Annotated in this window: 82 protein-coding genes and 1 pseudogene; 44 read left to right on the top strand and 39 right to left on the bottom strand. The window is 66.7% G+C overall.

The window, feature by feature from the left end; genetic code table 11:
- Positions 1-174: 174 nt before the first annotated feature.
- The gene (locus CCR84_RS04405) at positions 175-954 is read right to left on the bottom strand and encodes a sulfite exporter TauE/SafE family protein (RefSeq protein ID WP_201210026.1); all 780 of its coding nucleotides are present in this window, start codon (positions 952-954) and stop codon (positions 175-177) included.
- 182 nt (positions 955-1,136) lie between these two features.
- Positions 1,137-1,730 (bottom strand): macro domain-containing protein, encoded by a 594-nt coding sequence (locus CCR84_RS04400; RefSeq protein WP_201210024.1) that lies wholly within the window; start codon positions 1,728-1,730, stop codon positions 1,137-1,139.
- A gap of 303 nt (positions 1,731-2,033) precedes the next feature.
- Between CCR84_RS04400 and CCR84_RS04395 the strand changes: the two genes are divergently transcribed.
- Both CCR84_RS04395 and CCR84_RS04390 read left to right on the top strand, forming a co-directional pair.
- Complete coding sequence (locus CCR84_RS04395; protein WP_201210020.1) at positions 2,034-3,074, top strand: M35 family metallo-endopeptidase; 1,041 nt, start codon at positions 2,034-2,036, stop codon at positions 3,072-3,074.
- A 106-nt stretch (positions 3,075-3,180) separates the two neighbouring features.
- Positions 3,181-3,513, top strand: a complete 333-nt coding sequence (locus tag CCR84_RS04390; protein WP_201210019.1) for a hypothetical protein — start codon at positions 3,181-3,183, stop codon at positions 3,511-3,513.
- A 16-nt stretch (positions 3,514-3,529) separates the two neighbouring features.
- On the opposite strand, the gene CCR84_RS04385 is transcribed toward CCR84_RS04390, so the two are convergent.
- Positions 3,530-4,567, bottom strand: a complete 1,038-nt coding sequence (locus CCR84_RS04385) for a hypothetical protein (RefSeq protein WP_201210018.1) — start codon at positions 4,565-4,567, stop codon at positions 3,530-3,532.
- A gap of 604 nt (positions 4,568-5,171) precedes the next feature.
- On the opposite strand from CCR84_RS04385, the gene CCR84_RS16400 reads away from it, so the two are divergent.
- Complete coding sequence (locus tag CCR84_RS16400; protein ID WP_242508534.1) at positions 5,172-7,034, top strand: potassium transporter Kup; 1,863 nt, start codon at positions 5,172-5,174, stop codon at positions 7,032-7,034.
- A gap of 78 nt (positions 7,035-7,112) precedes the next feature.
- Here the strand turns inward: CCR84_RS16400 and CCR84_RS04380 are convergent.
- The 3 genes and pseudogenes from CCR84_RS04380 to CCR84_RS04370 form a co-directional block, all read right to left on the bottom strand.
- Positions 7,113-9,236 (bottom strand): annotated as a pseudogene (locus CCR84_RS04380) (sensor domain-containing phosphodiesterase); the annotation flags it as partial.
- A 142-nt stretch (positions 9,237-9,378) separates the two neighbouring features.
- Entirely contained in the window at positions 9,379-9,726 is a 348-nt protein-coding gene (locus CCR84_RS04375; RefSeq protein WP_201210014.1) for a hypothetical protein, read from the bottom strand.
- Between the two features lie 29 nt (positions 9,727-9,755).
- Positions 9,756-10,913 (bottom strand): iron-containing alcohol dehydrogenase, encoded by a 1,158-nt coding sequence (locus tag CCR84_RS04370; protein WP_201210012.1) that lies wholly within the window; start codon positions 10,911-10,913, stop codon positions 9,756-9,758.
- 235 nt (positions 10,914-11,148) lie between these two features.
- Here CCR84_RS04370 and CCR84_RS04365 point away from each other — a divergent pair, with 235 nt between their 5' ends.
- Positions 11,149-11,826, top strand: coding sequence for an acetate uptake transporter (locus CCR84_RS04365; RefSeq protein WP_338052564.1), 678 nt, complete (start codon positions 11,149-11,151; stop codon positions 11,824-11,826).
- A 498-nt stretch (positions 11,827-12,324) separates the two neighbouring features.
- On the opposite strand, the gene CCR84_RS04360 is transcribed toward CCR84_RS04365, so the two are convergent.
- Positions 12,325-12,777: a YaiI/YqxD family protein gene (locus tag CCR84_RS04360; protein ID WP_201210009.1), complete on the bottom strand. Its 453-nt coding sequence runs from the start codon at positions 12,775-12,777 to the stop codon at positions 12,325-12,327.
- A 69-nt stretch (positions 12,778-12,846) separates the two neighbouring features.
- Between CCR84_RS04360 and arfB the strand changes: the two genes are divergently transcribed.
- Entirely contained in the window at positions 12,847-13,242 is a 396-nt protein-coding gene (gene arfB / locus CCR84_RS04355) for an alternative ribosome rescue aminoacyl-tRNA hydrolase ArfB (RefSeq protein WP_201210006.1), read from the top strand.
- A 120-nt stretch (positions 13,243-13,362) separates the two neighbouring features.
- Here the strand turns inward: arfB and CCR84_RS04350 are convergent, their stop codons facing one another.
- Together CCR84_RS04350 and CCR84_RS04345 are read right to left on the bottom strand one after the other, a co-directional pair.
- Positions 13,363-13,836, bottom strand: coding sequence for a hypothetical protein (locus CCR84_RS04350; RefSeq protein ID WP_207186210.1), 474 nt, complete (start codon positions 13,834-13,836; stop codon positions 13,363-13,365).
- Positions 13,833-14,324 (bottom strand): Lrp/AsnC family transcriptional regulator, encoded by a 492-nt coding sequence (locus CCR84_RS04345; protein ID WP_201210043.1) that lies wholly within the window; start codon positions 14,322-14,324, stop codon positions 13,833-13,835. Before CCR84_RS04345 ends, CCR84_RS04350 begins: the two co-directional genes overlap by 4 nt.
- A 175-nt stretch (positions 14,325-14,499) precedes the next feature.
- On the opposite strand from CCR84_RS04345, the gene leuA reads away from it, so the two are divergent.
- Positions 14,500-16,191 (top strand): 2-isopropylmalate synthase, encoded by a 1,692-nt coding sequence (gene leuA / locus CCR84_RS04340; protein ID WP_201210004.1) that lies wholly within the window; start codon positions 14,500-14,502, stop codon positions 16,189-16,191.
- Positions 16,192-16,341: 150 nt separating this feature from the next.
- On the opposite strand, the gene CCR84_RS04335 is transcribed toward leuA, so the two are convergent.
- On the bottom strand, positions 16,342-17,811 hold the full coding sequence (locus CCR84_RS04335) for an MFS transporter (protein WP_201210003.1): 1,470 nt from the start codon (positions 17,809-17,811) through the stop codon (positions 16,342-16,344).
- A gap of 294 nt (positions 17,812-18,105) precedes the next feature.
- Here CCR84_RS04335 and CCR84_RS04330 point away from each other — a divergent pair, with 294 nt between their 5' ends.
- On the top strand, positions 18,106-18,486 hold the full coding sequence (locus CCR84_RS04330) for a YchJ family protein (protein ID WP_201210002.1): 381 nt from the start codon (positions 18,106-18,108) through the stop codon (positions 18,484-18,486).
- A gap of 613 nt (positions 18,487-19,099) precedes the next feature.
- Here CCR84_RS04330 and pepN read toward each other — a convergent pair.
- The 3 genes from pepN to msrB form a co-directional block, all read right to left on the bottom strand.
- Positions 19,100-21,787, bottom strand: a complete 2,688-nt coding sequence (pepN, locus tag CCR84_RS04325; protein WP_201210001.1) for an aminopeptidase N — start codon at positions 21,785-21,787, stop codon at positions 19,100-19,102.
- Positions 21,788-21,825: 38 nt separating this feature from the next.
- Positions 21,826-23,577 (bottom strand): diguanylate cyclase, encoded by a 1,752-nt coding sequence (locus tag CCR84_RS04320; RefSeq protein WP_201210000.1) that lies wholly within the window; start codon positions 23,575-23,577, stop codon positions 21,826-21,828.
- A 108-nt stretch (positions 23,578-23,685) separates the two neighbouring features.
- Entirely contained in the window at positions 23,686-24,183 is a 498-nt protein-coding gene (gene msrB / locus CCR84_RS04315; RefSeq protein ID WP_201209998.1) for a peptide-methionine (R)-S-oxide reductase MsrB, read from the bottom strand.
- Positions 24,184-24,392: 209 nt separating this feature from the next.
- Between msrB and CCR84_RS04310 the strand changes: the two genes are divergently transcribed.
- Positions 24,393-25,361 carry an alpha/beta fold hydrolase gene (locus tag CCR84_RS04310; protein ID WP_201209996.1) on the top strand — a complete coding sequence of 323 codons (969 nt, stop codon included), beginning with the start codon at positions 24,393-24,395 and terminating at the stop codon, positions 25,359-25,361.
- Between the two features lie 213 nt (positions 25,362-25,574).
- Here CCR84_RS04310 and CCR84_RS04305 read toward each other — a convergent pair whose 3' ends face one another.
- Both CCR84_RS04305 and CCR84_RS04300 read right to left on the bottom strand, forming a co-directional pair.
- Positions 25,575-26,303, bottom strand: a complete 729-nt coding sequence (locus CCR84_RS04305) for a DsbC family protein (protein ID WP_201209994.1) — start codon at positions 26,301-26,303, stop codon at positions 25,575-25,577.
- 149 nt (positions 26,304-26,452) lie between these two features.
- Complete coding sequence (locus tag CCR84_RS04300) at positions 26,453-27,667, bottom strand: UbiH/UbiF family hydroxylase (RefSeq protein WP_201209992.1); 1,215 nt, start codon at positions 27,665-27,667, stop codon at positions 26,453-26,455.
- A gap of 82 nt (positions 27,668-27,749) precedes the next feature.
- Between CCR84_RS04300 and CCR84_RS04295 the strand changes: the two genes are divergently transcribed.
- From CCR84_RS04295 to parC, 3 genes are all read left to right on the top strand, one after another.
- Positions 27,750-28,199 carry a hypothetical protein gene (locus CCR84_RS04295; protein WP_242508532.1) on the top strand — a complete coding sequence of 150 codons (450 nt, stop codon included), beginning with the start codon at positions 27,750-27,752 and terminating at the stop codon, positions 28,197-28,199.
- Between the two features lie 179 nt (positions 28,200-28,378).
- Entirely contained in the window at positions 28,379-30,400 is a 2,022-nt protein-coding gene (locus CCR84_RS04290) for a DNA topoisomerase IV subunit B (RefSeq protein ID WP_201209990.1), read from the top strand.
- A gap of 2 nt (positions 30,401-30,402) precedes the next feature.
- Positions 30,403-32,712 (top strand): DNA topoisomerase IV subunit A, encoded by a 2,310-nt coding sequence (gene parC, locus CCR84_RS04285; RefSeq protein WP_242508531.1) that lies wholly within the window; start codon positions 30,403-30,405, stop codon positions 32,710-32,712.
- Between the two features lie 285 nt (positions 32,713-32,997).
- Here the strand turns inward: parC and CCR84_RS04280 are convergent, their stop codons facing one another.
- Entirely contained in the window at positions 32,998-33,420 is a 423-nt protein-coding gene (locus CCR84_RS04280) for a cupin domain-containing protein (protein ID WP_201209986.1), read from the bottom strand.
- A gap of 168 nt (positions 33,421-33,588) precedes the next feature.
- Here CCR84_RS04280 and msrA point away from each other — a divergent pair, with 168 nt between their 5' ends.
- Complete coding sequence (msrA, locus tag CCR84_RS04275) at positions 33,589-34,122, top strand: peptide-methionine (S)-S-oxide reductase MsrA (protein ID WP_201209978.1); 534 nt, start codon at positions 33,589-33,591, stop codon at positions 34,120-34,122.
- 73 nt (positions 34,123-34,195) lie between these two features.
- A complete protein-coding gene (locus CCR84_RS04270; RefSeq protein ID WP_201209977.1) occupies positions 34,196-35,203 on the top strand; it encodes an MBL fold metallo-hydrolase in 1,008 nt (335 codons plus the stop codon).
- Positions 35,204-35,373: 170 nt separating this feature from the next.
- Here CCR84_RS04270 and CCR84_RS04265 read toward each other — a convergent pair whose 3' ends face one another.
- Positions 35,374-36,141: a tRNA threonylcarbamoyladenosine dehydratase gene (locus CCR84_RS04265; protein ID WP_201209976.1), complete on the bottom strand. Its 768-nt coding sequence runs from the start codon at positions 36,139-36,141 to the stop codon at positions 35,374-35,376.
- A gap of 881 nt (positions 36,142-37,022) precedes the next feature.
- On the opposite strand from CCR84_RS04265, the gene CCR84_RS04260 reads away from it, so the two are divergent.
- Both CCR84_RS04260 and CCR84_RS16395 read left to right on the top strand, forming a co-directional pair.
- Entirely contained in the window at positions 37,023-37,367 is a 345-nt protein-coding gene (locus CCR84_RS04260; protein WP_201209975.1) for an FKBP-type peptidyl-prolyl cis-trans isomerase, read from the top strand.
- Between the two features lie 10 nt (positions 37,368-37,377).
- Positions 37,378-38,925 (top strand): pseudouridine synthase, encoded by a 1,548-nt coding sequence (locus CCR84_RS16395; protein ID WP_242508530.1) that lies wholly within the window; start codon positions 37,378-37,380, stop codon positions 38,923-38,925.
- A 245-nt stretch (positions 38,926-39,170) separates the two neighbouring features.
- Here CCR84_RS16395 and CCR84_RS04250 read toward each other — a convergent pair whose 3' ends face one another.
- Genes CCR84_RS04250 through pyrF form a run of 3 tightly spaced genes read right to left on the bottom strand, consistent with a single transcriptional unit; the run spans position 39,171 to position 41,215 of the window.
- Entirely contained in the window at positions 39,171-40,157 is a 987-nt protein-coding gene (locus CCR84_RS04250) for a peptidoglycan DD-metalloendopeptidase family protein (protein ID WP_338052563.1), read from the bottom strand.
- Positions 40,154-40,360, bottom strand: coding sequence for a hypothetical protein (locus CCR84_RS04245; protein WP_201209974.1), 207 nt, complete (start codon positions 40,358-40,360; stop codon positions 40,154-40,156). The genes CCR84_RS04250 and CCR84_RS04245 overlap by 4 nt, the downstream gene beginning before the upstream one ends.
- Positions 40,361-40,378: 18 nt before the next feature.
- Complete coding sequence (gene pyrF, locus CCR84_RS04240) at positions 40,379-41,215, bottom strand: orotidine-5'-phosphate decarboxylase (protein WP_201209973.1); 837 nt, start codon at positions 41,213-41,215, stop codon at positions 40,379-40,381.
- Positions 41,216-41,530: 315 nt separating this feature from the next.
- Here pyrF and CCR84_RS04235 point away from each other — a divergent pair, with 315 nt between their 5' ends.
- Entirely contained in the window at positions 41,531-42,616 is a 1,086-nt protein-coding gene (locus CCR84_RS04235; protein WP_201209972.1) for a phospholipase A, read from the top strand.
- A 23-nt stretch (positions 42,617-42,639) separates the two neighbouring features.
- Here the strand turns inward: CCR84_RS04235 and CCR84_RS04230 are convergent, their stop codons facing one another.
- Positions 42,640-42,924 carry a hypothetical protein gene (locus tag CCR84_RS04230; RefSeq protein ID WP_201209970.1) on the bottom strand — a complete coding sequence of 95 codons (285 nt, stop codon included), beginning with the start codon at positions 42,922-42,924 and terminating at the stop codon, positions 42,640-42,642.
- 116 nt (positions 42,925-43,040) lie between these two features.
- Here CCR84_RS04230 and CCR84_RS04225 point away from each other — a divergent pair, with 116 nt between their 5' ends.
- Positions 43,041-43,805 (top strand): Mut7-C RNAse domain-containing protein, encoded by a 765-nt coding sequence (locus CCR84_RS04225; protein ID WP_201209968.1) that lies wholly within the window; start codon positions 43,041-43,043, stop codon positions 43,803-43,805.
- 21 nt (positions 43,806-43,826) lie between these two features.
- Here the strand turns inward: CCR84_RS04225 and CCR84_RS04220 are convergent, their stop codons facing one another.
- Together CCR84_RS04220 and CCR84_RS04215 are read right to left on the bottom strand one after the other, a co-directional pair.
- Positions 43,827-44,831 carry an RNA methyltransferase gene (locus tag CCR84_RS04220; RefSeq protein WP_201209966.1) on the bottom strand — a complete coding sequence of 335 codons (1,005 nt, stop codon included), beginning with the start codon at positions 44,829-44,831 and terminating at the stop codon, positions 43,827-43,829.
- 80 nt (positions 44,832-44,911) lie between these two features.
- The gene (locus tag CCR84_RS04215) at positions 44,912-45,697 is read right to left on the bottom strand and encodes an AraC family transcriptional regulator (protein WP_201209964.1); all 786 of its coding nucleotides are present in this window, start codon (positions 45,695-45,697) and stop codon (positions 44,912-44,914) included.
- A gap of 519 nt (positions 45,698-46,216) precedes the next feature.
- Here CCR84_RS04215 and CCR84_RS04210 point away from each other — a divergent pair.
- The 3 genes from CCR84_RS04210 to CCR84_RS04200 all read left to right on the top strand — a co-directional run bounded on the left by CCR84_RS04210 (position 46,217) and on the right by CCR84_RS04200 (position 48,163).
- Positions 46,217-47,479 carry a YbfB/YjiJ family MFS transporter gene (locus CCR84_RS04210; protein ID WP_201209963.1) on the top strand — a complete coding sequence of 421 codons (1,263 nt, stop codon included), beginning with the start codon at positions 46,217-46,219 and terminating at the stop codon, positions 47,477-47,479.
- 148 nt (positions 47,480-47,627) lie between these two features.
- Complete coding sequence (locus CCR84_RS04205) at positions 47,628-47,840, top strand: antitoxin MazE family protein (RefSeq protein WP_201209962.1); 213 nt, start codon at positions 47,628-47,630, stop codon at positions 47,838-47,840.
- Positions 47,837-48,163 carry a type II toxin-antitoxin system PemK/MazF family toxin gene (locus CCR84_RS04200; protein WP_201209961.1) on the top strand — a complete coding sequence of 109 codons (327 nt, stop codon included), beginning with the start codon at positions 47,837-47,839 and terminating at the stop codon, positions 48,161-48,163. The genes CCR84_RS04205 and CCR84_RS04200 overlap by 4 nt, the downstream gene beginning before the upstream one ends.
- 58 nt (positions 48,164-48,221) lie before the next feature.
- On the opposite strand, the gene CCR84_RS04195 is transcribed toward CCR84_RS04200, so the two are convergent.
- The 8 genes from CCR84_RS04195 to CCR84_RS04160 all read right to left on the bottom strand — a co-directional run bounded on the left by CCR84_RS04195 (position 48,222) and on the right by CCR84_RS04160 (position 57,822).
- Entirely contained in the window at positions 48,222-49,388 is a 1,167-nt protein-coding gene (locus CCR84_RS04195; protein ID WP_201209960.1) for a radical SAM/SPASM domain-containing protein, read from the bottom strand.
- A 92-nt stretch (positions 49,389-49,480) separates the two neighbouring features.
- Complete coding sequence (locus CCR84_RS04190) at positions 49,481-51,307, bottom strand: glutamine--tRNA ligase/YqeY domain fusion protein (protein WP_201209954.1); 1,827 nt, start codon at positions 51,305-51,307, stop codon at positions 49,481-49,483.
- Between the two features lie 196 nt (positions 51,308-51,503).
- Positions 51,504-52,220 carry a pirin family protein gene (locus CCR84_RS04185; protein ID WP_201209953.1) on the bottom strand — a complete coding sequence of 239 codons (717 nt, stop codon included), beginning with the start codon at positions 52,218-52,220 and terminating at the stop codon, positions 51,504-51,506.
- Between the two features lie 249 nt (positions 52,221-52,469).
- The gene (locus tag CCR84_RS04180) at positions 52,470-53,423 is read right to left on the bottom strand and encodes a VTT domain-containing protein (RefSeq protein WP_201209952.1); all 954 of its coding nucleotides are present in this window, start codon (positions 53,421-53,423) and stop codon (positions 52,470-52,472) included.
- 284 nt (positions 53,424-53,707) lie between these two features.
- Entirely contained in the window at positions 53,708-55,876 is a 2,169-nt protein-coding gene (katG, locus tag CCR84_RS04175) for a catalase/peroxidase HPI (RefSeq protein WP_201209951.1), read from the bottom strand.
- A 112-nt stretch (positions 55,877-55,988) separates the two neighbouring features.
- Entirely contained in the window at positions 55,989-56,588 is a 600-nt protein-coding gene (locus CCR84_RS04170) for an NAD(P)H-dependent oxidoreductase (protein WP_201209950.1), read from the bottom strand.
- 67 nt (positions 56,589-56,655) lie between these two features.
- Positions 56,656-57,048 (bottom strand): c-type cytochrome, encoded by a 393-nt coding sequence (locus CCR84_RS04165; RefSeq protein WP_201209949.1) that lies wholly within the window; start codon positions 57,046-57,048, stop codon positions 56,656-56,658.
- 60 nt (positions 57,049-57,108) lie between these two features.
- Entirely contained in the window at positions 57,109-57,822 is a 714-nt protein-coding gene (locus CCR84_RS04160) for a hydrolase (protein WP_242508529.1), read from the bottom strand.
- A gap of 151 nt (positions 57,823-57,973) precedes the next feature.
- Between CCR84_RS04160 and CCR84_RS04155 the strand changes: the two genes are divergently transcribed.
- The 5 genes from CCR84_RS04155 (at position 57,974) to CCR84_RS04135 (ending at position 66,749) form a co-directional block, all read left to right on the top strand.
- Positions 57,974-58,948: a LysR family transcriptional regulator gene (locus tag CCR84_RS04155; protein WP_201209948.1), complete on the top strand. Its 975-nt coding sequence runs from the start codon at positions 57,974-57,976 to the stop codon at positions 58,946-58,948.
- Between the two features lie 286 nt (positions 58,949-59,234).
- Positions 59,235-59,624: a fluoride efflux transporter CrcB gene (gene crcB, locus CCR84_RS04150; protein ID WP_201209946.1), complete on the top strand. Its 390-nt coding sequence runs from the start codon at positions 59,235-59,237 to the stop codon at positions 59,622-59,624.
- Positions 59,625-59,841: 217 nt separating this feature from the next.
- On the top strand, positions 59,842-64,218 hold the full coding sequence (locus tag CCR84_RS04145; protein ID WP_242508528.1) for a DUF3418 domain-containing protein: 4,377 nt from the start codon (positions 59,842-59,844) through the stop codon (positions 64,216-64,218).
- A gap of 969 nt (positions 64,219-65,187) precedes the next feature.
- On the top strand, positions 65,188-65,967 hold the full coding sequence (locus CCR84_RS04140) for an EI24 domain-containing protein (protein ID WP_338052562.1): 780 nt from the start codon (positions 65,188-65,190) through the stop codon (positions 65,965-65,967).
- On the top strand, positions 65,964-66,749 hold the full coding sequence (locus CCR84_RS04135) for a competence/damage-inducible protein A (RefSeq protein ID WP_201209942.1): 786 nt from the start codon (positions 65,964-65,966) through the stop codon (positions 66,747-66,749). Before CCR84_RS04140 ends, CCR84_RS04135 begins: the two co-directional genes overlap by 4 nt.
- 88 nt (positions 66,750-66,837) lie before the next feature.
- On the opposite strand, the gene CCR84_RS04130 is transcribed toward CCR84_RS04135, so the two are convergent.
- The 7 genes from CCR84_RS04130 to CCR84_RS04100 form a co-directional block, all read right to left on the bottom strand.
- A complete protein-coding gene (locus CCR84_RS04130; protein ID WP_201209939.1) occupies positions 66,838-67,428 on the bottom strand; it encodes a phasin family protein in 591 nt (196 codons plus the stop codon).
- A 111-nt stretch (positions 67,429-67,539) separates the two neighbouring features.
- Positions 67,540-68,106 (bottom strand): phasin family protein, encoded by a 567-nt coding sequence (locus tag CCR84_RS04125; protein WP_201209937.1) that lies wholly within the window; start codon positions 68,104-68,106, stop codon positions 67,540-67,542.
- A gap of 233 nt (positions 68,107-68,339) precedes the next feature.
- Positions 68,340-69,116 (bottom strand): enoyl-CoA hydratase, encoded by a 777-nt coding sequence (locus CCR84_RS04120; RefSeq protein ID WP_201209935.1) that lies wholly within the window; start codon positions 69,114-69,116, stop codon positions 68,340-68,342.
- A gap of 4 nt (positions 69,117-69,120) precedes the next feature.
- Positions 69,121-69,795 carry a lipopolysaccharide transport periplasmic protein LptA gene (gene lptA / locus CCR84_RS04115; protein WP_201209933.1) on the bottom strand — a complete coding sequence of 225 codons (675 nt, stop codon included), beginning with the start codon at positions 69,793-69,795 and terminating at the stop codon, positions 69,121-69,123.
- A 6-nt stretch (positions 69,796-69,801) separates the two neighbouring features.
- Positions 69,802-70,401 (bottom strand): LPS export ABC transporter periplasmic protein LptC, encoded by a 600-nt coding sequence (gene lptC, locus CCR84_RS04110; protein ID WP_201209931.1) that lies wholly within the window; start codon positions 70,399-70,401, stop codon positions 69,802-69,804.
- Positions 70,398-70,946 (bottom strand): KdsC family phosphatase, encoded by a 549-nt coding sequence (locus CCR84_RS04105; protein WP_201209929.1) that lies wholly within the window; start codon positions 70,944-70,946, stop codon positions 70,398-70,400. The genes lptC and CCR84_RS04105 overlap by 4 nt, the downstream gene beginning before the upstream one ends.
- A complete protein-coding gene (locus tag CCR84_RS04100) occupies positions 70,946-71,929 on the bottom strand; it encodes a KpsF/GutQ family sugar-phosphate isomerase (protein ID WP_201209927.1) in 984 nt (327 codons plus the stop codon). The genes CCR84_RS04105 and CCR84_RS04100 overlap by 1 nt, the downstream gene beginning before the upstream one ends.
- A gap of 116 nt (positions 71,930-72,045) precedes the next feature.
- Between CCR84_RS04100 and CCR84_RS04095 the strand changes: the two genes are divergently transcribed.
- Positions 72,046-74,013, top strand: a complete 1,968-nt coding sequence (locus CCR84_RS04095; protein WP_201209926.1) for a monovalent cation:proton antiporter family protein — start codon at positions 72,046-72,048, stop codon at positions 74,011-74,013.
- Between the two features lie 59 nt (positions 74,014-74,072).
- Here CCR84_RS04095 and CCR84_RS04090 read toward each other — a convergent pair whose 3' ends face one another.
- Positions 74,073-74,744, bottom strand: coding sequence for a prepilin-type N-terminal cleavage/methylation domain-containing protein (locus tag CCR84_RS04090; RefSeq protein ID WP_201209925.1), 672 nt, complete (start codon positions 74,742-74,744; stop codon positions 74,073-74,075).
- A gap of 396 nt (positions 74,745-75,140) precedes the next feature.
- Here CCR84_RS04090 and CCR84_RS04085 point away from each other — a divergent pair, with 396 nt between their 5' ends.
- The 18 genes from CCR84_RS04085 (at position 75,141) to CCR84_RS04000 (ending at position 97,289) form a co-directional block, all read left to right on the top strand.
- Positions 75,141-76,616, top strand: coding sequence for an AAA family ATPase (locus tag CCR84_RS04085; RefSeq protein WP_201209924.1), 1,476 nt, complete (start codon positions 75,141-75,143; stop codon positions 76,614-76,616).
- A gap of 104 nt (positions 76,617-76,720) precedes the next feature.
- Complete coding sequence (locus tag CCR84_RS04080; protein WP_201209923.1) at positions 76,721-78,544, top strand: secretin N-terminal domain-containing protein; 1,824 nt, start codon at positions 76,721-76,723, stop codon at positions 78,542-78,544.
- Positions 78,541-79,626: a tetratricopeptide repeat protein gene (locus tag CCR84_RS04075; protein ID WP_201209922.1), complete on the top strand. Its 1,086-nt coding sequence runs from the start codon at positions 78,541-78,543 to the stop codon at positions 79,624-79,626. Before CCR84_RS04080 ends, CCR84_RS04075 begins: the two co-directional genes overlap by 4 nt.
- Positions 79,627-79,675: 49 nt before the next feature.
- The gene (locus CCR84_RS04070) at positions 79,676-81,391 is read left to right on the top strand and encodes a GspE/PulE family protein (protein WP_201209921.1); all 1,716 of its coding nucleotides are present in this window, start codon (positions 79,676-79,678) and stop codon (positions 81,389-81,391) included.
- A 2-nt stretch (positions 81,392-81,393) separates the two neighbouring features.
- On the top strand, positions 81,394-82,596 hold the full coding sequence (locus CCR84_RS04065; protein WP_201209919.1) for a type II secretion system F family protein: 1,203 nt from the start codon (positions 81,394-81,396) through the stop codon (positions 82,594-82,596).
- A gap of 3 nt (positions 82,597-82,599) precedes the next feature.
- Positions 82,600-84,168 carry a hypothetical protein gene (locus tag CCR84_RS04060; protein WP_201209917.1) on the top strand — a complete coding sequence of 523 codons (1,569 nt, stop codon included), beginning with the start codon at positions 82,600-82,602 and terminating at the stop codon, positions 84,166-84,168.
- Positions 84,165-84,824 carry a hypothetical protein gene (locus tag CCR84_RS04055; RefSeq protein ID WP_201209916.1) on the top strand — a complete coding sequence of 220 codons (660 nt, stop codon included), beginning with the start codon at positions 84,165-84,167 and terminating at the stop codon, positions 84,822-84,824. Before CCR84_RS04060 ends, CCR84_RS04055 begins: the two co-directional genes overlap by 4 nt.
- Positions 84,821-85,303 carry a hypothetical protein gene (locus tag CCR84_RS04050; protein ID WP_201209914.1) on the top strand — a complete coding sequence of 161 codons (483 nt, stop codon included), beginning with the start codon at positions 84,821-84,823 and terminating at the stop codon, positions 85,301-85,303. Before CCR84_RS04055 ends, CCR84_RS04050 begins: the two co-directional genes overlap by 4 nt.
- Positions 85,300-86,499 (top strand): hypothetical protein, encoded by a 1,200-nt coding sequence (locus CCR84_RS04045; RefSeq protein ID WP_201209912.1) that lies wholly within the window; start codon positions 85,300-85,302, stop codon positions 86,497-86,499. The genes CCR84_RS04050 and CCR84_RS04045 overlap by 4 nt, the downstream gene beginning before the upstream one ends.
- Positions 86,500-86,507: 8 nt before the next feature.
- On the top strand, positions 86,508-87,188 hold the full coding sequence (locus tag CCR84_RS04040; RefSeq protein WP_201209910.1) for a type II secretion system protein: 681 nt from the start codon (positions 86,508-86,510) through the stop codon (positions 87,186-87,188).
- A gap of 170 nt (positions 87,189-87,358) precedes the next feature.
- On the top strand, positions 87,359-90,358 hold the full coding sequence (locus tag CCR84_RS04035) for a PAS domain S-box protein (RefSeq protein WP_201209908.1): 3,000 nt from the start codon (positions 87,359-87,361) through the stop codon (positions 90,356-90,358).
- An 80-nt stretch (positions 90,359-90,438) separates the two neighbouring features.
- The gene (locus CCR84_RS04030) at positions 90,439-90,972 is read left to right on the top strand and encodes a Fic family protein (protein WP_242508526.1); all 534 of its coding nucleotides are present in this window, start codon (positions 90,439-90,441) and stop codon (positions 90,970-90,972) included.
- A gap of 145 nt (positions 90,973-91,117) precedes the next feature.
- Complete coding sequence (locus tag CCR84_RS04025; RefSeq protein WP_201209904.1) at positions 91,118-91,549, top strand: putative toxin-antitoxin system toxin component, PIN family; 432 nt, start codon at positions 91,118-91,120, stop codon at positions 91,547-91,549.
- Positions 91,549-91,788: a hypothetical protein gene (locus CCR84_RS04020; protein ID WP_201209903.1), complete on the top strand. Its 240-nt coding sequence runs from the start codon at positions 91,549-91,551 to the stop codon at positions 91,786-91,788. Before CCR84_RS04025 ends, CCR84_RS04020 begins: the two co-directional genes overlap by 1 nt.
- 387 nt (positions 91,789-92,175) lie before the next feature.
- Positions 92,176-93,606, top strand: a complete 1,431-nt coding sequence (locus tag CCR84_RS04015) for an integrase family protein (protein WP_201209902.1) — start codon at positions 92,176-92,178, stop codon at positions 93,604-93,606.
- Between the two features lie 187 nt (positions 93,607-93,793).
- Positions 93,794-94,018: a hypothetical protein gene (locus CCR84_RS04010; protein ID WP_201209901.1), complete on the top strand. Its 225-nt coding sequence runs from the start codon at positions 93,794-93,796 to the stop codon at positions 94,016-94,018.
- Entirely contained in the window at positions 94,015-94,611 is a 597-nt protein-coding gene (locus CCR84_RS04005; protein WP_201209900.1) for a hypothetical protein, read from the top strand. Before CCR84_RS04010 ends, CCR84_RS04005 begins: the two co-directional genes overlap by 4 nt.
- Positions 94,608-97,289: a PriCT-2 domain-containing protein gene (locus CCR84_RS04000; protein ID WP_201209899.1), complete on the top strand. Its 2,682-nt coding sequence runs from the start codon at positions 94,608-94,610 to the stop codon at positions 97,287-97,289. Before CCR84_RS04005 ends, CCR84_RS04000 begins: the two co-directional genes overlap by 4 nt.
- The last annotated feature ends 711 nt before the right edge of the window (positions 97,290-98,000 follow it).

Below are 98,000 nucleotides of genomic sequence, written 5' to 3'. Positions count from 1 at the left end.
GAAGTCCTTCTTTGATCGCTTAGGGCTGGTGTCGCTGCTCGATACGATGCGACGACTCCAGTGTATTCAATGAACCGCCGGATGCGGAACCGCACGTCCGGTGGTGTGAGAGGGCGACGGGGGTAACTCCGTCCCCTACTCGATGCGCCCTTCGCTGCCTTGCGGCAGCTTGCGTCAGTACCCGATCAGCTTTCCGCCGACCAGCACCAGCATCGTCGCCAGGATCGGGCGCAGCACGCGGTCGGGGATCTTGCTTGAAACGTGGCTGCCGAGCCAGATGCCGGGCAGCGAGCCGACCAGCAGGCTGCCGAGCAGCGCCCAGTCCACGCTGCCGAGCATCCAGTGGCCGATGCCGGCAACCGCGGTCAGCGGCACCGCGTGCGCGATGTCCGAGCCGACGATGCGCAGCGTCGGAATGGTCGGGTAGAGGAAGAAGAGGGCGGTGACGCCGAGCGCGCCGGCGCCGACCGACGAGATCGACACCAGCACGCCGAGCACGGCGCCGGTGAGCACGGTGAGCCGCGCCGTGCGCTGCGGGTTCGGCGTGTCGCCGAAGCGGCGCCGGGCGTAATCCTGGATCTGCTTGCGGAAGACGATCGCCAGCGCGGTGAGCAGCAGCGCGATGCCGAGCGCGACCTTGATCAGGCCGACCGCACCTCCGATGCCGCCGGGGAAGAACTGGTTGACCGTGAGCAGGGTGATGATCGCCGCCGGGATGCTGCCGCTGGCGAGCTGGCGCGTGATCTTCCAGTCCACCGAGCCCTTGAGGCCGTGCGCCAGCGTGCCGGCGCCCTTGGTGATCGCCGCGTAGAGCAGGTCGGTGCCGACCGCCACCGCTGGGTGGATACCGAACAGCAGCACCAGCAGCGGCGTCATCAGCGAGCCGCCACCGACGCCGGTCAGACCGACGATGGCGCCGACGGCAAATCCGGCAACGGTATAGGCGAAATCCATGGAACTGACTCTGGCGAAAGAAGACGCGCATCGTAAACCAGGCGCTTAGCCCTTCTCAGAACGTTTTTCCATTACTTAATACGCTGAAGTTCTTAAGCGCCCACGCGGAGGCTGGCTTCTCCAGTGCGGAGTCTGACGCCGCTCCGCTCACTGCGCCGCCCAAGGCAGCGGCAAGATAACCTTCAGAACGCCGCCGGCTGGTCCGGCACTCCCGCGGATGGCGCGGCCGTGGACCGTATTTCCTCGGCAAAGCGCTGCAGCAGTGCCTCCTCCTGCACGACGAATCGTACTTCGCGCAGGTGTTCAAGCTGTCCGGCCAACTTTCTGGCGGTCCGCACCAGGATCGGCACTGCCTCGGCGGGCGGATAGGCGAAGATGCCCATCGAGATCGCGGGCACGGCGATGCGTCCGACTGCGTGTTCGTCGGCGAGTCGCAGGCTGTTCCAGAGCGCAGCGGCGAGGTTCGCCGGCGGGTCTGGATCGAAAAGATACATCGGTCCGCGCGTGTGGATGATGAGCCGGTTCGGCAGCGCGAAGGCCGCCGTCGCCACTGCCGCGCCGAGACCGAGTGGCGCCAGTTTGACGCTGCAGGGCTCGAGTTCCGGGCCTGCGGCACGATAGATCGCGCCGCACACGCCGGAGCCCGCGCGCAGGCCAGAATTCGCCGAGTTGACGATAGCGTCGCAGTCCGGCTGCCTGACGATGTCTCCAAGGACGACGGTGATCAGCAGCTGCTTCTGTTTCATGGCGTTTCTCCTCGGGCTGGCGGCACCCACGATGATAGCTATGATCCATGGCCTCCGCTCCTTGCTTGCATGGCCGCCGCCTGCCGAGCCTGTTCTGCACACCCCTCCGCCATCATCCACTGCCTTGCCGTGCAAGCTGATTGCGGATATTATGACAATCGAGTTTTGGGGTGGTGTATGAACTGCCCATACGTTCGCCATCATTGCCCCAAGCGGACCGTTCCCAGCTCTGGCCCGTATTGCCCGGAAGACCGTGATCGCCCTCGATCAACTCGAAGGACAGCCCTCGGTCGCTTTGACACTACAAGCTTTCGAAAAATGCTTGATATGACCATGGACCGTTTTACCGACGCCTATGAGGCGGCCCAAAAGGTAGTCAAGGACGAGAAGTATCCGCCCGACTGGGGCGACGTGATCATGAAGGCCAAGGCGTTGCTGGCCGGCGCCGATGGCCCGGATCCGGCCAAGGAAATGGCAGTCTCCGAGTTGCGCAGCAAACTCGTGAATGAGGGCAAGAACGCGAGCGAACTGATTGTCGCTGCCTCCAGGGAATCAGCGGTCATAAACCCCAAGCGCGCCGCCACGCTGAAGATGCTCAAGCATCTGTATCTCGCTGGCAAGACCGGTGAGCAGACCTTGTGGGTGTACTCACCGCCGAAGGTCTACACGAAGTGGGTCTACGATGAGATCGAAGGCCTGTCGGAAACGGCTATGCAGGCCAAACTCGGTGATGAAGATGAACTCTATACCGCGGACCAGCGCAAGGTCATGGCCGAGGCCGTGCAGCATGCGGCGAGGGCTTGTGGGAAGGTGCAAGCTGAACTGGGAATCAAGCCCGGCGCAAGCGAGGTCGATGCCAAGACCTTGGCGCTCGTCAGGAAGTGGTTTTTCGGTGATGCCGATCCGTCGACAAATGACATGGATGCCGCGGTCACCAAGCTCCGCAATGGCTTTCGCGACATCGCAGTGGCGTGCGGCAACGGTAAGCTGATTTTTTCCGACGAGCCGGTGTACCGCGCCAAGCCCGGAAAATGGCGAAACTTCGGGATGATCAAAACAACCGAGGCGATGATGGTTCTCTACATGATGAAAGGCTTCCTCGACGAAGCCGGCAAGCCCACGGTTGCTGAGCGCTGGCTGTGTGTGGAAACCATCATCCACGAGTTGTCGCACAAGGTCATCAAGACCGACGATTACGTTTACGATTTCCACGGATTGAAGCCCGGCAGCGACAAGTTCCCCGCTGGTGCCGGACTCGACAATGCCGACAGTTGGGGCTACTTCGCCTGCGAAGTCAGTGGCATCTTGCCGCCTGCGAACGAGGTGAGTGCCTACAGGATGCCGACCAGGGTTCTGAAGGTCTGGGGCAAATGAATGGCGTGCGTGTCGGATGAGACGTGAGTGGGTCCTTGCTGCGGCATTGCTCGGCGTGGCAGCAGCCAGTTGGGCCGACTGTTCCTTGTTGACGGCGGAGAAGCCTATGGAATATGAAAAGAGAGCCCCTTTGCCAGTGGTCGAACCCGTGGTGCACGAAGGAACGCGCTACGAAGAGGCGCAGTTCCAAAAGAGTGAAGGACTCGACCAGAACAGTGGCTACCTGGCTGCCTTCAACGTCGCGACGGGCCAGCGCAAGTGGGTCCTCAAGGTCTATGAGGTCCGCTACGACAACGACGAAGAGGGCGATGTCCAGGATGTCTTCTTCAAGAAGCTCGAGCTGGGCGCCGACGCCGAGACCCTGTATGTGACGAACGAGGAAGAACGTCGTTTTGCCGTCGACCTGGTCAGGCGTACGGTCACCGAACTGAGGCCCTAGCCACGCCGCAGCTTCGCTAGCGGAACGGCACTTCCTTGAAGCCCGACTCCTCGACCAGGATCCCTGCCGTGAGAAGCCTCGCGTCCTTGCCCTGCGCACAGATCCGGTAGGAGACGATCAGCCCGCCGGCGGCGAACAGCGTGTCGCTCTTGAGCGAGTGCGAAACCTTCATCGAGGTGCCGCCCTTGCTGATGACGCCGACGGACAGGCTGATCGCATCCTCGGTCTGCAATGCGTCGCGTACCAGTTCGCCGCGCAGCAGCGTGAACAGCAAGGTCGTCTTGCTGCCGGCGGGGACTTCGGCGAGGCGATTCAAGAGGCTGCCAAACTCGTCGAGCACCGTGCTGGCCTTGTCGCCCAGCGCGGCCAATTCCGTTTTTTGCTGCAGCAGTGCTTCAAGCCGGCGTGCGTAAGCCGACTCGTAGTGCGCGTCGAGCAGGCGGTCCAGTTCGCCTGCGGGGTAACGCAGGTTGTCCGAGGCGCATTGCGCGGCGACCAGATCGAGCAGCACGTCGTCGGACAAGTCCGCAATCGTGTAGGCCAGGTTGCGGTCGCTGCGGAAGATCCTGGCGGCTTCCCCGGCCAGCGTCAGCAGCGAGCCGGCGGCAGCGACACCCGTTGCCAGGGTCAGCACCCTTTCCCGGCTCTCCTGTTCCGGGAGCAGGGCGCGTACCCTCGACTCCAGCGCCGCCAGCAGGATGTCCTCGCGCACGAAGGCGTGCACGGCGGCCGTGTCCGCATCGGCGAGGACGACCAGAGGCCTCCTGACGCCGGCGACGCTCGTCCGCGCGTTTTCCGTCAGTTCGGCGAGCCGGGCGGCGATGGCGGTGCAGGCTTCGGCCGTCCGCGCAGTGACGTGAAACTTGTCACGCTCGCTGTCACTGACGCTCAACTCGCCTTTCCTCGCTTCGGCGGCCAGCAGTGAAAACGCGGACTTGATCACTTCGTTCTGCGAGTTCAGCAACTTGTTCCAGTCCTCGCGCGGTTTTTCTTCGGCGCCTTGCTGCGCCTCCCGGGGCTTGTCGTCGGCGGGAGCGGTGTTATCGTCGGACATGAACGGAACTCCTCAAAATTCTGGAACCGGAAAGGGGTTTGCCGGGTCTGTGCGCCATGGCTCTCTCGACGGGAAGCATCGCGGCGCGCCGACAGTCTGGATGATACGTCATGAGCATGGCTGGTGGTGGTGGCCGATGAAATGGCGAACGCAATCCTGCGCGAGCCGACTATCATTAGCGTGAAACGTGGAACAATTTCGTGAAACATCGGCCGACCTGCTATGCCGAAGTCGTCGCGATCAGCAGCTCGTCAGTTGGGGAGGCCGCGAAACTGGAAGAACGAACTGGATTGCCACGGCGCTACGCGCCTCGCAATGACGGCATTCGAATGGCGATCTTTCATGTTCAGGGGGACACGACTCGCCATGATCGTTACCGTGAGAGAGCTGCGTGGGCTGTCGCTGATTCGGGGCTGCCCGCCCTCCCACGGCATGCCGAAGCCGCGCGAGTGTTGTGCATGGGGGCGGCGGCAGCCGCCAAAGAGCGAGTTTCAGGGCAGGGACCGCGTGACGTCTGCACGTCGCTCGGAGTGGATTGCGACAGACCGGAGCACGTGACGTTTCACGAACGGGTTCCACGTTTGACGCGACAGCGAGGACAAAGATGGCACATTCCAGGCAGGCCCTACCGGCAGTCACCGTTGCCGCCATCGGCGTGGTTTTCGGCGACATCGGCACCAGTCCGCTCTACGCGCTGAAGGAGATCTTCAGCGGCCACCATCCGCTACCGGTGACCCCAGACAACATCCTCGGCATGTTGTCGCTGGTGTTCTGGGCGATCATGCTGCTCGTCTCGTTCAAGTACGTCGCACTGATCATGCGTGCCGACAACCGTGGCGAGGGCGGGTCGCTGGCTCTTCTGGCGCTGCTCACGGAGAAGGCGACCAGCCCGCGGCTGGCGGGGGCCGTCACTTTGCTCGGCATCTTTGCCGCTTCGCTCTTCTTCGGCGACAGCATGATCACGCCGGCGATCTCGGTTCTCTCGGCCGTCGAGGGGTTGGCGATCATCTCGCCGGCCTCAAGCGCTTTCGTCATCCCGGTCACGATCGCGGTCCTGGCCGGGCTCTTCCTCGTCCAGAAGCACGGAACCGGTGCGGTCGGGCTCTTCTTCGGCCCGGTCATGCTCGCCTGGTTCGGCGTCCTCGGCGCGCTCGGCGTGCACGAGATCCTCGTCAACCCCGGCGTGCTGCGCGCGCTCGACCCGCTGGCCGCAGTGCACTTCGTCGTCAATCAACCGGGTCTCGCCTTCCTCGCGCTCGGCTCGGTGGTGCTTGCCGTCACCGGCGGCGAGGCGCTGTATACCGACATGGGACACTTCGGCCGTTTCCCGATCCGGCTGGCCTGGTTCGGTTTCGTCCTGCCGGCACTCGTGCTCAACTACTTCGGGCAGGGCGCGCTCCTGCTCAGCGAGCCGGCGGCGATCGACAGCCCCTTCTTCCGCCTGGGGCCCGACTGGGCGATGATCCCGCTGGTGATGCTGGCGACGATGGCTACCGTGATCGCCTCGCAGGCGGTCATTTCCGGCGCCTTCTCGGTCGCGCGCCAGTCCATCCAGATGGGGCTGCTGCCGCGCATGCAGATCGTGCACACCTCGGGCAAGGAGGAGGGACAGATCTACGTCCCCTTCGCCAACTGGATGCTCTTCCTGGCTGTGATCGCGCTGGTCCTCGGCTTCAAGAGTTCGTCGAACCTGGCGGCGGCCTACGGCATCGCCGTCACCGGCACGATGATGATCGACACCGTCCTGATCGCCTTCGTGATGGCCCTGCTGTGGCGCTGGAACAGGCTGCTCAGCTTCGCCATTGCCGGAACGCTGCTGGCGGTCGACCTCGCCTTCTTCGCTGCCAATGCGATCAAGATCCCCGACGGTGGCTGGTTCCCGCTGGCGATGGGCGTGGCCGGCTTCGCCGCACTGACGACCTGGCGGCGCGGCCGCCGTCTCGTCGCCGAGGAGATCGCCAAGCAGAGCATCCCGATGCAGGCCTTCATCGACGCGATCGACGACGTCCATCGCGTCTGCGGCACTGCGGTCTTCCTGACCAGCTCGCAGGAAGGCGTCCCGCACGCGCTGCTGCATAACCTGAAGCACAACCAGGTGCTGCACGAGCGCGTCGTCCTGCTGACCGTCCGCACGACCGATGCGCCCTACGTCGATGATGCCGAGCGCGTCAGCCTGCAGCGCATGGACAAGGGCTTCATGCGCATCGTCGTCCGCTACGGCTTCATGGAAAGTCCCGACGTGCCGCGCGCGCTCGCACTGTGCGCAGCGTTCGGCGAGCGTTTCGAGCTGATGGAGACGACTTTCTACCTGTCACGCGAGACCATCCTGCCGTCGATGGCGCTCGGCATGTTGCCGCTCCGTGCGCGCCTGTTCGCGCTGATGTCGCGCAATGCGATCAGTGCCAGCGATTTCTTCAAGATTCCGACCAACCGGGTGGTCGAGCTGGGAACGCAGTTGATCATCTGAGCACGAGTCGGCGCAGCGCCAGGTGACGCTCTTCCCGAGTAGTGACTCGACCGCGCTGGCGGCGAGCGGCCGCATCAGGTGGAATCCTTGCAGCAGGTCGCAACCGAGCGCGCCCAGAGTGTGTGCCTGCTCCTCGTTTTCGATCCCCTCGGCGATCGTGCGCATTCCCAGTTCGTGCGCCAGCTCGACGACGACGGCGACGACCCGTTCGTCACGTTTGCTCTCGTGCATGACATTGACGAATTTGCGGTCGATCTTGATCGAGGTGGCCGGCAGGCTGCGCAGATAGGCGAGCGACGAGTAGCCGGTGCCGAAGTCGTCGATGGCGATCGAGACACCCAGCGCGCGCAGTTCGTGCATGATCGCCATCGACTTGTCGGTATCCTGCATGAGGACGCTTTCGGTCAGTTCGAGGCACAGGCAATGCGGCGCGAGCGCGTGCCGTTCGAGTGCTGCCGCCACCGTCGTGACCAGTCGCGGATCGGCGAGCTGATGCGCCGAGAGATTCACTGCGACATGGATGGCCGGTGCTTCCGGGTGGCTGTCGCGCCAATGCCGCAACTGCCGCAGCGCCTCGTCGAGGACCCAGTAGCCGATCGGGACGATGAGGCCGGTTTCCTCGGCGATGGGGATGAATTCCTCCGGGGAAATCTGTCCCAACTCCGGATGCTTCCAGCGCAGCAGCGCTTCCACCCCGCGTATCCGGCGATCGTCGGCAGCGAACAGTGGCTGATAGAGCAGTTCGAGTTCGCCGCGTCGCTCGCTCGCGCGCAGGTCCCGCGCCAGCGCCAGCTTCTTCAGCAGGCGCGCGCGCAGCGGCGTGTCCAGGCGTTCCAGGCGGGCGCGTCCCTTTTCCTTGGCCTGATGCATCGCCGCGCCGGCATCGCGGAGCAGTTCGTCGGCGGAAGATTGACCGTTGCCGACCACCAGCCCGGCGCTTGCCGTCAGTTCGTGTGCGCGGCCACCGATCATGAACGGCTGCGCGAAGACGAACTGCAGTCGGCTGGCCACGGCCATTGCCTGCTCCTCGCCCGTCAGCCCGTCCACGAGCACGACGAATTCGTCGCTGCCGAAATGGGCGACCGTATCGGTGTTCTTGACCGCGGCGGAGAGCCGGCGCGATATCCTGACGAGTAGCTTGTCGCCGATCCCGTGCCCGAGCGAGTCGTTGATGTGCTTGAAATGGTCGATGTCGATGCAGATGAGCGCGAGCTGCGTCGAATTGCGCTGCGCACGGATCAGCGCACGCTGGAGCCGGTCCATGAACAACGCCCGGTTCGGCAGGTGGGTCAGTCCGTTGTGCAGGGCGCGATGCGCCAGCGCTTCTTCAGCGGCCTTGCGCCGCGAGATGTCGTGGGCATTGATGACGATGCCGCCGATCGCCGCGTCGGCGCTGAGGTTGAGCGCCTGCGCCAGAAACCAGTGCCATTGGCCGTCCGCATGCTGCAGGCGGTGATCGGGGATGGCGATTGCCTCGCCGGGTGACGACGCGGCCCGGCGCAGCGCCGCGCTGACCAGTTCCCGGTCGTCGGCGTGCACGGCATCGAGGTAGCTGCGGCCGAGCCAGGCGTCTTCCTGCCAGCCGAGGAGGTAGGGCGTCGACGGACCCAGGTAGCTCAGCGTGGCCCCGTCTGCCAGGATCATCACCACGTCGGCGGAGTGACTCACCAGCGTTCGGAAGCGCGCCTCGCTCCGCGACAGGGCCTGCATTGCCTCGCGCCTTATCTGCGCGCCGACGATGATGTCGGCGACCGAGCGCAGCAGCTGGATCGCCGCCGGCGACCAGGTGCGCTGCGTGCGCACCGAATCGAAGCCGATGAAGCCGCGTACGCGTTCGGCAGCGAGCAGCGGCACGACGATCAGCGACTGGACGTGCTGCGCGCCGAGGATCTCCCGCTCGACGGCCCGCTCCGGCGGCAGGTCCGCGACCACGGGGATGTAGATGGGCTCGCCCTTTTTCAGACTCGGCATCCAGAACGCGATGCTGTCGATCGGCAGCCCCTGGAGATTGTCGATTTCACGCGTGATGCCGGGTGCGCACCACTCGTGGGTATTGTCGAGGAACTGGCCGGAGGGGCGGATGAGGAACAGGTAGCTGCGATCGACCCCGGCGAAGCTGCCGATCGAAGCGAGGGTGGCGTCGATGGCGCCGTCCAGGCTGTCGCAGGTCAGGTCGGCGAAACGGCGCAGGGTTCCGCTCATCAACTCCAGCAGCCCGACCAGTTCGGAGATGTTCTCGACGTTCGAGATCAGTTGTGCTTCGTGCTTCATGGGCGGGCGAAGATTCGTTCGATGAGAGGAAAATAACGATGTCGGGCGTGCCGGTCAAACGCCGGCGCAGTGCTCAGGACTGCGGCGGGGACTCGCCGCCTTCCATTTCGGCACGGAGCGCGCGCGAGAAGGCTTTCCAGGCGTCGCCGCCGTGGCTCTCGATCCCCTCGCCGGCGCTCTCCGTCATTGTCTTCAGCATCAGTCCGGCCAGCCCGAACAGGTCGACCTTGGTCCTCAACTCGGGATCGCCGTGCCCGGCGGCGACCTTCTTCACGTCATCCTGCAGGTGGTCGAGCGCCTCGCGCGCCAGTGCGCGGACCCGGGCCTCGTCCTTCCAGTCGATGCCGAGGATGATGCCCTTGCGCTCGATCTCGAGTTCGATCTCGCGGGTGTCCTGCGGGTAGTTTTCAAATCCGGACATGTCGCTTTCCTCCGTCCTTGTCTGCCGCCTCAGCGGCCACAGGCCGCCGCAATGATGCGCGCGGTCTTCGCCTCGTCGAGGCCGGCATGGCCGCCCAGCGCCGAGTTTCCGTGGTCGCGCAGCGCCTGCATGATCCTGGCCGTGGCTTCGGGGTCGGCGACTTCGGTGTCGCGCAGATGCACGGGCATGCCCAGGGCACGGTACAGGTTCTCGATTGCAGAAATTGTCTCCTCCGCGCTCGCCCCTGCCAGCCCGAAGACTTTCCTGCCCATCTGCTCCAGCTTGGCGCGTTTGGCATCGATGGTTTCGCGCAGCAGCCAGGGTTGGATGATCGACAGGGTGCGGCCGTGGTCGACACCGTAGAGCGCGGTGAGTTCGACGGCCATCCGGTGCGTCGCCCAGTCCTGCGGCACGCCGACGCCGATGATCCCGCCCAGCGCCTGGTTCGCCGCCCACATCAGGTTCTGCCGCCAGACGGGATCCTGGCGCTCGGCGAAGGTTTCGGCCAGGGTCTTCAAGGCGCCGAGCACCGCCTCGGCGTAGCCGTCCTGCACCAGCGCGCCGACGGGAAAGGTCAGGTATTGTTCGCAGACATGGACGAAGGCGTCCACGAGGCCGTTCTGCAGTTGCCGGTCGGGCAGGCTGGCCATCACCTGCGGATCGAGGATGGCGAAGCGCGGGCGCGCCGGCGGGGCGTAGAAGACGCGTTTCTCGCGCGTGGCGGCGCGGGTGACGACCGCAGCGCTGTTCGACTCGGACCCGGTCGCCGGCAGCGTCAGCACGACGCCGACCGGCAGTGCCTGCTGAGGCACGTGCCTGCCGCTGACGATGTCCCAGCCGTCCCCCGCGTAGCCGGCGGCGCAGGCGACGTACTTGGCGCCGTCACTGACCGAGCCGCCACCGACGGCGAGGATGAAGTCCACGCCTTCGGCGCGGACCATCTCGACCGCCCGCGTCAGCGTCTCCAGGGTCGGATTGGCCTCGACGCCGCCGAACTCGACCCACGCATGCGCGGACAGCGCCTGCGTCACCTGCTCGTAAATGCCGTTTCGTTTTATCGAACCGCTGCCGTAGAGCAGCAGGACCCGGGCGTCACCCGGGATCAGTTCACCGAGCGCGGCGAAACTGTCGGGACCGAAGTGAATTCGCGTCGGGTTATGGTAGGCGAACTGGAACAGGTGGGGCATGGAACTCTCCTCGAACACGTCGGCTGCGGCAGCCCCGCACGGCGTGCAATGCATTGTCCATCGTGAAAACGACGCCCGCGGCGACAGCCGTGGCGGACGGCATGTTTTATTGCCATGCTTTGTCGTATTTGCACGAGCTCTCTTGATCTAAGTCATTCTTTTGTGCCCACATCACGAGGACAATCGCGCCCGACTCGTAGACGACGTCAGCGCAGGTTTCGTAACACATTCATCGATGTGGGGGGTTCAAAAAATGCAGCAACAGCAGCACGTAGAAACAAAAATCGTGATGGCGGATCCGACCGCCCTCGGCGTTTTCGGCCTGGCCATGGTCACCTTCGTCGCCGCAACGGCCAAGTTGCACTGGACCAACGGGGTTACCTTCCTGATTCCGTGGGCGATCTTCCTCGGCTCGCTCGCCCAGATCTGGGCGTCGACCATCGATTTCAAGAAGAACAACTACTTCGGCGCCGTCGTCCTCGGCGCTTACGGCCTCTTCTGGATGGCGGTGGCCCTGCACTGGGCGATCTCGCTCGGCTGGTTCGGCGCGATCGACATGAGCAAGGCCGACCCGCGGCAGTTCGGCGTCGCCTGTTTCGGCTACTTCATCTTCTCGCTGTTCGTGATGGTAGCGGCTTTCGAGGTGAACAAGGCCTTCGCGGCGATGCTGGTGCTGATCAACATCCTGCTGCCGTCGCTGGCGCTGGCCTCGTTCGGTATCGCACCTGAACTGTGCGGCGTCCTCGCTGCATGGTCCGAGATGGCCATCGGCCTGATCGGCTTCTACTCCGCCGGTGCGATCTTCCTGAACAGCTTCTTCGGTCGTGTCGTCCTGCCGCTCGGCGCGCCGTTCGGCTTCATCAAGAAGGGCACCGCGCAGCAGATCGCCGCTGCCGCCGGCGTGAAGGCCTGATCCACAGCAACTGCTGACACGCTTCAGCAAAAACCCGCCCCCGGCGTCAGCCGGAGGGTGGGTTTTTGTTTTTGAGGGTGGTGGCTTACGCTTCGCCAAGGATCATGACGAGTCGTGCCCCCCTGAGCACTGAACGCAGCCATTCGCTGCCGTCATTGCGAGGCGCATAGCGCCGTGGCAATCCAGTTCGTTCTTCCAGTTTTGCGGACTCGCCAACTCGGGCGACCCGACAGCAGCCCTTGCACTGGATCGCCATGCCCTTCGGGCTCGCGATGACGCGTCGCTACCCCGTCATTGCGAGGCGCGTAGCGCCGTGGCAATCCAGTTCGCTCTTTCGCGGCTGACGCCGCGAAAAACCCTCATGGCACGGGCCTGTCGTGGGAGGGCCGTAAGGCCCGAAGCGGAATGCAACAATTCTAGACCTGACCCCGGGTGTGGACCCCGGGTGTGTAGCACCGGTCGATCGTGGGAGGGCCGTAAGGCCCGAATGCGTGGCGTTCACGCTGCCGGGCGGCGGGCAAGCAGGGCGTCGAGCTTTCTCGCGAAGGCGTGGGCGTCGGCAGCGGAGAAGGCCGCCGGGCCGCCGGTATCGGTGCCGCTGCTGCGCAGCTCATCCATGAAGTTGCGCATCGTCAAGCGTTCCTGGATGTTGTGCGCATCGAGCAGTTCGCCGCGCGGATCGAGGACGCGCGCGCCCTTGGCGATCGCCTGCGCAGCGAGCGGCACGTCGCCGGTGATGACGAGATCGCCGGCGACGGCCTGGTCGGCGATGTGGCGGTCGGCAACGTCGAAACCCGACGGCACCTGCAGCGCGCGGATCCACGGCGACGGCGGCACGCGCAGCATGCGGTTGGCGACGAGGATCAGCGGCACCTGCGTGCGCCGGGCGGCACGGAAGAGGATGTCCTTGATGACGACTGGACAGGCGTCGGCGTCGACCCAGATGTTCATTGCGGAGAGGAGAAAGGCGCTGAAGGTGGAGCGCTACAATACCACTACGCCCTGCGCCCGGAACCCGCCATGCGCTACCTCATCCCTCCAGAAGAAGTCGAGATCACCGCGATCCGCGCGCAGGGCGCCGGCGGGCAGAACGTGAACAAGGTGTCCTCCGCCGTGCACCTGCGCTTCGACATCACCGCCTCCTCCTTGCCCGAGGCGATCCGCGCGCGGCTGCTCGCGCTCGACGACCAGCGCATCAGCAAGGACGGCGTCGTCGTCATCAAGGCGCAGGCCTTCCGCAGCCAGGAAAAGAACCGCGCCGAAGCGCTCGCGCGGCTCGAAGAACTGATCGCCAGGGTTGCCACGCCGCCGAAAACGCGGCGCCCGACCAAGCCGACGCGGGCCTCGGTCGAGCGCCGCCTCGCCGGCAAGGCGCGCCGCGCGCAGCTGAAGGCAGGGCGGCGCGGAGGGGAGTGAGGTGAAACTGCAGGCCGGGAAGTCCTCGATTCGGGCCTTACGGCCCTCCCACGGTCGCTTGCGGCAGCGGCTGTGGGAGCGGCGGCAGCCGCGAATGTGCGCGTGCGCTTACCCGCCGGCTCAAGGCGCACGCGTGCCGGGCGGGCGCAGCTCGTAGCTGAACTCGACCGACGACTGCTCCTCGACGGTGACGCGCAGCTGGCGCGGACCGGGTCGGTCGTCGGGGCCGACCGTCCATTCGCCGAAAATGCGTCCGCCGACGGGGACGAGCTGGCGCTGGCCGAGCAGGCGACGGCGCTCGAAGGTGATGGTCTCGTGGTCGCCGGCCTTGACCGGCGCTCCGGCAAGCAGCGCTTCCTCGCGCACCGAGACGCTGCGCCGCGGGCTGCGTACTTCGAGCACCCAGCCGTAGCGTTGGCCCGGAACGAGTGGGATGACCTCGCCCGGCGAGAAGACCCGTTCCTCGTCCTCGCCGGTCGTGAACACGCCGAACTCGGCGCTGACGATGTCCACCGGCGCCGCCGCGAATGACGCTCCGGCAGCCAGAAGTTGCAGCAGCAGGAGCAGCGGCAGCAGGATCTTGCGCAGCATCATTCCCTCCAGCCCGGCGTTTCGACTGCGTCCACCGGCAGCGCGGTCTTGTCGACGACGCGGCGCAGCACGAAGCTCGAATGCACCCCGGTGACGCCCGGGATGCGCGTGATCCGGTTGAGCAGGAGCTCCTGGAAGTCGTCCATGTCGCCGACGACGACCTTCAACTGGTAGTCGGCGTCCTGGCCGGTGATGAGCAGGCATTCGAGCACCTCGGGGATGGCTGCCACTGCCGTCTCGAAGCCCTCGAAGCGCTCGGGCGTGTGCTGGTCCATCGAGATGTGGATGAGAACGGTCAGCGTCAGCCCGAGCTTGCGCGCGTCGAGCAGCGCGCGGTAGGCGGTGATGAGCCCCGCATCTTCGAGCGCGCGCACGCGGCGCAGGCAGGGCGAGGGCGACAGGCCGATGCGCTCGGCGAGCTCCTGGTTGCTGATGCGGCCGTCCTCCTGCAGCAGCTGCAGGATCCGCCGGTCGTAGCGGTCGAGTTGCACTGGATTGCCCATGGTCTTTCTGTTTTGGTAGATTGTATTATTAAAAATCTAGTAATAGCAATTTTATTCCAAAAGTCATGATTTTCAGGCGCAACAACGCAAGCACCTGCCGGCCGCTTCTGCGTAACATGTGTCCTGTCAGTCGCCACCGCGCCAACGCTTTCAGGAGTCCGCCATGTTGCAGCAACCCGCCCGCAAATACCAAGCCTTCCCGCCCGTCAATCTCGTCGACCGGCAGTGGCCGAACCGCGTCATCGAGCGCGCGCCGATCTGGATGAGCACCGACTTGCGCGACGGCAACCAGTCCCTGTTCGAGCCGATGGACGTCGAGCGCAAGATGCGCCTCTTCCACACGCTCTGTGCTATCGGCTTCAAGGAGATCGAGGTCGCCTTCCCGTCGGCCTCGCAGACCGACTTCGACTTCGTGCGCAGCTTGATCGAGGGCGGCCACATCCCGGAGGACGTCAGCATCATCGTGCTCACGCAGGCGCGCGAGCACTTGATCCGGCGCACCATGGAAGCCGTGCGCGGCGCCCGCCGCGTGATCGTCCATGTCTATAACGCCACCTCGAAGCCCTTCCGCGAGTTCGTCTTCGGCATGAGCCGCGCGGAAGTGGTCGACATGGCCGTCGCCGGCGTCCGCCTCGTGCGCGAGCTCGCCGCGCAGCAGCCCGACACCGAATGGCAGCTCGAATACAGCCCGGAGACCTTCACCGCGACCGAACTCGACTTCGCGCTCGAAGTCTGCGACGCGGTCAGCGCGGCCTGGGGGGCGACCCCCGAGGACAAGGTGATCCTCAACTTGCCGACGACGGTCGAGGTGACGACGCCCAACGTCTACGCCGACCAGATCGAGTGGATGCATCGCCATCTCGCGCGCCGCGACAGCGTCATCATCAGCTTGCACCCGCACAACGACCGCGGCACCGCCGTTGCCGCCGCCGAGTTGGGTTTGATGGCCGGCGCCGACCGCGTCGAGGGCTGCCTCTTCGGCAACGGCGAGCGCACCGGCAACGTCGATTTGGTCACCCTCGCGCTCAACATGTACACGCAGGGCGTGCATCCCGGACTCGACTTCTCCGACATCAACGGCGTCGCGCGCACGGTCGAGGCCTGCACCCAGTTGCCTATCCACCCGCGCCACCCCTATGTCGGCGACCTCGTGTTCACGGCCTTCTCGGGCTCGCACCAGGACGCGATCAGGAAGGGCTTCGCCGCGCAGGAGGACGACGCCGTTTGGGCCGTCCCCTACCTCCCGATCGACCCGGCCGACCTCGGCCGCAGCTACGACTCGGTGATCCGCGTGAACAGCCAGTCGGGCAAGGGCGGCGTCGCCTGGTTGCTCGAGAACGAATGCGGCATTGCCTTGCCGCGGCGCTTGCAGGTCGAGTTCTCGTCGGTCGTGCAGTCGCTCACCGAGCGCGTCGGCGGCGAGGTCAGCGCCGGGGACATCTGGGGCTTGTTCGCCGGGACCTACCTCGAAGACGACGACGCGCTCGCCCATGTCGAGCACCACCTCTTCGAGCGCGGCGAGCGGCAGGGGATCCGCCTCACGCTGAAGGTCGACGGCGAGGTGCGGCAGCTCTCCGGCGAGGGCAACGGCCCGATCGACGCCGCCGTCCATGCCTTGCGCGCGCTCGGCTTCGACTTGCAGGTGCGCAGCTTCGAGGAACGCTCGCTCGGCCCGAGCGAGGACGGCGGCAACGCGCGCGCCTGCGCCTTCGTCGAAGTGTCCGCGCCCGGCCTCAAGGGCGACCGCTACGGTGTCGGCATCGACGGCAACATCGTCACCGCGTCGATCCGCGCACTCGTGAGCGCCGCGCGACGGGTCGGCCGGCAGCAGGTCGATACCCGCGCCGCGGCCTGAAGTCGTTGAGTGGGCTGAGGAGGGCTCCTGCGGGCCTCCTCATACCAGGAAATTCCCGGTCAGCGCCACCCAGTAAGGGGCGCCGACCGGCTCGATGCCCTTCCCGGCATCGAGCCATGGCTGCCGACCCAGACAGCGAGCAGCGGCGCATCAGTCCTTCCTGGTGCCGGCCTTGGGGATGGTCAGCATGATCGAGATGATCGCGGCGAGGATCAGGAAGACGTTGAATGCCAGCGCGATCATCGCGGCTTGACGGACCGCCAGATTATCCTGGCGTCCGACGAAGGTGATCACCCCTTCCAGCCAGTTGATGCTTTCCGGATTGGCGCTCAGGGCCGTGAAGATGGCGGCGGAGATGGCAACCCCGAAGGCAGCACCGAGCGACGAGGCCATCTTGTAGATGCCGGCACCGGAACCGGCCTGGGCAGGCGGCAGGGCGGACAGCGCTGCATCGGTGGAGGGGGTGGCGTAGAAGGCCAGACCGACGCCGAACAGCGTGTAACCGATCACTGCCAGCACCTTGTAGTCGGCCAGCATGAGGTTGGCCGGCGACAGCAGGACGATCGACAGACCGGTGATCAGGCAGCCCCAGATCATCGGCTTGCGCGCCCCGAAGCGTTGCAGCAGCTTCTCGCCGACGCGGATGAAGGCGATGATCGCGATCGCGTAACCCAGGGTCAGCGCACCGGCTTGCTGGGCGCTCATGTCGCCGCCGCGTTGCACCAGTTGCAGCGAGACGAGCAGCGTGCCGGCGACACCGTTGAGCAGGAAGTTGGAGAGGGTGGCGCCCCGGTAGGTCGGGTTGCGGAAAAGCGTGAAGTCCACGAAGGCCCGGGCCGCCCGCGACTCGATCCTGAAGAACAGGGTGGCGAAGACCGCGGCGGTCGCGGCCAGACTGAGGATGAACGGGCTGCTCCAGCCGAACTTGTTGCCCTGAGTGACGAAGAGCTGCAGTGCCACCATGGCAATCATGAAGGTCAGCACGCCGGCAAGGTCGAACTTGTAGTCACCCCGGCTTTCAGCTTTGCTTTCCGGCGTGCCCTTGATCATCGCCATGCCGATCAGCGAAACGACGATCGAGGCGAAGAAGATGTAACGCCAGCCGAAGTTCTCCGCCATCATGCCGCCGAACAGCGAGCAGACGCCGGAACCGCCCCAGGAGCCGATCGACCACAGGCTCACCGCCCGCTGTCTGGCCGGACCATCCCAGTAGGTCTTCACCAGCGCCAGGCTGGCCGGCATGATGCAGGCCGCCGACAGGCCCTGCAGCGCGCGGCCGACAAGCAGGAAGGCGGTCGCCAGATCGCCGGCGGGCGCCAGGCCGATCAGCAGCGAGCCGACCATGTTCAGGATGAAACCGGCCTGCACGACCTTGACGCGGCCGAAGCGGTCGGCGATGCCGCCGATGACGACGATGAAAATCCCCGAGAACAGTGCCGTGATGGCCACGGCGATGTTCATCATGCTGGCGTCGAGGCCGAGATCCCTCTGCATGTCCGGCGCCACGTTCAAGGTGGTTTGCGCGAACAACCAGAAGGCGATCACGCCCATGATGATGCCGTACAGCAGCTTGTCGTTGCCCTTGTAAGGGATGGGCGCCCCTATCGCGAGTGTGCTCATGGTCTCCTCCTGAATATGACCTGGTGCTTTCGATAACTTGCAGCTGGATTCTAGGAGTTCACGGGGATCACCGAAGACGACATATTTCTTTGGGTGATGAGCGATGGCGGTCACCGGATGCGGTTTTCCGGCCGCCGTTAGCGTCGCCACGGGTGCCGGGCGGCTTGCCCTTGCCGGGCTCGTGCAGGGCGTTGGCGGCTGCCGAGGCGAGCGGCAAGCTTGCACCGGGAGGATGCGCGTCGGCCGCCGATGCGGCATCATCTCGCCCGGTTCCGTTCCTCTGCGAGTTTCGTGATGAAGAAGAAGCTATGTCCCTGCTATTCCGGCCTGCCCTATGCCGACTGTTGCGGCGTCTTTCATTCCGGCATGCCGGCGCCCGACGCCGAGAAGCTGATGCGCTCGCGCTACTCGGCGTACGCCTTGCGCCTGGCCGACTACGTGCTGGCGACCTGGCACCCGTCGACGCGGCCGGAGTCGCTCGGCTTCGAGCAGGGGCGGCAGCCGAAGTGGCTCGGTCTCGAGGTGCGCCGGCACGTGCCGGATGGCGACCGCGCCGAGGTCGAGTTCGTCGCGCGCTTCCGCGCCGGCGGACCGACGCAGCAGATGCGCGAGACGAGCCGCTTCGTGCGCGAGGACGGGCGCTGGTGTTACGTGGACGGGGACGTCGGCGCGTAGCTGGTGAGTGTCGGGTTACGCTGCGTTAATGATCATGGCGAGTCGTGCCGTCCCTGAGCATGAAACGCAGCCATTCGCTGCCGTCATTGCGAGGCGCGTAGCGCCGCGGCAATCCAGTTCGTTCTTCTGTACTTGCGGCGTTCCAGATAGACGCGAGTGAATCTGGAACTGCCCCACGAACTGCATCGCCCCGCCATGCGGGCTCGCGATGACGAGTCGCTATCCCGTCATTGCGAGGCGCGTAGCGCCGTGGCAATCCAGTTTGTTCTTCTGTACTTGCGGCGGTCCATATAGGCGCGAGTGAATCTGGAACTGCCCCACGAACTGGATCGCCACGCCCTGCGGGCTCGCGATGACGAGTCGCTATCCCGTCATTGCGAGGCGCGTAGCGCCGTGGCAATCCAGTCCGTTCTTCTGTACTTGCGGCGTTCCAGATAGACGCGAGTGAATCTGGAACTGCCCCACGAGCTGGATCGCCGCGCCCTGCGGGTCGCGATGACTATTCCCTATCCCGTCATTGCGAGGCGCGTAGCGCCGTGGCAATCCAGTTTGTTCTTCTGTATCGCACTGGGAGGGCCGGAAGGCCCGAATCGGGGCCTGCCCTGCTGCGCGCTCAGCCGAGCGCGCGACCGACGATCTCGCTGACGTCGCGCGACAGGCTGGCGTTGCCGGCGAGCCGTTCCAGGGCCTGCCGCGCGTGCGCCTGGCGGCCGGCGTCGAAGCGCCGCCAGCGGTCGAAGGCGCGCGCCAGGCGCGCCGCCACCTGCGGGTTGATCGCGTCGAGCGCCAGCGTCTGCTCGGCCATGAAGCGGTAGCCGGTGCCGTCGGCCGCGTGGAAGCGGACGTGGTTGGCGCCGAAGCCGCGCAGCAGCGAATAGACCTTGTTCGGGTTGCGCAGGTCGAAATCGCGGTGCTTGGTCAGCCGGCGCACGACCGAGAGGGTGTCCGGGCGCCTGCTGGTCGCCTGCACCAGCAGCCACTTGTCGATCGCCAGCGCTTCCTTCTGCCAGCGCGCGTGGAACTCGGCGAGGGCAGCCGCCGCTTCCGGGCGGTCGTGGTGCGCGAGCAGCGCCAGCGCCGCGTACTGGTCGCTCATGTTGTCGGCGGCGGCGAACTGGCGCGCGGCGAGCGCGCAGCCGGCGTCGGGGTCGGCAGCGGTGATCAGGTCGAGGCAGAGGCTGCGCAGGGCGCGGCGGCCGGCGTCGGCGGGCAGGGGCCGGTAGGGGCCGCTCGGGGCGAGTTTTTCGTAGAGGGTTTCGAGGCGTTCGCGCAGGCGTTGGCCGAGGAAGGCGCGCAGTCCCATGCGCGCGGTGAACAGCGCGTCGGGGTCGACCACCGCCATTTCTTCGGCGAGCGTCGCTTCCGAGGGCAGCGCCAGCGCTTCGGCGGCGAAGGCCGGGTCGCCGCCAGGGGCGAGCGCCGAGTCGAGGATGCGTGCGGCGGCGACGGCGAAGCTGTCCGGCCATTCGTCGGCGACCGTCGGTTCTGAGGCGGAGCGCGCGGCGGCACCGAGAAGCAGTCGCGTCGCCAGCTGCTGACCGGCTTCCCAGCGGTTGAACGGGTCGCTGTCGTGTGCCATGCGCTGAGCGAGTTCGACGTCGGGCTGCGCGAAGTCGAGGTGCACCGGCGCCGAGAAGCCGCGCAGCAGTGAGGCGACCGGCGGCGCGTCGATGTCCGCGAAGACGAACTGCTGGCTGCTTTCCTTGAGCAGCAGCGTGCGCGTGGTCGGCGCCTCGTGTTTTTCCTCGCCGGAAAGGCGCAGCGGCAGGTCGGCCCCGTCCGGCCCGAGCAGGCCGACGACGACCGGGATGCACAGCGGCTCGGCGGCTGCGTCATCCGGCATCGACTGCGTCAGCGTCAGGACATAACGGCGCGCCTGCGCGTCGTATTCGCCGCAAGCCTTGAGGCGCGGCGTTCCGGCGCGTTCGTACCAGCGCATGAACTGCTTGAGGTCGGCACCGTTGGCGTCGGCCATCGCCGCGACGAAGTCCTCGCAGGTGACCGCCTGCCCGTCGTGGCGCGCGAAGTAGAGGTCCATGCCGGCGCGGAATCCCTCGCGGCCGAGCAGGGTCTGCAGCATGCGCACCACTTCGGCGCCCTTCTGGTACACGGTCGCCGTGTAGAAGTTGTTGATTTCCTGGTACTCGGATGGGCGCACCGGGTGGCGCATCGGGCCGGCGTCCTCGGGGTACTGCGTCGCGCGCAGGATGCGCACCTCGCGGATGCGGCTCACCGCCGGCTGGTGCACGTCGGCGCCGAATTCCTGGTCGCGGAAGACGGTGAGGCCCTCCTTCAGCGAGAGCTGGAACCAGTCGCGGCAGGTGACGCGGTTGCCGGTCCAGTTGTGGAAGTACTCGTGCGCGACGACGCGGTCGATGCCCTCGTAGTCCAGGTCGGTGGCGAGGTCGGCGCGCGCCAGCACGTACTTGGTGTTGAAGATGTTGAGGCCCTTGTTCTCCATCGCGCCCATGTTGAAGTCGCCGACGGCGACGATCATGTAGTGGTCGAGGTCGCATTCGAGGCCGAAGCGCTCTTCGTCCCAGCGCATCGACTGCTTGAGCGCGGCCATCGCGTGATCGCACTGGTCGAGCTTGCCCGGTTCGACGTAGATCGCGAGTTCGACGCGGCGGCCGGAGGCGGTGACGAAGTGGTCGCGCAGCACGTCGAGTTTCGCGGCGACGACGGCGAACAGGTAGGAGGGTTTCGGGAACGGGTCCTCCCAGCGAGCCCAGTGGCGGCTTACCCCGAAGGCGTCGGTTTCCTCGCCGCTGCCGACCGGGTTGCCGTTGGCCAGGAGCACCGGCAGCCGCTCGCGGTCGGCGTGCAGCGTCACCGTGAATCGCGCCATCACGTCGGGGCGGTCGGGGAACCAGGTGATGCGGCGGAAGCCCTGCGCCTCGCACTGCGTGAAATAGCCGTCGGCGGAGCGATAGAGCCCGGAAAGCTGCGTGTTCTGGTCGGGACGGATGCGCACGACGCTGCGCAGGGTGAAGGCAGCGGCCGCGCCGGGGAGCGCGTCGTCGATGACGAGCGTGCCGGCGCCGAGCGTGTAGCGCTCGGGCGGGAGGTCGATGCCGTCGATGGCGAGCGACAGCGTTTCCAGCGCTTCGCCGTCGAGGACGAGCGGCGCGTCCGGGGCTGCGCTCTGCGGATTGCGGCGCAGCGCCAGCGTTGCCGAGACGACGACCGCGTCGTCGCGAAAGTCGAAGTCGAGGTCGACGCGGTCGACCAGGAAGTCGGGGGGGGTGTAGTCGGCCAGGCGGTGGATGCGCGTGCTGGCGTCGGTCTTGTGCGTAGTCATGGGCGGGATTCTACCTGTCCTCCCGCCGCGATGGCCGCTCAGGCGGCGACGGAAATGCGCTCGCCTGGCCTGGCCTTGCGCAGGGCGTTCTCGGCGCGCAGCAGCGATGCTTCGAAAGTCGTGTCGCCCGCCTTGATCAGGGACACGCCGACGCTGACGACGAGGAAGACCTCTTCGTCGCCGATGGCGATCGGCGACTTGGCGAGGCTCTGGCGCAGGCGCCGGACAAGCTGCTTGGCAGCGCTGGCGTCGCTACCGGCCAGCATGATGGCGAATTCACCGCTACCCAGGTGACCGGCCACGTCGCCGACGCGCAACTGCTGACGCAGCAGTTCGCCGAAGTGCGCGAGTATCTCGTCGCCGACCGCATGACCGAAACGCCCGTTGATGTTCTTGAAACCGTCGAGGTGGAGGGCGACGACGCTGGCCGTCAGTCCCGGCTGGCGCTGCAGACGGGCATGTTCCTCGCGTAGTCGCGCGCAGAAGTGTTGGTGGTTGGCAAGACGGGTGATCGGGTCGGTGGTCGTCAGCGCGCGCAGTTCCTCTTCCAGGCGCTTCTGCTCGCTGATGTCGCTTTGCGTACCGATCATGCGCAGTGCCTGCCCCTGCGCGCTACGACTGACGACCATCCCCCGGCTGAGCGTCCACTTCCAGCTCCCGTCGCGGCAGCGCAGGCGGAACTCGCCCGCATAGCGGTCGCTGCGGCCGTCGAGGCACTCGCGCAGGATCATCTCGACCTGCTCGCGGTCGTCGGCATGGATGAGCTTGCGCAGCTCGTCGACGTGGCTGATCCGGTCCTGTTCCGAATAGCCGAACATCGCCAGCCAGCGTGGTGAGAAGATCATTTCGCCGCTGATGACGTTCCAGTCCCAGATGCCGTCGTAGGAACCCTCGAGCGCGAATTTCCAGCGTTCCTCGCTGGCGCGCAGCGCCTTGCTGGCGCGGTGTTTCTCGATGGCGATGCTGGCCAACTGTGCCGCTTCCTCGATCAGCTGGATCTCGTCGTTCGTCGGTCGGCGTGGCGCCGTATGGTAGAGCGCCAGCGCGCCGAGCGTTCTGCGCGTCGTTCCCGGAATCGGCTGCGACCAGCAGGCGGCGACTCCGGCGTTTGCGGCGAGCGTGCGCCAGTCCCGCCAGTAGGGGTGCTGCTGGACGTCCTCGCAGACGACCCGCTTGCCGGTGAATGAGGCAGTCCCGCAGCTTCCCTGACCGACACCGATGGCCATGCCATCGACCGCCGCGACGAAGGTGGCGGGCAGATGCGGTGCCGCGCCCACGATCAGGCGGTCGCCGTCGCTTTGCTCGTCGATCAGCATGATGCTGCACAGTGCGTCGACGTCGGTCGACTCGACCCCGAGCGCGATCTCCTTCAGGATTTCGGAAAGCGCCTCGTCGTTGGCGAGCATTTCGCGCACTTTGGCGCGCGCCTCCAAGCGCTGCTCGCTGCGTTTGCGCTCGCTGATGTCGAGCAGGGTCAGATGACAAGCCTCGGCCTCAGCGTCGGCCGCCGCCTTGAGCTGCAGCATCCAGCGTTCCTTGCCGTCCTGGCTCGTCATCGCAACTTCGCAAACACAGTCCTTCTTGCCGGCGAAGACGCGCTCGAAAAAGCGCGCGAGTTCCGCTTGCTCTGCCTCGGCGAACAGCGACGCGAACGGGCGCGGTCTGAACCGGCCGTGGTTGCGGATGCCGAGCAGGTGCAGCGCTGCCCGATTGCCGAGTTGAAGCACGCCCTTGCGGTCGACGCTGCAGTAGGCGACCGGCAGCTGATCGACGTCGACCCTTCTATCCATGGGCACTGTTCCGATCAGGGCGACTGGTCCCCCGCCGCGCGCAGAACTGTCTCCCGGTCTGCCTTTTGCGCGATGAACTCTCCATAGCCCACGATTATAGACGCCGTTTCAGCGTAAGGGCGGCAGTTGTTCGTCGCGTGGCACGAAGTCCAGTGCCAGCCCGTTGTTGCAGAAGCGCTGTCCGGTCGGTTGCGGGCCGTCGTCGAAGACGTGCCCCTGGTGTCCGCCGCAGCGCGAGCAGTGGTATTCGGTGCGCGGCATGATCAGCTTGTGGTCGGTCTTGAACCCGACCGCGCCGGGCAGGGCTTCCCAGAAGCTCGGCCAGCCGGTGCCGCTGTTGTACTTGCGGCTGCTGTCGAACAGCGGCTGGTGGCAGCTGGCGCAGATGAAGGTGCCGTCGCGCTTTTCGGCGTTGAGCGGGCTGCTGTGCGCGTACTCGGTCGCTTCCTCGAACAGGACCCGGTAACGTTCCTCGCCAAGCTCCGCCCTCAATTCGGCCGGAGTCTTCGACGCGCCGCAGCCACAGGCCGGTGCTGCTGCGCTCGCAGCATCTTTTCCTTTCAGGCGCTCGGAGAAGGCAGGGAAAATCGACGACAAACGGGACATGCTGAACTCCTTGGACAAGAATGCGGTCTCTTGAATGTAGAATGACATGGTTCTGCGCGACGAAGTTCCTCGTGCGCGCTCTGGACGGCTGTCCGGGGGGAATTCCGTTCGTGACCTCGCTCCGGATTTCACTGATAATCGATTGCGGGAAAGCAGGCGCGCCGGGTTTTCGCCCGGCACTGCATCTCCCGCCCGGGGAGGAGTCGCGCATGGATACGACGAAGCATACGACAGCTACGGGAATGCCGGGAAGGGCTCGTGCCGAGGCACAGCGCGAACTGACGCCTCCCTTGCCGCCGGCGCTGCCCGGCGAGCGGAGCGAGTTCAACTCGATTGCCGGCAGGCTGTCGTACTACGCGGATGGCCCCGTGAATTCGGCAGAGCGGCCCCTGCTGCTCATCCACAGCGTCAACGCTGCGGGCTCGGCCTACGAGGTGAAGCCGATCTACGAGCATTACCGGCAGCGACGTCCCGTGTACGCGCTCGACTTGCCCGGATTCGGTTTTTCCGAACGCAGCCAACGCCGCTACACGCCCCGCCTGATGACCGACGCGGTGCAGGCGATGATCGCCGAGATCCGCCGTCGCCACGGCGCGGCGCCGATCGACGCGCTGGCCGTTTCGCTCGGCTGCGAGTTTCTCGCGCGCACGGCGTACGAGTCAGCGGCCGAGTTGGCCAGCCTGGCCCTGGTCAGCCCGACCGGCTTCGACGCGAAGGCCGAGGTTCCCGGCCCGCGCGGCAGCACGCGCGGCATGCCGCTGCTCTACGGAGCATTCAATCTGCCGCTCTTGAGCCGGGGCCTCTTCTCCGCGCTCACCACCCGGCCGAGCATCCGCTTCTTCCTCGAAAAGAGCTGGGGGCGCCGGGAAATCGACGAGGGCGTGTTCGAGTATGCGTGGCTGACCACGCATCAGCCGGGAGCGCGCTTTGCACCCTACGATTTCGTCAGCGGCTTCCTGTTTTCGCGCGACATCCCGCGCATCTATCAGTCGCTGCTGCTGCCGGTGTGGATGGCGCACGGGGTGCGCGGCGATTTCGTCGATTACCGCGGCGCTGCGGCGTATGCCGGCAAGCCCAACTGGACGGTCGTCGAACTGCCGACCGGCGCCTTGCCGCACTTCGAGATTCCGGCGCAGTTCATCCGCCGCTACGACGCCTTCCTCGCCGCCGCAGGGTGAGCCGCGCAAGTCGGGTTGGCGCAGGGTTTTTCTGTCGGGTTACGCTGCGTTAACGATCATGGCGACGTCCGCCGCCCCACGCCATGAAACGCGCTCTTTCGCAGCTGCCGCCGCTCCCACGAAAACCAGCCGGTGCCATGGGCTCTCGTGGGAGGGCCGTAAGGCCCGAATCAAGGGTTCAAGGAACGCTCACGGCGGAGGCAGCGAAGGCGCTCATTTCGCCGCGGTCTGCGCGAGCTTCTGCTCGATCTTGGCGATCGGCACCGCGCCGGGGATGCGCTCGCCGTCGGTGAAGAAGATCGTCGGCGTGCCGTTGATGCCGAGCTTGTGACCGAGGTCGACGTTCTTCTGGATGGCGGAAGTGTCGCAGTCACCCTTGCCGGCCGGGGCCTTGCCGTCGGCCATCCAGTCGGTCCAGGCCTTGCCGCGGTCGGCCGCGCACCAGATCTTGTTCGATTTTTCGAGCGAGTCGGGCGACAGGATCGGGTAGAGGAAGACGTAGAGCGTGACGTTGTCGAGGCGCGTGACCTCCTTGGCCAGACGCTTGCAGTAGCCGCAGTTCGGGTCCTCGAAGGTGGCGAAGACGCGCTTGCCGTCGCCACGGACGATCTTCACCGCCTGCTCGAGCGGCAGCTGGCTGAAACGGATCGCGGTCAGTTTCTGCAGGCGTTCGGCGGTGACGTTCTTCATCGTCTTGCCGTCGATCAGCGTGCCGACGAAGATCGTCGTCTGCTTCTCGTCCGTGTACACGATCTGGCCGTCGGCGAAGACCTCGTAGAGGTTCGGATAAGGCGTCCTGACGACGCTGTCGACCTTGCCGCCGAGCTTGGCTTCCATCGCCTTCTTGACGCTGGCTTCGTCGGCAAGGGCGGACGCACTCAGCGCTGCGGCGAGGGCGAAGACGGGGGCGATCAGCGCGCGGGAAGAGAGTTTTCTGAGCATGGGATGTCCTGGCCGGTGAGGGGCGCCGGAAGACGCCGGGGTTGCGGGAGACGTGATGAACTTGCTGTCCGGGCGCCGGCGGGCACACTGGACGGGGGAGGTGAGCGGCGGGGCAGATCTGTCCCGCCCCGGCGGCGTCGCGACCTGATTCAGGCGCCGCCGAGTGCGTAGCGGACGAGCATGTTCTTGAGTTGCGGCGAGCGCTGGGTGAAGCCGAGCCCGGCGCTGCGCAGCTGCGGCAGCCCGGGCAGGCGCGACTTGAACAGCCGGTGCAGCGCGTCGGTGGCGTTGGTGAACAGGAGCGTTTCCTCGCGTCGCGCGCGCTGGTAGCGACGCAGCAGGCGCTCGTCGCCGATGTCCTGCCAGGCAGGCGTCGCGGCGAGCAGTCCGGCGAGCGCCGCGGCATCCTGATAACCCAGGTTGATGCCGTGTCCGGAGAGCGGGTGAATGCCGTGCGCGGCGTCGCCGATCAGCGCGACGCGCGGCGCAATCGTCGTCGGCACGCGCAACAGGCCGAGCGGGAAGCCCGCCGCCGGCGTCAGCGTGCGCAGGCGGCCGAGGGCGTTGTCGCCGGCCTGCCGCACGCGCTCGGCGAGTTCCTCGGCGGGCAGCGCGAGCAGGGTTTCGGCGTGGGCGCTGTCGGTCGACCAGACGATCGAGAAGCGGTTGCCGGGCAGCGGCAGCCAGGCGAGGATGCCGTCGTCGCGGAACCACTGGCGCGCGGTGCTGCGGTGAGGACGCTCGCAGGCGTAGTTGGCGACGACGCCGAGCTCGTCGTAGGAGACGCTGCTGGCGGCAAGTCCGGCCGCCTGGCGCAGCCAGGACTCGCGACCGTCGGCGCCGACCACGAGGCGCGCGCTGATCTCGCGACCGTCGGCCAGCGTCAGCCGTGCATCGGCCTGGCCGGTTGGGTCGAGTGCGAGCGCGGCCGGTGCTGCCGGGCGGAACAGGCGGACGTTGCTCTGCCGCTTGACGTTCTCCCACAGTTCGTCGGCCATCAGCGACGATTCGAGGATCCAGCACAGTTCGCGGCAACCGCTGTCTTCGGCGGCAAAGTCGAGGCGCGCGTCCTCGTCGCCGAAGACCTGCATCTCGCGCACCGCTTCCATGCGCGTCGCGTCGAGGTGCTTCCAAGCGCCGATGCGCTCGAGGAAGCGGGCGTTGGCCGGGCTCAGCGCATAGACGCGCGCGTCCCAGTCCTCGTTCTCGCCGGGCGTCGGCGAAGAAGCGATGGAGGGACGGAAACGGCGGGGGGCCTCGGGACGGCCTTCGATCAGCGCGATCTGCAGCCGCGTGTCGCGCAGCGCGCAGGCCAGCGCCAGACCGGCGAGGCCGCCGCCGACGATGAGTACGTCGAATTGCATGCGAATAGCTCCGGCAAGCGGCGATTGTGCCTCGCCGAGCGCCGATTTTACAAGCACGGCGGCGTGTGCTCTCATCGCGGCCATGCCCGCTGCCAACGCCGTCTCCCGTTCCGTCCCCGTTCTCGCCGACGCCGCTGCCGGCCTCCGAGCGGAGGACGATGCCTGCGTTTCGTGGGAGCGGCGTCAGCCGCGAACTGCGTCTGCCGCGCTGCGACGCTACTTCCCGGTGATCGTCTGCGCCGAGCACGATTCGCCGCTCGATGCGCTGGTGGCGATGAAGCTGCCGCGCGACGAGGCGCAGGACCTCGTCGTCGCCAGCTGGCTGCGTGTGCAAGGCGAGGCGATCGTCGCCCGCATCGACGGCGGCCGCCACGTCGCCACGCTGCCGCTGGCCGACGGTCGCTGGGCGGCCGGCAATGCCTATCCCGAGCCGGCCTGCCCGACCCTCGCCGACGCCGAGCGCAGGCTCGCCCGCCTGCTGCGCGGGGGGCGCCGCGGGTGCATCGCCTGGGTCGAGGCGCATCCGCTCTGAAGCGCCGCCATTGCAGAAAAACGGGAAATAGGCGCCGGGTTTTGGAATAATCGCGTCCCATCGGCGTCGGGACAAGCCTCCCGGTTCGCCGTATTGCCGGCAAGTCATTGATCTGCAGCGACTCGATGCGATATTGCCGGCTGCACGCCCAGCCAGTTTCACTCTAAGGATTTTGCCGCATGGCCAAAGCCAGCAGTGCCAACACTCCGAACAACAACTACAGTGCCAGCGACATCGATGTCCTGCGCGGACTCGAACCGGTCAAGCTCAGGCCCGGGATGTACACGCGCACCGACTCCTGCGCGCACATCCTCCAGGAAGTGATCGACAACGCCGCCGACGAGGCGCTCGCCGGCTTCGCGCGCAACATCACGGTGACGCTCTTCCTCGACAACTCCGTTGCCGTCGAGGACGACGGCCGCGGCATCCCGGTCGATATCCACCCGGTCGAGAAGGTGCCGGCGGTACAGCTCGTCTTCTGCGAGCTGCACGCCGGCGGCAAGTTCCACAAGCAGGACGCGGGCTCCGCCTACAAGTTCTCCGGCGGCCTGCACGGGGTCGGCGTCTCGGTGACCAACGCCTTGTCGACCCGGCTCGAGGTCGACATCCGCCGCGGCGGCAAGGCCTACCGCCTCGCCTTTGCCAACGGCGGCGAGATCGCCGAGCCGCTGACGACCCAGCGCAAGACCGCCGAGGGCGTCAGCGCCGCGTCGGGGACGCGCGTGCGCGTCTGGCCGGACATGAAGTACTTCGAGTCGCAGCGCATCCCGCAGGACGAGATCGAGCGCATGCTGCGCGCCAAGTCGGTGCTGCTGCCGGGAGTCAGGACGCTGCTGCGCGTCGAGCAGAAGGACGGTGGCTTCGCCGAGCGCGAGTGGCATTACGCCAACGGCCTGCCCGACTACCTCGCCGAGATGGTCGGCGAGGGCGAGCGGGTCGGCGAGATGTTCGCCGGCGAGGGCTGGGCCACGGCGGCCGACGAGTCTTCCTTCGCCGAGGGCGAGGGCGCAGCCTGGGCGCTGTGCTGGACCGAGGACTCCGGAACCTCGGGCGAGTCGTACGTGAACCTGATTCCGACCTTCAGTGGCGGCACGCACGAGTCCGGGCTGCGCACGGCGCTGTTCGAGGCGGTGAAGCGCTTCGCCGAGAGCCACGGGCTGATGAGCAAGGGGGTGAAGCTGTCGGCCGAGGACACCTGGCGCAACGTGCGCTTCGTCCTCTCGGCGCGCTTGCTCGACCCGCAGTTCCGCGGCCAGGTCAAGGAGCGGCTCGATTCGCGCGAGGCGCACAAGCTGATCGTCGAGATGGTCAAGCCGCGGCTCGAATCGTGGCTGATCGCCAACATCGAATCGGCACGCGCGATCGCCGACCTCGCGCTCAACCACGCACGCGCGCGGCTGCGCGAGGGGCAGAAGGTCGAGCGCAAGCGTTCTTCAGGCGTGAGCCAGTTGCCCGGCAAGCTCACCGAGTGCGCGAGCGCCGACCCGGCCGAGTGCGAGCTGTTCCTGGTCGAGGGCGACTCGGCCGGCGGCAGCGCCAAGCAGGCGCGCAACAAGGACAACCAGGCGATCCTGCCCCTGAAGGGCAAGATCGAGAACACCTGGGAGGTCGGCGGCGACACGGTGCTGTCGAATGCCGAAGTGCACGACATCGCGGTGGCGATCGGCATCGACCCGCATGCGTTCGATCCGGCTGCCGACGTCGGCAAGGTGCTCGCCAACCTGCGCTACCACACGATCGCGATCATGGCCGACGCGGACGACGACGGCCTGCACATCACGACGCTCCTCTTGACCCTCTTCTTCCGCCACTTCCCCCAGGTGATCGCGGCCGGTCACCTTTACATCGCGCAGGCGCCGCTCTACCGCGTCGATGCCGCAGCGGCCGGCAAGTCGCGGCCGGCGCGCAAGCTGTACGCGATGGACGGCAACGAGCTGCAGGCTGTGCTGGACCGGCTGGGCAAGGAAGGCTACCGCGACATCCGCACCTCGCGCTTCAAGGGCTTGGGCGAGATGTCGCGCGAGGAACTGTGGGAGACGACGATGTCGCCGGACACGCGCCGCCTGCTGCGTGTCGAGCTGCCCGCTGACGACGACGGCCTGGGCGAGACGCAGGCGCTGTTCGGCCACCTGATGGCGCGCAAGGAAGCCGCCTGGCGGCGCGACTGGATGTCGCGCGCCGGCTACCAGATCGAGGAATGACCATGAGCACCCTTCCCGAAGAACAACAACGCGAGGGCGTTCCCATCGGCAGCTTTGCCGAACGCGCCTACCTCGCCTACGCGATCATGGCGGTCAAGGACCGCGCCATCCCGATGGTGCACGACGGCCAGAAGCCGGTGCAGAAGCGCATCCTCTACAGCATGTGGGAGGCCGGGCAAAAGTCCGACGCGAAGCCGGTGAAGTCGGCGCGCGTCGTCGGCGACGTGCTCGGCAAGCTGCACCCGCACGGCGACACCGCGGTTTACGACGCGATGGTGCGCTTGGCGCAGGACTTCACCGTGCGTTACCCGCTGATGGACGGGCAGGGCAACTTCGGTTCGCTCGACGGTGACACGGCGGCGGCGATGCGCTATACGGAAATCCGCCTGGCGCCGATCGCCGAACTGCTGCTTGCCGAAGTGGGGCTCGGTACCGTCGATTTCCAGGACAACTACGACGGCTCGTTCCAGGAGCCGAAGGTGCTGCCGGCCAGGCTGCCGTTCACGCTCCTGAACGGCGCCTCGGGCATCGCCGTCGGCATGGCCTGCGACCTGCCGCCGCACAACTTGCGCGAAGTCGCCGCCGCCTGCGTCGCGCAGATCCGCAACCCGGATCTCACCACCGACGAGCTGATGCAGCACCTGCCCGGACCGGATTTCCCGGGGGGCGGCAAGCTGATCTCGCCGGCGGCCGACATCCGCTCCGCCTACGAGAGCGGGCAGGGCTCGCTGCGCGTGCGCGCGCGCTACGAGGTCGAGGAACTCGCGCGCAACCAGTGGCAGGTGGTGATCACCGAATTCCCGCCCGGCTGTTCGGCGAAGAAGGTGCTCGAGGAACTCGACGCGCTCGCCGATCCGAAGCTGAAGGACCCGAAGAAGGACAAGCTGAAGCCACAGCAGGTCGCCGCCAGGCAGCGCGTCCTCTCTCTGATCGACAACGCGCGCGACGAGTCGGACAAATCGACCGCGGTGCGCCTCGTCATCGAGCCGAAGACCTCGAAGGTGAACCGCGACGAGCTGATGGCCTTCCTCTTCTCGGCGACCAGCCTCGAATCCTCGGTCAAGGTTAATCTCACCGTTGTCGGCCTCGACGGCAATCCCTGCCGCAAGTCGGTGAAGATGCTGATCGCCGAGTGGGCCGACTTCCGCTTCACGACCGTCACCCGCCGCTGCCGGCACCGCCTCGATGAGGTCGATCGTCGCCTGCACATCCTCGAAGGGCGCAAGATCGCGCTCTTGCACATCGACGAGGTGATCCGCATCATCCGCGAGAGCGACGAGCCGAAGTCGGCGCTGATGAACGCCTTCGGCCTCTCCGAAGTGCAGGCGCAGGACATCCTCGAGATCCGCCTGCGCCAGCTCGCGCGCCTCGAATGGATCAAGCTGGAAAAGGAAGTCGCCGAACTCACGAAGGAGAAGGCCAAGCTCGAAAAGCTGCTCGGCTCGGACAAGGCGATGCGCGAGGCGATTGTCAAGGAGATCGAGGCCGACGCCGCACGTTTCGGCGACGACCGGCGCACCTTGATCGAGGAGGAGGCGGTCGCTTCGTCCTCGCTGCCGGTGGCTGCGGTCGCCGACGAGCCGGTGACGGTGATCCTGTCGAAGAACGGCTGGCTGCGCGCGGCCAAGGGGCACGGACTCGACCTCGCGCAACTCGCATTCAAGCCCGGCGACGCACTGCTCGCCGCGGTCGAGACGCGCAGCGTGTTGCCGGTCGTGCTGCTCGACAGCGCCGGTCGCGCCTACTCGTTCATGGCGTCCGAGGCGCCGACCGGTCGCGGTGACGGCGTTCCGATCACCACGCTGATCGAGATCCAGAACGGTGCGCGGCTGCTCCATCTGCTCTCGGCCGATCCCGAGAGCAGGTACCTGTTCGCCGGACAGGGCGGCTACGGCTTCGTCAGCGCGCTGAAGAACCTGGTCGCGCGCCCGCGTTCGGGGAAGACCTTCCTGACCCTCGAAGAAGGCGAGGCGCCCTTGCCGCCGCTGGCCTTGCCGGCCGACACGCGCGGGCTGTGGATCGGCGGCAGCACCAGCGCCGGCCGCTTCGCGGTCTTCCCCTTCGTCGAATTGCGCGAGCTCGACAAGGGCAAGGGCGTCAAGCTGGTCGGCCTCGACCCCGGCGCGCAGCTCGCCTGTCTGCTGCCGGTGGTCGGCGACAAGCTCGTCCTCCAGCTCGACATCCGCGGCCGCGTCATGCCGCTGACGCTGGCCGGCGACGAACTCGAACAGCACCGCGTGCACCGCGGCGCCAAGGGCAGCCACCTGCCGAAGAACGGCATCGTCGTCGGCGTCGGACCGGTCAAGCGTTGACGATCATGGCGAGGCGCGCAGCGCCGTGACCATCCAGTTCGTTCGCGGCCTCGCCAGTTCGGGCGATCCGATGACAGTCCTACGTACTGGATCGCCACGCCCTGCGGGCTCGCGATGACGGTTACGCTCTTGGCCCCTCTCCATGTACTCCCGACACTGCCGTCATTGCGAGGCGCGCAGCGCCGTGGCCATCCAGTTGACGGGCTGCCGATCGTGGCGGCTTCGCCAGATCAGCCCGGCCGCTGCTTCACGAAATTGTTCCGACCTTGGCTTGGGAACGGAATACTATTTCTTGTCCTCGAGGGCGACGTTGGCCGTTCCCTCGGCGCCGAGATGGATGGCGAGGATGCGCACCGGCTCACTGCCGAAGTTCATTCCCCGGTGCGGGAGCGCCATCGCCTCGACCATCGCCTCGCCCTTGCGGAAGACCTTGCGTCCCGCCGCGCCGTAATCGACGGTGACCTCGCCGTCGAGGATGTAGGCGACCAGTGGCGCCGGATGACGGTGCAGCAGGCTGTCGGCACCCGGGGCGATGGTGACGATGTTCGCGGTGATGCGCGCCGGGCCGCTGGTCGGATAGCGGATCGGCTCGCCGATCGCAGTCGTCGTCGTCGACAAGAGCTCGACGGTCGGATACGCCTGCTCGGCCGGGGCCGTGCCCGGCAATACCAGCGCCAGGCACAGCGCCGGCAGGAAACGCAGCTTCATTGCACACCTCGCAAGTAAGATCGACAGGAACGACCAGTGTATCGCGCCAGACTTTTTCCTGCTGACTCGCTCTTCGCCGGAGGCGGCCTGGCCGTGCGCGAGGCCGGGAACGATCCGGCGCGCCGCTGTCGAAGGCAGGCACGCTGAAGCTTCTTGAGGAGGAATTTGATGAGCAATCAACGCGAGACCGCCACCCTCGGCGGCGGTTGTTTCTGGTGTCTCGACGCGGTCTTCCGCCAGTTACGCGGCGTCGAGTCGGTCGTTTCGGGCTACAGCGGCGGGCCACAGCCGAACCCGAGCTACGAGGCGGTGTGTACCGGTCGCACCGGCCACGCCGAGGTGGTGCGCGTCGTCTTCGACCCGGCCGTGCTCTCCTACCGCGAGCTCCTGCAGGTATTCTTCGCGATTCACGACCCGACCACCCTGAACCGCCAGGGCGCCGACGTCGGCACCCAGTACCGCTCGGTGATCTTCCATCATTCGCCCGAGCAGCAGGCCGCCGCCGAGGAAACCATCGCCACGATCGCCGGCGAGTACGACGCGCCGATCGTCACCGAGCTCGAAGCAGCGCCGGCCTTCTTCCCGGCCGAGGATTACCACCAGGACTACTACGCGCTGCACCCGCGCCAGGGCTACTGCCAGGCCGTGATCGCGCCGAAGATCGCCAAGTTCCGCCGCTACTTCGCCGAGCGCATCGCCTGAGGCAGGCGCGCTCGCCGGCTGCATCGTTTATCATGCGGATCTTTCTTACGCATCGTTGAAAGGTGTCGCGTCCATGCAGCCTCCGGCAATCCTCCGCCCCGAAGACCTCATCCGCTACCCGCGCGGGCTTTACGCGATCGACGCCGGCTACGTCCGGCCCTTGCTCGCTTCGATCCACCTGATCGTCGATGCGGGGCGCGTCGCGCTGGTCGATACCGGCGTGAACGAATCGCTGCCGCGCGTCGAGGCGGCGCTCGCCCTGCTCGGACTCGACAACGCCAGCGTCGATTACGTGATCCTCACGCACATCCACCTCGACCACGCCGGCGGTGCCGGCAGCTTCATGCGCGCCTTCCCGAAGGCGCGCCTGGTCGTGCATCCGCGCGGCGCGCGGCACATGGCTGACCCGTCGAAGCTGGTCGCCGGTGCGGCGGCGGTCTATGGCGTCGACGAGGTGCGCCGGCTCTACGGCGAGGTGCTGCCGATCGACCCATCACGAATCATCGAGGCCGCCGACGGCCAGCGCCTGTCGCTCGGCGGGCGCGAACTCGTCTGCTTCGACGCGCCGGGACACGCGCGCCACCACCTCGTCCTGTTCGACCCGGTCGGTCGTGCGGCCTTCACCGGTGACGCCTTCGGCCTCTCCTACCGCGAGCTCGACGTCGGCGACCGTCAGTTCGTCTTCCCGACGACGACTCCCGTGCAGTTCGAGCCCGAAGCGATGCGCGCGACCGTCGACCGCATCGCGGCGCTGCCGATCGACGCGGTCTATCTCACGCACTACAGCCAGTTGCGCGACGTTCCCGCCCAGGCCGCGCAGCTGCACCGCTTGCTCGACGCGCATCTGGCGATCGCGCAGCGCGCCAGGGACGAGGAGGCCGCCGCCGCGCGCAACGACGACGCCGCCTCGGCCTTCGACCGCGTCGCGCACATCCGCGCCGGGCTGACCGAACTGCTGCTCGCCGAGTGCGCCGCGTTCGGCTGCACCCTGCCGGCGGAGGAGATCGTCGACATCTTCGCCACCGACCTCGAACTCAACGCGCAGGGTCTCGACGTCTGGCTGGGGGCGACCGCAGGTTAAAAGTCGGGCGGGGAGGGTATGAATCATGCTCTCCCCAAGTACGGGCCCGACGCTCCTCCCACGAGAAGCCGATGGCGCGAGCGTCTTCGTGGGAGCGGCGTCAGCCGCGAACTGCCGGAATTGGCGCCCTCGCGGTCATCTCGCCGACGGGGTCGCGGCTGGCGCCTCTCTTACGCGAGGTGCGCCAGCGCCTGCGCTGCGGCGAACATACCGAAGCTCGCCGTGACGCAGACGCTCGAACCGTAGCCCGAGCAACTCAAGTCGCCGCTCACCGGGACGCAGGCGTCGCCGTTCTGCGGCCGGCGCATCGGTTCACTCGAATACACCGCGCCGACGCGGAATTTCTTGCCCGGCTCGCGCGTGAAGCCGTAGTCGCGCCTGAGCGTCGCGCGCAGCTTGGCGAGCAGCGGGTCCTGCTCGGTGTGCGCGAGGTCGGCGACCGTGATCCGCGTCGGGTCGGTCTTGCCGCCGGCGCCGCCAACCGTCACCAGCTTGCCGCCGCGCCGCGTCCACCAGTCGATCAGTGCCGCCTTCGGTCGCACCTGGTCGATCGCGTCGACGATGAAGTCGTAATCCTGTCCGGAACCGACGTCGAGCAGCGTCGCGACGTTGTCGGCGGTGATGAAGTCCTCGATCTCGGTGACGCGGCAGTCGGGGTTGATGGCGCGGATGCGCTCGGCCATCGCGCTCGTCTTGGCGCGGCCGAAGTTGTCGCCGAGCGCATGGATCTGCCGGTTCACGTTTGACTCGGCGACCATGTCGAGGTCGACCAGCGTGATCGCGCCGATCGCCGAGCGCGCCAGCGCCTCGGCGACCCACGAGCCGACGCCGCCGATGCCGATGACGCAGACGTGCGCGGAGGCGAAGCGCTCGCGCGCCGTCGTGCCGTAGAGCCTGCCGACGCCGCCGAAGCGGCGGGCGATGTCCGCGTCGCTCATGCTGCGCCCAGCCTGTGCGGGCGGGGGGCGAGCGGCGCCGCTGCTGGACGTGACTCGGAAATGGCCGCAGGCGGGCGCGTGGCCGTCTTGCTGCTGCCGGAGATGTACTGGCTGAAGGGCATTCTCGATTCACCGAAAGTTCTACCTGCGCGCGCTGCCTGCTGCGCCGCTGGTCGCGAGGAACCCATGAGTCTAACGTGAAACTGCGAAGGTATTAAGCAGCTGCCCCGAAGCAGCAACACGTCATCGCGAGCCCGAAGAGCGTGGCGATCCAGTGCGTAGGTCTGGCATGTGGGCGGCTGCCAAGAGTGAAGAGACAGGAGAACGAACTGGATTGCCACGGCGCTGCGCGCCGCGCAATGACGGCAGTGCCGGGAATGCATGGCGAGGGGCTGAAAGCGTACCCGTCATCGCGAGCCCGCAGGGCGTGGCGATCCAGTGCGTCGGACTGTTATCGGATCGCCCGAGCTGGCGAGGCGGCGAAAGAACGAACTGGATTGCCACGGCGCTGCGCGCCTCGCAATGACGGTAGTGCCGGGAATGCATGGCGAGGGGCTGAAAGCGTACCCGTCATCGCGAGCCCGCAGGGCGTGGCGATCCAGTGCGTAGGACTGTTATCGGATCGCCCGAGCCGGCGAGGTTGCGAAAGAACGAACTGGATTGCCACGGCGCTGCGCGCCGCGCAATGACGGCTGTGGAAGTGCGCGTTGCGCGTGGGAGCGGCGTCAGCCGCGAAGGGGCACGTTTAGCAGCATCGGGAGCGGAAGCAGCCTCCCGCGCTCGCGGAAAGCGTTGGCTGTGTCGGTCGCAGACTGCGCGCGTGCTGGTCGCGCCCGTCGCGCTGGTCTACACTTCGCCCTTTTCCAGCAAGGGGTCAGAACATGTCCGTCACCACCACCGCCAGCGGTCTGCAGATCGAGGAAATCAAAGTCGGCGAGGGCGCCACCGCCGCTGCCGGCCAGATGGTCAGCGTGCATTACACCGGCTGGCTCACCAGCGGCGCCAAGTTCGACTCCAGCCTCGACCGCAAGCAGGCTTTCCGCTTCCAGCTCGGCGCCCGCCAGGTCATCGCCGGCTGGGACGAGGGCGTCGCCGGCATGCGTGTCGGCGGCGTACGCAAGCTGACCATCCCCTCGCATCTCGGCTACGGCCCGCGTGGCGCCGGCGGCGTCATCCCGCCGAACGCGACGCTGGTGTTCGAAGTCGAACTGCTCGACGTCCGCTGACCGCAGCGCGATGAGCACGCGCAAGACACTGACGCTGCCGGTCAAGGCGGCCAGCGAAGAAAATACGCGTGGCCGTCGTCCGCTACGCGTCGCCAACGCACCGCGCAAGCGGCAGCCGGGTGCCGCGGTGCTTCCTGCTGTCACTCCCGCTGCGCCGCGCCGCGAAGGTGCCGCCGGCAAGCCGGCCGGGGCAGGCAAACCCGCCGGGCAATGGCGCGGCCAGCCCGCCGCACCGGGTGCTGCCGCAGGCTTGCCGCCGCGCGACGGCAAGGCCAGGGGTGAACGGTCTGACAAGCCACGCGGCGACAAGGGCCGCAGTGATACGCGCAGCGATCAGCCGCGCGGTGCGAAGCCTTGGTCTGAAAAGCCTCAGGCTGAAAGAAGTTGGGCCGGCAAGCCGCGCCCGGAAAAGGCCGGCCAGCCACGCACTGACAAAGCGCGCGAAGACGGCGCGCGCGCGGATCGGCCGTGGGAAGACCGGCCGCGTGAAGACCGGGCTAGAGATGAGCGATCGCGCGAGGAACGCCGCGTCGGCTTCGCCAAGCCGCAGGCTGGAAGCGGCTTCGCGCGCAAGGCGGAGGCGGGCGCTCCCGGCGAGCGCAAGCGGCCTGCCGGCGACGCTCGCTCGGGCGGCTTCGGCCAGGAGCGGCCTGCCCGTGGCGAGCGTCCCGAGCGCCAGGAACGCCCCGAATTCGCCGCGCGCAAGGCGGCACCCGGCGCGCCGAAGGGAAGCGCGCAAGCGGCGCCGCGTACCGGCAAGCCACAGGTCGCGCACGCGCAGCCTTCGCGTCCCGAATCCATGGGCAGGGCCGATGCCAGGCCGGCTGCCGGCATCCGCATCTCGAAGCTCCTCTCCGAACTCGGCCTCTGTTCGCGGCGCGAGGCGGATTCGTACATCGAACGCGGCTGGGTCTTCGTCGACGGCAAGCGCGTCACCGAACTCGGTGCGCGCGCCGCGCCAACCTCGAAGATCACGCTCGCTCCCGAAGCGCAGGTGCAGCAGACGCAGCGCGCCACCATCCTGCTGCACAAGCCGGTCGGCTACGTTTCCGGGCAGCCGGAGCCGGGCTGCATCCCGGCGGTCAAGCTGATCCTGCCCGAAAACCAGTACGTTCCGGAGGGGACGCCGGCGCGTCCGTTCCGCCCCGGGATCCTGCCGGGGCTGGCGCCTGCCGGTCGCCTCGACATCGATTCGACCGGGCTGCTGGTTCTCACGCAGGACGGCCGCATCGCCCGCGCGCTGATCGGCGATCACTCGACGGTGGACAAGGAGTACCTCGTCCGTGTCGAGGGCGTGGTCACCGAGGAAGGCTTGAAGCTGCTCAACCACGGCCTGAGCCTCGACGGTCGCGAACTGCGTCCGGCCAAGGTCGAGCGCCTGAACGAGGATCAGCTGCGCTTCGTGCTGCGCGAGGGGCGCAAGCGGCAGATCCGGCGCATGTGCGAGCTGGTCGGCCTCAAGGTCGTCGGCCTCAAGCGCGTGCGCATCGGCGGCGTCCGTCTCGGGCTGCTGCCGCTCGGGCAGTGGCGCTACCTCGGCGACGACGAGTCCTTCTGAGCGTCGGCAAGTCCCGCGGCTGCGCTCGATGAGACGCCGCGGGCCACGTAGTAAGGTGAAACTGCGAAGCGACGAGGCCCGCTGCCCGGAGCAGCAGCCCGTCATCGCGAGCCCACAGGGCGTGGCGATCCAGTGCTCGGGGCTGATATCGGGTTGCCCCTGGATGGCTGGAACGGGCGAGTAGTCAGACGAACGAACTGGATTGCCACGGCGCTGCGCGCCTCGCAATGACGGGATGAAAGCGCCTAGGATTTCGGCGCCGCCGGGACGAACAGGCGTGGATCGACCGATGCGCCGTTGAGGATGACGCCCCAGTGCAGGTGCGGTCCGCTGGCGCGGCCGGTGGCGCCGACGACGCCGACGCGCTGGCCCGCAGCGAGGACATCACCGGGTGCGACGTCGATGCGGTCGAGGTGCGCGTAGAGCGTGATCAGGCCTTCGCCGTGGTCGATGAAGACGGCGTTGCCGCTGAAGAAATAGTCGCCGGTGGCAAGCACCTCGCCGGCGGCTGCGGCGCGCACGGGCGTTCCGCGCGCGGCGGCGATGTCGAGACCGGAGTGCGGTGCGCGTGGCTCGCCGTTGAAGATGCGCCGGTTGCCGAAGTTGCTGCCGAGCTTGCCAGCGTCCCGGCCGGCGACAGGGTTCAGCAGCAGCGCGTCGCGCGCGAACGCCGTGCCGCTGGCTGCGTTGCCGGCGAAGTCGGGGAATTCACGCCAGGTTTTCTTGAGCAGCGCGATCTGCGCGGCCTCCTGCTCGGCGCGTTCCTCGTCGGCGGCGGAGAGGCGGACGCGGCGGTCGTCGGGGAGGGTGACGCGCTGCACCGGGTAGTCCTTGTTGCCGACGAGAAAGCCGACCCGACGTTCCTGGCCATCGACCGTGGCACGCAGTTCGTGACGGCCGGGGCGCAGGTCGAGCGGCAGGCCGACCAGCGCCTGCCAGCGACCGTCGGTGTCGAGGACGCGGACGCGCGCCTCGCCGAACCAGGCGATAGGGCGCGGCGAGCTGCTCGCCGCTCCGAGGTCGACGCGCGCGACTCCGCCGGGGACCGCAAGCGCGCGCGGCAGTGCCACAGGCCGCATCGGTGGCGCATCGGCGCGGGCCGTCGGCACTGTCGCCGAGACGCTCGCCAGCTTCGTGTCGAACTCGCTCGCGCCGGCCGGCAGCGCCAGCGCGAACGCCGCAGCGGCGAGCATTGCGCGCACCGTTCCCGGGCACCGCAAGCTGCCGCTCACGCCGTTCCATCCTTGCCGGAGGTGCCCTCGGCGGCCGCGCGCTGCGCCTGCTTCTGGCGCAGGCGCGTGTTCTTGTCCTCGCTGAAGAAGGTGTAGCGGCCGGCGAGCTCGCAGCCCTTCATCCCCGGGTCGCAGGGGCGTCCGGCGACCTTGTTGCAGGTGTTGTTCACTTCGTGCGGGCAACCCCAGCCGCCTGAAGCCATCTTCGTCTCCTCCCGTGCTCAGCGGTACCGGTTGATCGCGTCGCGCGTCGCCAGCGCGGCGGCGCGCGCGGCGGCGGCGAAATCCTCGCCCTTGCCGGCGTAGAGGATCGCACGCGAGGAGTTGATCATCAGCCCGCGGCCACGACTGTCGCGGCCGGCCTTGACCGTCGCCTCGATGTCGCCGCCCTGGGCGCCGATCCCCGGTACCAGCAGCGGCATGTCGCCGGTCAGCTCGCGCACGCGCGCGATCTCGGCCGGGAAGGTCGCGCCGACGACCAGCGCCAGTTGCCCCTTGCTGTTCCAGTCGCCGGCAGCGAGCCTGGCGACGCGCTCGAACAGGCGTTCGCCGCCGACGTCGAGGAACTGCAGGTCGCTGCCGCCGGGGTTCGAGGTGCGGCAGAGCAGGATGATGCCGCGGTCGCTCCAGGCGAGGTAGGGCTCGATCGAGTCGCGGCCCATGTACGGATTGACCGTCACAGCGTCGGCGCGGTAGCGATCGAAGGCCTCGACCGCGTACTGCTCGGCGGTGCTGCCGATGTCGCCGCGCTTGGCGTCGAGGATCACGGGAATGCCGGGGTGAGCGGCGTGGATGTGCGCGATCAGCGCTTCGAGCTGGTCCTCGGCACGCTGCGCCGCGAAGTAGGCGATCTGCGGCTTGAACGCGCAGACGAGGTCGGCGGTGGCATCGACGATCTGCTTGCAGAATTCGAAGATCGCGTCGGGGCGCCCGGCAAGCTGCGCGGGAAAGCGTGCCGGGTCGGGGTCGAGACCGACGCAGAGCAGCGAATCGCTGGCCGTCCAGGCGGCGTTGAGGCGATCGACGAAGGTGGCGTGTTGGCTGTCGGATGTGTGCATGGGGCGGTATCGGCGCGGCGGAAGGAAAGAAGGGGCGATGGCTGCGGGGAAGCTGGTAGCTGGCGCCGGCGCAGACGCGTAGGCCGGGGTCGCGGTCGCAGCCGAGCTCGCCGAAGCCGACATTGTAAGCGTCGTCGCCCCTTTTGGCTGAGCGTCGGCGCAGCGGATGCCAGTTGCCGGCGTTCGCCGGACCTGCGCCACAGACGATCTTTTTGTCATTCGGGGGCGCCGATCTCACTACAATGTTGGCTGGCCGGCTGCGGCCGGTCAGCGCAACTCAGGGGGGGAGGCTTGATGCCAAGCAGCTCAAGAACAATGCGGGAAATTTTCGGAACCGTCCTGTTCGGCGCCGCCTTCGGCGCATCGGCGGCCGACACGATGACGCTGCGCGAGTGCGCGTCGATCGCCGAAGACGTGGCGCGACTGCGCTGCTTCGACAGGCTGGCGGCTGCCGCGCAGACCGCAGCTCAGCCTACCCCGCAGCCCGTCTCCGGGGACGCCGCTGCAGCGGATCCGTCGGCGACGCTCCGGCCAGCGCTCGCCGGCGAAGCGAGAACCGTCACGCCGCTCTCCGCGCGCTGGGAACTCGATCCCGAAAGCAAGAACGGCACCTGGTCCTTCCGGCCACACAAGCCCAATTACTTCCTCTTCGCACGCTACACCGACAGCGTGAACCAGCGCCCTTATGTCGGCTATTTCAAGAGCGCGAACGGTCGCGACGAGGGGCTGGATCCGGCCGAAGTGAAGTTCCAGTTGAGTTTCAAGACCAAGGCGGCGGAAAACCTGTTCGGGCGCGGCGCCGACCTATGGTTCGGCTACACGCAGCAGAACAGCTGGCAACTGTACAACGCGGGAATCTCGGCGCCCTTCCGCGAGACGAACTACGAACCCGAGATCTTCGTCACCGTGCCTGCCGACTACCCGCTGCTCGGACTGCGCGGCCGCTTCGTCAATTTAGGTTTCTCGCACCAGTCGAACGGTCGCAGCGAGCCACTGTCGCGTAGCTGGAACCGGCTCTACGCGCAGGCCGGCTTCGAATACGGCGACAAGTTCCAGCTGATCCTGAAACCCTGGTACCGGATCAGGGAAAGCGCCGACAGCGACGATAACCCGGGCATCAACCGCTACGTCGGCGATTACGAGGCCGAGGCGAGCTACCGCTTCGGCAGTCAGACCCTGAGCCTGCTCGGACGCAGCACCTGGGACGCGAGGCGTGGCTTCCTGCAGCTCGACTGGACTTTCCCGCTCTCCAGCTGGCTGCAGCGCGACGAGAGCAGCAAAAGCGCGGGTCAGTTGAAAGGCTACGTGCAGTTCACCACCGGCTACGGCGAGAGCATGATCGACTACAACCACCGGCAGGATACGATCGGCTTCGGTGTGCTGCTCACCGACTGGATGTGAGGCCGCCCGCTGCGGCTTCCTGCTCAATGGCTGTCGTCGATCCTCGCCCGGCCTTCCTCGGCGGGCTCGTGCGTGTCGGGGTCGATCCAGTCGGCGATGCCGATCTCGTCTTCGGCTTCGGCGAGCGACTCTCCGGGCGTGAAGGCTTCGTCGTCGCTGGACTCCATCTCCTCGACCGCCTCGACCAGCGTCGCGAACGGCCCGAGCTCGCGTTCCCCATCCTTCGTGGTCCAGTAGAAGCCGTCCGGTCGTTCGATGATCCGCGTCTCGTCGTAGTCCGCGTGGGTCTGCGGGATGACTTGCCTCATGAGGTGTGGCTCCCTTGGCTGGGCTCGCGGCTGCGTGCCGTTCCGCGACGGTGCTGTCTGCGCTTGCCGGATGATCCGGCAGCGCTACGCGATACGCAGATGATAGGCCAGGATCGATGACGACGGCAATTTTTCGCTTCCACGACGAACTCAACGACTTCCTGCCGCCGGAGCGGCGGCGACGCGAGTTCGGCGTGCCCTGCGCGCGCAGCGCCACCACCAAGCACATGATCGAGGCGCTCGGCGTTCCGCACACCGAGGTCGGGCTGATCCTGGTCAATGGCGAGTCGGTCGGCTTCGACCGGCAACTGCGCGACGGCGACCGCGTCGCTGTCCATCCGCACCGCGCCGCGACCGGGGTGAACCCGCGCCTGTGCCGGAGCCTGCCGGGCGAGCCGCGTTTCGTCGCCGACGCGCATCTCGGCGGGCTTGCCCGCCTGCTGCGCATGGCGGGTTTCGACACGCTCTATCGCAACGACTATCGGGATGTCGAACTGGCCGAGCTCGCCGTCCGCGAAGGCCGCATCCTGCTCACGCGCGACCGCGAACTATTGAAGCTGCGCACGCTCGAGCACGGCTGCTACGTGCATGCCCTGGAACCGCGGCAGCAGTTGGCCGAGATCGTCGCGCGGCTCGAACTCGTGCCTTGCGTCAAACCCTTCACGCGCTGCCTCGAATGCAACGCGCCGCTGCGTGCGGTCGACAAGTCGGAAGTAGCCGACCGCCTGCCGCCTTCAGTCAGGGCACGGCAGGCGCGCTTCACCACCTGCGATCATTGCGGGCGAGTGTTCTGGCCAGGGTCGCACTGGCAGCGGATGCAGAAGCTGCTCGATACGGCGATCGCGCAGGCGACGGTGGCGAGCCCCGAGCCTGAACCGTGAATGACGCGTGGCAGTCGCGGCTCAGGTCCCGGCAAGCGTGCGCGCGCGCAACTGCCCGCAGCCGCCGTCGACGTCCTGTCCGGCCGAATCGCGCAGCTTGGTGAGCACGCCGCGCCGGTGCAGCTCCTGCGCCATCGCCGTCGCTGCCTCCCAGGCCGGGCGGCGGAATTCGAGCGCGGCCGTGGCGTTGTACGGAATCAGGTTCATCAGCGCGTACTTGCCGGCGAGCAGGCGGACGATGCCGTCGATTTCGTCCTCGCCGTCGTTCACGCCCTCGATCAGTGTCCATTGGTACTGGATCGGGTAGCCGCTCGCGCGCGCGTAGGCTTCGCCGAGCTCGACGATTTCCTCGGGCGCAAGACGCGGCGCGCGCGGCAGCAGTTGCGCGCGCAGATCCGCCTTCGTCGTGTGCAGCGACAGCGCCAGCGCCGGCTTGACCGGGCCGGAACCGATGCGCGCGAAGACGCGGCGGTCGCCGACCGTCGACAGCACCAGGTTCTTGTGGCCGATGCCGCCGAAGCTGCCGAGGAAGTCGATCGCGTCGAGCACGTTGTCGAGGTTGTGCGCCGGCTCGCCCATGCCCATGAAGACGACCTTCTTCACCAGCCGCCGGCGCCGGGCGAGCACCACCTGCGCGACGATCTCGGCGCTGCCCAGCTGGCGCAGGAGGCCGTCGCGGCCGGTCATGCAGAAAACGCAGCCGACCGCACAGCCGACCTGCGACGACACGCACAGCCCGTCGCGCGGCAGCAGCACGCTCTCCACCGTCTGCCCGTCGGCGAGTTCGACGAGGAGGCGCGCCGACCCGTCGGCACCCGGATGCTCGGAGCGGACCCGCGCGAGCGCGTCGAGCTCGGCGCCGATCTCGGGCAGAGCCTCGCGCAGCGCCAGCGGCAGGAAGTCCTCGGCGCGGCTCTTGCGGTTGTCGAGCGAACGCGCCTGCACCCAGGCGCGCAGGAAGCGCGCCTCGTGCGCCGGCTTGGCGCCGAGCGCACGCAGGCGCTGGCGGAGGGTGTCGAGTTGCATCGCTGAGTGAGTCGGGAAGGAGGGCGTTGGATGAACAGCCGGCGCATTCTGCGGGATTTCGCGCCGACACACCAGCGCCCTCAGCGCGACCGCCATGCCGATGGCGGGCAGCCCATTTCCTGCCTGAACATGTAGGTGAACGCCGAGGTCGACGCGTAGCCGAGGTCGAGCGCGATGTCGGTGACGGGGCGCCCGGCGCACAGCCATTCCATCGCCAGGAACAGGCGCAGCTTGTGCCGCCACTCGCGCAGCGAGATGCCGACTTCCTTCTCGAATCGGCGCGCCAGGGTCCGTCCCGAGGCACCGAGTTCGCGTCCCCAGTCGTCGATGCTGCGCGGGTCGGCGGGGTTGGCGTGCAGCGTCGAGCAGATCCGGTTCAGCTGTGCACTGCGCGGCCACGGCAGGTGGAAGTCCTGCCGGGAGAGTCGCCCGAGCTGTTCGCAGAGGAGCTCGTTCACCTTGTCGACGTAGGTCGCGCTTTCGCCCTCCTCGGCGCAGCGTTCGAGCTCGACGATCAGCGCGCGCAGGAGGCCGGTGACGGCATAAACCGTGCACTGGTCGGGCATGTCGAGTCCGGGGAAGTCTGCGACGTAGAGGTTGCGGAAGGCCGCGCCGCTGAGCGCGCCGGTGCTGTGCGCGACGCCTACCGGAACCCAGATCGCCTGCTCGGGCGTGATCACGTACCAGCGGTCGGCGACGGTGACGACCAGCGTTCCCGAGGTGGCGTACACGAACTGGTGCCAGCGGTGCGTGTGCGGCGGGAAGAGCTCGCGTGCGGCCAGGTTCTGCGAGCGCAGGAAGACCTTGCCCGGCAGCGCGTCGATCTCGGGTACCTCGATGGTGGTCCAGTCTCCGCTCTCCAGCATGCTTTACTCCTGCCGTATTGCCCGATTTAACGTGAAACTGCGAAGGGATGAAGCCGCTGCCCCGGAGCAGCAACCCGTCATCGCGAGCCCGCAGAGCGTGGCGATCCAGTGCGTAGATGCTGATATCGGCGCGCCCTGGAAAGCTGGTAAGGGCGAGGAGACAGAAGAACGAACTGGATTGCCACGGCGCTGCGCGCCTCGCAATGACTAAAAGCGCCAGCTGGAACGACATCGTCATCGCGAGCCCGCAGGGCGTGGCGATCCAGTGCGTAGGGCTGTTATCGGCGCGCCCTGGAAAGCTGCTGAGGGCGAGGAGAGAGAAGAACGAACTGGATTGCCACGGCGCTGCGCGCCTCGCAATGAACGGTAGCGGACGGGCCATGCTCCGGGTTGGCGCAACTCGCCATGACCGTTATCGGGTTCCTGGCGTTTCGTCGATAGTCATCGTCAGTATATCGAAAGGCGTGCCTGTGCTCTCTCGCTAACATGGACATGACGATTCGAGCGAGGAGACAACCGATGAATACGAGCAGTCTGACGCCGGCCGTGCGCAGCGAGCGCTATCGCGTCATCGCCGCGGGCGTCTGCGCGCTGATCCTCACCGTCGGGCTGGCGCGCTTCGCCTATACGCCGCTCTTGCCGATCATGCGCGAGCAGGCGGAACTGTCGCACGTCGCCGGTGGCTGGCTGGCGACCATCAACTACGCGGGCTACATCTTCGGCGCGCTGCTGGCGGCCTCGATCAGCGACCTCGGGCGCAAGTTCGTCCTCTACCGGCTCGGGCTCGTCCTCGGCGTCGCCAGCACGGCGGCGATGGGGCTCACCGACGACGTCGTGCTGTGGGCGCTGTTGCGATTCGTCGCCGGCTTCTCCAGCACGGCGGGGCTCCTGCTCGCTTCCGGCCTCGTCCTCAACTGGCTGCTGCGGCAGGGACACCGTCCCGAACTCGGACTGCACTTCATGGGACTGGGGCTCGGTATCGCCGTCTCCGGATTCGCGGTCGGCGCGATGGTCGACTGGCTCCCCTGGGACCAGCAGTGGTTGGGGCTCGGCCTGCTCGGGCTCTGCTTCTTCGTCCCGGCGTGGCGCTGGCTGCCGCCACCGGCGACGCTCAAGCCGGCGGCGGGCGCTGCGAGCACGACGGCTGTCGCGCCGCCGACGCTGCGCTGGCTGTGGTTGATGATCGCCGCCTACTTCTGCGCCGGGTTCGGTTTCGTCGTCAGCGCGACCTTCATCGTCGCCATCCTCGTGCAACTGCCGCTGCTCGCAGGCAAGGGCAGCTGGGTGTGGGTGATCGTCGGCCTCGCCGCGGCGCCCTCCTGTTTCGTCTGGGACCGCGTCGCGGCGTCGATCGGCCAGATCCGCGCGCTGATGATCGCCTACGGGCTGCAGGCGGTGGCGACCCTGCTGCCGGTGCTCAGCGACAGTCCCGCGCTCAACGTGCTCGGCGCGATCCTCTTCGGCGCGACCTTCGTCGGCATCGTCAGCCTGACGCTGACCCTGATCGGCCGCCACTTCCCGGCCAACCCGGCCAAGGCGATGGCGAGGATGACGCTCGGCTACGGCGTCGCGCAGATCGGCGCCCCGGCGATGAGCGGCTACATCGCCGCCGCCACCGGCAGCTATCACGGCGCGCTGGTCGTCACCGCCGTGGTCATGGGCGCCGGCATGTTCCTGCTTCGGGCGGTGATGGCCGAGGAGCGGCGCAGCGCAGGGGTCGATGCTGCCGGCGCAGGTGAGACCGTGGCAGCGCCCCGGCCTTGCGTCGAGCCTGCGGCATGATCGGGAGTGTCCTGCCTTCAGCGTCGCCGCGCGTGAGCCCCTGCCCGGCCGGCTGTTGCGGTGCTTGGCAGTGCAGTGGCCGTGACGCTCAAGTTGCATGTAACGCAAGAGGCGGCTATCTTGTTACATGTAACTCATGGAGAATCTCATGACCACGACAGTGACTGCCAGAGTCCAGAAGCGCCGACAGGCCCTGCGCATGGCTGGACTGCGTCCGGTACAGCTTTGGGTGCCGGATACGCGCCGCCCCTCGTTTGCTGAAGAATGCCGCCGCCAGTCCGAGTCCTTGCGCGGCGACACACAGGAGCGGGATGTTCTCGACTGGATCGCGGCGGCTGCCGACGTCGAGGGCTGGGAATGAGACGCGGCGACCTGGTCACGATCGCACTGCAAGGAGACTACGGGAAGCCGCGACCGGCGCTGGTCATCCAGTCCGATTTCTTTGCTGCCCATCCGTCGGTGACGGTCTTGCACGTCACCAGCGAACTGCGCGACGCGGCGCTTTTTCGCGTCGCCGTCGAACCGACGCCCGCCAACGGCTTGCGCAGTTCGTCGCAAGTGATGGTCGACAAATGCATGACCGTCGCACGCGAGAAAGTCGGGCCGAGCTTCGGCAGGCTCGATGCAGGCCGGATGCTGGAAGTCGAGCGCTGCCTGGCAGTCTTTCTCGGCATCGCCGAGTAAGCCTGTACGGTCATCGGCAGCACCCGGGATCCGTTGCAGCGGCGGGCGTTCTTGCCGCCTACGGCATGATCTCGACGTACTCGTAGACCTCCGCATCCGCCACCTGCTTCCTGACCGGCAGGGTCGCTTCGGCGAACCACGCCTGCGGGTCGTGGCGGTCGATCTCGCGGCCCATGAAGCGGATCAGCTCGCAGATCGGTTCGACGACGCGCTCGCGGTAGGCGGCGTCGCCCTGCACGTAGCCGCGGTGCAGGTTCTTCATGCAGTTCCTGCGGCACCAGGCGAAGGCCTCGCAGGACTCGCAGGGCATCGCCGGGTGCGGCTGCAGCGGGCTGCACTTCAACCAGTTGCCCTGGATTTCGCCCATCTGCATGGCCGGGTCGTAGAGCATGTCGGGGCAGGGGAAGATGCGGCCGTCGGGCATCACGTTGAGGATGTGCGTCGATACGCGGCACTGCGTGAGGCCGTGGCACAGTTCCTCGACGCGCGAGGGCAGCACCTTGTTGCGCACCATCCCCATCAGCGGGATCAGCGGGTAGAGCTTGTCGGTGCGGTTGAAGAACTTGTCGATCAGGCGCACCAGCACTTCCTTGCGCCGTTCGAGCGAGTCGCCGCCGTACTGCTCGTCGGCGACGAACTGCCAGTAGAGGTAGTCGAAGCTCTCGGCGAGGTCGTCGAGTTCCTCGAAGCTTGTTTCCGGCTTGCCCCAGGTGACGCGCGCGGTGACGGTGCCGCCGATTCGGTCGCGCACGTGGGCGACGTTCTTCTGCACCTGCCGCCAGACGCCGCGACCGCGGAAGCCGTCGGTGGTGGCCTCGCCGCCGTCGATCGAGACGAGCACGTTGGAGAGTTTGTGCAGCATCCAGTCGGGCAGGTTGTCGAGCAGCGTGCCGTTGGTCTGCAACTGGTAGCGGAAGCCGGGGAAGCGGCGCATCACTTCCTTCATCAGCGGCAGGTTGAGGGTCGGCTCGCCGCCGTAGAAGGTGACGTAGATTTCCTTGCCGGCGAGCTGTTTGTCGATGAAGGCGGCGAGCTGCTCGATGTCGTATTTCAACTCGGTCTGCGAGCCGAGCACGTCGCCGACGCCGAGCGAGCAGTAGGTGCACTTCAAGTTGCACTTCAGGGTGGTCAGCAGTTGCAGTTCGACGCGGCCGCCGACGATCGGGTCGAGGTGGGGCTGGCTGGCAGAGGCGGCGGGGCGGAGTTCGAGGGTGCTTTCGGTCATGGTTTCAGCAGGGACAAATGAATCAGGGGTCCCGTCGCGATGGCGACGGGACCCCGGGAAGATGCGGCGAAGTGAGGGGTGCGACTGCGGCGTCAGCCCTTGTTCCACGAGTCCTTGAGCGTCACCGCGCGGTTGAATACCGGCGCGCCCGGGCGGCTGTCGACGCGGTCGGCGACGAAGTAGCCATGGCGCTCGAACTGGAAGCGCGCTTCGGGCGCGGCGTCCTTCAGCGCCGGCTCGAGCTGTGCGGTGATCGTCACGCGCGAGTTCGGGTTGATGTCGTCGAGGAAGTTGCGTTCGAGTCCTTCGGCATCTCCCTCCCTGCGGGCGCCGGGCGCCGGCACCGCGAACAGCCGGTCGTAGAGACGGATCTCGCAGGTGTAGGCGTCGGCGACCGACACCCAGTGCAGGTTGCCCTTGACCTTGACCGAGTCGGCGCCGGGCGTCCCCGACTTGGTCTCGGGCAGGTATTCGCAGAGCACCGCGGTGACCTTGCCGTCGGCGTCCTTCTCGCAGCCCGTGCAGCGCACCACGTAGCCGTAGCGCAGCCTGACCAGGTTGCCGGGGAAGAGGCGGCGGTAGCCCTTGCTCGGGACTTCCATGAAGTCCTCGCGCTCGATCCACAGCTCGCGGCCGAAGGGGATGGTGCGGCTGCCGAGCTCGGGTTTCTGCGGGTGGTTCGGCGCCGAGCAGTCCTCGCGCTGGCCTTCCGGGTAGTTGGTGATGATCAGCTTCAGGGGGTCGAGCACGGCGATGCGGCGCTCGGCCGATTCGTTGAGTGCCTCGCGCTGACAGTCTTCGAGCAGGGTGAAGTCGATCAGCGAGTCCGACTTGGAGACGCCGATGCGCTCGGCGAAGAGGCGGAAGCCCTCGGGCGAGTAGCCGCGGCGGCGGGCGCCGGCGAGCGTCGGCAGGCGCGGGTCGTCCCAGCCGTCGACGTGGCCTTCGTCGACCAGCTGGATCAGCTTGCGCTTGGAGAGGACGACGTAGGTGAGGTTCAGCCGCGAGAACTCGATCTGCTGCGGCAGCGGGCGCTGCAGCAGCCCGCCGACGACGCGCCCGTCGGCAAGCGTCGTCGTCTCGGCCAGGCGTTCGAGCAGCCAGTCGTAGAACGGGCGCTGGTCCTCGAATTCGAGCGTGCAGATCGAGTGCGTGATGTTTTCGAGCGCGTCCTCGATCGGGTGCGCGAAGGTGTACAGGGGATAGACGCAGTAACGGTTGCCGGCGCGGTGGTGCTCGGCGTGGCGGATGCGGTAGATCAGCGGGTCGCGCAGGTTGATGTTCGGCGCGCTCATGTCGATCTTCGCGCGCAGCACGTGCGTTCCGTCGGCAAATTCGCCGGCCTGCATGCGCTTGAAGAGGTCGAGGTTCTCCTCGGCGCTGCGCGTGCGGTAGGGCGAATCGACGCCGGCTTGAGTCAGCGTGCCGCGGCCGGCGCGGATTTCCTCGGCGCTCTGGCTGTCGACGTAGGCGTTGCCGGTGACGATCAGGTGCTCGGCGAACGCGACCATCCACGGGAAGTAGTCGGAGGCGTGGTAGAGGTTGTCCTCCTTGTCGTCCTGCCAGGAGAAGCCGAGCCAGCGCACCGCGTCGATGATCGAGTCGACGAATTCCTGGTCTTCCTTCTCCGGGTTGGTGTCGTCGAAGCGCAGGTGGCAGCGGCCGCCATACTGTTCGGCGAGGCCGAAGTTGAGGCAGATCGACTTGGCATGGCCGTAGTGCAGGTAGCCGTTCGGCTCGGGCGGGAAGCGCGTGCGGATGCGTGCCGGGTCGAGCGGCGCGGCGCCGTGGTCGGCGGCAGCACCTGGTTGCCCGCGCCAGCGGCGTTGGGCGAACTTGTCGGCGGCCAGATCGGCGTCGATGATGTTGCGGATGAAGTTGCTGGCGGGCGCGGCGTTTTCGTTCGGGGTGGTGCTCACGGCGGTTCCTCGTTTCCGGAAGCCGCCTATTTTAGCAGCAGGGCGGCCCGTGGCCGGCCGCGTGCCGATACTTGACGCCGAGGTGCGGCCATTTCGCATTGGCCGGGCCGTCGCACTGCCATCAGGCAAAGCCGGGCAGATGCAATCGCTGGACGGTGACTTTGGCCAGCCCGAGGCGAGCGACCGGCTTGCTGGGTCAGTAATGCGGCGTTTCGTTGGGGCTCAAGTCGAACAGCAGTACCTCGGCCTGCTCACCCTTCGCGAAGCCGATCTCGCGTACGCTACGCAGCTTGAGCGCGTCGCCGGCGGCCAGGCGCTGGCCATTGACCTCGAGCGTGCCGCGCACGACATGAACGTAGGCGAAACGGTTCGCAGGCAACTGGAAAGATTGCGCTTCATTCCCGTCGAAGAGGCCGGCGTACACGCGGGCGTCCTGATACACCGACAGCGAGCCCTCGGCTCCATCGGGCGAGATGATCATCCGCAGCTTGCCGCGCTTTTCCGCGACGGCAAAATGCTGTTGCTGGTAGCGCGGCGCCACGCCCTTGCGCTCGGGCACGATCCAGATCTGCAGGAAGTGCACCAAGTCTTCGCGGGAGGCGTTGTATTCACTGTGCCGCACGCCGGTGCCGGCGCTCATCATCTGCACGTCGCCCGGGCGGATCACCGAACCGTTGCCCATCGAATCCTTGTGCTCTAGTGCACCCTCGAGGACATAGGAGAAGATCTCCATGTCGCGATGGCCGTGGGGGTCGAAGCCCCGGCCCGGGCGCACGCGGTCTTCGTTGATCACCAACAGGTCCGAGAACCCCATGTGCTGCGGGTCGTAGTAGCTGCCGAAGGAAAAGCTGTGCTGCGAATGCAGCCAGCCGAAGTTGGCGAGGCCGCGTTCTGCGGCGGGGCGGATTTCCATGATTTGCATATCCTCGGATGTTGAGACAGCTCAGGCGCACTGCCGTCGAAGCTTGGCGATGACCGAAATTTAGATATCTCCAATGAGCTTAAATAGAGGACAATGAGTAATTGATAGTTGCTGTTAGAGCAACAATGAGCCGTCTCGACGCCATGATCTCGTTCATGCGGGTGGCCGATGCAGACAGTTTTGCGGTCGCGGCAAGCGCAGAGGCGGCGCCCGGTCGTCACGCGCCGGATCTTCGGGAGTTCAGGCCTTGCTCGGGCACGATGTGGCAGAGAGGGGCCGTTGGGTGGAGGCGATCCATCCCTCATACCCCCCTTTCAGTGGCCTGGCAGATACGTAACCTGCGCGCAGCAGCGCCCGTGCCGCCTGGATTGCGCTGGCGTCCTGCGGACAGGCGCACAAGGTCACGATGGGGTGCTCCTTCGGCCATGCGCTCACCGTCTCCAGTAACGAAGCCTGTGTGGTGATCCGTGCGTCCGGGATCGGCCCCGTTTCGGCGATCAGCGTCGCGCCGCGCAGATCAAGTATCAGCGGGGGACTTTCGCCATCAAGGACGGCAAGCAATTCATCCGGCGTGATGTGCGGGATCCCAATGGACTGGGTGAATCGATATTTCCGCCAGATTTTCCAGCCAAGCCAGCACGCGAGAAGCAGGATCGCGACGGTGAGGACTCTGCCGACATGCGCCTCGAGCACGACGATGACGGACTGCACGGTATCCTGCATCAGCCACCCTACACAGAGCGCCAGCCCCGCCCACAAGCCGGCACCGATGCCTGCCGCAACGAGGAAGCCGGGCTGACTCATGCGCATCGCTCCCGCTATGGGGGGCGCAACGGTCGAAAAGCCGGGGATGAACTTGGCGACGACCACTGAGGGAAGACCCCAGCGCATGAAGCGAGCCTCGGTCTGGCTCACACACGAAGAGGGATTGATCGACAGCTTGCACAGTCCCGCCAGGACCTTGTAGCCAAAGACACGGCCCGACCAGTACCAGAGCCAGTCAGCGACGACCGAGGCGACCATGGCGGCCGCCAACATCTGGCCGAGGGAACTTGAACTCGCGGCCAGGCTGCCCGCGAGGAGTAGCGTCGGGACTGCCGGTACCGGCAATCCGAGCTGTTGCATCAGGACGTTCGTGAACACGATTACTAGCGCGTCGTCGCGCAGCGTCTGGCTGATCTGGGTGATATCCACGGTTCTTTCTTGAGGCTGTCGATGCTTCGGAATGCGGCTCCGTTGCTCAAGCAAGCAGCCACCCGGAGTGCACGAGTGGCGGTGTCGGAGCAGGCAGCACGTCGGCAGCAATCCGGCGTGCGGCCGGTGTCAGTGTTCGCATCGCCGCGTCGGGTGACCATTCCGCGCGCCGTCGCCGAGATGGTGGCTCTGCCCGACAAACGCTGACGTCGCATTGCCGGACCTGACACCATGCGCTTCATCTTTGGGCGAGAGGACGGACAGTGACCCCTCGCCCGACGATATCAGGCCAGATCGAAGCGGTCGGCGTTCATGACCTTGGTCCAGGCGGCGACGAAGTCCCTGAAGAACTTCTCCTTGTTGTCGTCCTGGGCATAGACCTCGGCGTAGGCGCGCAGCACCGAGTTCGAACCGAACACCAGATCGACGCGGGTGGCCGTCCATTTCACGGCGCCACTCCTGCGCTCGACGATCGCATAGCTGTTGCGACCCGTCGGCTTCCAGGTGTAGGCCATGTCGGTGAGATTGACGAAGAAGTCGTTGCTGAGCACGCCGACGCGCTCGGTGAACACGCCGTGCTGGCTGCCGCCGTGGTTGGTGCCGAGCACGCGCAGGCCGCCGAGCAGGACCGTCATCTCGCAGGCGGAGAGCCGCATCAGCTGCGCGCGGTCGAGCAGCAGTTCCTCGGGCTGGACGACGTAGTCCTTCTTCAGCCAGTTGCGGAAACCGTCGGCCAGCGGTTCGAGCACCGCGAAGGACTCGACATCGGTCATTTCCTGCGTCGCGTCGCCGCGACCCGGCGCGAAGGGAACCGTCACTTCGACGCCTGCCGCCTTCGCCGCCTGCTCGACGCCGACATTGCCGGCCAGCACGATCACGTCGGCGACGCTGGCGCCCGCTTCGGCGGCGATCTTCTCCAGCACCGCCAGCACCTTGGCCAGGCGTGCGGGCTCGTTGCCCTCCCAGTCCTTCTGCGGGGCCAGGCGGATGCGTGCGCCGTTGGCGCCGCCACGCTTGTCCGAGCCGCGGAAGGTGCGCGCGCTGTCCCAGGCGGTGGCGACCAGTTCGCTGATCGACAGTCCGCTGGTGGCGATCTTCGCCTTCACCGCGGCAACGTCGTAATCCTTGCGACCGGCCGGCACCGGGTCCTGCCAGATCAGGTCTTCCTGCGGCACGTCCGGACCGATATAGCGCGACTTCGGTCCCATGTCGCGGTGGGTCAGCTTGAACCAGGCGCGCGCGAAGACCTCGGCCAGGTAGTCCGGGTCCTGGTAGAAGCGTTCCGCGATCTTGCGGTACTCGGGGTCCACCTTCAGCGCCATGTCGGCGTCGGTCATGATCGGGTTGTAGCGGATCGACGGATCCTCGACATCGACCGGGCGGTCTTCTTCGCTGATGTTGACCGGCTCGTACTGCCAGGCGCCGGCCGGGCTCTTCCTGAGTTCCCAGTCGTGCTCGAGCAGCATCTTGAAGTAGCCGTTGTCCCAGCGCGTCGGGTGCGTGGTCCAGGCGCCCTCGATGCCGCTGGTCACGGTGTTGCGGCCGATGCCGCGGCTGCTGTGGTTGATCCAGCCGAGGCCCTGCTCTTCGAGATCGGCGCCTTCCGGGGCGGGCCCGAGCTTGGCGGCATCGCCGTTGCCGTGCGCCTTGCCGACGGTGTGACCGCCGGCAGTGAGCGCGACGGTCTCCTCGTCGTTCATCGCCATGCGCGCGAAGGTCACGCGCATGTCACGCGCGGTCTTCAGCGGGTCGGGCTGGCCGTCGACGCCTTCGGGGTTCACGTAGATCAGGCCCATCATCACCGCGGCCAGCGGGTTTTCGAGGTCGCGCTCGCCCGAGTAACGGCTGCCTTCGCCGCCGCTCTTCTGCAGCCATTCCTTCTCCGAGCCCCAGTAGATGTCCTTCTCGGGATGCCAGATATCCTCGCGGCCGAAGGCGAAACCGAAGGTCTTCAGGCCCATCGATTCGTAGGCCATGTTGCCGGCGAGGATCATCAGGTCGGCCCAGCTCAGCTTGTTGCCGTACTTCTTCTTGATCGGCCAGAGCAGGCGGCGCGCCTTGTCGAGGTTGCCGTTGTCGGGCCAGGAATTGAGCGGGGCGAAACGCTGGTTGCCGGTGCCGCCGCCGCCACGGCCGTCCGCGATGCGGTAGGTGCCGGCAGAGTGCCAGGCCATGCGGATCATCAGGCCGCCGTAATGGCCCCAGTCGGCCGGCCACCAGTCCTGGCTGTCGGTCATCAGGGCCTTCAGGTCCTGCTTGAGCGCGTCGACGTCGAGCTTCTTCACCTCTTCGCGGTAGTTGAAGCCGGCACCGAGCGGGTTGGTCTTGCTGTCGTGCTGGTGCAGGATGTCGAGGTTCAGCGCCTTCGGCCACCACGGCATCTGCGCCGTGCTCGCCGAAGTGGCGCCGCCGTGCATCACCGGACAGACGCCGGCAGTGCTCGCATTGTCCATCTTGTACTCCTTGATTGTTAATGACTGAAATGCATCAGGAATCGGCGCTGACGTCGTTCGCGGCACGCAGGAACGACCGGGTGGTGATCGCGGCCGTGGCGACGGCGGGCCATCACGCCAGCACGGCGTCCAGGTCGGCGGCAGCTGCCGCAAAACCTTTCTCGACGCTGTCCGCGCCCATGGCCAGGCCTTCGGCATAAATGCAGCGCACGTCGGTCATGCCGAGGAAGCCGAGCACATGCTTCAGATACGGCACCTGCGAATCGGCGGCGGTGTCGCGGTAGATGCCGCCGCGGGCCAGTGCCAGATAGACCTTCTTGCCCTTGATCAGGCCTTGCGGGCCTTTCTCGGTGTAGACGAAGGTGACGCCGGCGCGGGCAATGCCGTCGATCCAGGACTTCAACTGCGTCGGTACGCCAAAGTTGTACATCGGCACGCCAATCACGATGAAGTCCGCCGACTGCACCTGGGCGATCAGTTGGTCGTCGAGCGCGACGCGGGCCGCCTGGGCGGGCGTGCGCTGATCGGCCGGAGTAAATAAGGCCCCCAGCGCTGCTTCATCGAGGGACGGACGCGGGTGGCGGGACAGGTCGAGCAGATCGACCTCGGCCTCCGGGTGCTGCGCCTGCAGGCGGGCAGTCACGGCATTGGCCAGCCGCGTCGAGTTCGAGCCGACGGAGCGGGCGCTGGCGTTGATTTGCAGGATCTTCACGATCGTTTTTTTCCAGGAATGAATAGGAGGCAGAGTAGGCAGGGGCACGCCCTCGCCGCTGCGCGAGTCAGGGAGTACTCATGTACAGGATGGCCTGCCGGATCTGCTCGCGGGACAACTCGCTGGCGCCGCCTTTGGGCGGCATCGCGCCCAGGCCGTTCACCGCGTTATCGACCGTGGCCGGAAGGCCTTTCGCCAGGCGCTGCCGCCAGGCGACGGCGTCACCGGCCTTGGGCGAACTGACCATGACGTTCTGCGGGGCATGGCAGGCGCTGCAAACCGATTCATAGACGCGGCGTCCCTCCTCGCCCGGCGCTGCGTCGGCGGCCAGCGAGAGGGATGGCAGCAGGGCGAGCAGGGCCGGAAGGCCAAGCAGGGCCAGCGTAGCGAGTCGACGAACAGGACGAACTCGACGGACGGGCGGCACGGGAAGGACGATAGCGGCCAAGCGCGCAGGCATGAGACTTTCTTCGCAAAAGGCGGACGCCCCCGCAGGGGCGCCTGTGTTTCAGTGGGGGACTTACTTGCCTTCCTTCGCCTGGAACATTTCCTGGGCGTAGATGACGCCGAGACCGTAGCCACCCGCGTGCTCGGTGGCGATCTTCATGACCGGCATGTAGGTTTCGCCACGCGCCCAGTCACGCTGCAGTTCGAGCATGTACTGCAACCAGGTGACGGGCTGCGCGCCGGCCTGGATCATGCGCTGCACGGACATGTCATGGGCTTCCTTGCTCACGCCGCCGGAGGCATCGGTGACGATGTACACGTCGTAGCCCTGGTCGATGGCGGAGAGCACGGGTTCAAGCAGGCAGACTTCGGTCCACAGGGCGGCCATGACCACCTTCTTGCGGCCGTGCTTCTTGACTTCATCGACCACGCGCTGGTCTTCCCAGGTATTCATGGTGGTGCGGTCGATCGGCTTCTGCTTCGGGAAGACGGCCTGCAGTTCCGGGAAGATCGGGCCGCTGAAGGACTTTTCCGCCACCGTGGTCAGGATGGTCGGGACCTTGAAGACCGCCGCCGCCTTGGCCAGGCCGGTGACGTTGTTGCGCAGTTCGGCGATGTCGATGGAACGCGTCGCGAACGCCATCTGCGGCTGGTGATCGATCAGGATGAGGGTGTGGTTGGTCGGCGTCAGCAACTTGTCCGACGGCGGTGCGGCGTTAGCCTGGGGCATGATCGAGAGGGCGAGCATGAAGGGCAATGCCGCTTTGATGAGATTCTTGAGGTTCAAGGTAAGACTCCTTCGTCTGGTGGATGAACTCCAGAACGCTGGTCCGGGCCAGGCGTTGTGGTGACGGGACGAAGTATGCGGCGGCGGGCTGGCTTGATGGTTCTGCTGCTTTGACGATACTCTTCAAAAATACTGAACGACGAGGCTTCTCATGCTCACTCCACGCGATGTCCTGACTCCGGCCGCCTTCTCCATGTTGCAGGTGATCGCCGAGACCGGAAGCTTTGCGGCGGCGGCACGCGCCCTCAACATGGTGCCCAGTGCCCTCACCTACCGGGTACGCCAGATCGAGGAGGCGCTCGATGTCCTGCTCTTCGACCGGAGTTCGCGCAAGGCCCGGCCGACCGAGGCCGCGGAGGAACTGCTGCGCGAGGGCAGTTGCTTCCTGGCGGATATCGACGCCATCGCCAACCGGGTGAAGCGGGTGGCGACCGGGTGGGAGCCGGAATTCACGATTGCCGTGGACTGCATCATCGACCGCCCCACGATCACGGAACTCTGCGAGCTGTTTTTCCAGCTGAACCCGCCGACCCGGCTCCGCCTGCGCACGGAAACGCTGACCGGCACCCTGGAAGCGGTGACCTCCGGCGAAGCCGATCTCGCCCTGGGCGTCGTCGTGGAAACGAGTGCGACCACGGGCGTGCAGCGGGAAGTGCTCGGTACCTTGCAGCACGTCTTCGCCATGTCGCCCCGTCATCCGCTGACGCACGCCGCCGAGCCCTTGTCGGACGCGGACTTGCGCAAGCATCGCGCGGTGTCGATTGCCGATTCGGCGCGGCTCGCCGAAGGGATCGCGATGGGGCTGCAGGCCGGCCAGGACGTGCTCACGGTGACCGACATGTCGATGATGCTGTCGGCGCAGATCAAGGGCGTGGGCGCCGGCTTCCTGCCGACCTGCATTGCGCAGCCCTACATCGATCTGGGACAGCTCGTGACCCGGCAAGTCGCGCGCCCGATTCCCGGAATCCAGGTCACCTATGTGTGGCGCAGTAGCGAGCGAGGAAGACAGGGGCGGGCGCTGCAGTGGTGGCTCAATCGCCTGGAGAGCCCGGTCACCCGCGCGGCCCTGCTGGCGCAGACCGCGCCAGGGGGCGAGGGCATCGACGTGGCGCGCGCTGTCCCGTGAGCCGGAGGCGCTCCGGCTCCCGCAAAAACAGGATCTCGGCACCAGGAGCGACGACGAGCGGAGTGGCTAAGCCTGCTGAATGGCAGCTTGGCGCTGACGGCACATGCTACCGGCCGCAGGCAGAGGCTCACGCTCGCTGCGTCGAATGAGCACTCCGGCCGCGTGGCTGACCGGGACCAGCTTTCCGGTGCGAACTTTGACGACGGCAAGGGCAGGTTCCGGAAAAAGGTAAAATCATGTTTTGCGCAGTTCGCCGCGCTGAATGCGGCGGCACGAAGGAGCGAGCATGAACCTGCTGGCATTCGCGGTGATCGGCGTCGGCGCCGCGCTCGGTGCGTGGACGCGCTGGCTGCTCGGCCTCGCGCTGAATCCGCTGCTGCTGGCGTTGCCGCTGGGGACGCTCGCCGCCAACCTGGTCGGCGGCTACCTGATCGGCGTCGCGCTCGGCGTCTTTCATCATGCGGCCGACCTGCCGCCCGAGTTGAAGCTGTTCGTGATCACCGGCTTTCTCGGCGGGCTGACCACCTTCTCGACCTTTTCCGCCGAGGTCGTCGAACGCCTGCTCGCCGGACAGTTGGGCTGGGCGCTGGCGGCGGCCGGCCTGCATGTCGTCGGCTCGCTGACGATGACCTGGCTCGGGCTCGTTTCGGTCGGCGCGCAGCGGATCTGGTCGTAGGCCGCGGTGCAGCCTGCGCCCCCGCTGCGAATGAATCTGGAAAAGGCAGTTGGCTACGAAAGGCACGAAAAGACACGAAAGCATGCATGGGCTGAGGTGGCGCCGGGCATGGCCCGATGGATTTCACCTTGAACGACTGCATCCTCTGTTTTATTTCGTGTCTTTCGTGGCTGAAAAGAAGTTTCAAGGATGAACGTTTTCTTCGATGGGTAGAAGCTTGAGCACTGCACCCCAAGCGCCGCGGCGCGCCGCCGATTTTCCCGACTGCCTCGCTGCCGACCAGGCGCGGCTGCGCCAGCTGGCGCGCGAGTCGCGCCATGCCTTCGGCGAGAAGAAGGCGGCGCTGGTGGCCGAAGCCGAGGCGTTGCTCGCCAGCTCGCGCGCTGCCGTCGCCGCGCGTGTTGCGCGCCTGCCGAAGCCCGATTTTCCGGAAGACCTGCCGGTCAATGGCCGTCGCGACGAGATCGCCGCGCTGATCGCCGCGCATCAGGTGGTGATCGTCTGCGGCGAAACCGGTTCCGGCAAGACGACGCAGTTGCCGAAGATCTGCCTCGCGCTCGGCCGCGGCACGCGCGGGCTGATCGGCCACACGCAGCCGCGGCGGATCGCCGCGCGCGCGGTCGCCAGCCGCCTCGGCCAGGAACTCGCGTGCGAGCCGGGGACGCTGGTCGGCTACAAGATCCGCTTCACCGACCGCACTTCGCCGAACGCCTTCGTCAAGCTGATGACCGACGGCATCCTGCTTGCCGAGACGCAGGGCGACCCGCTGCTCGCCAAATACGACACGCTGATCATCGACGAGGCGCACGAGCGCAGCCTGAACATCGACTTCCTGCTCGGCTACCTGCGCCAGTTGCTTCCGAAGCGCCCCGACCTCAAGGTGGTCATCACCTCGGCGACCATCGACGCCGAGCGTTTTGCACGCCATTTCGCGCTCGCCGGGCGGCCGGCGCCCGTGATCGAGGTGTCCGGGCGGCTCTATCCGGTCGAGCTGCGCTACCGGCCGCTGCATGAACTGCCGCTGCTCGCCGAGGACGAGGAAGCGGGCGATGATGTCGGTGAAGCGACGGGCGAAGAAGCTGCTACCAGCGCTTCTTCCATGGCCCCGACGCCGCGGCCGCCGGCGCGCGACGTGGCTGCGCGGGCGCGGGCCAACGCCGCCCCGGAGCGCGACCTCTACGACGCGATCGTCGACGCCTGCGACGAACTCCTGCGCCACGGTCCCGGCGACATCCTCGTCTTCCTGCCCGGCGAGCGGGAGATCCGCGACGCGGCCGAGGCGCTGCGCAAGCACACCTTCCGCGGCGCCGGCGCGCACGCCGAGATCCTGCCGCTGTTCGCGCGGCTGTCGGCCGAGGAACAGTCGCGCATCTTCCGCCCCCACGGCGGCTTGCGCATCGTGCTCGCGACCAACGTCGCCGAGACCTCGCTCACCGTCCCCGGCATCCGCTACGTCGTCGACAGCGGTCTCGCGCGCGTGAAACGCTACTCGTACCGCAACAAGGTCGAGCAGTTGCGCGTCGAGAAGATCGCGCAGGCGGCCGCCAACCAGCGCGCCGGGCGTTGCGGCCGCGTCGCCGCCGGCGTCTGCATCCGCCTCTACGACGAGGCCGACTTCGCCGCGCGGCCGGCCTTCGGCGACCCGGAAATCCTGCGCTCGTCCTTGGCCGGCGTCATCCTGCGCATGAAGCTCCTGCGTCTCGGCGACATCGAGGACTTCCCGTTCATCGACGCGCCGCCGGGGAAGGCGATCAGCGACGGCTACCAGCTGCTTACCGAACTCGGCGCCGTGAACGACGCGCGCAGCCTCACCGAGATCGGCCGCATCCTCGCCGCCCTGCCGCTCGACCCGCGCATCGCCAGGATGATCGTCGCCGCGCGCGCCGAGGGCTGCCTCGAGGAGATGCTGGTGATCGCCGCCGCGCTCACCGTGCAGGACCCGCGCGACCGTCCGCAGGAGCGCCTGGGCAGCGCCGACGCCGCGCACGCGCGCTTCGCCGACGACAAGTCCGAGTTCCTCTCCTGGCTCAAGCTGTGGCGCTGGTACGAGGGCGAGCTCGCGCACAAGAAGTCGCAGCGCAAGCTGGCGCAGGCCTGCCAGGAGAACTTCCTGTCGCCGCAGCGCATGCGCGAGTGGTTCGACGTGCACGGCCAGTTGCACGCGCTCGCTGCCGAGCACGGCTGGCTGGCGCGTCCGGGCGAGGGCAGGGCTGAAGCGAAGAAGGGCGCGCCGCGCCGGGGCGAGCGCGCGCCTGCCAGTGAAGCACCTGCGGCCTTCGTCTCGTCGCTGCCCGAACGCGCACCGCTCACGCCGGGCGCCGAAGCTGCGCGCTACGCGATGCTGCACCGCGCGCTGCTCTCCGGCCTGCTCGGCAACATCGGCTGTCGTTCCGAAGAGGCTGCGCACTACCTCGGCGCGCGCGGCATCCGCTTCTTCGTCCATCCGGGGTCGCCCCTGCAGAAGAAGGCTGGCAAGTGGATCGCCGCCGCCGAGATCGCCGAAACCAGCCGCCTCTACGCGCGCTGCGTCGCGCGCATCGACCCCGACTGGCTCGAACAGGTCGGCGCGCACCTGATCAAGCGCAGCCATTCCGAGCCGCACTGGGAGAAGAAGGCGATGCAGGCGGTCGCCTACGAGCGCACGACGCTGTACGGGCTGGTGGTGACGCCGCGTCGCCGCGTCGCGCTGGCGCCGCTCGACCCAGCCATGGCGCGCGAGCTGTTCATCCGCGAGGGCCTGGTCGGTGGCGAGGTGAGCGAGGAGTACGCGCGGCGCTGGGGCTTCTATCGCCACAACCGCGCGCTGATCGACGAGATCGAGGCGCTCGAACACAAGTCGCGGCGCCCCGACGTGCTGGTCGACGACGAGCTGATCCACGCCTTCTACGACCGGGTGATCCCGGCCGAGGTATTCGACGCGGTCTCGTTCGAGCAGTGGCGGCGCGAGGCCGAGCGCGAACAGCCGAAACTCCTCCACCTCGAGCGCGACGAGCTGATGCGCCACGAGGCCGCCGGCGTCACCAGCGACGCCTTCCCGCCGCGCCTCTCGTTCGGCAGCGGTGCCGCGGCCTGGTCGCTGCCGCTTTCCTACCAGTTCGAGCCGGGCAGCGCGCGCGACGGCGTCACCCTGTCCTTGCCGCTGGCGCAGCTGAACCGCCTGCCGGCGACGCGCTGCGAGTGGCTGGTGCCGGGACTCCTGCGCGAGAAGGTGCTGCAGCTCGTCAAGACCTTGCCGCAGAGGATCCGCGCGAAGCTGATGCCGCTGCCCGAGTTCGCCGACGCTTTCGTCGCCGCGGTGACGCCGTCGGACGAGCCGCTGCTCGCCGCCTTGATCGCCTACATCCATGAGACACGCGGGCTCAACGCGCGCGGCTGGGCGCTGACCCCCGATTCCTTCCGCGTCGACGCGCTGCCGGCGCACCTGTTCATGAACTTCCGCCTGGTCGAGTCGCTCGACGAGAGCCCGGCCGCGTACAAGGCCTGCGGCGGCCCGCGCGAAGGCCGCCTGCTGGCGATGAGTCGCCACCTCGCCGAACTGCGCGCCGAGTGGGGAAAGGAAGCGCGCGCCGAGTTCGCCGCAGCGGCTGCGGCGAGCCTCGCGCGCCGGGTCGAGGCGCCCGAGCCTGTGGCAGCGCTGCAGAAGAAGAGCAAGTGGTCGGGCAAGGGCGCCGCGCCGGTCAAGGACGAGGCGCCGCCAGCGGCGCCGCTCGCCGGCGCTGCGGCCGCTCCCTCGTATTCCGGGCTCACCTCATGGACCTTCGGCGAACTGCCCGAGATCATGGAAGTCGCCGCCGGCGGGCAGAGCGCGATCGGTTACCCGGCGCTCAAAGACGACGGTGACAGCGTTTCCTTGCGCGTGTTCGACTCGCCCGAGGAAGCGAAGCGCGTGCATCGGCAGGGGCTGCTGCGCCTCTTCATGCTGAACTTCCGCGAGCAGGTGAAGTACCTCGAGAAGAACCTGCCGAACCTCACCCAGATGGGGATGCTCTACCTGTCGCTCGGCTCGGCGGACGAGTTGCGCCGGCAGCTGATCGAGACGAGCTTCGCGCGCGCCTGTCTCGGCGAGCCTTGGCCGAATGACGCCGACGCCTTCGCCGCGCGCTGCGCCGACGCCAGGCAGCGGATCGGGCTGCTCGCGCAGGAGATCTGCCGGCTGGTCGAGCGCATCCTGGTCGACTGGCAGGCGCTGACGAAGAAGCTGCCCGGTTTCCGCACGCACGCGGCGGTGCTCGCCGACATCGAGCGCCAGATCGGCCGGCTGATCGGCAAGCGCTTCGTCGTCGATACGCCGTTCGAGCGCCTGCAGCACTTCCAGCGCTACCTGCAGGCGGCTGCGCTGCGCCTCGACAAGCTGCGCAAGAACGGCGCGGAGGGAATCGCCCGCGACACGCGCGCGCAGGCCGAGGTCGCCGCGCTGTGGGCGCAGTACGAGCGGCGCGCGCAGAACCTCGCGCGCCAAGGCGTGGCCGACGCGCAGCTCGAGCAGTTCCGCTGGCTGATCGAGGAATTGCGCGTGCAGCTCTTCGCGCAGGAACTGCGCACGCCGGCGCCGGTCTCGGTGAAGAGGCTGCAGAAGATGCTGGAGGGAATCTGAACCGGGGAGTCATCCGCGCTCGGGTCATCCTGGAATCAACGTGAAACTGCGAACGGATGAAGCCGCTGCCCGGAAGCTCGTCATCGCGAGCCCGCAGGGTGTGGCGATTCAGTGCGTAGGGCTGAATGGAAGAACGAACTGGATTGCCACGGCGCTTCGCGCCTCGCAATGACGGCAGTGGCTGGCTGCGTTTCATGCTCAGGGGTGACACGACTCGCCATGATCGCTACCGTTAAACTGCGAAGGGATGAAGCCGCTGCCCGGAAGTTCGTCATCGCGAGCCCGCAGGGCGTGGCGATTCAGTGCGTAGGGCTGAATGGAAGAACGAACTGGATTGCCACGGCGCTACGCGCCTCGCAATGACGGCAGCGGCTGGCTGCGTTTCATGCTCAGGAGGGGGCACGACTCGCCATGATCGTTATCGTGAAACTGCGAAGGGATGAAGCCGCTGCCCGGAAGTTCGTCATCGCGAGCCCGCAGGGTGTGGCGATTCAGTGCGTAGGGCTGAATGGAAGAACGAACTGGATTGCCACGGCGCTACGCGCCTCGCAATGACGGCAGCGTTTGGCTGCGTTTCATGCTCCGGGGCGGCGCAACTCGCCATGATCGCTACCGTTAAACTGCGCAGGAATGAAGCCGCTGCCCGGAAGCTCGTCATCGCGAGCCCGCAGGGCGTGGCGATCCAGTGCGTAGGGCTGAATGGAAGAACGAACTGGATTGCCACGGCGCCACGCGCCTCGCAATGACGGCAGTGGCTGGCTGCGTTTCATGCTCAGGGGGGGGCACAGCTCGCGATGACCTTTGGCTACGCAAAACACGAGAGCCACTAAACGAAAGAGGGGGCCGTCGTCCTACGTTCAAGCCTTGGGGGCATGTCCGCCCGGCGTCGACGCGCATGAATAATTTCGTGTTTTTTCGTGAATTTCGTGGCCCGGGGTTTTTCCTGGGGCTTTCGTAAGGAGGACAGGCGTGCCTGGAACAAGAGTCGCGGTCGGTAGGGAGCAGGCCGGGATGCCCGAAGTGCTGCAGGCGCTCGCGCGCAGCCTGCGCACGCTGGCTTGGCCGCGGGTTTGGGTCTACCTGCTGGCGCCGGCGGTCGTCTCGCTGGTCGTCTGGTCGGTGCTGGCGCTGTTCGTCCTCGACCATCTGGTCGCTGCCTTCCTCGAACAGCCACCGCTGACCTGGCTGTCCGGCTGGGGCGCGCTGTGGCTCGCGCACCTGCTCGCCTTCGTCGGTGGCTGGGCGGTGCTGCTGGCGGCGGCGATGCTGAGCTCGATCCTGCTCGCGGCAGTGTTCGTGATGCCGCTCCTGTTGCGCCAGGTGGCGGCGCGCGCCTACCCCGACCTCGCCGCACTCGGGCGCGACAGCACGGTGGCCTCGACCTGGAACAGCGTCGCCGCGGCGCTGCTGTTCGCGCTCGGCTGGCTCTTCTCGCTGCCGCTGTGGCTGGTCCCCGGTGCCGGCATGGTGCTGCCGGTGCTCCTGCTCGCCTGGCTCAACCGGCGCACCTTCGCCTACGATGCGCTGGCGGTGCATGCCAGCGACGACGAGCGCCGGCTGCTGCTCGAACGGCAGCGCGTCCCCCTGCTCGGCCTCGGCGCCATCGTGGCCTTGCTCGCGCACGTGCCGCTGCTCGGCCTGCTGGCGCCGACGCTGGCCGCGCTCGCCTACATCCACTTCTGTCTCGAGGCGCTGCGCAGCTTGCGTGGCGGCGCCGTCGTCAGCGTCATCAAGGAGGAAACACCATGAACTTCGGCGCCTTCATCATCGGCGACGAAATCCTGTCGGGCAAGCGCGCCGACAAGCATTTCGCACGGCTGGCCGAACTGCTCGGCGAGCGCGGCCTGCGCCTGTCCTGGGTCGAGTATCTCGGCGACGAGCGTGCGCGGCTCACCGAAGCCTTCCGCCGCAGCTTCGCTGCCGGCGACGTCGTCTTCAGCTTCGGCGGCATCGGCAACACGCCCGACGACCACACGCGGCAGGCCGCGGCGGCGGCGCTCGGCGTCGATCTGGAACTGCATCCCGACGCCGAGCGCGAGATCCGCGCGCGCTTCGCTGAGGGCAAGATGCCCGGCGAGCCGGGCGCGACCGGTCCTTCGGCGAAGCAACTGCTGCTCGGCACCTTCCCGCGCGGCGTCGACATCATCCCCAACCCGTTCAACCGGATCCCGGGCTTCCGCGTGCGCGATCACCACTTCCTGCCTGGCTTCCCGCAGATGGCACACCCGATGGCCGCCTGGGTGCTCGACACCTTCTATGCGCACTTCTTCAATCGCCAGCCGCCGGTCGACCGCGCGCTGCTGCTGACGGGACCCGGTGCCTACGAGAGCGCGCTGCTCGACCTGATGGAGCGCATCGTCGCCGACTATCCGGCGCTGCGCCTGTTCAGCCTGCCCTCGCTCGACGACAAGGGCCAGCGCCGCCATCTCGAACTCGGCGTCGAGGGTGACGCCGGGCTGGTCGAGCGGGCGCTGGCCGAGATCACCGCCGAAGTGGAAAGGCGTGGCATCCACTGGACGGCGCGCCCCTGAGCGAATGCAAAACGGGCAGGACCGTCGCCGGTCCTGCCCGTTGCGCCTGATCCGCCAGGGATCAGGCTTTTACTGCATGAGCTGTGGCTCAGGCGTTGGCTGCGCCCTTGCGCTTGGCACCAGCCGCCGCTTCCGACGTGGCTGCTGCCGTGGCGCTGACTGCCTGCGTCGTCGCGCTGGTCGCGGCTTGCAGGTTGGCGTCGGCCATCTCGGTCAGCTGACGCGTCATCTGCGTCAGGTTGCCGTAGGCGGCGTTGGCCGTGTCGAGCATCGACTTCATCGTCGCGGTAAACACGTCGCCACCGGCCACGGCCGTGCCGCTCTGTTCGAGGGTCGAGGCGACGGTGCGCGTCAGGTTGCCGTACTGCGCTTCGAGGATCGCGGTCATGTCCTTCTGCAGCTTGGCGGCGAGCGCGTACAGATTGTTCGAGTAGTCGATCATCTTCTGCACGTTCGGCTGCGCCATGGTCGCGTTCATCTTGACCAGATCCTGCGGGTCCTTGATGTTCAGCAGCTGGTGCGCGTTCTGGGTGGTGACGTCGAAGAACTCGCGGGTGGCGGCGAAGTTCAGCGCAGCCAGTTGTTCGACGCTGTTGAAGGCGGCTTGCATCAGCGCGGCCATCATGTCGGCGCCGGCTTTTTGCGTGTGCATCATCTGTTCCATGGGATTCGTGGTCATGTTTGCTCCTTGGGTTCCTCGATTGAAAAAGGCTGTCTGCTGGTCCGCTTCGAGAAAAACCCCGGTCGAAACCGGGGTTTCCTGAGCGGCTGGTGCAGATCTTCGTGCTGATTACTTCTTCTTGGCGGTCGCCGTCGCGGCGGCGGCGGTGGCGCCGACAGCCTTGACCGTTGCGTTGGTCGCGGCAGCGACGTTGGCTTCGGTGAGTTCGGCGACTTGCTTGGCGGCCTTGTTCAGGCTGTCGAAGGCCGAGTTGGCAGCGGCCAGCGCCGACTTGACGGCAGCGACGGCGACGTCGGAGCCGGCCGGGGCGTTCTTGGCGGCTTGGTCGAGCAGGCCGGCGACGGTCTTCTGGAATTCGGCGTATTGCGCTTCGAGCAGCTTGGCCATTTCTTCCTGCGACTGGGCCGAGATTTCGTAGAAGCTGCGCGAGTAGGAAACGGCCTTCTCGACGTTCGGCTGGGCCATCGAAGCCTGCACGGCGACGGCTTCCTGCACGTCCTTGGCGCCGAGCAGCGCCTTGGTGTTGTTCACGCTGTCTTCGAGCAGCGAGCGGGCGGTGTTCAGGTTGAGCGCGGCAACGCGTTCGGCGCTGGCGAGCGCGGTGTTGGCGAGGCTGAGCAGGGCTTCCACGGAAGCCTTGTTGGCGGCGGCGAATTGTTCGGGCGTGTTGAACATGGTGAGTCTCCGGAGGGTCGATGGTGGGTCGCTGGGGGCAGTGCAGACGCTTTGTTCTGAAGCGTTTTGCTGCGCTGCAACATGAATCGAATTATAGGGGCGTCGACTCGGATGTCAAGCGATTTTTGGTGCGCCGCACAAAATATTTTTCGCATCGGCAGCGCGACCTTCCGGGACTGTGCCGGGCGGCGGCCCGACGCCCCGCCGCATGATGACGGCGGGGCAGGGGGGCCTCAGCGGTGTCTGAAGCTTGCCGGCCGCTTTTCGCTGAAGGCGGCCATCCCCTCCTTCTGGTCTTCGAGGGCGAAGCTCGCATGGAAGGTGCGGCGCTCGAACAGCAGCCCTTCCTGCAGGCCGCTTTCGAAGGCGCGGTTGATCGACTCCTTGACCATCATCGCCACCGGCAGCGAGTAGGAGGCGATGCGCGCCGCGGTCGCCAGTGCGTCTTCGAGCAGCTTGTCGGCCGGGACGATGCGCGCGACGAGGCCGGCGCGTTCGGCTTCCTCGGCGCTCATCAGGCGTCCGGTCAGCGCCAGTTCCATTGCCTTCGCCTTGCCGACCGCGCGCGGCAGGCGTTGCGTGCCGCCGGCGCCGGGCAGGGTGCCGAGTTTGATTTCGGGCTGGCCGAACTGGGCATTGTCGGCAGCAAGGATGAAGTCGCACATCATCGCCAGTTCGCAGCCGCCACCGAGCGCGTAGCCGGCGACTGCCGCGATCACCGGCTTGCGGCAGGTCTTCACCCGTTCCCAGTTGCGCGTGATGTAGTCGCCGAGATAGGCGTCCATGTACGAGAAGTCCTTCATCGCCGTGATGTCGGCGCCGGCGGCGAAGGCTTTCGCCGAGCCGGTGATGACGATCGCGCCGATCCCGTCGTCGGCCTCGAACTCGTCGAGCGCGACGACCATCTCGTCGATCAGCGCGTCGCACAGGGCATTCAGTTGCTGCGGGCGGTTGAGGGTGATCAGTCCGACGCGATCGCGGCGTTCGACGATGATGTACTGGTGGCTCATATTCCTACTCCTCGCTGCGTTTCAGGGTTGGGGCCGGCTTCAGGGGAAGCGCTTCGCCGGCAGGGGAGGGCACTGCCTGGTCGCCCTGCGCTTTCGGCTGCAGGATGGCGCGTACGCGCCCGGCAGGAACCCCGGGGGCCCGCGGCGACTTGCTCGCGCTGGCCGGACTGGCGGTGACCAGATATTTTTCACTCAGCGAGTCATAGACGATGTGGTCGCCACGGACTTCGTCCTGCCCGCTCCTGACCCAGGCGCGGGTGAAGAACTCGGTTTTCTCGCTGCGCGCGTCGTGATCGATGCGCTCGCCTTCGCCTTCGACCCAGGTGTCCTGGCCTTCACGCTTCTGGCGGAACCTGGCCAGGCCCTTGGGGCCGCCGGTGGCACTGCCGCGCTGGAAGCCGTCGGCGTCCTGGGTGACGGTGATGCGGTCGGCGCGAATCTGCAGCGTCCCCTGCGTGAGGACGACTGCGCCGTCGTAGACCTGCACCTTCTTGATGTCGTCGACGCTGATGCGGTCGGCTTCGAGGATGATCGGCTTGCTGCGGTCGGCGCGTTCGGCCAGCGCCGGGCTCGCGCTGCCGGTCAGGGCGATGCCGAGCAGCGTAGCGAGCGCAAGCCGGTGCGCGGGGGAAGGAAGCCGGCGCGAGCTCTGCGACGAAAGGGGATTCAGGCTGGGCATGGTGGGTCAGGGTTTCTTTGCGTGCGGGCTCTCGAACTGGCCGGTGGCCCGCGCGTCGAGCGTGTAGGTCAAGGTCGTGTTGTCGATGTGCATGCCGACGCCGCTGAGCCAAGAATCGCCTTCGGTGATGCGCACCGGGCTTTGCGTGAAGGCCTTCTCGGCCTCGGGTAGCACTGTCAGTTGCGGCATCGTCGCCAGCATCGCCTGCCGCGAACCCGTCGCCGAGCGCTGCACGCGGACGTTGTCGTGGAGGTCGACGCGTTCACCGTCCTCGCTCAGGTGCGCGCGGTCGGCAGACATCGTCGTCGTCGGCCGACCGGTGCCGACATGGGCGAGGCTGGGAGCGACGATGTCGGTCGTGTCGTCGTCCGGATAGTGACGGATTTCCTTGCTGGTCAGCGTGTATTGCAGGCGCCCCTGCGCGTCGAGCTTGCGCAGTTGCGAATTCTCGATGATGTAGTCGGGGTCGTGGCGCGCCTTGCTGTCGTGGCTGATCTCGGGCAGTTCCACCGCAGCGCGCAGCCACCAGGTGCCGGCGGCGAGCGCCAGCAGGAAGCTCAGCGGGATCAGCGCGTTGGAGAAGCGGGCGCCGGCCAGACGGTTCATCGACAGGGGTCCGCCGGTAGCCAGGGGGCGAGCGCGGCGTCGAGCAATCCCTGCGCGTCGAGGATGAAGTCGCATACCTCGCGCACGGCACCGCGACCGCCTTCACGTGCGGTCACCAGCGCGGCATGGCGTTGTGCGAGCGGGTGCGCGTCGGCAGGCGCCGCCGAAAAACCACAGGCAGCCATCACCTTGAGGTCGACCACGTCGTCGCCCATGTAGCCGGCCTGCCCGGCGTCGATGCCGAGTTCGGCGAGCAGCGCGTGCAAGGCGCCGGCCTTGTCCTCGACGCCCTGGAAGACGTGCTCGATGGCGAGGTTGCGGGCCCGGTGTTCGACGCAGCGCGACTTGCGGCCGGTGATGATGGCGACGGCGATCCCGGCTTCCTGCAGGCGCTTGATGCCGAAACCGTCGAGCGTACTGAAGCCTTTCAGCTCGATCCCTTCATCCGTGTAGAAGATGGTCCCGTCGGTCATCACGCCGTCGATGTCGAATGCCATCAGGCGCAGCCGCCGGGCACGCAGGGTGGCGTCGTTGCGAGTCGTCATCAGATCACCTTGGCCTGGAAGAGGTCGTGCATGTTCAGCGCTCCGATCAGCGCACCGGATGCGTCGACCACCGGCAGCTGGTTGATCTTGAATTGCTCCATCATCTCGACGGCTTCGACGGCGAGACGGTCGGGACCGATCGTCCGCGGTCGCGGACTCATCACTTCGCCGATGCGCAGGCCGCGCAGGTCCACGTCCTGGGCGAAGGCACGGCGCAGGTCGCCGTCGGTGAAGATGCCGAGCACCTCGCGCTCGGGCGAGACGACGGTGGTCATGCCGATGCCGCCGCGCGAGATCTCGAGGATCGCTTCGGCGACGCTGGCTTCCGGCGCCACGCAGGGGACACGCTCGCCGGCGCGCATCACGTCGCGTACGTGGGTGAGCAGGCGGCGGCCGAGCGCGCCGCCCGGATGCGAGCGCGCGAAGTCCCGCGCCGAGAAACCACGCGCGTCGAGCAGGGCGACAGCCAGCGCGTCGCCGAGCGCCAATGCCGCGGTGGTGCTCGCGGTCGGTGCCAGGTTGAGCGGGCAAGCTTCCTGAGCGACGCCGGCGTCGAGGTGCACGTCGGCTTCGCGCGCCAGAGAGGAAAAAGGATTGCCGGTGATGGCGATCAGCTTGGCGCCCTCGCGCTTGACGATCGGGACGATGGTCAGGAGTTCGCCGGCCTCGCCCGAGTTGGAGAGTGCGATCAGCGCGTCGTCGCGGGTGATCATGCCGAGGTCGCCATGGATGGCTTCGGCCGGGTGCACGAAGTAGGCGGGCGTTCCGGTCGACGCCAGCGTCGAGGCGATCTTGCGGCCGATGTGGCCGGACTTGCCGATGCCGCTGACGATGACGCGTCCGCGCCGGGCGAGGATGAGCTCGACGGCCGCGGCGAAGGAGGCATCGATGCGCTCGGCAAGCGCGGCGACGGCGTCGGCTTCGATGCGCAGCACCTGTTTTGCCAGCGTCAGTGACGGCGATGATGACTGTGTTTGGTCCATCGGGAGTGAGCGGTTATTATTGCGACGAGTATAGCAGAAGCGAATTCCGCTCCTGCGCCGACCTCCGCGCACGGGTCGGTTTCACCCGGCCGCTTCCGGCCCCCCGACTCGATTCCATGGAAATCCTGCCAATCGTTCTGTTGCTCCTCGGCGCCTCGGTGGCGGCGGTGATCATATTTCGCCGTCTCAACCTGCCGCCGGTGCTGGGCTACCTGCTGGTCGGTGCGCTGATCGGTCCGCACGCGTTCAACCTGATCAACAAGGTATCGGCAGCACAGCATCTCGCCGAGTTCGGCGTCGTTTTTCTGATGTTCTCGATCGGGCTCGAATTCTCCTTGCCCAAGCTGTACGCGATGAAGCGCATCGTGTTCGGGCTCGGGGCGCTGCAGGTGCTGCTGACGGTGGCGCTGACCTGTGCCATCGTCATGGTCTTCGGGCTGGGCTGGCAGGCCGGCGTCGCGCTCGGCGGCGCGCTGGCGATGAGTTCGACCGCGGTGCTGACCAAGCTCCTCACCGACCGCCTCGAACTCGATTCGGCGCACGGACGCGAGGTGATGGGCGTGCTGCTCTTCCAGGACATTGCGGTGGTGCCGCTCCTGATCCTGATCCCTTCGTTCTCGCGGCCGCCCGAGGAAATGGCGGTGATGGTGGGCATCGCACTGCTCAAGGCGGTGGTCGTGCTGACCGTGGTGCTTTTCCTCGGCCAGCGCCTGATGCGCGACTGGTTCCTCATCGTCGCACGCGGCAAGTCGGCCGAACTGTTCATGCTGAACGTTCTCCTGATCACGCTGGGCCTCGCGCAGTTGACCGAACTGGCCGGACTGTCGATGGCGCTCGGTGCCTTCGTCGCCGGCATGCTGATCTCGGAAACCGAGTACCGCCACCGCGTCGAGGAGGACATCAAGCCCTTCCGCGACGTGCTGATGGGGCTCTTCTTCGTCACCATCGGCATGTTGCTCGACGTCTCGCTGGTCATCAGCAACCTGCCGCTGGTGCTCGCCGTGCTCGGCGCGCTGCTCCTGCTCAAGTTCGCGCTGGTCGCCGGGCTGTCGCGACTGTTCGGTGCGTCGACGGCGACGGCGCTGCGCTCGGGGCTGTGGCTGTGCGCCGGCGGCGAATTCGGTTTCGTCCTCCTGGCCGACATCAAGAGCCTGCACCTGGCGCCGTCGCTGGCCCTGCAGGCCGTGCTGGCGGCGCTGGTGCTGTCGATGCTGCTGGCGCCGCTGATCGTCCAGTACAGCGATCGCCTGGTCATGCGCTTTGCCGCCAGCGAATGGATGCTGCGCTCGATGGCGCTGACCAGCATCGCCGCGCAGACGATGAGCGCCGAGAAGCATGCGGTGATCTGCGGTTACGGCCGCAACGGACAGTACCTCGCGCGCTTCCTCGCGCAGGAGGGGATCAGCTACGTCGCGCTCGACCTCGACCCGGAGCGCGTGCGCGAGGCTGCTGCTGCCGGCGAGAACGTCGTCTACGGCGATTCGACCCGGCGCGAGACGCTGGTCGCCGCGGGGGTGGCGCGCGCCAGCGTGATGATTGTCTCGTTTGCCGAGACCCATGCCGCCGAGAAGGTGCTGGCGCACGTGCAGGAACTGCATCCGGGCCTGCCGGTGGTCGTGCGCACCTACGACGAGAAGGACTTCGAGCGACTGCAGTCGGCGGGCGCCGCCGAGGTCGTTCCCGAGGCGCTGGAAGCGAGCATGACGCTCGCCTCGCACGCGCTGATCCACGCGGGGGTGCCGATCAACCGTGTCCTGAAGGGGGTCCGGCGCACCCGCCTCGGACGTTATCGCAGCCTGCGCGGCTTCTTCCCCGGCGGCAGCGAACGCGCCGACGACGTTCAGGAAGCCGAGCAGCCGCGCATGCGCTCGCTGCTCCTCGCCGCTGGTGCCTGGGCGATCGGGCGCACGCTCGCCGATACGGGGATCACGGCGCAGGGGGTGGAAGTCACCGCGGTGCGGCGGCGCAACATCCGCGCGCTCGAACCGAGCGCAGAGACCCGCCTGCAGGTCGACGACGTCGTCGTCCTGCTCGGGCCGCCAGCGGCGCTGGCGGCTGCCGAGGCGAAGCTGCTCCAGGGCTGAGCGCACAGGCGGCGCCACGGCATTCCGGCGGGCTCCCGTGGCGCCGGCACACCCGTGGCTCAGCTTGCCATGCACACCGTGTAGGGTTGCTCGTCGATCACATCGTTCGTCGCCACTGCCGCCTGGCCGCGCGCGTGCTCCGGGTTGACGACGCGCAGCGAGCCGCTGTTGGTGACGCCGTCGTCGAGGGTGAGGTCGAGCTGCTTGGCGAGTTCGCCGGGAATGTTGGCCGAGCAGACGATGTAGGCGCCGTTCAGTGCGGGGGCAACCCCGTTGGCGCTTTCCCCGATCAGTCCTGCGCTCCCGGCCTCGATGCCGATTCTGCCGTTTTCGGCGTTGGTTGGCAGGTAGGCGGGATCGCCCGTCGCGGTGGCTCCCGAAGCGAGGCCGGCCAGCCGGATGTGCTGCCAGAAGAGATAGGACTCGTCGGTGCGGGTGGTCGAATTCCAGTTGCCGTTGATGATGCCGTTGCCGAGCGTGCTTGCCGGCGTCGCCCTCTCCGCGTTGCGCATGTGCTGATTTACGCGGTCGTCGTCGCCCGGAATGGCCTTGAATTTGTCCTGGTAGGCATAGATGCTGACCGGGATGCTGCGGAAGTCGTTGGCAAGGTTCTTCACCTTGGCGTTGCCGATCAGTTCCTGTCCCTTGAGCACGCCACCGAGAAGCAGTCCGATGATGATCAGCACGATGGCGATCTCGACCAGGGTAAAGCCCGACTGTTTTTTCCACATGATCTCTTCTCCCACTGATGAGGATTGGCGATGAAGCTGTCCGCCGGTACGAGCGGACAGGCTGGAGCGGACCGGGCGCAACGGCGTGCATGCCGCTGCGCCCGGGCTGCCGATTATATGATTAGTGCATAAATTGGCGCTGTCAAATCGCCGCTTGAGGCTTGCGCGGGCGGGGAGGCTGTAGCCGTCAGGCGAGTTGGCCTGGTGCGGCGAGATACCCGGAATGAATGCTCGCCTGCGGCCGGCGGGATACAATCGGCTGTGGTCGAAGGAGGCGGCGCGTCAGGATTCGGGAATCTGCGCCTCCTGCCTGCGTCGGCCGGCCAGCGCGGCAAGCCTGCGCGAGCGCCGGTGGGCGAAACCCCGAGAGCGCAGTCAGTCACAGAGGATGGAGAGATGGGCACCTACCTTGATCACTTCGGTTTACGCGAGGAGCCATTCCCGAGTACACCCGATTGCAGCGTCTTCTTCACCGGCGCGCGCCGCGGAGAAATGCTCGACGCGCTGGTTCATCTCATCACCCATGGGGACGGTCCGGCCTGGGTGTGTGGGGAGGAGGGCAGCGGCAAGACCACGCTCTGCCGCATGCTGCTGGAGCGACTCGCCGGGCAGGCGGATAGCGTGTTCATCGCCAGCCATTCGCTTTCGCCTGCGGACCTGCAGGCGGTCCTCGCCGAGGAATTCAGGGTTCCCGCGCCAGTTGCCGGCGATCCGCTGCCTGCGCTCAGGAAGCGGCTGGTCGAGATTTACTTGAACGGCCGCCAGGCCGTGCTGCTGGTCGACGAAGCGCAGGCCCTTTCTGCGGAAACCCTTGCGGCCATTGGCGAGCTCTCGGATCTCGAAATAGGCCAGCAGAAGCTCCTCAGGATCGTCCTCTTCTCCACGCCAGCGCTCGGGCAGCGTTCCCAACAGCCCGAGCTGCGTGCACTCCGGGAGAGCCTACGGCACAAGTTCGAACTCCAGGCGCTCGATCGCGAGGATGTTGCCGCCTACCTGATGTTCCGCCTGCGCGCCGCCGGCTACCGCGGCGCGGATCTGTTCACGCCGGCGGCCAGTCAGTCGATCGCCGACGCCGCGCATGGGTCGATCGGGAAAATCCACGTGCTCGCCGACCGGGCATTGCAGGCAAGCTGCGACCTCGGCGTGCGACTGGTCGACCTGCGCGAACTCAGGCAGGTGACGGGCGGGCGCATCAGCGCGCCGTCCGGGCTGGCGGTGCTGCCGCCGGCTCGTTCCGTGCCGGCGACGCGCGTCGGCATCGGCCTGCTCGCACTGCTCGTCGGCGGTGCCCTTCTTTTCCACCTTTGGTCGGGCAGCGGCACCGACGCGCAGCCACTGGCCTCGGCACCGGGCGCTGCCGCGAGCGCAGCCGATTCAAGCCCGGCGACCGGCGCAGAAAATACCGACGGCAGCGCGCGCGAGTCCGCAAACGCGGACGCTCGCGGAGCGAGCGCCAGCACATCGCCCTCGTCGCCGCCCGCGGACGGGCCCGCGTCCGCTACTTCCCCCAGGCCCCAGGCGGTCGACGGCAGCGTCGCCAAGCCGGCAGCCACCCGTGTCACGCTCGAAGAGCGCATTGCCGGGAGCGAGGAATGGATACGGCAGCTGCCGGATTCGCACTACTTCATCCAGCTCGTCAGGACCAGCGCCGGTGACCGGGCAACGGCCGAGGCCGTGTTTGCCGATGCCTTGCGCCAGCTCGACCCGGCGAAGGTGCATGCTTACCGTTCCGCGCTGAGCGGACGCGAGCGGATCGGCGTCATCTACGGCGATTATGCGACGGCCGGCGAGGCCAGGCAGGCGCTGGCCGACTTGCCGCCACTCATCTGGGGCATTCGTCCCTACGTCCGCGAGGTGCGCCAGCTGCGCTGAAGCGAGCGCGGCAGAGGGTCTTTCCGATCCCTCCGGGTGCTTGCCAAAAAAAATCAAATGGCATATCATGGGCGCCGTTTTCTTCGCATTTCGGTGTGTCGAGAATGCCATTGCGCCCAGCTTTCCTCGTCCTCTCGGCGGTCTTGCTCGCGGCCTGTGCGCCACCTTCGATCCGCGATCCGTCAGCAGCACACCTGCGTGCCGATCCCCCCGGCGCCGACGGCAGTCGCCCGGGGGCAAGGCCACCTCAAGTCGTGCAGGCGATCGTGCTGCCGCGGCCGCGCGCAGCAGCAAAGCGCGAGACCTACAGCGTCGTCGTCAATGCGGTCCCGGTGCACGAACTGATCTTCGCGCTGGCCCGTGATGCGCAGCTCAACGTCGACATCCACCCCGGCATCAGCGGCACGGTAAGCCTCAACGCGATCGACGAGACCTTGCCGGCCCTGCTCGGCCGCATCGCGCGGCAGCTGGACCTGCGCTTCGAACTCGACGGCGGCAAGCTGTCGGTGCTTCCCGACACGCCCTACCTGAGGACCTACAAGGTCGACTACGTTGCCATGAGCCGCGACACGAGCGGAACGGTCGCCGTCACCACCCAGGTGGCCGCCGGGAGCCCGGGCGGCGCGACGCCGGCAGTCGGCGCGGGCAGCGCCAGCGCCAACAACTCGATCACGCGCATCGAGAACAAGGCGCAGAACCACTTCTGGGACAAGCTCGAACAGAACATCAAGGACATCCTGCGCGAGACCGACAAGATCCTTCCCGACGGCACCAGCGAGACCGTCGTCGAAGAGGCCAAGGCGCAGAGCACGACCGGTACCGGCGCCAGCGCCGCCGCCCCGGCCGGCCGGCAGGCACCGGGCGTCCCCTCGCTCGTCGCCAGCCCCAACCCGGCCAGCATGCAGAGCAGTGGTACCACGCTGGTGCGCCGCTCGACCTTCCGCGAAGCGGCCGCGGTGATCGCCAACCCCGAGGCAGGCGTCGTCACGGTGCGTGCCACCTCGCGCCAGCACGAGAGGATCCAGGAGTTCCTCGACCGGGTGATGAACAGCGTCAAGCGCCAGGTGCTGATCGAGGCGAGCATCGCCGAGGTGCAGCTGGCCAGCGATTATCAGCAGGGGATCGACTGGAGCGCGCTGCCGCTCGGCCGCGCCGGCTTCAGCGTGGTGCAGCGTGCGGTCGGCAACATCAGCGCACCGCCGTCGAGCCTGCTGCAGCTCTCCTACGTCAACGACGCCTCGCGCGTCGGTGCCTTCCGCGCGGCGATCAACCTGCTCGAGGCCTTCGGGACGGTCAAGGTGCTGTCGAGCCCGAAGCTGGCGGTGATGAACAACCAGACGGCGGTGCTCAAGGTCGTCGATAACCGGGTCTATTTCACGCTCAAGGCCGACACCACCAGCAACGCCAACACCTCGACGACGACCTTCACGACGACGCTGCAGTCGGTCCCGGTCGGCTTCGTGATGAACGTGACGCCGCAGATCGGCGACGGCGACTCGGTGATGCTCAACATCCGGCCGAGCATTTCGAGCATCGTCGGCAGCGTCCAGGATCCGAACCCGACGCTGGCCAACCCCTGCGGCTTCAACGTCGAGAAATGCGACATCAAGCCGATCGTCAGCGAAATCCCGGTGGTGCGTACGCGCGAGATGGAATCGGTCCTGCGCGTCGATAACGGCAACATCGCGGTCATGGGCGGGCTGATCGAGGAGCGGATCGACTACATCGACAACACCATTCCCGGCATCTCGCGCCTGCCCGCCATCGGCGAACTGTTCAAGCAGCGTCGCGACCAGGGGACCAAGACCGAACTGGTGATCTTCCTGCGCCCGGTCGTCCTCAGGGATGCGAGTGTCGACGGCGACATGGCCAGTCTGCGTCCGCTGCTGCCGACTGGCCGCTTTTTCAGCGACGGAGGATTCCGGTGAGCCGGCTCGTCGCTGCCCTGTCCCGCGCCGACGCGCAGCCGCTACCGGCAACGACCTTGCCCGACCGCGCCGCGATCCGCCGGCATTTCGCGCCGAGCCAGGCGAGCGTCACCCGCCGTGCCCTGCTCATCGCCATCACCGCCGCGGCGATCAGCGTCGGCGGTGCCTGGCAGGCGCTGCCCAGCTTCTCGCCCGCGCATGGCGGTGCGCCGTTCGTCCATTCCGCCGCCGCCGCGACGCTGTCCCCCGCCGGCGACCCGTTGCCCGCGCCGGAACTCCCCGCCGAGGCTGCTGCCGACCTTGCAAGCCTCACGCCGGGCGGCCACGGGACGCCGGCGGAGTCGATGGCGTCGGTGCTGCCTCCCGAGCTTGTGGCACAGCCCGCAAAGCCGCCGCGCCGATCGGCGGGCCGTTCGCCGGCGCCGAAGCCTGCCGCACAGCCTGCCGCTGTAGTCGCTCCCGCCGGCGGCGCGGCCGGCAGCGAAGTCCGCCTCAAGCCGGGCAGCCACGCGGCGCGCCTCGACCCGGCGCTGGCACGCGCGTTTGTCGCCTGGCAGGAAGGGCGAAACGAGGACGCCCGTCGCGACTACGAGGAACTCCTCAAGCGCGACCCGCACAGCCTCGATGCCCTGCTCGGTCTCGCCGCCCTTGCCGTCGCCCGGGGCGAGGGCGCGCAGGCGGAAGCGCTGTACCTGCGTGCCTTCGCGCTCAATCCGGCCGATGCCGAGGTGCAGGCCGGTCTCATCAACCTGCGCGGGGAAGGCGACCCGCTGCAGGCCGAAAGCCGGCTGAAGAACCTGCTCGCGCGCCAGCCCGAAGTGGCCTCGCTGCACGTCGCGCTCGGCAATCTCCTGGCGCGGCAGACGCGCTGGGCCGAAGCCCGGGAAGCCTACTTCCGCGCCGCAACGCTGGTACCCGGGAACGGCGACCTCCTCCACAACCTGGCGGTCAGTCTCGACCACCTGCGCCAGTACCCGCTCGCCATCGAACACTACCGGATGGCGCTCGCTGCCGCCGCGCGCGGCCGTGCTTCCTTCGATACGGCCATGGTCGAACGCCGGCTCGCCGAGCTGGAGCCCTGACTGCGCCAGGCCGTGCCTGCCGTCACCGATCGACGCTCAGGAGACCCCGATGCGCTCGCCCGACTGCCAACACGATCCCGAGCGACTCCTCGGCGAACTGCTGATCGCCAGGAGGATCGTCAGCGAGGATCAGGTACGCATCGCGCTGCACGAGCAGCACAAGTCGAACCTGCCGATCGGCACGCAGCTGGTCCGGCTCGGCTTCGTTTCCGAGGCCACCCTGCGCGACGCGCTCTCGGAAAGTCTCGGGCAACGCAGCATCGATCTGGCCAAGGCGATCGTCGATCCGCTCGCGCTGGCGCTGATCCCGCGGACACTGGCGATGCGCCACCGGCTGCTGCCGATCGCCTGGGACGCAGTGGCGCGTCGCCTCGTGCTCGCGCTGGCGGACGTGAACGACATCGTTGCACTCGATCAGGTGCGCGCGCAGCTGGGCGACGACGTGGACATCGAGGTACGCCTCGCCGGCGAGTCCGAGATCGCCCGCGCCATCGACCAGCATTACGGCTACGAGTTGTCGATCGACGGCATCCTGCGCGAGATCGAGACCGGCGAAATCGACTTCGCCAGCCTCAAGGTCTCCGCAGGCGAGTACAGCCAGCCGGTCGTCCGTCTCATCGATTCGATCCTCGCCGATGCGGTCAGGCGCGATGCCTCCGACATCCACTTCGAACCCGAAGCCGGTTTCCTGCGCATCCGCTACCGTATCGACGGCATGCTCCGGCAGATCCGCGCGCTGCACAAGTCGTACTGGCCGGCGATGGCAGTGCGCATCAAGGTGCTGGCGGCGCTCAACATCGCCGAGACGCGCGCCCCGCAGGACGGTCACGCCTCGCTGAACATGAGCGGCCGGCAGATCGATTTTCGCGTCGCCGTGCAGCCGACCATTCACGGCGAGAACGTCGTCCTGCGCATCCTCGACCGGCAGAAGGGGATCGTCCCGCTCGCCGCGCTCGGGCTCGCCGCCGACCATCTCGAGCAGTTGCAACTGATGATCGCCCGGCCCGAGGGAATGATCCTGTTCACCGGGCCCACCGGCAGCGGCAAGACGACGACGCTGTACTCGATCCTGAACCACATCAACCGCGAGGGTGTGAACATCATGACCCTCGAAGACCCGGTCGAGTATCCGATGCCGCTGGTGCGGCAGACCGCGGTCGCCGATTCGGTCAAGCTCGACTTCGCCAGCGGCATCCGCTCGCTGATGCGCCAGGATCCGGACGTGATCCTGGTCGGTGAAGTGCGCGATGCGCCGACCGCGACGATGGCCTTCCGTGCGGCGATGACCGGGCACCAGGTGTATTCGACGCTGCATACCAATTCGGCGATCGGCGCCATCCCGCGCCTGCTCGACATCGGCATCCAGCCCGACATCGTCGCCGGCAACATCATCGGCATCGTCGCGCAGCGTCTCTTGCGCCGGCTGTGCGTGCATTGCCGCGTCGCCTACGCGCCGGAAGCGCGCGACTGCCGACTGCTCGGACAAGCCGGCGCCGCGGCGCAGCCCTTGCTCTACCGCGCGCAAGGCTGCGAGCGCTGCGACTTCCAGGGCTATCGCGGTCGCCTCGCGGTCATGGAGTTGCTGCGGGTCAATGCCGACTTCGACGAGTTGATCGCCCGCCGGGCGAGCGCGCGCGAATTGCGCCAGCTCGCCGGGCGCCAGGGGTGGCGCACGCTTGCCGACGACGGACTGCGGCGGGTGCTCGACGGATCGACCTCGATCGACGAACTCGCGCGCGTCGTCGACCTCACCGACCGGATCTAGCGATGCCGACCTTCAGCTACCGCGCGATCGATGCCCACGGACGCAGCACGCTCGGGCGCATCGATGCTGCCAATCTCGCCGACCTCGACCTGCGCCTGCGCCGCATGGAACTGGATCTGATCGACGGCAAGCCGCTCGGCGAGGCAGCTTCCCGGCGCAGCCGGCGCCCGCCGCGGCGCGAGCTGATCAACTTCTGCTTCCACCTCGAACAGCTCGCGCGCGCCGGGGTGAGCCTGCTCGACGGCTTGCGCGACCTGCGCGACAGCCTGGAGCAGCCGCGTTTCCGCGAGGTCGTCGCCGGCCTGATCGAGGCCATCGAAGGCGGGCAGACCCTGTCGCAGGCGATGGCGGCGCAGGGCCGGGTCTTCGATCCGGTGTTCGTCAGCCTGGTCGGCGCCGGCGAGAACTCGGGCTGCCTGCCCGAAGTGCTGGAGAGGGTCTGCGAGTCCCTCAAATGGGAAGACGAACTCGCGGCGCAGACGAAGAAGGTCCTTCTCTATCCGGCCTTCGTCGGCGCCATCGTCATCGCTGCGACCTCCTTCCTGATGATCCATCTGGTGCCGCAGCTGAAGGCTTTCGTGAGCAACATGGGACAGCAGCTGCCCCTGCAGACGCGCGCCCTGTTCTTCGTCTCGGACCTTTTCGTCGCCGGCTGGTACGTCGCCATTCCGCTGCTGCTGGTCGCCCTCGTCCTCGTACGCTTCCTGCTCGCACGCAACCCGCTCGCCCGCCTGCGTTTCGATGCGCTCAAGCTGCGCCTGCCGCTGCTCGGCCAGATCCTGCGCAAGATCATCCTGTCGCGCTTCGCGACCACGCTGGCGATGCTCTACGCAGCAGGAATCCCGTTGACCGAGGCCCTGCGCAGCACGCGCGAGGTGCTCGGCAACCTCGCGATCCGCGCGGGGGTTGAAGAGGCCGAGCAGCTGATCAGCGAGGGGCGCAGCGTCAGCGCGGCGTTCGAGGCGGCCGGGCTGTTCCCGCCGCTGGTGATCCGCATGCTGCGCATCGGCGAGAACACCGGTGACCTCGATCGTGCGCTCGGCAACGTCAGCTACTTCTACAACCGCGACGTCCGCGAAGCGGTCGAGAAGGTGCAGCAGTTGATCGAGCCGCTGCTCACCGTCGTCCTCGGCGGACTGCTCGGCTGGATCATGATCGCCGTGCTCGGTCCGGTGTACGACGTGATCGCCCACCTCCCGGTATGAACCATGGCGAAGCGCTGCCTGCTCCACCTCGATTCCGCGCGCCTCAGCTTGTGGCGCTGGCAGCGCGCGGCGCTCCGCGAGGAGGGCAGCTTCGCCGTCGACGCGGCGGGAGTCGCCGGCTTCGCTGCCTATCTGGCGCAGCACCCCGAGGCAAGCTTCGCCCTGCTCGTCAATGTTGCCGAGGAAGCCTGGCAGCGGGAAACGATCCCTTTCCTGCGTGGTGCCGACCGGGTCACGGTCATCCGCCGCAAATTGAGACAGCAGTTCGGCGACGCTGCGCTGACGAGCTTCCTTTCGCTCGGACACGCGCGTGGGCAGCGTCGCGAAGAACGCCTGCTGCTCGCTGCACTCACGCATCCCGAGGGCTTGGCACCTTGGCTCACCGTCGTCCGGCAGGCCGGCGTGGCGCTGTCCGGCGTGTACGCGCAGGCCCTGCTCGGCGGGACGCTGCTGCGCCGCCTGCGCCTTGCCGGCGAGAGCTGCCTGCTGCTGAGCGTGCATGCGGGCAGCGTTCGCCAGAGCTACTTCGACCAGGGCGGACTGCGCTTCTCGCGGCTGAGCAGCCTGGCCGACGGCAGTCGGGCAGGCCTCGCCAGCGCGCTCGCGCATGAAGCACGCCAGGTGCAGCAGTACCTGCGCGGCCAGCGCTTGGTGGCGGCGGAGCAGCCGCTCACCGTCCGCCTGCTGGCGCACGCCGACTCGCGGCAGGCGATCGCCGCGTGCTGCGTCGACGACGAGTTGTTGCGCTTCTCTTTCATCGACATCGAGGACGCCGCGCGCCGGTGCGGGCTGAAGACGCCGCCCGGCGACGACCGTTGCGACGCGCTCTTCCTGCACCTGCTGGCGACCGATCCCCCGCCCGTGCAGTTCGCCGACGAGACACTGCGCCAGCCGTATCGTCTGCGCCGGATTCGGCAGGGGATCGTCGCGGTCGGCGCGGCCACGCTGGCGCTCTGCCTGTTGCTTGCCGGCCAGCAGTGGTTCGCCAGCGAGGCGCTGCTGCGCCAGGAGGCGGCACTCGCCACCGAAGCCGAAGCGGCCCGGCAGCGCTATCGCAGCATCGTCAGCGCGTTTCCGCCGCTTCCGGCCGACAAGGAGACACTGCTCCTGTTCGGCCGGCGCCATGCCGAACTGGCGGCGCAGGGCAGCGCGCCGCAGACGCTGCTCTTCCGGCTATCACGGCTGCTCGACGCAGCGCCGCAGATCGAGCTGGAAGCGATCGACTGGGAGTCGGCATCGGCATCGGCATCGACATCGGCGACGGCGAGCGGGGACGGCCGCGTGTCGCTCGCCGGCGAGGTCGACGGCGCCTTGCTGCGCGGCAGGGTGCGCGATGGCGGCGAAGTCCACGCGAGCGGCGTTCCGGCGTCGGGCGTGGCGGGCACGACGCGGCGGACGCTGGCTGCCTTCGACGCGTTCCTCGCGGCGATCGAGGCTGAACCCGAGCTGCGCCTCGAAGTCCGCCAGGCTCCCTTCGCCGCCGGCGAGGCACTGCGCAGCGACGACGGGGCGATCGATCGCCTCCAGGAAGCCCGCTTCGTCATCGCCGTCGGGCGCAGGGAAATCCGATGAACTTCGCGTTGCGGCTGGAACGGTCCGGACTGCCGGCAGGGCTGCGCGCAGTCGGGCGCGCGCTTCTCGTCGCGTCGCTGCTGATTGTCCTCGGCGCTGCTGCCGTCTTCTTCGCCCACGATCGGCGGGTCGCTGCCGAGCGCGGCAAGCTCGCAGCCGCCGCCGAGCGCGCCGAGTCCGTCGCGCAACTCGGGCAGGTCGGCGCCGAGGAGCAGGAGCTCGCGCGCAGCGCGCGGCTGTTTGCCGAACTGCGGCAGCGCGGTGTCGTCGGCGAGGGACAGCGCTTTGCCTGGGCCGACCTGCTCGCCGAACTGCGCGAGAAGCATCAGCTGCCGGCCCTGCACTACGCGATATCGCCGTCGCTGCCGCTCGCCAGGCGCAGCGACGACGGCAATGATGAGGCAGTGACTTCGGCATCCGCACGGGCCGATCCCGGCTTCCACGTGAGCACGCTGCAACTGCAGGCCCGGCTCGTGCACGAGGAAGACCTGTTCCGGCTGCTCGACGAGCTGGAGCAGCGCGCGCAAGCCCTGCTGCAGGTGAAGCGCTGCAGCCTGCAGCGATTGCCGTTCGCTGCCGCCGCGGCCGACGGCGCGGCTGTGCAGGCCGAGTGCGAGATCGACTGCATCACGGTGCACTCCGGGGAGCGGCGATGAGCGCGCGCCGTCCCCTCCCGTTCGCGCCACGGGCAGCAGCTCGGGCGCTGCTGCTGGCGACGGTTTCCGCTGCGCTGCTGTTGGGTGCTGCTGCCGTCCGTGCCGAGCAGCCGCTCGGTCGTCTGTTCTTCACCCCCGCCGAGCGGCAGCAACTCGATCGCCTGCGCCCGTCCACCAGCGATGGCCACTCGCTCGACGCGCAGGCGCTGACCGTAAACGGCCTGGTGCTGCGCAGCAGCGGCCGCCACACGGCCTGGATCAACGGGGTCGCGCAGGATGCGGATGCATCCCGATTCGCCCGCGCTGCGGGGCCGCAGGCGCCTGAACGCTTGACCGTCGGGCCGCCGCACGCAGCGGCAGCCAGCGTGCGTGCAGGCGAGACGATCGGCCCGGCACACGGTGAACTGCGTGGTCTGCCCGGAGACGGGAGCATCGTCATCCATCGTCACAGTTCCGACCGCCGCCGCCCCTCGCCATGAAGCACGCCTCCCCGTCTCGGCGCCGGCAGCGCGGTGCCGCGCTGCTCGTCAGCTTGCTGATCCTGCTGCTCGCGGCCATGTCCATCTTCTTCGGGCAGGTCGACGGTGCCACGCCGCCGGCGCGCGAGTACGCGACCAGGACGGCGCTGGCGCAGGCACGCGAAGCGCTGATCGGCTTCGCCGCGAGCTACCCTGAGCGGCATCTCGACTCCCACGACGAACTGCGCCAGGTGGCCGGCTTCCTGCCTTGCCCCGACACCAACAACGATGGCAAGGCCGAACTGTACTGCGACAAGGCAGGGATGAGCGTCATCGGCCGCCTGCCTTGGCGGACCCTGGACCTGCCGGACCTGCGCGACGCCGACTACGAATGCCTGTGGTACGCGGTTTCCGGCAGCTTCAAGAACAACGCGAAACCGAAGCTGCTCAACTGGGACAGCGCCGGCCAACTGCGCGTCGTCGACGCCGGCAGCGGTGCCGTCCTCACTGAAGAGGATGGCGCTGCGGCCGTCATCTTCGCTCCCGGCCGGCCACTCGCCGGCCAGCAGCGTCGCGCCGGCACCGGCATCTGCCCGGGCGAGCAGGGCAACGACTACGCGAGCTATCTGGAGTCGGGCAGCTTCCCCGACAGCAGCACCGTCACCCTCAGGCAGGGGGCGCGCGACGACCTCCAGATCAACGACCGGCTGGTCTGGATCACGCCGCGCGACATCTTCACGCGCGTCCGCGCGCGCAGCGACTTCGCCGCACAGATCAACCTGTCGCTCGTCCGGATCAGTGAGCGCCTGCAGGCCGCCGGGCTGCCGCAGCTGGACGATGCCTTGGCGCAGGGTGCCAAACAGGTCGGCGCGGTGCCGGACGAGGCGCTCGCCAGCGGCACACGCTACCGGGAATGGAAGGAGAAGTGGAACGACCAGCTCCGCTACCTGGTATGCACGCCGGCGCAGGATTGTCTCACGGTCAATGGCGAACACTGCGCCGCGGCCATCGTCTTCGCCGGCGAACGCAGCGGCGGCGGTCCGCGCAGCGCGCTGGAGAGGACGCAGCTGGGGAGCTATTTCGAGGGCGAAAACCTCACCGCGCTCGGCACGCCGGCGACGACGCTTGCCGGTGCCGGCGCCTGGGATTCGGCGCAGCCCAGTGCCGACGTGGCCCTTTGCCTGAGGGCTGCAGCGCCGCCAGGTGCAAGGCCATGAGTGCCGCCTTGCTCCGCAGCACGTGCCGCCGCCGGCATGGCTTCAGTCTGGTCGAACTCGCCGTCGTGCTCGCCATCACCGGCCTCCTGCTCGGCGGCATGCTCGTCTCCCTGTCGGCACAAGGCGAACTGCGCGCCACCGCCGCGCAGCAGAGGCAGTTCTCCGAACTGATCGAGGCGCTGGTCGGTTACGCCGCCAGCCGCCCGGGCAAGCCCTACCTGCCCTGTCCCGATACCGACGGCGACGGTGCCGAGGATCGCCAGAGTGACGGCGACTGCCGCGCGGCCGAGGGCGGGCTGCCGTGGCGCGAGTTGGGTGTCGGTCGCGAGGACGCCTGGGGCAATTTCCTGCGCTACCGCGTCGCTCCTGCCATGTCGGCGCGGAGCGGCTTCTCGCTGGCCAGCACCGGCGACCTGTGCGTCGCGCGCAAGCCGCAATGTTCCGCCGACGACATCCTCGGCAGCGCACTGCCGGCGGTGATCGTTGCGCACGGCCGGAACGGTCGCGGCGGACTCGGTGGCGGGCAGCCGGCGGACGACGAGCGCGAGAACCTCGACGGCGACAAGGACTTCGTCATGCACCCGCCGACCCAGGCCGGCACTGCCGCCGGCGAATTCGACGACCTGCTCGTCTGGTTGTCGCCGAACATCCTGTTCAGCCGCATGATCGCCGCCGGCAAGCTGCCCTGAGCACTCGCCGTGGCAGCTGCCGAGGACCGCTTGCGCGCAGACACGGCAGCGTCTCCGTGTCTGCGCCGATGCGTTTTGCAGCGTCCGCGTTGCAAGTCCCCACGCCGCTTGTCTTTACGCGGTATTCTTGTCGCCGCGGCGGATATGCACCGCCCTTTTTCGGAGTATTCGTGGGATCGCTTCTCGACGCGGCTTGCCGCCGGCACTTGCAACGGGGCTTGCTGGCCTGCCTGGCCGTCGCCAACCTGCTCGTCGCTGCCCTGGCCGCGCTGTCGCTGAGGCAGGGTGCCCGGCATCATGGCGTCGCGCTGGCCGACTATCTCGCGGGCTGGCCCGAGGAGGTCCTGCCGACGCTGGCCCTGCTGGCCGCCTTCGTCCTGCTGTCGCTGTGCGCGTGGCGCCTCCTGCGGCGCCTCATGTGCCGCGTCGAGCACGAACTGGCCTCGCTGCAGGCCGGCAGCGACGCGCTGCGCGACAGCGAAAGCCTACTGCGCACCCTGATCAGCGAGATTCCCGACCCCGTCTGCCTGAAGGATGCCGAAGGCAATTTCCTCTTCGGCAACCGGGCGCTGGCGAAGCTGTACGACACGACGCCGGAAGAGCTGGTCGGCAAGCAGGACGGTGATTTCGGCGTTCCGCCCGAGATCGCCGATGCTTTCCGTGAGAACGTACTCGCGATCATGGCGCGCGGGGAGGCCGAGGTCGTCTTCGAGGACACGCTCAATGCCGCCACCGGCGAGATCCAGCATTTCCGCTCGATCAAGCATCCGTTCAAGGACGCGCAGGGCAGGATGCAGGTCCTGATCATCGCGCAGGACATCTCGCTGGTCGTGCGCGAGCAGGAGAAGGTGGCCGAGAGCGAGCGTCGCCTGCAGGACGTGCTGCGGGTGACGCGCGAGGCGATCTGGGACTGGCACCTGCCTTCGGGGAAGGTGGTGCACAACCGGCGCTGGTACGAGATTCTCGGCCTCGACGACAAGGGGGAGATCGGTTCCTTCGCGGAGTTCGCCGCCAGGATTCACCCGGACGACCGTCCTGCCGTCCGGCAGAGGGTCGACGCGGTGCTCAAGGGCGAGTGCGAGAGCTACCAGTCGGAACACCGCATGCTCGGCAGGGACGGCAGCGTCTGGGTGCATGATCGTGGCGGCGTCGTCGAGCGTGACGCCGACGGCAACCCAGTGCGCATGGTCGGCAGCTTCATCGACATCAGTGCCCGCCGCGAAGCCGACGCCAGGATCGCCAGCCTGCTCGAGGAACAGCAGGCGATCCTGCAGAGCGAAGTCGTCGGCTTCGTCATGCTGCGGCGGCGGCGGATGGTCTGGATGAACCACGCCTTCGCGCGCATGCTCGACTACCGGCAGGAAGACCTCGTCGATCAGCCGACTCAGCTGCTCCATGTGAGCGATGAAGACTGGCGAGCTTTCGGCAACGCGGCTCTGCCGGTGATCGCGGCCGGCGGCGTCTTCCGGCAGCAGAAACAGTTCCTGCGCAAGGACGGATCGGCCGGGTGGTATGATGTTTTCGGCGCCCGACTCCACGCCGGTGGCGAAGAGTCGATCTGGGCCTTCGTCGACATCTCGGCGCAGAAGCGGACCGAGGCCGAGTTGATCGAGGCGCAGCAGAAGGCGCAGCAGGCGAGCGTCGCTAAGAGCCGTTTCCTCGCCACCGTCAGCCACGAAATCCGCACGCCGATGAACGGCATCCTCGGCATGGCGCAGGTGCTGCTACTTCCCGGTATCAGCGACGAGGAGCGCGGCAGGTGCGCGCGTACCATCCTGAATTCCGGCGAGATGCTGCTCGCCTTGCTCAACGACATCCTCGACCTGTCGAAGGTCGAGGAGGACAGGATAGAACTCGAAGCCATGGTTTTCGCTCCCGCGCAGATCATTCAGGAAATTCACGCGCTGTTCGGCGAATCAGCCATCGCCAAGGGCTTGCGCATCGAGTCGGCAAGCCAGGTGGCGGCAGGACGGCGTTACCGCGGTGATACCGTGCGCCTGCGCCAGATGCTCGGCAACCTGGTGAACAACGCGATCAAGTTCACCGAGCGTGGCGAAGTCCGCATCACGGCGCGGGAAGTGTCCTGCGCCGGAGGCGATGCGGTGCTCGAATTCGCGGTCGCCGACACCGGCATCGGCATTCCTGCCGACAAGCAGCCGCTGATGTTCGAGCCCTTCTCGCAGATCGACAGCTCGACCACCCGCCAGTACGGTGGTACCGGGCTTGGCCTCTCGATCGTGCGCCGCCTGGCCGAACTCATGGGCGGCGAGGCCGGGGTGGACAGCGCCCCAGGGCAGGGCTCGCGCTTCTGGTTCCGCATCCGCGTCGAAGTGCTCGCGGAAGGAGACGAACTCGGGCGGGAGGGGGATCCGAAGATGCAGAGAAAATGCGGCGAAGGGGCGCAGCGCCTGTCCGGGCGGGTGCTGGTGGTCGAGGACAATGCGGTCAATCGTCAGGTCATCAAGCTCATGCTGACGAAGTCAGGGATCGAGGTACGCGAGGCCGAGAACGGCCGCCAGGGCGTCGATTCGCTGCTCTACGGCGAGACTCCCGATCTCGTGTTCATGGACGTGCAGATGCCGGTGCTCGACGGCTACGCCGCGACCCGTGCCATCCGCCAGTGGGAGGCCGAGAGCGGACGCCCGCCGGTGCCGATCATCGCGCTCACTGCCGACGCCTTCGAGAAGGACCGTCAGGACTGTCTGGCAGCAGGGATGGACGATTTCCTGTGCAAGCCGATCGAGATCGGCAAGCTGTCCGCGATGCTTGAAAAGTGGCTGCCACGGCGCGCAGCGGAGGGCCAGGCGCCAGCGCCTGAACCCGCCGGCAGCGTGTTCGACGCGGCGACCATGCTCGAACTGCTGGGCGGTGACCATGAACTCGCCCGCAGCGTCGTCGAGATGGCGCTGGACGACCTGCCGGGACTGTTCGGCACGCTGGCCGCGGCGCTCGATGCCGGCCAGCGCGAGCAGGCCACCCGGGCCGCGCACACGATGAAGGGCATGATCGCGCAGATCGGCGGCACGAGCCTGTCCGGGCTGATGAAGGACGTCGAGCAGATGCTCAAGTCCGGTGGCGAGGTCGACCCCGCGAGCGTTGCCGAACTGCGCCGCCAGTACGAGATCCTCAGCGCTGCGCTGCGCGAATGGCGCGCGCGGGGGAGCGGCTGAGGACATGCCGCCCGTCTCCGCATTGCAAGCGGAGAATGACTTGCTCCTGCGGAGAATGCGGCCGATATTCACCGCATGAATTGCGGCGATTACAGGTACCTCTGACGTTCGTCACCCTGCACCCGTTCGACGACGGCAACGGCCGTATCGCCCGGGCGATCGGCGACCTGTTGCTGGCACGCGCCGACGGTAGCCCGCAGCGCTTCTACAGCCTGTCGGCGCAGATTCAACGGCAGCGTAAGGCCTACTACGACATGCTGGAGCGGACCCAGAAGGGGACGCTGGACGTGACCGAGTGGCTGGCCTGGTTCCTCGACAGTGTGCACCGCGCGGTCGATCAAGCCCAGCACACGCTCGACGCCGTGCTGCTCAAGGCACGCTTCTGGCAGCGCTGGGCGGCGACACCCCTGAACGAGCGCCAGGTGAAGTTGCTCAACCGACTGCTCGACGGCTTCGAGGGCAAGCTCACCAGCAGCAAGTGGGCGGCCATCGCCAAATGTTCGCCGGACACCGCGCTGCGCGACATCAGCGACCTGCTGGGGCGCGGCGTGCTGCGCAAGAATGCTGCGGGCGGGCGTAGTACCAGCTACGCGCTGAACGATCTGCCCGAATAGCGTGCCATATCTGCGTTCGTTGCGCGGCTGCGTTCGAGTGGCGGACGCGCAGGCTTTGGCCAGTTGTACTGGTGCATCGCGTCGATGGCCAACCAACGCGTGGCTTGACTTTTTCGGAGCGAATCATATCATATTTGATATGTCTATGTCGCGCGTCGTTCTCGATACCAACATTCTGGTCGCCGCTTCGCGCAGTCGGCTCGGTGCTTCCTTCGCATTGCTGCAAGCGTTGAGAAACGGTCAGTACAAGGCCCTGGTTTCGGTTCCGCTGATGCTTGAGTACGAGGCCGTGCTCAAGCGCCCGGAACAACTCGCAGTCAGTGGACGTAGTGTGGCAATGACCGATGCCTTTCTCGATGCCTTGTGCTTGTGCGTCGAGCTCGTCCATCTACACTACCTGTGGCGCCCACAGCTGCGCGATCCAGCCGATGAGATGGTGCTGGAAACAGCATTGAATGGCCGGGCCGAATTGCTGGTGACATTGAACGTTCGAGATTTTGGCGCAGCCAGCCGCTTTCGGCTGCCGGTGGCAACGCCGGGCGAGTTTCTGCGGCAACTGCAAACGGAGAGAATTTGATGGCTAACTACGCACTGCGCGTTCCCGAATCGTTGTTTGCCTACGCTCGCCAGGTCGCCGAGGAAGAGCATGTCTCGATGAACCAGTTTTTCGTTACGGCGATTGCAGAGAAGGTTTCCGCTTTGAAAACGGAAGCCTATTTTCGCGAACGTCAGTCTCGCGGCGATCTTTCGGCCTTTGATGCATGGCTTGAAGCTAGCCCGGAGGCCGCGCCGCTGGTCGGGGATGAGCGCCCCTGACCTGACGTCTCGCGACATTGGCATTGCTGAGGGAGAGAACCAGTTCCAGGTCGTGATGCAGCTGGGGCCATTGAAAGCCATCATCCCGGCAGTGGGCTTTCCAGGGCGCTGAACCCAAAGAAAAACCCCCGACCATTTCTGGTCGGGGGTGTCATTTTGGTGGGCCCGCAGGGGTTCGAACCCTGGACCAAAGGATTATGAGTCCTCAAAAAATAGCGTTTTTCGACACTGTCCGCCGTTGACTGTTTGCTCAAAAAATATCATAAGACATTGAAAAATAGAATTTTAATCAAATTTTGACGTTGATCAAAGTTGGTCGGAGTTGTTAGACTAGGGAGCAATAAAGGAGCAACGGATTTCGTTGCTCCGTTTGCTGAGGAGTCCGACATGGGCAAGAGGGCCGATACCGAACGAAGGAAACTGACCATCCAGCGGATCAAGAGCATGGAGCCGCCTACCGGCAAGCAGGCGCGATATGTCTACGATGAAGATCCGAGATGCCTGTGCATCAGGATCACGCCGGCGGGGGCGAAGAGCTTCGTGTTCGCCGCCAAACTGAACACGATACCCATCAGGGTCACGATCGGCTCCGTCGACGCTTGGCTGCTGGACGCCGCACGGGAAGAAGCACGACGCCTGCAAGTGATGGTCGACCAAGGCATCGATCCGCGCCAAGAGAAGGCCGATCGCATTGCCGCAGCGGAGGCCAAGAAGGCGGCCGCTGTGGCTGCGAAGCTTGAGGCTGAACGCATGTCGGCGCCAGCCCTCGACGCCTGGAGCGCCTACATTGAGGCTCGCCGTGGGAAGTGGGGCGGCTTAATGCTGCGTGACCATGAGCGGGTGAGCGCTGAGGGCGGCAAGCCGATCACTCGAGGCCGCAAGACGACCGATGACGGCACAACTCAAGCCGGGGCCCTTCGGCCACTGCTGGCGCTGCCGCTGCGTGAGATCGACGCTGATCGGGTGCAGGCGTGGCTGGCCGGCGAGGCGGCCAAGCGCCCGACTCATGCCGCGCTCGCTTTTCGGCTGCTGCGTGGTTTTCTGAACTGGTGCGCAGAGCAGCCGGTGTTCGCAGACCAGGTGCAGACTGGAGCATGCGCTGCAAAGGCGGTGCGGGAAGAACTGCCTAAGCGTCAGGCGAAGGACGATTGTCTGCAGCGCGAGATGCTGCGCCCGTGGTTTGAGCAGGTACGCGCTATCTCAAACCCGGTGCACTCCGCCTATTTGCAGGTGGCGCTGCTGACTGGAGCTCGCCGGGAAGAAGTGGCCGGCCTGCGGTGGGAGGACGTGGATTTTCAGTGGAAGGCCCTAACCATCGGGGACAAGCTGGAAGGCGAGCGCACCATCCCGCTAACGCCCTATGTGGCAGGCTTGCTGCTAGAGTTGAAGCGCATCAACGACACCCCGCCACCGGAGTGGCGCGTCCTGCACGGCAAGCGCATCAAGAACGACCTCGACGCTTGGGAGCCATCCCCGTGGGTGTTTGCCAGCCCGACCGCTGAATCCGGGCGCCTGCAAGAGCCGCGCATCGCCCACAAGCGTGCCCTCGCCGCCGCAGGTCTGCCGAGTGATATGACCATTCACGGCCTACGGCGCAGCTTTGGCACGCTTTCTGAGTGGTGCCAGGTACCCACTGGCGTGGTGGCGCAAATCATGGGGCACAAGCCGAGCGCAACGGCCGAAAAACATTACCGGATCCGCCCCCTGGACCTGCTGCGCATGTGGCATGAGCGCATTGAGAATTGGATTTTGACAGAGGCCGGCATCAAGCCGCGACCTGCGCCGGAGATTGGGAAGCCGGCCCTAGCAGTTGCCTGAGCAAATTTGACTATATTCCGGGATGATCTAAGTCTTCTTTTTCTTTGCAGCAAATATTCTATGCGGGTTGAATACTGCAAAAGCCCTTATGTCTCAAGCAAAAACGTTGATTTGATCAAATTTGCTGTATTTTCAATGGCTTGCATTGAAGCTACCATGCGCTCGTCGTTAAACACGGAGCAATTCAATGCAACATCAAAAACGAGCAAATCAGGCGCTGCAGGATCTTTCTCGCCGCGACCTGAGCACCGACGAGTTCGCAGCTCTTCTGCATGTGCAAGCCCAGACGGTACGGGCCAGCCTCTGCCGTAAGGGGCACTACCTCAACATTCGCCCACGGAAACTGCCTAATCGGCTGCTGGTGTGGCCGCGTGATGCGGTCGAAAGGCTGCTGGAAGGAGAGGCAGCATGAAAATCACAGTCGAAAAAAAACTCGCCACGGTGGGCGAGTCTTCTCGGGATGTTGCCGGCCAGGGCGAACATACCGAACTCCATTCAGCTACTCAATCTTGCATCGCCAACGAGCGAAACGCAAGCCCTGCCGTGAAGTTGGCTGTTGTCGATGCTCTGCTGTACGTAGCCGAGCACACGCCGCCGGGATTCCGCAGTCTTCGTTGCAACGACATTGCAGCTGAGCACTGGACAAATACCTGGGCGGAGTACGTCGTCCACCTTGCAAAATTCAGCGGCGTCGATGCACTCCTTGCTAATCAAGGGGTATTTCTCATCGCAGAGCGCGTCATGGTCTGCCACGAGGATGAACTCAGGCGGCCCGCAAGCCAGGTCGAGCCCGGTTGGCAGCGAGTCAAGCTATGTTCGATCGATGGCAAGGCCCGCCCCCATGATCGAGAGGCGCCGCAAATTCTGATCTCGCCGGACGAGCAGTGTTTTCTTTGGCAGCCAGAGGGGGGGCCGAAAAACCAGAAGCGACTGACCTTCCTGGAATTGCTTGCTGAACTGGGTGAAATGGGCGAGCGGCTGGCTCGCTTCGAGGAGGCAGCATGACCATCGCCGCCATGACCGCGCCGGCCGGCCTCGAGAAAATTCAGTCGGCACTGAATTACGTCTCCCCAGATGATCGCGAGACTTGGCTTCGCGTCGCAATGGCCATCAAGTCTGAAATCGCGGAAGAAGGTGAATGGCTGTGGCACGATTGGTCGAAGGGTGCCGCCTCATACCACGAGGCTGACGCCAAGGCTGTCTGGCGCTCGATCAAGGCCTGCGGCAAGGTGGGTATCGGCACCCTGTTCCACCTGGCGAAGGAAAACGGCTGGTCCTGGTCTCGTCCAGAGCGCCGGCTGAGCGCCGCCGACATCGCCGCCATGCGAGAGGCCTCCCGCCTGAAGGCGGAGGCTGCCGCAGCGGAGAAAGCGGCACAGCAAGCTAAGGCTTCAGAACTAGCCTCTGCCATACGGAACGCTGCCGATCCGGCCACTGAACATCCTTACCTCGCTCGCAAGCAAGTCAAGGCGCACGGTCTGTGTGTGGGTGTCTGGGATATAGTCAATCAGGAGACTGGCGAGGTTCGGCGCGTGAGCGACCAAGCTCTCTTGGTGCCGATCCAGGACCGCACCGGCAGGCTTTGGAGCCTGCAGGCGATCATGCCGAACGGCAGCAAGTTGTATCTTGCTGGGGGCGCCAAGGCAGGCCGTTTCTTCCCTATAGGCAAGCCGCAAGAACTCAACGGCCGCAAGGTTTGGGTGCTGGCCGAGGGGTTCGCGACGGCCGCGTCGATCCATGAAGCGACCGGCCATGCCGCCCTGGTTTGCTTCGACGCCGGCAACCTGCTGCCCGTTGCTGCCGCCATCCGCGAGCGTCAGCCAGACGCCATCATCCTGCTGGCCGCCGACGATGACCGCTTCACCACGCGCAAGGACGGCGGTGAGTACAACCCAGGTGTTGAGGCGGCTACCAAGGCGGCGCAGGAGGTCGGCGGGTATCTGGCCGTGCCACAGTTCGCCAGCCTCGACGGGGAACCTACCGACTGGAATGACCTGGCCTGCCGGGAAGGTGCTGACGTGGTTGCAGAGCAGATCGCCGCTGCGCTGGCCGGCGCTACTGTTCAAGCCGAGGCAGATCCAGTCGATGAGCATGTGCCTGTGATTGACGTGCCGGGGGCGGGCGCAGGCTCTATCCTGGCGACGGAAGGGGATGCCGGTAACGAATACGCTGGCGCCGTTGATCCCGTCGAGAGGATCGCCGACAGCATCAGATCACGCTTGGTCAAGGCTCTTGAGATCAACCCGGCGGATGCCGAGACCATTCGCAAACTTGGCGTCGATACCGAGGTCATCGGGCGGATGATTCGCGGCCCATTCTGGTCCGGCTCGAAGAGCAAGCTGTTTCTCTTGAATGACACCCAGAGCCTCAACCAGTTTCAGGCCGGAGACGCGTACAAGTTCCTGGTGCGCACGTTCGGCTCCCCTGTCGACGCTCAGGCGATTGCTGATCTGACCGAAGAGGCAATATCCGCTCAGGGCCTGGATAAGACGCAAGAAAAGGCGCTTCGTCGTGCGGTTACGGAGGCTACTGGCACCGTCATCATCGACCACCTGAAGCACCACAACCAAAGGGAAGGCGTCGAGTGGCGCTGCGACATGTTCGCCGAGGAAGCTACGATGCACCTTCTCGAGGACAAAGCGCGGGTGGTCCTTGCTCACAAGCCGTTTGAAGTGCCCGGGAACTACGAGCAAGCCATCATCGACGACTACAAGCAGCATTTCACTCGCCTCGACGATTTTCTGGAGTTCCTGGTGCAGAGCCGCTTCGCCCTGGACCGCAAGAAGTGCTATCTCTGGATCTTGGCTGACAGTGACTGGGGCAAGGGCTTTCTGCTGGGTGTGCTCAACACGCTGCGTATCTCAGTCAGCACAAGCATGAAGGAGATTGAGGCGATGTTCGAGGGCCGGCCGGTCGGTCGTGCGCCGGAGGACTTCAAGCGTGCTTTCGCTCTTGTGGTCGACGAGTTCAAGACGGTGAAGAGCGAGCTGAAGCAGCTCCAGTCGGAAATCACCCTGAGCCCGAAGAACCAGCTCACGGCGAGTGTCGAGGTGTTCGCAAAGCTTTTTATGTCGGCCGAGAGCGTAGCCAGCCTGGTGACCGAGAACGGCGTTGAGGACCAATTTGCCAACCGCATGTCGATCTTCGAGGAATCTGGATCACTGGTGAAGCGGCAGCTCTATGTCGAGGTCGGCAACCCCCGCTACTTCGCGTCGATCCTGGCGTACTCGGCCGAAACCATGAACAGGATGGTTGCGAAGATACAGGCAATGGGCCGGGATCAAGCCCAGACGCACGCAGAGCGCTGGATCAACGATTTCATCAAGCGCAACGGCATTGATACCCTCTATGACCGCTTTTCAGACTCGTTGCCTGATGTAGCTGCTGACGCAGTGCGCTGGATGCACAAGAAGCACGGCATTGCCGGTGACTACCTGCTAAGTGAAGGCAAGGACGAAGACAGGAGATATTACCTGGCAAGTCCAAGCAAGCGACTCGACGAGTACCTATTCGAGCACTTCGACGCCTCTGAGGTTCATGCCTACCGCCGACGCAAGCCGGAAATCCTGAAAAGCATGAGCGGAGACGGGAAGGGCTCTTATCCTCATGCCGTCAATGGTCATCAGGTCAAAGCGGTGATGCTGAAAAAGATCGGCGAGAGTGACCATCCGCTGTATGACTAGATCGGGGGCGGCATTCCGGCCGCCTGATCTATCGTGCCAAGAGGCCGGCCTTCGGGTCGGCTGTTTTTTTGCCTGCCCCAGACTGTGTGCTGCTCCGAATCTTACCGGGCTTACCAGTGCTTACCAGACAGGTCGGTAAGCGAAAAACCGCGCCGAATAAGGGCTTTCGGGGTGCCTTACCGTTTTACCAACATTTTCTATAGGGAAGGAAAGAAAAATAAAAGTAGGTGTAGGGGGTGAAATTTATATAGGGGGGATACACCCCCCATCAGGTAATTCGGTAAAGCATGGCGAAAAGCCTGTGTTGATAAGGGTTTTCTGCTTACCAACTCAAAATTGAAGAAAAGTAAGCGTGGTAAGCGCTGGCTCGGGGGTGTATGTCCCGGCTGTCACCGACCTGGGGCGTAAGTCGTGCGGCAGATTGTGGGCTGGTTATCAGTAAAAAGAATTGTTCTCAATATCGCCATGGAGCTAGACACCTGGCCAGCATCGCCTGCCTGCCCCCTTTACTTATCAACGATTAGCGCGAGACATCTCCCCCTGAGTCAAGATAGTTGTCGGTGTGCCAAGAAGACGTAGCGGCGAACGTCCGCGAAGTCATGCTGTACCAGTGATGAGGGCGGGCCCCTCGGTGTCGCCGATCAGGCGGAGATGCCAAACCACCCTGAGCTGCGGTCGTAAAGAGCGACTGTGGTGAGCGTCATGGGAAAA

It is taken from the genome of Rhodocyclus purpureus (genome assembly GCF_016653115.1).
GTDB lineage: Bacteria > Pseudomonadota > Gammaproteobacteria > Burkholderiales > Rhodocyclaceae > Rhodocyclus > Rhodocyclus purpureus.
Note: the sequence above shows the minus strand (reverse complement) of the source record. Positions and strands in the feature narration are given on the sequence as shown.

Excerpts from the sequence above, each read along its gene's own strand:
- CCR84_RS04405 (WP_201210026.1), bottom strand. The coding sequence starts at position 954 with ATGGATTTCGCCTATACCGTTGCCGGATTTGCCGTCGGCGCCATCGTC.
- CCR84_RS04395 (WP_201210020.1), top strand. The coding sequence starts at position 2,034 with ATGGACCGTTTTACCGACGCCTATGAGGCGGCCCAAAAGGTAGTCAAG.
- CCR84_RS04390 (WP_201210019.1), top strand. The coding sequence starts at position 3,181 with ATGGAATATGAAAAGAGAGCCCCTTTGCCAGTGGTCGAACCCGTGGTG.
- CCR84_RS04385 (WP_201210018.1), bottom strand. The coding sequence starts at position 4,567 with ATGTCCGACGATAACACCGCTCCCGCCGACGACAAGCCCCGGGAGGCG.
- CCR84_RS16400 (WP_242508534.1), top strand. The coding sequence starts at position 5,172 with ATGGCACATTCCAGGCAGGCCCTACCGGCAGTCACCGTTGCCGCCATC.
- CCR84_RS04375 (WP_201210014.1), bottom strand. The coding sequence starts at position 9,726 with ATGTCCGGATTTGAAAACTACCCGCAGGACACCCGCGAGATCGAACTC.
- CCR84_RS04370 (WP_201210012.1), bottom strand. The coding sequence starts at position 10,913 with ATGCCCCACCTGTTCCAGTTCGCCTACCATAACCCGACGCGAATTCAC.
- CCR84_RS04365 (WP_338052564.1), top strand. The coding sequence starts at position 11,149 with ATGTGGGGGGTTCAAAAAATGCAGCAACAGCAGCACGTAGAAACAAAA.
- CCR84_RS04360 (WP_201210009.1), bottom strand. The coding sequence starts at position 12,777 with ATGAACATCTGGGTCGACGCCGACGCCTGTCCAGTCGTCATCAAGGAC.
- arfB (WP_201210006.1), top strand. The coding sequence starts at position 12,847 with ATGCGCTACCTCATCCCTCCAGAAGAAGTCGAGATCACCGCGATCCGC.
- CCR84_RS04350 (WP_207186210.1), bottom strand. The coding sequence starts at position 13,836 with ATGATGCTGCGCAAGATCCTGCTGCCGCTGCTCCTGCTGCTGCAACTT.
- leuA (WP_201210004.1), top strand. The coding sequence starts at position 14,500 with ATGTTGCAGCAACCCGCCCGCAAATACCAAGCCTTCCCGCCCGTCAAT.
- CCR84_RS04335 (WP_201210003.1), bottom strand. The coding sequence starts at position 17,811 with ATGAGCACACTCGCGATAGGGGCGCCCATCCCTTACAAGGGCAACGAC.
- CCR84_RS04330 (WP_201210002.1), top strand. The coding sequence starts at position 18,106 with ATGAAGAAGAAGCTATGTCCCTGCTATTCCGGCCTGCCCTATGCCGAC.
- pepN (WP_201210001.1), bottom strand. The coding sequence starts at position 21,787 with ATGACTACGCACAAGACCGACGCCAGCACGCGCATCCACCGCCTGGCC.
- CCR84_RS04320 (WP_201210000.1), bottom strand. The coding sequence starts at position 23,577 with ATGGATAGAAGGGTCGACGTCGATCAGCTGCCGGTCGCCTACTGCAGC.
- msrB (WP_201209998.1), bottom strand. The coding sequence starts at position 24,183 with ATGTCCCGTTTGTCGTCGATTTTCCCTGCCTTCTCCGAGCGCCTGAAA.
- CCR84_RS04310 (WP_201209996.1), top strand. The coding sequence starts at position 24,393 with ATGGATACGACGAAGCATACGACAGCTACGGGAATGCCGGGAAGGGCT.
- CCR84_RS04305 (WP_201209994.1), bottom strand. The coding sequence starts at position 26,303 with ATGCTCAGAAAACTCTCTTCCCGCGCGCTGATCGCCCCCGTCTTCGCC.
- CCR84_RS04300 (WP_201209992.1), bottom strand. The coding sequence starts at position 27,667 with ATGCAATTCGACGTACTCATCGTCGGCGGCGGCCTCGCCGGTCTGGCG.
- CCR84_RS04295 (WP_242508532.1), top strand. The coding sequence starts at position 27,750 with ATGCCCGCTGCCAACGCCGTCTCCCGTTCCGTCCCCGTTCTCGCCGAC.
- CCR84_RS04290 (WP_201209990.1), top strand. The coding sequence starts at position 28,379 with ATGGCCAAAGCCAGCAGTGCCAACACTCCGAACAACAACTACAGTGCC.
- parC (WP_242508531.1), top strand. The coding sequence starts at position 30,403 with ATGAGCACCCTTCCCGAAGAACAACAACGCGAGGGCGTTCCCATCGGC.
- CCR84_RS04280 (WP_201209986.1), bottom strand. The coding sequence starts at position 33,420 with ATGAAGCTGCGTTTCCTGCCGGCGCTGTGCCTGGCGCTGGTATTGCCG.
- msrA (WP_201209978.1), top strand. The coding sequence starts at position 33,589 with ATGAGCAATCAACGCGAGACCGCCACCCTCGGCGGCGGTTGTTTCTGG.
- CCR84_RS04270 (WP_201209977.1), top strand. The coding sequence starts at position 34,196 with ATGCAGCCTCCGGCAATCCTCCGCCCCGAAGACCTCATCCGCTACCCG.
- CCR84_RS04265 (WP_201209976.1), bottom strand. The coding sequence starts at position 36,141 with ATGAGCGACGCGGACATCGCCCGCCGCTTCGGCGGCGTCGGCAGGCTC.
- CCR84_RS04260 (WP_201209975.1), top strand. The coding sequence starts at position 37,023 with ATGTCCGTCACCACCACCGCCAGCGGTCTGCAGATCGAGGAAATCAAA.
- CCR84_RS16395 (WP_242508530.1), top strand. The coding sequence starts at position 37,378 with ATGAGCACGCGCAAGACACTGACGCTGCCGGTCAAGGCGGCCAGCGAA.
- CCR84_RS04245 (WP_201209974.1), bottom strand. The coding sequence starts at position 40,360 with ATGGCTTCAGGCGGCTGGGGTTGCCCGCACGAAGTGAACAACACCTGC.
- pyrF (WP_201209973.1), bottom strand. The coding sequence starts at position 41,215 with ATGCACACATCCGACAGCCAACACGCCACCTTCGTCGATCGCCTCAAC.
- CCR84_RS04235 (WP_201209972.1), top strand. The coding sequence starts at position 41,531 with ATGCGGGAAATTTTCGGAACCGTCCTGTTCGGCGCCGCCTTCGGCGCA.
- CCR84_RS04230 (WP_201209970.1), bottom strand. The coding sequence starts at position 42,924 with ATGAGGCAAGTCATCCCGCAGACCCACGCGGACTACGACGAGACGCGG.
- CCR84_RS04225 (WP_201209968.1), top strand. The coding sequence starts at position 43,041 with ATGACGACGGCAATTTTTCGCTTCCACGACGAACTCAACGACTTCCTG.
- CCR84_RS04220 (WP_201209966.1), bottom strand. The coding sequence starts at position 44,831 with ATGCAACTCGACACCCTCCGCCAGCGCCTGCGTGCGCTCGGCGCCAAG.
- CCR84_RS04215 (WP_201209964.1), bottom strand. The coding sequence starts at position 45,697 with ATGCTGGAGAGCGGAGACTGGACCACCATCGAGGTACCCGAGATCGAC.
- CCR84_RS04210 (WP_201209963.1), top strand. The coding sequence starts at position 46,217 with ATGAATACGAGCAGTCTGACGCCGGCCGTGCGCAGCGAGCGCTATCGC.
- CCR84_RS04205 (WP_201209962.1), top strand. The coding sequence starts at position 47,628 with ATGACCACGACAGTGACTGCCAGAGTCCAGAAGCGCCGACAGGCCCTG.
- CCR84_RS04200 (WP_201209961.1), top strand. The coding sequence starts at position 47,837 with ATGAGACGCGGCGACCTGGTCACGATCGCACTGCAAGGAGACTACGGG.
- CCR84_RS04195 (WP_201209960.1), bottom strand. The coding sequence starts at position 49,388 with ATGACCGAAAGCACCCTCGAACTCCGCCCCGCCGCCTCTGCCAGCCAG.
- CCR84_RS04185 (WP_201209953.1), bottom strand. The coding sequence starts at position 52,220 with ATGGAAATCCGCCCCGCCGCAGAACGCGGCCTCGCCAACTTCGGCTGG.
- katG (WP_201209951.1), bottom strand. The coding sequence starts at position 55,876 with ATGGACAATGCGAGCACTGCCGGCGTCTGTCCGGTGATGCACGGCGGC.
- CCR84_RS04165 (WP_201209949.1), bottom strand. The coding sequence starts at position 57,048 with ATGCCTGCGCGCTTGGCCGCTATCGTCCTTCCCGTGCCGCCCGTCCGT.
- CCR84_RS04155 (WP_201209948.1), top strand. The coding sequence starts at position 57,974 with ATGCTCACTCCACGCGATGTCCTGACTCCGGCCGCCTTCTCCATGTTG.
- crcB (WP_201209946.1), top strand. The coding sequence starts at position 59,235 with ATGAACCTGCTGGCATTCGCGGTGATCGGCGTCGGCGCCGCGCTCGGT.
- CCR84_RS04135 (WP_201209942.1), top strand. The coding sequence starts at position 65,964 with ATGAACTTCGGCGCCTTCATCATCGGCGACGAAATCCTGTCGGGCAAG.
- CCR84_RS04130 (WP_201209939.1), bottom strand. The coding sequence starts at position 67,428 with ATGACCACGAATCCCATGGAACAGATGATGCACACGCAAAAAGCCGGC.
- CCR84_RS04125 (WP_201209937.1), bottom strand. The coding sequence starts at position 68,106 with ATGTTCAACACGCCCGAACAATTCGCCGCCGCCAACAAGGCTTCCGTG.
- CCR84_RS04120 (WP_201209935.1), bottom strand. The coding sequence starts at position 69,116 with ATGAGCCACCAGTACATCATCGTCGAACGCCGCGATCGCGTCGGACTG.
- lptA (WP_201209933.1), bottom strand. The coding sequence starts at position 69,795 with ATGCCCAGCCTGAATCCCCTTTCGTCGCAGAGCTCGCGCCGGCTTCCT.
- lptC (WP_201209931.1), bottom strand. The coding sequence starts at position 70,401 with ATGAACCGTCTGGCCGGCGCCCGCTTCTCCAACGCGCTGATCCCGCTG.
- CCR84_RS04105 (WP_201209929.1), bottom strand. The coding sequence starts at position 70,946 with ATGACGACTCGCAACGACGCCACCCTGCGTGCCCGGCGGCTGCGCCTG.
- CCR84_RS04100 (WP_201209927.1), bottom strand. The coding sequence starts at position 71,929 with ATGGACCAAACACAGTCATCATCGCCGTCACTGACGCTGGCAAAACAG.
- CCR84_RS04095 (WP_201209926.1), top strand. The coding sequence starts at position 72,046 with ATGGAAATCCTGCCAATCGTTCTGTTGCTCCTCGGCGCCTCGGTGGCG.
- CCR84_RS04090 (WP_201209925.1), bottom strand. The coding sequence starts at position 74,744 with ATGTGGAAAAAACAGTCGGGCTTTACCCTGGTCGAGATCGCCATCGTG.
- CCR84_RS04085 (WP_201209924.1), top strand. The coding sequence starts at position 75,141 with ATGGGCACCTACCTTGATCACTTCGGTTTACGCGAGGAGCCATTCCCG.
- CCR84_RS04080 (WP_201209923.1), top strand. The coding sequence starts at position 76,721 with ATGCCATTGCGCCCAGCTTTCCTCGTCCTCTCGGCGGTCTTGCTCGCG.
- CCR84_RS04070 (WP_201209921.1), top strand. The coding sequence starts at position 79,676 with ATGCGCTCGCCCGACTGCCAACACGATCCCGAGCGACTCCTCGGCGAA.
- CCR84_RS04065 (WP_201209919.1), top strand. The coding sequence starts at position 81,394 with ATGCCGACCTTCAGCTACCGCGCGATCGATGCCCACGGACGCAGCACG.
- CCR84_RS04060 (WP_201209917.1), top strand. The coding sequence starts at position 82,600 with ATGGCGAAGCGCTGCCTGCTCCACCTCGATTCCGCGCGCCTCAGCTTG.
- CCR84_RS04055 (WP_201209916.1), top strand. The coding sequence starts at position 84,165 with ATGAACTTCGCGTTGCGGCTGGAACGGTCCGGACTGCCGGCAGGGCTG.
- CCR84_RS04050 (WP_201209914.1), top strand. The coding sequence starts at position 84,821 with ATGAGCGCGCGCCGTCCCCTCCCGTTCGCGCCACGGGCAGCAGCTCGG.
- CCR84_RS04045 (WP_201209912.1), top strand. The coding sequence starts at position 85,300 with ATGAAGCACGCCTCCCCGTCTCGGCGCCGGCAGCGCGGTGCCGCGCTG.
- CCR84_RS04025 (WP_201209904.1), top strand. The coding sequence starts at position 91,118 with ATGTCGCGCGTCGTTCTCGATACCAACATTCTGGTCGCCGCTTCGCGC.
- CCR84_RS04020 (WP_201209903.1), top strand. The coding sequence starts at position 91,549 with ATGGCTAACTACGCACTGCGCGTTCCCGAATCGTTGTTTGCCTACGCT.
- CCR84_RS04015 (WP_201209902.1), top strand. The coding sequence starts at position 92,176 with ATGGGCAAGAGGGCCGATACCGAACGAAGGAAACTGACCATCCAGCGG.
- CCR84_RS04010 (WP_201209901.1), top strand. The coding sequence starts at position 93,794 with ATGCAACATCAAAAACGAGCAAATCAGGCGCTGCAGGATCTTTCTCGC.
- CCR84_RS04005 (WP_201209900.1), top strand. The coding sequence starts at position 94,015 with ATGAAAATCACAGTCGAAAAAAAACTCGCCACGGTGGGCGAGTCTTCT.
- CCR84_RS04000 (WP_201209899.1), top strand. The coding sequence starts at position 94,608 with ATGACCATCGCCGCCATGACCGCGCCGGCCGGCCTCGAGAAAATTCAG.